The sequence below is a fragment of the Trinickia symbiotica genome, assembly GCF_003028655.1.
Classification (GTDB): domain Bacteria; phylum Pseudomonadota; class Gammaproteobacteria; order Burkholderiales; family Burkholderiaceae; genus Trinickia; species Trinickia symbiotica_A.
In genome coordinates this window covers 1-110406 of sequence record NZ_PYUC01000005.1, presented here as the reverse complement: position 1 = coordinate 110406, position 110406 = coordinate 1, and the positions used below count along the sequence as shown (strand labels likewise).

At 62.6% G+C, this 110406-nt stretch carries 114 protein-coding genes, 3 tRNA genes and 2 pseudogenes (1 of these 119 only partly in view); 70 read left to right on the top strand and 49 right to left on the bottom strand.

Annotated elements, in window-relative coordinates:
• Both C9I57_RS11355 and C9I57_RS11350 read right to left on the bottom strand, forming a co-directional pair.
• Window positions 1-441, bottom strand: partial view of a GNAT family N-acetyltransferase gene (locus C9I57_RS11355; protein ID WP_018440716.1) — the 5' portion only. Its footprint begins 378 nt before the window's first position; only the first 441 of its 819 coding nucleotides appear in the window; it begins with the start codon at window positions 439-441; the stop codon falls past the left edge of the window.
• 156 nt (window positions 442-597) lie between these two features.
• On the bottom strand, window positions 598-1056 hold the full coding sequence (locus C9I57_RS11350) for a SixA phosphatase family protein (RefSeq protein ID WP_107150785.1): 459 nt from the start codon (window positions 1054-1056) through the stop codon (window positions 598-600).
• A gap of 243 nt (window positions 1057-1299) precedes the next feature.
• Between C9I57_RS11350 and C9I57_RS11345 the strand changes: the two genes are divergently transcribed.
• Window positions 1300-1376: transfer RNA gene (locus tag C9I57_RS11345), tRNA-Pro, on the top strand.
• A gap of 159 nt (window positions 1377-1535) precedes the next feature.
• On the opposite strand, the gene C9I57_RS32415 is transcribed toward C9I57_RS11345, so the two are convergent.
• Both C9I57_RS32415 and C9I57_RS11340 read right to left on the bottom strand, forming a co-directional pair.
• Entirely contained in the window at window positions 1536-1919 is a 384-nt protein-coding gene (locus C9I57_RS32415; protein ID WP_146166201.1) for a hypothetical protein, read from the bottom strand.
• A 65-nt stretch (window positions 1920-1984) separates the two neighbouring features.
• Window positions 1985-2429: pseudogene (locus C9I57_RS11340) on the bottom strand (DNA adenine methylase); the annotation flags it as partial.
• Window positions 2430-2515: 86 nt separating this feature from the next.
• Between C9I57_RS11340 and C9I57_RS11335 the strand changes: the two are divergent.
• Window positions 2516-2767, top strand: coding sequence for an Arc family DNA-binding protein (locus C9I57_RS11335; RefSeq protein ID WP_107151049.1), 252 nt, complete (start codon window positions 2516-2518; stop codon window positions 2765-2767).
• 7 nt (window positions 2768-2774) lie between these two features.
• On the top strand, window positions 2775-3011 hold the full coding sequence (locus C9I57_RS11330; protein WP_107150784.1) for a hypothetical protein: 237 nt from the start codon (window positions 2775-2777) through the stop codon (window positions 3009-3011).
• Between the two features lie 50 nt (window positions 3012-3061).
• On the opposite strand, the gene C9I57_RS11325 is transcribed toward C9I57_RS11330, so the two are convergent.
• Together C9I57_RS11325 and C9I57_RS11320 are read right to left on the bottom strand one after the other, a co-directional pair.
• Window positions 3062-3796: a hypothetical protein gene (locus C9I57_RS11325; protein ID WP_146166200.1), complete on the bottom strand. Its 735-nt coding sequence runs from the start codon at window positions 3794-3796 to the stop codon at window positions 3062-3064.
• Window positions 3769-4647 carry a hypothetical protein gene (locus tag C9I57_RS11320; protein WP_107150782.1) on the bottom strand — a complete coding sequence of 293 codons (879 nt, stop codon included), beginning with the start codon at window positions 4645-4647 and terminating at the stop codon, window positions 3769-3771. Before C9I57_RS11320 ends, C9I57_RS11325 begins: the two co-directional genes overlap by 28 nt.
• Before the next feature lie 122 nt (window positions 4648-4769).
• Here C9I57_RS11320 and C9I57_RS11315 point away from each other — a divergent pair, with 122 nt between their 5' ends.
• The 4 genes from C9I57_RS11315 (at window position 4770) to C9I57_RS11300 (ending at window position 10702) form a co-directional block, all read left to right on the top strand.
• Complete coding sequence (locus tag C9I57_RS11315; RefSeq protein WP_181321799.1) at window positions 4770-7586, top strand: type VI secretion system Vgr family protein; 2817 nt, start codon at window positions 4770-4772, stop codon at window positions 7584-7586.
• Between the two features lie 12 nt (window positions 7587-7598).
• The gene (locus tag C9I57_RS11310; protein ID WP_258187597.1) at window positions 7599-8867 is read left to right on the top strand and encodes a VRR-NUC domain-containing protein; all 1269 of its coding nucleotides are present in this window, start codon (window positions 7599-7601) and stop codon (window positions 8865-8867) included.
• Between the two features lie 36 nt (window positions 8868-8903).
• Window positions 8904-10244 carry a type VI immunity family protein gene (locus tag C9I57_RS11305; protein WP_107150781.1) on the top strand — a complete coding sequence of 447 codons (1341 nt, stop codon included), beginning with the start codon at window positions 8904-8906 and terminating at the stop codon, window positions 10242-10244.
• 152 nt (window positions 10245-10396) lie between these two features.
• A complete protein-coding gene (locus C9I57_RS11300) occupies window positions 10397-10702 on the top strand; it encodes a panthothenate synthetase (RefSeq protein ID WP_107150780.1) in 306 nt (101 codons plus the stop codon).
• Between the two features lie 32 nt (window positions 10703-10734).
• Here the strand turns inward: C9I57_RS11300 and C9I57_RS11295 are convergent, their stop codons facing one another.
• From C9I57_RS11295 to wrbA, 8 genes are all read right to left on the bottom strand, one after another.
• On the bottom strand, window positions 10735-10974 hold the full coding sequence (locus C9I57_RS11295) for a hypothetical protein (protein ID WP_107150779.1): 240 nt from the start codon (window positions 10972-10974) through the stop codon (window positions 10735-10737).
• Between the two features lies 1 nt (window position 10975).
• On the bottom strand, window positions 10976-11347 hold the full coding sequence (locus C9I57_RS11290) for a DUF1493 family protein (protein WP_107150778.1): 372 nt from the start codon (window positions 11345-11347) through the stop codon (window positions 10976-10978).
• Between the two features lies 1 nt (window position 11348).
• The gene (locus tag C9I57_RS11285; RefSeq protein WP_107150777.1) at window positions 11349-11780 is read right to left on the bottom strand and encodes an STM2901 family protein; all 432 of its coding nucleotides are present in this window, start codon (window positions 11778-11780) and stop codon (window positions 11349-11351) included.
• Between the two features lie 184 nt (window positions 11781-11964).
• Window positions 11965-12912, bottom strand: coding sequence for an oxidoreductase (locus C9I57_RS11280; RefSeq protein ID WP_107150776.1), 948 nt, complete (start codon window positions 12910-12912; stop codon window positions 11965-11967).
• Between the two features lie 19 nt (window positions 12913-12931).
• Window positions 12932-13750, bottom strand: a complete 819-nt coding sequence (locus C9I57_RS11275; protein WP_107150775.1) for a metallophosphoesterase — start codon at window positions 13748-13750, stop codon at window positions 12932-12934.
• Between the two features lie 34 nt (window positions 13751-13784).
• Window positions 13785-15197 carry an FAD-binding oxidoreductase gene (locus C9I57_RS11270; protein WP_107150774.1) on the bottom strand — a complete coding sequence of 471 codons (1413 nt, stop codon included), beginning with the start codon at window positions 15195-15197 and terminating at the stop codon, window positions 13785-13787.
• 140 nt (window positions 15198-15337) lie between these two features.
• Window positions 15338-15808 (bottom strand): DUF2069 domain-containing protein, encoded by a 471-nt coding sequence (locus tag C9I57_RS11265; protein WP_018440708.1) that lies wholly within the window; start codon window positions 15806-15808, stop codon window positions 15338-15340.
• Entirely contained in the window at window positions 15805-16407 is a 603-nt protein-coding gene (gene wrbA, locus C9I57_RS11260) for an NAD(P)H:quinone oxidoreductase (RefSeq protein WP_018440707.1), read from the bottom strand. Before wrbA ends, C9I57_RS11265 begins: the two co-directional genes overlap by 4 nt.
• Window positions 16408-16543: 136 nt before the next feature.
• Between wrbA and C9I57_RS11255 the strand changes: the two genes are divergently transcribed.
• Entirely contained in the window at window positions 16544-17848 is a 1305-nt protein-coding gene (locus C9I57_RS11255) for a YihY family inner membrane protein (RefSeq protein ID WP_107151046.1), read from the top strand.
• Between the two features lie 45 nt (window positions 17849-17893).
• Here C9I57_RS11255 and C9I57_RS11250 read toward each other — a convergent pair whose 3' ends face one another.
• The 3 genes from C9I57_RS11250 to C9I57_RS11240 form a co-directional block, all read right to left on the bottom strand.
• Window positions 17894-18214: an Mpo1-like protein gene (locus tag C9I57_RS11250; protein ID WP_107151045.1), complete on the bottom strand. Its 321-nt coding sequence runs from the start codon at window positions 18212-18214 to the stop codon at window positions 17894-17896.
• 138 nt (window positions 18215-18352) lie between these two features.
• Window positions 18353-19192: an alpha/beta fold hydrolase gene (locus C9I57_RS11245; RefSeq protein ID WP_107150773.1), complete on the bottom strand. Its 840-nt coding sequence runs from the start codon at window positions 19190-19192 to the stop codon at window positions 18353-18355.
• The gene (locus tag C9I57_RS11240; protein WP_107150772.1) at window positions 19189-20523 is read right to left on the bottom strand and encodes an O-acetylhomoserine aminocarboxypropyltransferase; all 1335 of its coding nucleotides are present in this window, start codon (window positions 20521-20523) and stop codon (window positions 19189-19191) included. The genes C9I57_RS11245 and C9I57_RS11240 overlap by 4 nt, the downstream gene beginning before the upstream one ends.
• A 206-nt stretch (window positions 20524-20729) precedes the next feature.
• On the opposite strand from C9I57_RS11240, the gene C9I57_RS11235 reads away from it, so the two are divergent.
• The 3 genes from C9I57_RS11235 to aroC all read left to right on the top strand — a co-directional run bounded on the left by C9I57_RS11235 (window position 20730) and on the right by aroC (window position 24485).
• A complete protein-coding gene (locus C9I57_RS11235) occupies window positions 20730-21188 on the top strand; it encodes a CBS domain-containing protein (protein WP_107150771.1) in 459 nt (152 codons plus the stop codon).
• Between the two features lie 179 nt (window positions 21189-21367).
• The gene (locus tag C9I57_RS11230) at window positions 21368-23305 is read left to right on the top strand and encodes an MFS transporter (protein WP_107150770.1); all 1938 of its coding nucleotides are present in this window, start codon (window positions 21368-21370) and stop codon (window positions 23303-23305) included.
• Window positions 23306-23378: 73 nt separating this feature from the next.
• The gene (aroC, locus tag C9I57_RS11225) at window positions 23379-24485 is read left to right on the top strand and encodes a chorismate synthase (RefSeq protein WP_107150769.1); all 1107 of its coding nucleotides are present in this window, start codon (window positions 23379-23381) and stop codon (window positions 24483-24485) included.
• Between the two features lie 109 nt (window positions 24486-24594).
• On the opposite strand, the gene C9I57_RS11220 is transcribed toward aroC, so the two are convergent.
• Window positions 24595-26268 carry an electron transfer flavoprotein-ubiquinone oxidoreductase gene (locus C9I57_RS11220; RefSeq protein WP_107150768.1) on the bottom strand — a complete coding sequence of 558 codons (1674 nt, stop codon included), beginning with the start codon at window positions 26266-26268 and terminating at the stop codon, window positions 24595-24597.
• Between the two features lie 127 nt (window positions 26269-26395).
• Here C9I57_RS11220 and C9I57_RS11215 point away from each other — a divergent pair, with 127 nt between their 5' ends.
• Together C9I57_RS11215 and C9I57_RS11210 are read left to right on the top strand one after the other, a co-directional pair.
• A complete protein-coding gene (locus C9I57_RS11215) occupies window positions 26396-27175 on the top strand; it encodes an SDR family oxidoreductase (RefSeq protein ID WP_107150767.1) in 780 nt (259 codons plus the stop codon).
• An 84-nt stretch (window positions 27176-27259) separates the two neighbouring features.
• Complete coding sequence (locus C9I57_RS11210) at window positions 27260-27691, top strand: acyl-CoA thioesterase (RefSeq protein ID WP_107151044.1); 432 nt, start codon at window positions 27260-27262, stop codon at window positions 27689-27691.
• Between the two features lie 76 nt (window positions 27692-27767).
• Here C9I57_RS11210 and C9I57_RS11205 read toward each other — a convergent pair whose 3' ends face one another.
• Window positions 27768-28313: a PAS and helix-turn-helix domain-containing protein gene (locus C9I57_RS11205; protein ID WP_107150766.1), complete on the bottom strand. Its 546-nt coding sequence runs from the start codon at window positions 28311-28313 to the stop codon at window positions 27768-27770.
• Between the two features lie 268 nt (window positions 28314-28581).
• On the opposite strand from C9I57_RS11205, the gene C9I57_RS11200 reads away from it, so the two are divergent.
• The 15 genes from C9I57_RS11200 to C9I57_RS11130 all read left to right on the top strand — a co-directional run bounded on the left by C9I57_RS11200 (window position 28582) and on the right by C9I57_RS11130 (window position 42221).
• Window positions 28582-29286 (top strand): CoA transferase subunit A, encoded by a 705-nt coding sequence (locus tag C9I57_RS11200; RefSeq protein WP_107150765.1) that lies wholly within the window; start codon window positions 28582-28584, stop codon window positions 29284-29286.
• A 1-nt stretch (window position 29287) separates the two neighbouring features.
• Window positions 29288-29929 carry a CoA transferase subunit B gene (locus tag C9I57_RS11195; RefSeq protein WP_107150764.1) on the top strand — a complete coding sequence of 214 codons (642 nt, stop codon included), beginning with the start codon at window positions 29288-29290 and terminating at the stop codon, window positions 29927-29929.
• Window positions 29930-30016: 87 nt separating this feature from the next.
• Window positions 30017-30973 carry an alpha/beta fold hydrolase gene (locus C9I57_RS11190; protein WP_107150763.1) on the top strand — a complete coding sequence of 319 codons (957 nt, stop codon included), beginning with the start codon at window positions 30017-30019 and terminating at the stop codon, window positions 30971-30973.
• Window positions 30974-31086: 113 nt separating this feature from the next.
• Complete coding sequence (locus C9I57_RS11185) at window positions 31087-31440, top strand: RidA family protein (protein ID WP_107150762.1); 354 nt, start codon at window positions 31087-31089, stop codon at window positions 31438-31440.
• Window positions 31441-31521: 81 nt separating this feature from the next.
• On the top strand, window positions 31522-33753 hold the full coding sequence (locus tag C9I57_RS11180) for a RelA/SpoT family protein (protein WP_107150761.1): 2232 nt from the start codon (window positions 31522-31524) through the stop codon (window positions 33751-33753).
• 77 nt (window positions 33754-33830) lie between these two features.
• Window positions 33831-33907: transfer RNA gene (locus C9I57_RS11175), tRNA-Val, on the top strand.
• A 305-nt stretch (window positions 33908-34212) separates the two neighbouring features.
• The gene (thrS, locus tag C9I57_RS11170; protein WP_107150759.1) at window positions 34213-36120 is read left to right on the top strand and encodes a threonine--tRNA ligase; all 1908 of its coding nucleotides are present in this window, start codon (window positions 34213-34215) and stop codon (window positions 36118-36120) included.
• Window positions 36121-36171: 51 nt separating this feature from the next.
• Window positions 36172-36693 (top strand): translation initiation factor IF-3, encoded by a 522-nt coding sequence (gene infC / locus C9I57_RS11165; protein WP_083925609.1) that lies wholly within the window; start codon window positions 36172-36174, stop codon window positions 36691-36693.
• 238 nt (window positions 36694-36931) lie between these two features.
• The gene (gene rpmI / locus C9I57_RS11160; protein WP_107150758.1) at window positions 36932-37129 is read left to right on the top strand and encodes a 50S ribosomal protein L35; all 198 of its coding nucleotides are present in this window, start codon (window positions 36932-36934) and stop codon (window positions 37127-37129) included.
• Window positions 37130-37157: 28 nt separating this feature from the next.
• A complete protein-coding gene (rplT, locus tag C9I57_RS11155) occupies window positions 37158-37517 on the top strand; it encodes a 50S ribosomal protein L20 (protein ID WP_018440686.1) in 360 nt (119 codons plus the stop codon).
• Window positions 37518-37662: 145 nt separating this feature from the next.
• Entirely contained in the window at window positions 37663-38676 is a 1014-nt protein-coding gene (gene pheS, locus C9I57_RS11150) for a phenylalanine--tRNA ligase subunit alpha (RefSeq protein ID WP_107150756.1), read from the top strand.
• A gap of 32 nt (window positions 38677-38708) precedes the next feature.
• A complete protein-coding gene (gene pheT, locus C9I57_RS11145; RefSeq protein WP_107150754.1) occupies window positions 38709-41141 on the top strand; it encodes a phenylalanine--tRNA ligase subunit beta in 2433 nt (810 codons plus the stop codon).
• A gap of 66 nt (window positions 41142-41207) precedes the next feature.
• Entirely contained in the window at window positions 41208-41618 is a 411-nt protein-coding gene (locus C9I57_RS11140; protein WP_020566179.1) for an integration host factor subunit alpha, read from the top strand.
• Between the two features lie 55 nt (window positions 41619-41673).
• Window positions 41674-42084, top strand: coding sequence for a MerR family transcriptional regulator (locus C9I57_RS11135; RefSeq protein ID WP_107150752.1), 411 nt, complete (start codon window positions 41674-41676; stop codon window positions 42082-42084).
• A gap of 60 nt (window positions 42085-42144) precedes the next feature.
• Window positions 42145-42221, top strand: a tRNA-Pro gene (locus C9I57_RS11130).
• Window positions 42222-42296: 75 nt separating this feature from the next.
• On the opposite strand, the gene C9I57_RS33190 is transcribed toward C9I57_RS11130, so the two are convergent.
• The 3 genes from C9I57_RS33190 to C9I57_RS11115 all read right to left on the bottom strand — a co-directional run bounded on the left by C9I57_RS33190 (window position 42297) and on the right by C9I57_RS11115 (window position 43596).
• Window positions 42297-42668: a hypothetical protein gene (locus C9I57_RS33190; RefSeq protein WP_258187595.1), complete on the bottom strand. Its 372-nt coding sequence runs from the start codon at window positions 42666-42668 to the stop codon at window positions 42297-42299.
• Between the two features lie 143 nt (window positions 42669-42811).
• Window positions 42812-43168 (bottom strand): DUF1493 family protein, encoded by a 357-nt coding sequence (locus C9I57_RS11120; protein WP_107150750.1) that lies wholly within the window; start codon window positions 43166-43168, stop codon window positions 42812-42814.
• The gene (locus C9I57_RS11115) at window positions 43165-43596 is read right to left on the bottom strand and encodes an STM2901 family protein (RefSeq protein ID WP_107150748.1); all 432 of its coding nucleotides are present in this window, start codon (window positions 43594-43596) and stop codon (window positions 43165-43167) included. Before C9I57_RS11115 ends, C9I57_RS11120 begins: the two co-directional genes overlap by 4 nt.
• Before the next feature lie 591 nt (window positions 43597-44187).
• Here C9I57_RS11115 and C9I57_RS11110 point away from each other — a divergent pair.
• A complete protein-coding gene (locus C9I57_RS11110) occupies window positions 44188-44856 on the top strand; it encodes an RraA family protein (protein ID WP_107150747.1) in 669 nt (222 codons plus the stop codon).
• Between the two features lie 94 nt (window positions 44857-44950).
• Here C9I57_RS11110 and C9I57_RS11105 read toward each other — a convergent pair whose 3' ends face one another.
• The 6 genes from C9I57_RS11105 to C9I57_RS11080 all read right to left on the bottom strand — a co-directional run bounded on the left by C9I57_RS11105 (window position 44951) and on the right by C9I57_RS11080 (window position 51658).
• Window positions 44951-45985 (bottom strand): L-idonate 5-dehydrogenase, encoded by a 1035-nt coding sequence (locus C9I57_RS11105; protein WP_107150745.1) that lies wholly within the window; start codon window positions 45983-45985, stop codon window positions 44951-44953.
• A 111-nt stretch (window positions 45986-46096) separates the two neighbouring features.
• The gene (locus tag C9I57_RS11100) at window positions 46097-47536 is read right to left on the bottom strand and encodes an NAD(P)(+) transhydrogenase (Re/Si-specific) subunit beta (protein WP_107150743.1); all 1440 of its coding nucleotides are present in this window, start codon (window positions 47534-47536) and stop codon (window positions 46097-46099) included.
• Window positions 47533-47874, bottom strand: a complete 342-nt coding sequence (locus tag C9I57_RS11095) for an NAD(P) transhydrogenase subunit alpha (RefSeq protein WP_107150741.1) — start codon at window positions 47872-47874, stop codon at window positions 47533-47535. The genes C9I57_RS11100 and C9I57_RS11095 overlap by 4 nt, the downstream gene beginning before the upstream one ends.
• A 10-nt stretch (window positions 47875-47884) precedes the next feature.
• Window positions 47885-49027 (bottom strand): Re/Si-specific NAD(P)(+) transhydrogenase subunit alpha, encoded by a 1143-nt coding sequence (locus C9I57_RS11090; RefSeq protein WP_107150740.1) that lies wholly within the window; start codon window positions 49025-49027, stop codon window positions 47885-47887.
• 191 nt (window positions 49028-49218) lie between these two features.
• Window positions 49219-50328 carry a porin gene (locus C9I57_RS11085; RefSeq protein WP_440130197.1) on the bottom strand — a complete coding sequence of 370 codons (1110 nt, stop codon included), beginning with the start codon at window positions 50326-50328 and terminating at the stop codon, window positions 49219-49221.
• Between the two features lie 121 nt (window positions 50329-50449).
• Window positions 50450-51658, bottom strand: coding sequence for an aspartate transaminase (locus C9I57_RS11080; protein WP_107150736.1), 1209 nt, complete (start codon window positions 51656-51658; stop codon window positions 50450-50452).
• A 282-nt stretch (window positions 51659-51940) separates the two neighbouring features.
• Here C9I57_RS11080 and nac point away from each other — a divergent pair, with 282 nt between their 5' ends.
• From nac to C9I57_RS10995, 17 genes and pseudogenes are all read left to right on the top strand, one after another.
• Window positions 51941-52867 (top strand): nitrogen assimilation transcriptional regulator NAC, encoded by a 927-nt coding sequence (nac, locus tag C9I57_RS11075; protein ID WP_107151042.1) that lies wholly within the window; start codon window positions 51941-51943, stop codon window positions 52865-52867.
• A gap of 219 nt (window positions 52868-53086) precedes the next feature.
• Window positions 53087-53596, top strand: coding sequence for an acetyl-CoA carboxylase biotin carboxyl carrier protein (locus tag C9I57_RS11070; protein WP_107150735.1), 510 nt, complete (start codon window positions 53087-53089; stop codon window positions 53594-53596).
• A gap of 6 nt (window positions 53597-53602) precedes the next feature.
• Complete coding sequence (accC, locus tag C9I57_RS11065) at window positions 53603-54955, top strand: acetyl-CoA carboxylase biotin carboxylase subunit (protein ID WP_107150734.1); 1353 nt, start codon at window positions 53603-53605, stop codon at window positions 54953-54955.
• 83 nt (window positions 54956-55038) lie between these two features.
• Window positions 55039-55710 carry a 5-oxoprolinase subunit PxpB gene (pxpB, locus tag C9I57_RS11060; RefSeq protein WP_181321814.1) on the top strand — a complete coding sequence of 224 codons (672 nt, stop codon included), beginning with the start codon at window positions 55039-55041 and terminating at the stop codon, window positions 55708-55710.
• Entirely contained in the window at window positions 55707-56714 is a 1008-nt protein-coding gene (locus C9I57_RS11055; protein WP_107150731.1) for a biotin-dependent carboxyltransferase family protein, read from the top strand. The genes pxpB and C9I57_RS11055 overlap by 4 nt, the downstream gene beginning before the upstream one ends.
• A gap of 3 nt (window positions 56715-56717) precedes the next feature.
• Window positions 56718-57185, top strand: a complete 468-nt coding sequence (locus C9I57_RS11050) for a biotin/lipoyl-containing protein (protein ID WP_107150729.1) — start codon at window positions 56718-56720, stop codon at window positions 57183-57185.
• 45 nt (window positions 57186-57230) lie between these two features.
• Window positions 57231-57998, top strand: a complete 768-nt coding sequence (locus tag C9I57_RS11045; RefSeq protein ID WP_107151041.1) for a LamB/YcsF family protein — start codon at window positions 57231-57233, stop codon at window positions 57996-57998.
• Window positions 57999-58158: 160 nt separating this feature from the next.
• The gene (locus C9I57_RS11040; protein WP_107150727.1) at window positions 58159-58917 is read left to right on the top strand and encodes an SDR family oxidoreductase; all 759 of its coding nucleotides are present in this window, start codon (window positions 58159-58161) and stop codon (window positions 58915-58917) included.
• 75 nt (window positions 58918-58992) lie between these two features.
• Window positions 58993-60003 (top strand): 2-hydroxyacid dehydrogenase, encoded by a 1011-nt coding sequence (locus tag C9I57_RS11035; RefSeq protein ID WP_107150725.1) that lies wholly within the window; start codon window positions 58993-58995, stop codon window positions 60001-60003.
• Window positions 60004-60330: 327 nt separating this feature from the next.
• Window positions 60331-61032 (top strand): amino acid ABC transporter permease, encoded by a 702-nt coding sequence (locus C9I57_RS11030; protein WP_107150724.1) that lies wholly within the window; start codon window positions 60331-60333, stop codon window positions 61030-61032.
• Between the two features lie 2 nt (window positions 61033-61034).
• Entirely contained in the window at window positions 61035-61784 is a 750-nt protein-coding gene (locus tag C9I57_RS11025; protein WP_107150722.1) for an amino acid ABC transporter permease, read from the top strand.
• Between the two features lie 25 nt (window positions 61785-61809).
• On the top strand, window positions 61810-62538 hold the full coding sequence (locus tag C9I57_RS11020) for an amino acid ABC transporter ATP-binding protein (protein WP_107150720.1): 729 nt from the start codon (window positions 61810-61812) through the stop codon (window positions 62536-62538).
• Window positions 62539-62621: 83 nt separating this feature from the next.
• The gene (locus C9I57_RS11015; RefSeq protein WP_107150718.1) at window positions 62622-63470 is read left to right on the top strand and encodes a transporter substrate-binding domain-containing protein; all 849 of its coding nucleotides are present in this window, start codon (window positions 62622-62624) and stop codon (window positions 63468-63470) included.
• A gap of 1 nt (window position 63471) precedes the next feature.
• Window positions 63472-63987, top strand: a complete 516-nt coding sequence (locus tag C9I57_RS11010; RefSeq protein WP_258187594.1) for a gluconokinase — start codon at window positions 63472-63474, stop codon at window positions 63985-63987.
• 35 nt (window positions 63988-64022) lie between these two features.
• Window positions 64023-64778: a glucose 1-dehydrogenase gene (locus C9I57_RS11005; RefSeq protein ID WP_107151039.1), complete on the top strand. Its 756-nt coding sequence runs from the start codon at window positions 64023-64025 to the stop codon at window positions 64776-64778.
• Window positions 64779-64843: 65 nt separating this feature from the next.
• Window positions 64844-64965: pseudogene (locus C9I57_RS33185) on the top strand (VOC family protein); the annotation flags it as partial.
• Window positions 64966-64977: 12 nt separating this feature from the next.
• The gene (locus C9I57_RS10995) at window positions 64978-65838 is read left to right on the top strand and encodes a class I SAM-dependent methyltransferase (protein ID WP_107150716.1); all 861 of its coding nucleotides are present in this window, start codon (window positions 64978-64980) and stop codon (window positions 65836-65838) included.
• Window position 65839: 1 nt separating this feature from the next.
• Here C9I57_RS10995 and C9I57_RS10990 read toward each other — a convergent pair whose 3' ends face one another.
• The 3 genes from C9I57_RS10990 to C9I57_RS32410 are packed head-to-tail and all read right to left on the bottom strand — an operon-like array spanning window position 65840 to window position 67379.
• Window positions 65840-66376 (bottom strand): chromate transporter, encoded by a 537-nt coding sequence (locus tag C9I57_RS10990; protein WP_107150714.1) that lies wholly within the window; start codon window positions 66374-66376, stop codon window positions 65840-65842.
• Window positions 66376-66984 carry a chromate transporter gene (locus tag C9I57_RS10985; RefSeq protein WP_107151038.1) on the bottom strand — a complete coding sequence of 203 codons (609 nt, stop codon included), beginning with the start codon at window positions 66982-66984 and terminating at the stop codon, window positions 66376-66378. The genes C9I57_RS10990 and C9I57_RS10985 overlap by 1 nt, the downstream gene beginning before the upstream one ends.
• On the bottom strand, window positions 66945-67379 hold the full coding sequence (locus tag C9I57_RS32410; protein ID WP_146166198.1) for a hypothetical protein: 435 nt from the start codon (window positions 67377-67379) through the stop codon (window positions 66945-66947). Before C9I57_RS32410 ends, C9I57_RS10985 begins: the two co-directional genes overlap by 40 nt.
• Before the next feature lie 573 nt (window positions 67380-67952).
• Between C9I57_RS32410 and C9I57_RS10980 the strand changes: the two genes are divergently transcribed.
• The 6 genes from C9I57_RS10980 (at window position 67953) to C9I57_RS10955 (ending at window position 75063) form a co-directional block, all read left to right on the top strand.
• Entirely contained in the window at window positions 67953-69362 is a 1410-nt protein-coding gene (locus C9I57_RS10980) for an MFS transporter (RefSeq protein ID WP_440130199.1), read from the top strand.
• 114 nt (window positions 69363-69476) lie between these two features.
• Window positions 69477-70262 carry a 5'/3'-nucleotidase SurE gene (surE, locus tag C9I57_RS10975; RefSeq protein WP_107150710.1) on the top strand — a complete coding sequence of 262 codons (786 nt, stop codon included), beginning with the start codon at window positions 69477-69479 and terminating at the stop codon, window positions 70260-70262.
• Window positions 70263-70460: 198 nt separating this feature from the next.
• Entirely contained in the window at window positions 70461-70655 is a 195-nt protein-coding gene (locus C9I57_RS10970; protein ID WP_107150708.1) for a hypothetical protein, read from the top strand.
• 479 nt (window positions 70656-71134) lie between these two features.
• Entirely contained in the window at window positions 71135-72403 is a 1269-nt protein-coding gene (locus C9I57_RS10965; RefSeq protein WP_107151037.1) for an MFS transporter, read from the top strand.
• Window positions 72404-72510: 107 nt separating this feature from the next.
• Window positions 72511-73443, top strand: coding sequence for a LysR family transcriptional regulator (locus C9I57_RS10960; protein WP_107150706.1), 933 nt, complete (start codon window positions 72511-72513; stop codon window positions 73441-73443).
• Window positions 73444-73530: 87 nt separating this feature from the next.
• Complete coding sequence (locus C9I57_RS10955; RefSeq protein WP_107150704.1) at window positions 73531-75063, top strand: amidase; 1533 nt, start codon at window positions 73531-73533, stop codon at window positions 75061-75063.
• A 57-nt stretch (window positions 75064-75120) separates the two neighbouring features.
• Here C9I57_RS10955 and C9I57_RS10950 read toward each other — a convergent pair whose 3' ends face one another.
• Window positions 75121-76170, bottom strand: coding sequence for a LacI family DNA-binding transcriptional regulator (locus C9I57_RS10950; RefSeq protein WP_107150702.1), 1050 nt, complete (start codon window positions 76168-76170; stop codon window positions 75121-75123).
• Between the two features lie 318 nt (window positions 76171-76488).
• Between C9I57_RS10950 and C9I57_RS10945 the strand changes: the two genes are divergently transcribed.
• The 5 genes from C9I57_RS10945 to C9I57_RS10925 all read left to right on the top strand — a co-directional run bounded on the left by C9I57_RS10945 (window position 76489) and on the right by C9I57_RS10925 (window position 82990).
• Window positions 76489-77688 carry an ABC transporter ATP-binding protein gene (locus C9I57_RS10945; RefSeq protein WP_107150701.1) on the top strand — a complete coding sequence of 400 codons (1200 nt, stop codon included), beginning with the start codon at window positions 76489-76491 and terminating at the stop codon, window positions 77686-77688.
• Between the two features lie 8 nt (window positions 77689-77696).
• Window positions 77697-79685 (top strand): beta-galactosidase, encoded by a 1989-nt coding sequence (locus C9I57_RS10940; protein ID WP_107150700.1) that lies wholly within the window; start codon window positions 77697-77699, stop codon window positions 79683-79685.
• A 104-nt stretch (window positions 79686-79789) separates the two neighbouring features.
• The gene (locus C9I57_RS10935) at window positions 79790-81061 is read left to right on the top strand and encodes an ABC transporter substrate-binding protein (RefSeq protein WP_107150698.1); all 1272 of its coding nucleotides are present in this window, start codon (window positions 79790-79792) and stop codon (window positions 81059-81061) included.
• Window positions 81062-81186: 125 nt separating this feature from the next.
• Window positions 81187-82089: a carbohydrate ABC transporter permease gene (locus tag C9I57_RS10930; RefSeq protein WP_440130198.1), complete on the top strand. Its 903-nt coding sequence runs from the start codon at window positions 81187-81189 to the stop codon at window positions 82087-82089.
• Between the two features lie 49 nt (window positions 82090-82138).
• Entirely contained in the window at window positions 82139-82990 is an 852-nt protein-coding gene (locus tag C9I57_RS10925; protein ID WP_107150697.1) for a carbohydrate ABC transporter permease, read from the top strand.
• Between the two features lie 67 nt (window positions 82991-83057).
• On the opposite strand, the gene C9I57_RS10920 is transcribed toward C9I57_RS10925, so the two are convergent.
• The 4 genes from C9I57_RS10920 to C9I57_RS10900 all read right to left on the bottom strand — a co-directional run bounded on the left by C9I57_RS10920 (window position 83058) and on the right by C9I57_RS10900 (window position 86975).
• Window positions 83058-84980 carry a putative bifunctional diguanylate cyclase/phosphodiesterase gene (locus C9I57_RS10920; RefSeq protein WP_107150695.1) on the bottom strand — a complete coding sequence of 641 codons (1923 nt, stop codon included), beginning with the start codon at window positions 84978-84980 and terminating at the stop codon, window positions 83058-83060.
• Complete coding sequence (locus C9I57_RS10915) at window positions 84977-85498, bottom strand: YfiR family protein (protein WP_107150693.1); 522 nt, start codon at window positions 85496-85498, stop codon at window positions 84977-84979. The genes C9I57_RS10920 and C9I57_RS10915 overlap by 4 nt, the downstream gene beginning before the upstream one ends.
• A 335-nt stretch (window positions 85499-85833) precedes the next feature.
• A complete protein-coding gene (locus tag C9I57_RS10905) occupies window positions 85834-86754 on the bottom strand; it encodes a dTDP-4-dehydrorhamnose reductase family protein (RefSeq protein ID WP_107150690.1) in 921 nt (306 codons plus the stop codon).
• Window positions 86754-86975, bottom strand: a complete 222-nt coding sequence (locus tag C9I57_RS10900) for a heavy-metal-associated domain-containing protein (protein WP_107150688.1) — start codon at window positions 86973-86975, stop codon at window positions 86754-86756. Before C9I57_RS10900 ends, C9I57_RS10905 begins: the two co-directional genes overlap by 1 nt.
• Before the next feature lie 165 nt (window positions 86976-87140).
• Between C9I57_RS10900 and cueR the strand changes: the two genes are divergently transcribed.
• The 3 genes from cueR (at window position 87141) to C9I57_RS10885 (ending at window position 88370) form a co-directional block, all read left to right on the top strand.
• Entirely contained in the window at window positions 87141-87581 is a 441-nt protein-coding gene (cueR, locus tag C9I57_RS10895) for a Cu(I)-responsive transcriptional regulator (RefSeq protein WP_107150687.1), read from the top strand.
• Window positions 87582-87762: 181 nt separating this feature from the next.
• The gene (locus C9I57_RS10890; RefSeq protein ID WP_107150685.1) at window positions 87763-87909 is read left to right on the top strand and encodes a DUF3563 family protein; all 147 of its coding nucleotides are present in this window, start codon (window positions 87763-87765) and stop codon (window positions 87907-87909) included.
• A gap of 119 nt (window positions 87910-88028) precedes the next feature.
• Window positions 88029-88370, top strand: a complete 342-nt coding sequence (locus C9I57_RS10885; RefSeq protein WP_181321798.1) for a hypothetical protein — start codon at window positions 88029-88031, stop codon at window positions 88368-88370.
• Between the two features lie 9 nt (window positions 88371-88379).
• On the opposite strand, the gene C9I57_RS10880 is transcribed toward C9I57_RS10885, so the two are convergent.
• Window positions 88380-89225, bottom strand: coding sequence for a 23S rRNA (adenine(2030)-N(6))-methyltransferase RlmJ (locus C9I57_RS10880; RefSeq protein WP_107150683.1), 846 nt, complete (start codon window positions 89223-89225; stop codon window positions 88380-88382).
• Window positions 89226-89636: 411 nt separating this feature from the next.
• Between C9I57_RS10880 and C9I57_RS10870 the strand changes: the two genes are divergently transcribed.
• Together C9I57_RS10870 and C9I57_RS10865 are read left to right on the top strand one after the other, a co-directional pair.
• Window positions 89637-90434 (top strand): 3-hydroxybutyrate dehydrogenase, encoded by a 798-nt coding sequence (locus C9I57_RS10870; RefSeq protein WP_107150680.1) that lies wholly within the window; start codon window positions 89637-89639, stop codon window positions 90432-90434.
• Between the two features lie 13 nt (window positions 90435-90447).
• Entirely contained in the window at window positions 90448-91698 is a 1251-nt protein-coding gene (locus tag C9I57_RS10865; RefSeq protein WP_107150679.1) for a DUF3734 domain-containing protein, read from the top strand.
• 151 nt (window positions 91699-91849) lie between these two features.
• Here C9I57_RS10865 and C9I57_RS10860 read toward each other — a convergent pair whose 3' ends face one another.
• On the bottom strand, window positions 91850-93049 hold the full coding sequence (locus tag C9I57_RS10860; RefSeq protein ID WP_107150677.1) for an amino acid aminotransferase: 1200 nt from the start codon (window positions 93047-93049) through the stop codon (window positions 91850-91852).
• A 272-nt stretch (window positions 93050-93321) separates the two neighbouring features.
• Here C9I57_RS10860 and uvrB point away from each other — a divergent pair, with 272 nt between their 5' ends.
• From uvrB to C9I57_RS10835, 5 genes are all read left to right on the top strand, one after another.
• Complete coding sequence (gene uvrB, locus C9I57_RS10855) at window positions 93322-95412, top strand: excinuclease ABC subunit UvrB (RefSeq protein WP_107150675.1); 2091 nt, start codon at window positions 93322-93324, stop codon at window positions 95410-95412.
• Between the two features lie 197 nt (window positions 95413-95609).
• Entirely contained in the window at window positions 95610-96158 is a 549-nt protein-coding gene (locus C9I57_RS10850) for an iron transporter (protein WP_107150674.1), read from the top strand.
• A gap of 50 nt (window positions 96159-96208) precedes the next feature.
• Complete coding sequence (locus C9I57_RS10845; RefSeq protein WP_107150673.1) at window positions 96209-96556, top strand: cupredoxin domain-containing protein; 348 nt, start codon at window positions 96209-96211, stop codon at window positions 96554-96556.
• Window positions 96557-96607: 51 nt separating this feature from the next.
• Complete coding sequence (locus tag C9I57_RS10840; RefSeq protein ID WP_107150672.1) at window positions 96608-97450, top strand: FTR1 family iron permease; 843 nt, start codon at window positions 96608-96610, stop codon at window positions 97448-97450.
• Entirely contained in the window at window positions 97447-98859 is a 1413-nt protein-coding gene (locus C9I57_RS10835; protein WP_107150670.1) for a 4Fe-4S binding protein, read from the top strand. The genes C9I57_RS10840 and C9I57_RS10835 overlap by 4 nt, the downstream gene beginning before the upstream one ends.
• A gap of 288 nt (window positions 98860-99147) precedes the next feature.
• Here C9I57_RS10835 and hemP read toward each other — a convergent pair whose 3' ends face one another.
• The 4 genes from hemP to C9I57_RS10815 form a co-directional block, all read right to left on the bottom strand.
• Complete coding sequence (hemP, locus tag C9I57_RS10830; RefSeq protein ID WP_107150668.1) at window positions 99148-99432, bottom strand: hemin uptake protein HemP; 285 nt, start codon at window positions 99430-99432, stop codon at window positions 99148-99150.
• Between the two features lie 143 nt (window positions 99433-99575).
• Window positions 99576-100061 carry an SRPBCC family protein gene (locus C9I57_RS10825; RefSeq protein WP_107150667.1) on the bottom strand — a complete coding sequence of 162 codons (486 nt, stop codon included), beginning with the start codon at window positions 100059-100061 and terminating at the stop codon, window positions 99576-99578.
• Between the two features lie 206 nt (window positions 100062-100267).
• Window positions 100268-100690: an OsmC family protein gene (locus tag C9I57_RS10820; RefSeq protein WP_107150665.1), complete on the bottom strand. Its 423-nt coding sequence runs from the start codon at window positions 100688-100690 to the stop codon at window positions 100268-100270.
• A gap of 188 nt (window positions 100691-100878) precedes the next feature.
• On the bottom strand, window positions 100879-101751 hold the full coding sequence (locus C9I57_RS10815; protein ID WP_107150663.1) for a pirin family protein: 873 nt from the start codon (window positions 101749-101751) through the stop codon (window positions 100879-100881).
• Between the two features lie 194 nt (window positions 101752-101945).
• On the opposite strand from C9I57_RS10815, the gene C9I57_RS10810 reads away from it, so the two are divergent.
• Entirely contained in the window at window positions 101946-102929 is a 984-nt protein-coding gene (locus tag C9I57_RS10810) for a LysR family transcriptional regulator (RefSeq protein WP_107150661.1), read from the top strand.
• A 400-nt stretch (window positions 102930-103329) separates the two neighbouring features.
• Here C9I57_RS10810 and C9I57_RS10805 read toward each other — a convergent pair whose 3' ends face one another.
• The 7 genes from C9I57_RS10805 to C9I57_RS10775 form a co-directional block, all read right to left on the bottom strand.
• A complete protein-coding gene (locus C9I57_RS10805) occupies window positions 103330-103755 on the bottom strand; it encodes an ExbD/TolR family protein (protein ID WP_107150660.1) in 426 nt (141 codons plus the stop codon).
• Window positions 103756-103770: 15 nt separating this feature from the next.
• Window positions 103771-104499, bottom strand: a complete 729-nt coding sequence (locus C9I57_RS10800) for a MotA/TolQ/ExbB proton channel family protein (RefSeq protein WP_107150658.1) — start codon at window positions 104497-104499, stop codon at window positions 103771-103773.
• A 28-nt stretch (window positions 104500-104527) separates the two neighbouring features.
• Entirely contained in the window at window positions 104528-105304 is a 777-nt protein-coding gene (locus C9I57_RS10795) for an energy transducer TonB (protein WP_107150656.1), read from the bottom strand.
• Window positions 105305-105514: 210 nt separating this feature from the next.
• A complete protein-coding gene (locus C9I57_RS10790; RefSeq protein ID WP_107150655.1) occupies window positions 105515-105757 on the bottom strand; it encodes a (2Fe-2S)-binding protein in 243 nt (80 codons plus the stop codon).
• 170 nt (window positions 105758-105927) lie between these two features.
• Entirely contained in the window at window positions 105928-106764 is an 837-nt protein-coding gene (murI, locus tag C9I57_RS10785) for a glutamate racemase (protein WP_219909869.1), read from the bottom strand.
• A gap of 89 nt (window positions 106765-106853) precedes the next feature.
• The gene (bfr, locus tag C9I57_RS10780) at window positions 106854-107333 is read right to left on the bottom strand and encodes a bacterioferritin (protein ID WP_107151035.1); all 480 of its coding nucleotides are present in this window, start codon (window positions 107331-107333) and stop codon (window positions 106854-106856) included.
• A 199-nt stretch (window positions 107334-107532) separates the two neighbouring features.
• Window positions 107533-109068, bottom strand: a complete 1536-nt coding sequence (locus C9I57_RS10775) for a fumarate hydratase (RefSeq protein ID WP_107150651.1) — start codon at window positions 109066-109068, stop codon at window positions 107533-107535.
• Between C9I57_RS10775 and C9I57_RS10770 the strand changes: the two genes are divergently transcribed.
• Complete coding sequence (locus C9I57_RS10770) at window positions 109067-109336, top strand: hypothetical protein (RefSeq protein WP_107150649.1); 270 nt, start codon at window positions 109067-109069, stop codon at window positions 109334-109336. The genes C9I57_RS10775 and C9I57_RS10770 overlap by 2 nt on opposite strands.
• Before the next feature lie 10 nt (window positions 109337-109346).
• A partial coding sequence (locus C9I57_RS10765) for an AMP-binding protein (RefSeq protein ID WP_107150647.1) occupies window positions 109347-110406 on the top strand: 1060 nt, incomplete at its 3' end.

Here is a 110406-nt window from a genome sequence, read left to right as displayed (position 1 = left end):
GATGACCGAGCCGCTCCGGTAATCGGCATGCACGCACGAGCGGCCCACTTCGACGAGCTTCGAGCGCAGGTGCGCGAGACGAGAGAGGTCGAACTCGCCTTCGGCGTAGAGCTGGCCGATGCGAGCCGCTTGATGCGGAGGCAGGACGCGATAGGTGCCGACGACCGTCAGCGTTTCGAGATCGCGAACGAGCAGATGGTCGCAGTAGGCGTCGAAGCGGTCGACGTCGAGGCCAGCGGGGCCGGTGACGGTTGCGCCCATTTCCTCAGCGAAGACGCGATAGCGCAGCCGCTGCGCTTCGCGAAGCTCCTCTTCCGTCCGGGCCCAGGCCACCTGCAAGCGGTGCTGAGCGGTGATCGTTTCTTCCGTGCGGGGGAGGCGGCGGCGCGAATCGAGGGGAATGGAAGCGAGGGGCAGGGTGGGCGTCGGCAGGTCTCGCATAGAATTTCCTGGTGAAATGTAGGAATTGCTGCGTTTTCGCCAATTTAGTAATCGGCCGTGACGGTTGCATGGCAAAGCCGTGTAAATCCGATGACATGTCGCATTTGCGACACGCCCATTTCACATGACATGTCACAAACTCGACAAGTGGTGATTTTAGGCGAGATCTGGAGAAATGACTGCACGAATCACGACCTGCCCCGCGCCGTTGCGCTCGCGGCCCTCGAGCCACCAGATGCCGCCTTTTTTGATGGACCATTCGGTCTGCTCGCCGGCGACGAGTTGAGCGGCGACGAGGCCGAGCGTCGGTTGGTGACCGACGACGACGACCGTGTCGGCAATGCCCTTTGGCCAGCCCGCGGCGGCGAGGACGTCCTCGGCCGCGGCGCCCGGCGCGATTTCTTTCACGATGCGGTATTGGTCCGTCAGAGCCTCGACGGTCTGCACGGTGCGCGCGGCGGGGCTGGCGAGAATCAGCGCGTCGGACGGCAGGCGGTTGCGCAGCCATTTCGCGGCGCTTTGCGCCTGCTTGCGGCCGCGTGTGGTGAGCTGTCGCGCGAGGTCTGTCGATGCGGTGTCTTCGGCTTCCGCATGGCGCCAGAGGATGAGATTCATAGCAGGAAGTCCATTCTGTGAGGTGTCGAATTCGCAAGCATGATGCCTGTAGCGGGTGGGGACCGAGTCGGGTAGCAGTCGTGTTTCGTCTGCTTCAATGTGCTTGGCCAATGTTACTGCCGGTGTTGCTGGCGACTGCGATGCGCTAAGCTGATGCAAATGGCGCAAACTCTTCGGTCCGCTGGTCGGGGGTGCTGCGCCGATTGACCGCGTGGGCCGACACGGCTACAATCTCGCACTTTTCGGAGCGTAGCGCAGCCTGGTAGCGCATCTGATTTGGGATCAGAGGGTCGAAGGTTCGAATCCTTTCGCTCCGACCAATAGAATCAAGCACTTGGCCCGGCCCTCGAAGCCGGGCCAAGTGCTTTCTGTGGTCCTGGTAACCTGCATGTAACCGGATTCGGTCAACTGTGAAAAGCGCGGCGCCAACTTTGGCACACTCGCGCAAACTCATGATTCGCCCGGCGTCTTGCCCGAAATTATGACTGACCGGGCATCGCGCCAACAGTTGTCGTCGCCATACCGAGCAGCGTCGCCGCAGTAGTCCATCGAGCCGCCCTAGCGTTCAGCTCGGCGCTTTTCTGTCCTGCCTTGATGACCCCGATATTCCAATGGTGCGCGCTCACAACTGGGTCGACAGGTTCTATGCTCCCGGGAATCTTGCCCACAGTGGAATGACGGGCACTTGGGCGGCTCTCAAGCCGACCAAGCCAGAAACAATTGCAAGGCAAACGGTAGCGACGCTCTTCACAGCGGCCCTCATGAAAGGTAGATGACGGGATCTTCGCGCCGATTTTGTCATTAAAACAGACGGTCAGTCTGTGTTCCGGGTTCCAGTTCGCGATCACCAGTTCACGGCTCATCGATAAGCCGCCAGCAGATCACTTTGCCCCCTGGAGGAGCGCATGATGGCTGCCATGCGCTCCTAGTCCTGGAATGGAAACGGCACGCCGTAGCCTTCTGTCTACCAGTATGGGGGCAAGTGGAAAACGCGTGCGGCCGGTCGTAGCGGGCCATGCACTCGTACCGCGGCAAATTCTCAACGTGCGCGCCGACGAGCCGGAGGTGCGCGGCAGATAGCGCTTCTTCGATGTGCAGCAGGTTCACGGCGGCGCCGTGGCGGCCGTGCCGACGGTTTGCCCATCCACCTTGCCGCTGAAGGCATGGTGTTGAAGGTAGTAAAAGCGTACGGCACGCTGAATGTCGGCGAGCGTTTCCGGGACGGCCTGCTGATGCCACTCGAAGACTTGCCGGCTCGAGATTGCCCATTTGAACTGCCGTACGAACTCTTCGAGGTGGTGCTGTACGACTCGGTAGAGGTTCACCAGCTTGCCGTTGATATCGTTGAACACTTCGACGGGTGCCGGCAGCATGCCTTGAAATGTAGCGCCGTGCTTCAAATATGGCAAGCACCGTGCTTTATTGGTTCTCTAGCACTGTGCTACATTACAAATTTGTTATGGCACGCGACGAACCCCAAATCAATCTCCGCATACCAGCTGAGCTCAAGGAGCGACTGGAACAGGCGTCGACTCAAAGTAAGCGCTCGCTCACTGCCGAAGTGGTGGCGCGACTGGAGGAGAGCTTTGCTTCAGAGGGGGCTGGAACAGCAAGAATCGACGACCGGACGCTAGACATGTTTGCCGACAACGTCGCAGGGAAGGTCGTGAAGGCGCTGGATGAGCGGGAGAAACGGCGCTCGAAGCGCTGATGCCACCATGAACATCACCCAATCCTTAAACATCGCAAGTGCCACGATTGGCGTGCTCGGGACCTTCCTGATGTACAAAGGCACGTTCGGTCTCGTAGTCCCAGGCTTCTATTTCATGGATGAGGCTGCTAACAAAGCAACGCAGGAAGCCAACAATCGCCGCGCAGCGCTTCAGCGCATTGGATTGTGCATGCTGACGATCAGTTTTATGCTGCAGGGCACTGCGCAGTTTACGCCTGAATGAGACGTGCAGTTGGCAGAGGCGCGCTACCGCCCGATACGTCTTCGGGCGTGTTAATCGGGGGGTGGCAGTTCGAAGAAAAAAATCCTTTCGCGTCTGTTCTCCTCTGATTCTTCCGCCGGCATTTCCTCCGTTGTCAGCGACTCAATGACGTCATCGCCGAGCAAGGCTATCAAGACTGCTACGACATAGTCGCTGTACAAACCAGCAACCTCGACGACCTCTTGCATCACCACGCTGAACGACTTACCAGGATCTAGTTCATTCGTAATCGCAGTAAGGCGGTTGATCGCTGCCAGCTCTGAAACAAACACAAGGTTATGGCCGTGGTGCTGCGACATGTAGGCGACCATTTCATCGTCGCCTAGTGGCAACGCCTCGAGGTCGTCTATGGAGAGTTGCGCAGAATAGTGAAAGGCATATTCGTTCCGAGGCTTGTGAATCATGGAACCTTTCGCCAGGCGCTGACGCAGATTTTCGACAGCTTGCCTACCGTCTGCGGTGAACGAGTGCGCGATGAGCGGCGTTATCTCGCTCTGTAGCTTCAGCCAACCTTCGTGGACCTTACCAGCGAGCAACTTAACGATAAGCAGGGCGAGGGAAAGGGTTGCCCGCCGTTCCGCTTCATTAGCTTCGTTCGGTATCCTGGCGATCAGAAGGAGGCGGACGAGCCAATTGAGTTCGTTTGTGAAGAGCCCGACGCGCAGGAAGGCGGCCGCGCGGTCCTTGGAAAGCGATCGAAGGACCGCCATAGGTACCTTTACCCTGTAAATCGGTACTGCGGCCATAGCATCACCGTCCCAGCTTCGTAGTCGAGGCTCGCTACTATATCGCGGCGTCGCTTCCATATTGTTTGGCAAATGTGCGGTATCGCAATATGCGAGAGCGGTTTGCCATCCGGGCAGATGCCCGGATGACCATCAGGGAACGACGCGTAGTTGATCGCGTAGGCCGTGCTGCTCTGTGATGCAGCGGGAGCGTTGATCGCGAAAAGTACGAACCCTGTCGACGAAATGCTGCCCGGTACGAGATTCAGCCCATACGTCGACCCGTTGTTCGGCGTGAGCACCACAGATTTCGGCGTGGCCGGAAGTGGAGTCGGGAAGGTCGCATTTACCTGGGTGCCACTTGTCGGGCTCGTATCGGTGCCAAACGTGATCATGCCAGCCGGGGTGTTACCGTTGATCGTCGGAGCGGGCGGCGATGAGCCCGCGGCGCTCCCTGCCGTCACGGTAGGCGCGGGCGCAGCATATTGCGTGATTAATGGCGCCGTGAGATTGGTGATCTTGTAGGAGGCAATCGAGGCCGGACCACCAATTGCGAGCTGCGACCAAGTGCCGCCACTCGAGCTTTCGCGGTAGCCGTCTACCAGGATGTCGAAAGCGTAGTTGATATCAAGGCCATAACTGGTACTTCCGGAACCGCCGCCGCTGATTGTTAGTCCGGAGAAGTATTCTTCGTTAACGTCATTGTCTTGTGTGGTTGAGTTTGTACCGTCATTGAATCTCACGCCGAACCACGTCCCAGTCGAAATTCCCGTGCTGATATTGGTACTGTAAAAGTAGTTACTGTCGCACTGCTGGATGAAGTCGATGCCGCAGGGCCGTATATATGCATTAAGCATGGCGATTGACGCCATGCCGGCTCGCTGTTAGGGTCACTGCCTTTCCGATTCCTAGCCGTTTGCTGGGAGCAACGCAATCGGCTCATTCGTTACCAAAACAGCAAGGCGTTCTCGCCATTTAAATGGAAAGGTCTGTCTTGTCATATACCGATCAAATCCGAAGCGTCGCCGAGCTTGCTGGTAGTTTCGGCAAGCGCCCTATTCGAACTAACTGGGGCCGAGACCGTCAGCGCGACTTCGACTACCTGCTCGCGCTGCTGTATGCCGATATCCGCGAAGCTCTGATGACCGGCCTGACCGGCCGTCTCGTTTATGTGTCGGCGCACCGCGATTTGTCGCCGTCGCGTTTCCTTGGTCTTCCTGTCGGCATCGAAATGTACGCTGTCGACACCGGCCGATACCGGACCGTCAATGGTATCGTCGCCGAAGTCCGTATCGGTGCGTCCGACGGCGAGTTGACATGCTACGAGTTCACGATCGTCGACGCCGTGACATTACTGCGTGGCAAGTTCAACTCGCGCATCTTCAAGCGCCAACGCCTGCCCGACATTTTTCACACGCTGTTTTCCGGGTACAGTCGCACGCCCGCCTTCTCGCGTGCCGTCGATCTCGATCTGTCGATGCTCGCCAAGGACCACTACCCCGAGCGCGCGTTCGTCCGGCAAGCCGACGAGCCGGACGGCAAATTCATCGAACGGCTCGCCCGCCGCGATGGCATCACCTATTTCGCTCGGGCGGGGGACTCAAAGGGCAAGTGCGACCGGGACGGCCCAACGCCGATGCACACCATCGCCGTGTTCGACGACCCGATGCGCTTACCGCGCACGCGAGCCGGGACGCTTCGCTATCGCCGATCGACCGGCACCGATACGACCGAAGGCATCGTCTCGATCACCTGGACGCAAGCAATTACTTCGGGCGAGTCAACCATTCAATCGCCCGATTACAAGACCGCCAGGGTCGACGGTACCACCCATACAAGCGATGTCGATCATGGCGAAGCCGGAAACGGCCTCGCCGCGTTACTCGCCGACTATCGCATCTACGGCCCGCATGCGGGCGATTCCCCTCGCGATCTGAATCGGCTCGCGGAAGCTCGAATGCTGTCGCACGATTATCGGGCTCAACGTGTTGATTTCACGGGCAACGTAGTCGATATCGGGCTCGCCGAATGGTTCGACTTGGAGGGGTATGCTCCGCTTGCACTCAAGCCAGAGAAAGAACGACAGTTCGTCACGATCGAACTGCATCGACGAGTGTGGAACAACTTGCCCAAGTCGCTTGATGAGCGCGCGCAGCAGGTGTTCGCCGCAAGCCGTACACGCTTCGCCGGACCGATCCACGACCCGGCCTTCGCCAGCGATTACGGGGCGTCGACCGGCGAGCGTTACGAGATTGCGCTTTCTTGTGTGCGCCGTGGCGTGCCTCTCACGCCCGCCTACGATCCGCGAATCGACCTTCCGCCGACGCCGCCCATTCTTGGGCGCGTAGTTACATCGCAGGGCATGCCGCTGTCGACCGACGAATACGGCCGCGCATGGGTCCAATTGCTCGGATTGAATCCGAAAGACCACGAGGACGGCGCTGGGACGAGCGGTACGCCTGCGGACAGCGCGCCGCTGCTGGTGCTCAACGCATGGGCGGGCGATCGGTATGGCCTTTCGTTTCCGCTACGCCCTGGAATGCTAGTGGTGCTCGACAGCCTTGGGGGCGACCCCGACCGCCTGTTTATCAAGGGCACGCTTAACGACGTCCGCCACATGCCGACGGCGTTCTCGCGCATGACGCAATTGCCCGGCAACCCGTATATGCTCGGTTTCCGCAGTCGGGAAATCAACGGCGGCCGGGGCAATCAGGTGGTCCTCAGTGACTGGCCCGAGCAAATCAATGCGCAAGTTGCGAGTGACGAGGGCTATTCGCAGCTCAATCTTGGGCATATCGCGCATCCAAGCGATAGCGGTCGCGGCGAGTCACGCGGATACGGCGCGGAACTGCGCACGGATGCCGCGCTTGTTGCCCGCGCCGCGCAAGGCTTGATGCTGACCACCTACGCACGTACGGCCGCGAGCGGCGGCTTGCTCGACCGCGACGAAATGCACGAGCTGCTCGACCAGTTCGACGAACTGTTCGGTGCGATGGGTGACTACGCCCACCAACACGGGCTCCAGGGACTGGACAAGGCCGGACTCGATAGGCTGGCGCAAAAGCTGAAGCAGTGGAGTTCGGAGCCCGGTGCGAACGACGGCGACATGATGGCGTTTGCGGCGCGCGGGGGCGCTGGACACTTCACGCCGAAAACGCACGCTGTGTTCGCCGGCGAGAACGTCGATCATGCGGCGGCCAAACATATCCAGATGACGGCGGGTGCGCGCCTACACGCGTCGGCGCGCGAACAAGTGGAATTCAACGCGGGGGCCGGGTTGAAGGCGACCGCTGCACATGGCCCGATGCAACTCGAAGCGCATGACGATGTGATCCGTCTGGCGGCGCAAAAGGCCGTGGACCTACAGTCGATGACGGACATCATCCGGCTCTCGGCAAACAAGGCGATCGAACTGCAATGCAGCGGGGCCGTTATCCGTATTGCGGACGGCAACATCGAGATTCATGCGCCGGGCGGTATCGCGTACAAGGGCAGTTCTCACAGCTTCGACGGGCCGGCGAGTAGCCCGGCGAAGCTGACGCCGTTCAAGCCGTCGCATCAGGCGCAGTACGTCTTGAGAGACCAGACCGACGGATCGCCGCTGCTGCGGCATCCGTACTCGCTCAAGACGCCCGACGGGCGGACGTTACAAGGCGTCACGAACGAGCGAGGCGAAACCACGCCCGTTTTTACCCAAGACTCTCAAGACGTGCCATTGCAGGCCATTGAAGCAAAACCAACCCAGACTGAGCCGTGGCAATTCGCGGGGCTCGACAGGACCGTGATCACAAAGGATTACATTGATTCTTGAGAGGGCCAATAGATGACAAGCGCGATGGTGCAAGTCGCGACCACCTGCACAACGGTCAATGAGCAAAAAACCTATGCGGAGCTTCCGCCTCGAACGAAGGGCTACTTGCAAGAAAAGATCGAGTACGCGCTGAACGCTCCGGACATCGTCGATATCCGGTTGCCGGACGGGTCGAACACAATCGCGTTGCTCAAGCAGCTCGTAATGACTTTGGCAATTCGCGTTGATGAGCGGCTAGCTAAGTACTACTGGCAATATAAGGCCGAGGTTACGTTCGACATGTGGCCGGATTTCGAATCCGGCGGTACAAAAGCGCCGATTCCGTTTCTCAGCGGAAAGGTCGAGGACGGCCCCGGCCGTCGTCATAGCCTGAATCCGTTCCCGCCGGGTAGGCGCGCTGGCTATCTACGGCGCCCTGATGTCATCATCGTGAAGAGTCCTGCCGACCACTGGCCGGGCCGTAGCCTCGTCGACCATCAAGGCTACCCGCATGTCGACAACTCCCTGCGGCTGGTCGAGGTCAAATTTCCAGGCGATGCTTGGGGAACGGGCCAAGAAAGGGCCTATCAAAAGATTGCCGGGAACCCGGGCGAATACATGCGCCGGATGACGGTGATCGACGTGAGCGACTGCAATGGCAAGCTTGAAAATGCGCGTGCGCGGGCGCTGGCAATGTCGCCGGAAGAACGCGCGAACGAACGTGAGAAGCGCCTGCGTGCGCCAATTCGCAGCGTCGAGCCGATTCCCCAGCCTGCGTGGTACGAGGACTGGGTTTCCCGCGCCGAGAAGGCGAGCCAAGAGGTCAGTGCAGCGGTCGCACCGATCTGGGATATGCTGCACGATGGCATTTGCTACGTGTCCGGCGAAGTGCGCGCATGGCTGCAAAACCACGCACCGTGGGTGATGACGGCCGGCAAATGGGTGGCCGATGCTGCCGGCGAGACCTGGGCTTGGGTCGATGAAGAAGGGCATGAAATCTACCGCTACACGACGGCTCAATTGAAGGCCGGTTGGGAAGCGATCGTGCAGGCTACCGACATCACTTGGGAAGTGCTCAAGCAAGTGGACTGGACGCAGATCGGCACGTCCATCATCAAGGGGCTCGTCGCCGTGGTGGTTGTCGTTGCAGGAGCAGTCGTCGCGTTCGTGCTCGCCGAAGCGCTGGTTGCTATCTTGTTGACGCTGGCCGCGATCATCGCAACAGCGTCGACTGTAGCCGTTACAGCGTTGGCCGCGGCGCTCGGCGTTTCGGCTACGGTGGGACTAGCGAGCGCGACTTAATGAACACTCGATTCATGACAGAGGGAACGCAACACAATGAGCGACGTTGAGCAGAGCCGTCGCGTCGTATTGACGCCGTTTGCGGCGCATGCGCGCTACTTCGAAGATTTGAGCGTGCGCATGCCGGACAACAGCTTTGCCGTGAGGCCGGGCGTGATCGGCACGGTGTATTTCGTCGGTGGTTCGAAGCCCGAAGGGCGCCGCGGCTTGCTGGCTTGCTTCGATCGCTTCGACGAGTTGTTCGGTGAACACCTCATCAGCGGTAAAGACGAGGACTTGGCCAAGTTCAGCAAGAAGACCGCCAAGGGTGTCGAGAAAATCCGCAAGGCGATCAGGGACACTCCCGAATTCATGGAGGTCAGCGTCATGCGTTCGAGTGCGCCCAATCCAACGACGGCGCCGGAATACCACATTGGAACGCTGACGGGCCGGGCCAGCCCCGAAGACTACGTTGCGCCTACAGGATATAAGGTCGCAAAGGGCGAAGAAAAGGAACTGTCCTATCTGAAATTCAGCGTCCCGATGGAACTTGTGACGCGTCAGGAAGGACAAGAGCAATACGAGCAGTTTATACGCTTCGTCTGCGAGCAACTGAACGTGCGCTATGGATACGGTGGTTTATCTGCCGTGACGGCGTACAACTATCACAACTGGCAGGCGCAGGAATGGGCGATTGCCGAACGCTTCAGTGGCATTGAGATCGACTGCTGCGCACACCTGGGAGACAGGGAATACGATCCGCTATCATATGAAGGCGAGGCTCCGAACGGCATGACGGCGCTATACGGCTATCTGCACCCCGGTGCCAAGGTAGCCCGCTGGGGGTTCATCAAGGGTGTGAACTGGTACACGCTGCTCGGAGACCTGTTCGTCGAGCGGCTCGGTGGTGACGCCGCGCTGCGCAAGGCGCTCGATCGCGAGGATATCGGTATCGAGCGTATCAACCACTGCGTGCTTGTTCGTGCCGGTCCATTTCCTCGATTGGGTGCGCCCGAGGAAGGCTTGCCGGAGCCCTACGTGTTCGTCAACAAGGTCTTGCGCGTGCTGCGCAATCCTAAGCCGGACGGCTTGCACTTCTACGATCCGCACTTGCCGAATGCGGACAGCAAGCATGCGCGTTCGTGGCAAGCCCGCTTCGATCTGCCCGATGCGCGGCCGATCCCCGAACCGCCGAAGGTCGTGCCGCCTCGCCCTGGGAAAATGCGTAATAGCGTTCCCGGTGGCAGCCCGTGTCCGGAAGCTGGCTGGTGGTACACGCACGCAATGCAAAATAGCCTACGACACTTCAAGCAAGGCGAGGTTATGCCGGCTATTGAAGGCAGCAAATGGGGGGCGACGTTCTGGATTTGGGACGGGAACAGGAACGACGGCGATTGAGATCGGCCGCGTTGCCACACAGTGCTGCAACTGCCCGGGGCACGGCGCCATTCCGCACAATACTGGAAGTGTGGCCGAGCCCACTAAGGCGACGCTGCACATCTCCTATGCTCGAAAGGTTTCGTTCAGTGCCTAAGGCAAGGAGAACGACCATGCGCATGCTTCTCAACGTACGAATTCCCCACGAGCCATTCAACGCCTTCGTTCGCGACGGCACGATCGGGGAAGTGATGGCGAAGATACTCGAAGAAACGAAGCCGGAAGCCGCCTATTTCACCGAGCAAAGCGGAGAACGCGGAGCCGTTCTGGTCATCAACCTCGACGAGCCGTCTCAGATTCCCGCATTTGCTGAGCCGTGGTTCCTCAAGTTCAACGCTGACTGCGAGTTTCGCGTCGTGATGGTACCGGAAGACCTGCAGAAAGCCGGGCTTGAGACGCTCGGTTCAAAGTGGAGATAGCCACTTGTCGATAAGCTAGAGCACAATGGTCGTCATCGCTTCCGCCTCATGAAATAGAGGCATACGGCGATGACGAGCACAGCTAGGGAATCCACCGCCGCAAGCGCTGGTAACGGGTTGAACCATTTGTCCATGTTCGTCGTGCGGCCGTAATATGGGGGGCCGTCGCCGAACGCTTCGTTGATATTGATGACGTTGAAGGCCATGATTGATCCCGCTAAAGCGAGTAAGGCAACGCCAAAGACGAATTGCGCTGGTCGATTCTTCGCCATGTTATTTGTCCGTCTTGACGATCGCCTCGATCTCCGTCGTGTTCCAACGCCCGCGCCGCATTGCTTCAGCCAGCATGCCGAGGGTCAGCGAGACAAGTGGCGGGTCGCGGAATCTCTTTGAGAACAAGCCGAGAACCGACTTGATGACATCGAGACTGTCAGGACCGAAGTACCGGTTATACGGAAAGCCCTGAGCCTCGATCCCAAATGTCTCTGCCCACTTGTCGATAAACTCCACGGCATCGACGCCGGTCAGGCGCAGGTCTTCCTCGAGCCTGCTGTCCGGCGTCAATTTCAGCTGACCGCCAAACAACGGCCGACCGAGCTCCTTACGGGCGAACGCTTCAAGTTGATTCCAAGTCGAGTCCGTCATATCACAGCACTCGATCGTCTGGCTTCACGAGCCGGTTGTAAAAGAACACAGTGCGTTGCACGATCAGAAAAGCGTCTGTCGCCAGCACTAACGTGCCAGCGACCGGGATAGCCCGTCCCACGAACGCCCCAAGATTGCGTGTCATTGCGATTCTAAGACCTCCGACCCCCGCTTTTGTGATGGTGGGCAGTCGGATGGCGACATTGAACGGCAGGAATTTGCGCGCCGCCATGGAGACGACGGATGTTCCGGCTACGGCACCACCTAGCTTTCCGGGCACGGGCACGTCGTTCTGACCGAGCAAGATCGCCGCAGCGCTCGCCAGATCGTCCAGGCCGAGCTGTTTCCGAGTCTGGTCCAGTCCTACGTAAACGAATAGCTCGGCAGGAGTCAGATTTTGATGTATGCCATAGGCATATCGGTTTTCGCTCATGGATTGTTGTCTCCGACTATTGAGCGAGGCACACCGCTCTCTCAGTGTGTCAAGGCCCCGCGAAGGCAATACTTTAACGGATTGGTCGGAACAATCCATCCTCTGACGGCTCAATTGTCGCCATCGGCCTTGTCTCTCGAAGTGCATGTATGCGACTCGGGTCAGCGAAAATAGTCGTGCGACTTTAACGTGCGCCCGTCAGCATTTCGCATACTTCCCAAAGGCGCCGGCCCGCATCGACATTCCGCGCGTGCGTTGCGACGTTCGCGTCACCGACGCGGCTCCCCCGTGCTTCGAATAGTCCCTGAGGCCCGTAATACCCACCCTCTTGGACATCCGGCGAAGTCGCCGCATACAAGGTCGGCAGCGCTCCTGCATACCCGCTATTCAATGCCGCGGCGATGACCTTGCCGACAAGCACTCTCAGCGCACGCTCAACCGCGTTGTAGTCCCCATTGCGGAAGAGATTCGTCTCGGCGACGCCCGGGTGCGCGGCTACGGACATCACGCGCGAGCCTTTAGCTCGCAAACGCCTGTCGAGCTCGAACGCCAACATCAGGTCAGCCAGCTTCGACTGCTGATACGCCCGCATCGGCGAATAGGAACGCGTCGACTGCAAGTCGTCGAAATCGAGCCTCCCGCGCTTATGCGCAATCGAAGCGATGGTCACGATGCGAGGCCGCTCGGCCGAATCACCTGCAGCCTGCTCGAGCGCCGGCATCAGCAACTCCGTCAGCAGAAAATGCCCGAGCACGTTCGTCCCGAATTGCAGTTCGAAACCATCGACGGTCTCGCGGCGACGAGGCGGCGCCATTACGCCGGCATTGTTGATGAGTATGTGGATGGGGCGTTGCCGCGCCAACTGCGTCCGCGTGAATTCGCGCACGGAGGCAAGCGAAGCAAGATCGACGGTCGCGACTTCGGACCGAGTCCCGGGCGCTTGCTTCGCTATGGCGGCGAGAGCGGTTTCGCCACGCGTTGTATCGCGGCAGGCCAGGATGACCTCCGCCCCCTTGCGCGCTAATTCGAGCGCCGCGTAAAAGCCGATGCCGCTATTCGCTCCAGTAATGAGTACGCGCTTGCCCGTTTGATCGGCGATATCGGCAACGGTCCACCGTGAAGCGATGTACATAGGCTGGAATCCCGAGAGATCAAATTTCCACGACCCTATCCCACGCGAACGCGGGATTCTCGATGCGCATCCGGCGCCGATCGATATATCCGCGAGGATTGCAGACGACGCGCGTACCCTCGGCGAAGTAGTCGAACGGCGTATGCGTATGGCCATGAATCCAGAGCGCGACAGGCGTGTGAACGAGCGTCGGCAAATGGCTGATGAAGCCTGCCGACACGAGATCGTTTGCAAAGCGTGGCGCCAGGCTGTCGCGATGCGGAGCATGATGAGTGACGACGATCGTCTTGCCGCCGAACGGCTTGGCGATTTCAGCCGCGAGCCAAGCGCGTGCTTGTCTATGCAGCGCGAGTGTGTCGCTCGGCATGAACTTGCGCGAGGGCGTGCCCGAGGTTTCGGCGCGATCGGCGCTCCATGCAAGCTGAATCGGTCCGCGGAAATCGACCATCACTTTTTCGGCCGCTGCCATCGCAGCTTCGCGCGCTTCGTCGTCCGCACCGAAGAGCTCGAAGTCGGTCCACAGCGTCGTTCCAAGCACGCGCCACCGGCCTTCTGGGTCAACGAGCGACGCGCTGTTCAGATAATGCACGTTGTCAGTGGCCGCCGCCGCGTCGCGCATCGCGACTTCGAGTGCGCCGAACTCGCCGTCATAGTACTCATGGTTGCCGGGCACATAGACGATCGGCGTGCGCGGGTCGAACATCTCCGCCGCCCAGCGTATGCCTTCGGCATGATTGTGAATGTCCCCGGCCAGCACGACGAGGTCGGCTTCGGCATGCGCGATTGCTTCGGGCTCGTCGCATTCGAGGTGGAGGTCCGACAGTACGCGGATTTTCATCTTGCACCTTCCCTTCGATCGTCGAGCATGTCATTTATCCCAATACCTTGCCGGGATTCATGAGCCCGAGCGGATCGAGCGCCGATTTGACGGCGCGCATCAGCGCGAGTTCGACGGGCGATTTGTAGTGGGCCGCAGCGCCGACCTTCAGCTGTCCAAGCCCATGCTCGGCACTGAGGCTGCCGTGATGCTTGTGCACGCTGTCATAGACGATGCGGTTCAGCGTCTCTTGGTACTGCGAAAGAAACGCCTTCGGATCGCCGCCCTCCGGCGCTTGAACGTTATAGTGCAGATTGCCGTCGCCAAGATGACCGAAGGTCACCATTCGCGCACCGGGCACCGACGCGGCGATCGCGGCGTCCGTTTCCTCGATGAACGTGGCGATGCGCGAAATCGGCACCGCGATGTCGTGCTTGATGTTGAGTCCTTCTTCGGCCTGCGCGAGCGGAATATGCTCGCGGAGATCCCAAAACGCACGCGATTGCGCGAGGTTCTCCGCGACGACGGCATCTTCAACGAGCCCCGACTCGAGTGCCTCTTCCATCATGCGCTCGAAGAGGCCGCGCGCGTGCTCTTCGCTTTCGCTGTCCGAAAGCTCGAGCAGCACGATCTGTGCGTGCGATGCATCGAACGGATAGCGCAATTGCGGGAAACGCTTGCCGACAAGGCGCAAGCAGAAATCCGACATCAACTCGAAGCCCGTCAGCAATGGGCCCGCATAGCGCCCTGCCAGCGCGAAGAAGTCGAGCGCGGCATGCGGGGAGGCGAGCCCGGCAAGGGCCGTCACGCGCGCCGCCGGCAGCGGATGCAGTTTCATGACGGCCGCGGTGATGATGCCCAGCGTGCCTTCCGCTCCGACATAAAGATCGCGCAAATCGTAGCCAGTGTTGTCTTTGCGCAGGCCGCGCAGCCCATCCCATATCTCTCCCTGGGGCGTCACCACTTCGAGGCCGAGGCAGAGTTCGCGCGCGTTGCCGTAGCGCAGAACAGCCGTGCCACCGGCGTTCGTCGCGAGGTTGCCGCCGATCGTGCAACTGCCTTCGGCGGCGAGGCTCAACGGGAAGAGCCGCCCCGCATCGCGGGCGCGGGTCTGCACTTCGGCCAGCACGACGCCGGCCTCGACCGTGATCGTGTTGTTGTGGGTATCGATCTCACGAACGCGATTGAGCCGGCCCAGGCTGACGACGGCCTGCTTGCCGCTCGCGTCGGGCGTCGCTCCGCCAGCAAGGCCGGTATTGCCGCCCTGCGGCACCAGCGGGACGCGGTGAGCGACGGCCAGGCGCACGAGCGCGGCCACTTCGTGAGAGGTGCCCGGCCGCAGCACGGCACAGGCGGCGCCCGTGTAGCGGCCGCGCCAGTCCGTCAGATAGGCAGCGGTATCGTTGGCATCGGTGAGCACATGGGCGGCGCCAATGGCATCGCGGCAGGCAGCGACAAAATCGGTCATCGTGGGAAAAGCGGCGGACGCGCTCGTCGGAGTGGAGATGTCTTATTGTGAACTGATCGACGCCCGCCGTGCGCGCGGTGCCGAAAGCGGGGCGCGAGCGAGTATCTGATGCTCCGGGTTTCGGTACTAATCGGCGTACGTCAGGGTGACGGCAGATCGGGCGACCGTTGTGCCTCGGCGGTTTCCGCCTGTCGCCGCGCCGCCTTCGCGGCCCGCTTGAATGGCGCCACATAGGCGAGCGCGCAAGCGAGGAAAGCGGCGGCAAGCGCCGTTTCGGCCCAGCCGAGCGCTGCCGACAGTCCCGCATCGCTCATGCCGCGCACGATGCCTTCGGCGAAGTAGAGCAGGATCAGCATCGACGCCCACTGAAGCGTATAGAGCCGCCGGCGCAATACACCGGGAAGGGCGAACGCGAGCGGCAGTGCCTTCAGCACGAGCGCCGAGCCGCCGGGCCTGAGCGGCGCGAGCCACCTTTCCCAGGCAATGGAGAGGACGATCAGTGCAACGAGCGCCGCGGCGGCACCGATGGCGGCTGCGGCGCATGCGCGCGGCCCGCCGGCGTCGTCCGAAATCGCGGACACCGATTCGGCCGTTTTCGCCGCCTGCTTCATGGGCGCCCGGCTAGCCGCGCCGCTGTGCGGGCGAGCCGAGTGCCTAGCGCGACGGCGAGCGCTTTCTCGTCATGCGAAAGCGCCGACTCGCGGGCCCCCGCGCCCGAGACATGCGAAGCACCGTAGGGCGTCCCGCCGCTTTGGGTGGCGGACAACGCGCTCTCGGTGTACGGGATGCCGACGAGCAGCATGCCGTGATGCAAAAGCGGCAACATCATCGAAAGCAGCGTCGTTTCCTGGCCGCCGTGGAGACTGCCTGTCGACGTGAAGACGCACGCGGGCTTGCCGGCGAGCGCGCCGCTCAGCCACTGTGGAGTCGTGCCGTCGAGAAAATGCTTGAGCGACGCCGCCATGTTGCCGAACCGCGTCGGCGAGCCGAGCGCGAGCCCCGCGCACTCCTCGAGGTCGCGCAGCTCCGCATAGGGCGGGCCGTCGGCTGGAATGTCGGGCTCGGTGGCTTCCGTGACGGGGGACACGCTCGGCACGGTGCGAATCCGGGACTGCATGCCGGGCACGCTATCGACCCCTTGCGCAATGGCGAGCGCCAATTCGCGCGTCGCTCCGTGACGGCTGTAATAGAGTACGAGAATATCCTTCATCAAGCCTCACTCATGAGCGGCCTATTATAGGGGCATTAGCCCGGCGCGACGGCGCGCGAGGCGCGCAGAGGCTCGAGTTCGGTTGTCGCCGCCGGCGTGCGGCTTTGCCCGGTATTCCCACGACGCGGAGAATTTCTTGCCCAAGCTGAGTTTCGATGTCGTCGCGCTCAAACGCCTGGCGCGCTTCGCCGCCAAGCGCAGCGGCGAAGACCGTATCGCCCAGGTGGCGGGGAGCCTCACGTTCACCACGATGCTGGCGATCGTCCCGCTCGCCACCGTCGCGTTCGCGCTTTTCACGGCGTTTCCGCTCTTCGCGACGTTCCAGGCTTCGCTGCAGACTTTCCTCGCGCAGCATCTGATGCCGGACCAGATCAACAACCAGATTTTCCGCTATCTGAATCAGTTCGCCTCGAAGGCGAAAGGGCTCACGACGGCAGGCATGATCGTGCTCTTCGTCACGTCCGTCATGACGATGATGACCGTGGAGTCGGCGTTCAACCTCATCTGGCGCGTCCCCAAGCCGCGGCCGTTCGCGCAGCGCGTCCTCGTCTACTGGGCGATCATCACGCTCGGGCCGCTCCTCATCGGCGTCAGTCTTTCGATCACCTCGCACCTCTTCACACGCCCGACCGGACTCGCGAGCGAGCTCTCGCCGTTGATCGAATGGGCGCTTTCGGGTGCCGCGCTGCCGTTTACGGCGTTCGTGTTCACGATGCTCTACGTCTATCTGCCGAACTGCGCGGTTCAGTGGCGCGACGCGCTGGTGGGCGGACTCTTGGCTTCGGTGGCGTTCGAAATCGCCAAGCGCGGCTTCGGCTATTACGTACGCCACATCCCGACGTACACGGCCGTCTATGGGGCGTTCGCCACGGTGCCGATGTTTCTGCTCTGGGTCTACCTGAGCTGGTTCATCACGCTGGCTGGGGCGACGATCGTATCGGCGTTGCCCGCGATCCGCGCCGGCGAGTTTCACAGGCACGCCTATCCGGGCGGCGATCTCGTCGACGCCCTCGAGCTTTTGGCGCGGCTTGACGACGCGCGAGAGGCGGGCCGGCCCGGATGCACCGTCGCCGAGCTCGCGCGCGCCGCGCGCTGCGATCTGGATACGGCGACGCGACTCGTCGAACAGTTGTGCCGGCGCGAATGGATCATGCGTCTGCAGGACGGCGGCGATGGGGTCGCACGTTACGCTTTGCTCGGCAATCCCGCTCAGATCACGGTTTCGCGGGTTTTCGACGTGTTCGTCATCGATCGTGCCGAACTCGAATACCAGCTCAAGCTCAGTTCGACGCGCGTGGATGCCGACGCTTTGCTCAGCGCGCTCAACAACGACAAGCTCGATATTTCGCTTGCGACTCTGCTTGCCGTCCGGAACGCGCGTGCCGCGCATGCCGGCGACGACATGAGATCAACGGCCGCGAGGCCTCGGCACGCGGTGTGACGGCGGCCCGCGGGTCGCCGTTGCGCCGGCCTTCCGCGCTAATGGCTAAAGCGAAATCTTTCCGACGCAGATGTCCTTGAACATCACCCAATCGCCCATCAGGCTATAGACCGGGTGACGGAACGTGGCGGGCCGGTTCTTCTCGAAGAAGAAGTGGCCGATCCAGGCGAAACCGTATCCGCACACGATCGCAGCCGGCAGCCAGAGCCAGTTCCCTGTCGCGACCGCCATCGCGATGCAGCCGATCACACCCAGCGAGCCGATGAAATGGAGCCGCCGGCAGGCGGTATTGCGGTGCTCGCCGAGATAGAACGGATAGAACTCGGCAAAGCTCGCGAACCGAACGGGATGAGCGCCATGATCCATGACAACCTCCGTTTGCGCCGAAGTCCGCCGATTCGCGCAGCTTTGATCGATGCGATAGCCGGGGCGGCGGTTCGTTGGTCGGTTCATTTTGCGGCGAAAGCCCGGGTTGCCGCAACTCTGCCAGCGACGTCGCGGGCGTCACGGTTGCGGCTTTCCCTCCAGCAGCGGACGCGCAAATTCGATCAGCGCATCGAGTGTGCCGTCGGGCTGCTCGGTCATCAAAGCGTGCCCCGAGTCGAGCACGACGGTGTCCACTTCGACGCCGGCCGCCACCAGCGCGTCAGCCAAGGCGCGCGCGGCGCGAGGCGGCGTCATCATGTCTTTCGCCCCCACGATGAGCCGTACCGGGCAACGCACCTGCCCGGCGCGCACGAGGCCGTCCGCATAGGCGTGGCAGGCCGCGAAATCGGTATGGAAGAGCTGCGCTTCGCCCCGCGCCGCGACGTGTTCCATCAAGCGTTGGTTCATCCCGTGCAGCCAGAACCCGGGGCCGGGGCACGACGGCTTGGCGGCGATCGTCGAGTGCGACCACCGATTGACGAGATCGATGGCTTCCGCCTCGCGGTTCAGTGCGGCGTCGAGCAGCGCATCCGAGACCGTCATCGGCACGGCCGTGGCAAGCAGTGCGAGCCGTGCCACTCGATGAGGATAGCGTCCGGCGAAATCGAGCGCGACGAGCGAGCCCATGCTGTGGCCGGCAACGAACGCCGACGCGGCCCCGACGGCGTCGCAAAGCGCGGCGACCCAATCCGCCAGTTCGCCGACGCTCGCGGCTGCCGGGCCGGCGCTGCGTCCGTGGCCGGGCAGATCGACGGCGAGCAGATTGAAGCCGTGGTAGGCGAAATAGCGGCTTTGCAGGGCCCAGACGCTGTGATCATGCTCGGCGCCGTGCAGAAAAACGGCGGTCGGACGCGCGGGATCGAATCGCTTGCCGGCCGTGTAGGCGTAGACGGCCCTGCCGTTGAGGTCGACGATCATGGCCGCTCCTTTTTTGCGGCCGGAGCGGATGCGGCGCCAGCCTGCGCGGTCTTTGCCGCCGCCTTCAGCGCGCGTTTGAGATCGTCGATGAGATCGTCGGGATCTTCCAGCCCGATCGAAAGGCGAATCGTGCCTTCGCTGATGCCTGCCGCGGCGAGCGCGGCCGCGTCCATGCGGAAATGCGTGGTCGACGCCGGATGGATCACGAGCGAGCGCACGTCGCCGACGTTCGCGAGGTGCGAGAAGAGCGTGAGGGCTTCGATGAAGCGCCGCCCCGCCGCGCGATCGCCGCGCAGATCGAAGCTGACGACGGCGCCGGCGCCCCGCGGCAGCAGCCTTTGGGCCAGCGCATGATCGGGGTGCGAATCGAGCTCGGGATAAGCGACGGATGCAATGGCCGGATGCGCGGCGAGGAACTCGACGATCCGGCGGGTATTGGCGACATGCCTTTCCATCCGCAGCGGCAGCGTCTCGATGCCCTGCAGCAATTGCCACGCGGCCTGCGGATGCAGGCAGGCGCCGAAATCGCGCAATCCTTCGCGCCGCGCGCGCAGCAGGAACGGCGCGACAGTGCTCTCCTCGGCGAACACCATGCCGTGAAAGCCCTCGTAGGGCTCGGTGAGCTCCGGAAAGCGGCCGGAGGCAGTGAAGTCGAACTTGCCGCCGTCGACGAGCACGCCGCCGACCGTCGTCCCGTGGCCGCCGAGGAATTTCGTCGCCGAGTGGTAGACGAAATCCGCGCCATGCTCGAACGGCTTCAGCAGATACGGCGTCGTGAACGTCGAGTCGACCAGGAGCGGCACGCGATGCTCGTGAGCGATTTGCGCCACGGCGGCGATATCGAGCACGTCGAGCCCCGGATTGCCGAGCGTCTCTCCGAACAAGAGCCGCGTGTCAGGCCGCACGGCGGCGCGCCACGCGTCGAGATCGCGCGGCTCGACGAACGTCGTCTCGATGCCGAAGCGGCGCAGCGTGTAGTGCAGCAGATTGTGCGAGCCGCCGTAGAGCGCATTCGAGGCGACGATATGCGAGCCGGCACCCATCAGTGTGACGATCGCGAGGTGCAGGGCGGCCTGTCCGCTCGCGGTGCCGATCGCGCCCGCGCCGTCTTCGAGCGCCGCGACGCGTTCCTCGAAGACGGCGACGGTGGGATTCGAGATCCGCGAATAGACGTGCCCCGCGCGCTCCATGTTGAAGAGCGCCGCGGCGTGATCGCTGTCGCGGAAAACGAATGCGGTGCTCTGATGGATCGGCGTGGCGCGCGCGCCTGTCGCGGGGTCGGGCGCCGCGCCGGCGTGCACGGCGAGCGTGTCGAAGCGGTTGGCTGACATCGGAGGGCGGCCGGTCGCGTCCGGCGTGGGTTGGCCTGTCGGCCATCGTATCATCGCGCGGCGCCGGCTAAAGCCGATCCGCTAAATGTCGGCCCCAGGTCTGTCAGCCAGAGTCGGAATCGTCCGAAAATCGGCGCTCGGCTTTCCTTTTAGGGGCCTTTCCGCTAGGATCGGTTGATCCGTTGAAGTTTTAGGAGGGGGAGACCATGAAAGTCAGCGATATCCTGAAGGTCAAGGGCAACACGCTCTTTACCGTCACACCCGATACACCGCTCAGTGATGCCGTGGTGACGATGGCTGAGCATGATATCGGCTCGCTCGTGGTCATGGAGTATGGCGACCTCGTCGGGATGCTGACGTTTCGCGAAATCATTCTGACGCTGCGCGAAAACAATGGATCGGTCGGCGAGCGGATCATCCGCAACGTCATGGACCAGCATCCGCTCACCTGCACGCCCGAGACGGACGTCAACGAAGTGCGCCGCATGATGCTCGAGCACCATGTCCGCTACCTGCCCGTCCTCGACAGCAAGACGCTGATGGGCGTCATCTCGTTCTACGACGTGGCGAAGGCCGTCGTCGAAGAACAGAGTTTCGAAAACCGCATGCTCAAGGCGTACATTCGCGATTGGCCCGAGGAGGGCGAGCCGCAGCAGCTGAGCTGAACCTAGGCCTCTTCGGGTTTTCCCGCCCTCGAGGGCACCCCCTCGGCCCTCGAGGCGTGCGGGCGCGGCGCTGAGCGCCCGCTGAATGCCCCTTCAGCGCCGCTTCGCGCGGCGATTGTCGATTCACCGGGGCATCGGCCGTTCCGTGGTCATCGCCTCGATTTGACGCCGTCCTATTCATGAGTGACCGCCCGTTGTCGATTACGCCGCAGGCTCGGCGCGCGCAGCGCGAACCGCATTCGCAATACGCTCTGCTCAAAGCACGCCGCTTCGCGCCTTTTTTCTGGACGCAATTCCTCGGTGCCCTGAACGACAACGTTTTCAAGGTGGGATTTACTTCGCTCGTCACCTATGAGACGGCGCGTTTTTCGGGCGTCGACGCAAAGACGGCCGCATTCCTGATTTCGGCGATTTTCATCGCGCCTTTCGTCCTCTTCTCGGCGACGTCCGGCCAAATCGCCGATAAATACGATAAAGCGACGCTGACGCGTTTCGTGAAAACGTTCGAGATCGGCATCATGCTCGTCGGCGCCGCCGGTTTTCTGACTCATCACGCGGTGCTCCTTTACGCCTGCACGTTCATGATGGGCATGCACTCGACCCTATTCGGGCCGGTCAAGTACGCCTATCTTCCGCAGCATCTCGACGAGCACGAACTCGTCGGCGGCAACGGGCTCGTGGAGATGGGCACGTTCGTGGCGATTTTGATCGGCACGATCATCGGCGGGGCGGCCGCTGCTTTTCCGGGAACCGGGGCGGTCATTCTCGCTTGCACGTGCGTGACGGTTGCGCTTGGCGGCCGCGCCGTCTCGGGCTTCGTTCCGGTTTCGCCGGCGTCGCAGCCCGACTTGCGGATCAACTGGAACCCCTTGAGCGAGACGTGGCGCAACCTCGCGCTCGCGCGCGGCAACCGCACGGTGTTCCTGAGCCTGCTCGGCATTTCCTGGCTCTGGTTCGTCGGTGCCACGTTTCTCACGTCGTTTTTCAGCTTCGCGAAGGATGTCCTTTCGGCCAACCCGGACGTGGTGACCGTGCTGCTGGCCACATTTTCGATCGGCATCGGCTCGGGCTCGCTTCTCTGCGAACGGCTTTCGAAGCGGCGCGTCGAAGTCGGGCTCGTGCCGCTCGGCTCGATCGGCATGAGCGTTTTCGCGATCGATCTCTACTTCGCGAGCCACGCGCTGCCTCCGGCGCAGCATCTGCTCGGCGTGGGCGCGTTTCTCGGCGAGCTCGCGCACTGGCGCGTCCTGGCCGACCTCTTTCTGCTTGCGATGTTCGGCGGCTTCTACAGTGTGCCGCTCTACGCCCTGATTCAAAGCCGCAGCCAGCCCACGCATCGCGCGCGAATCATCGCGGCGAACAACATTCTCAATGCGTTCTTCATGATCGTCTCATCGCTCATGGCGATCGCGCTCACGTCGGCAGGCGTCAGCATTCCGGGCATTTTTCTGACGACCGCGCTGTTGAACGTCGTGGTCGCGGCCTACATCTATTCGCTCGTACCGGAGTTCCTGCTCCGGTTCGTGGCATGGATTCTCGTCCATACGTTTTACCGGATCCGGCTCGTGCATCCGGAGCGCATACCGGAACGAGGCGCCGCCGTGCTCGTCTGCAATCACGTCAGTTATGTCGATGCGCTCGTCATCATGGCCGAGAGCCCGCGCCCGATACGCTTCGTGATGGACCATCGCATCTTTCGCACGCCGTTCGCCGGCTGGCTGTTCCGCCATGCGAAAGCGATTCCGATCGCGCCCGCGCATGAAGCGCCGGCGTTGCTCGAGCGCGCTTACGAGGCCTGCGCGGCCGCGCTCGAGGAGGGCGAGCTCGTCTGCATTTTCCCCGAGGGCAAGCTGACGAAAGATGGCGAAATCAACACGTTTCGCCATGGCGTGACGCGGATCGTCGAACGAACGCCCGTCCCCGTCGTGCCGATGGCGTTGCGCGGGCTCTGGGGCAGCGTATTTTCCCGCGCAGCGCAGGCGCAATGGCCGCGCCCAGTGAAAAAGGGCGTCATGAGCCGTCTGACGCTCGCCGTGGCGGAGCCGCTCGAGCCGGATTCGGCGACGCCCGAGACGTTGCAGCGCATCGTCACCGAACTGCGCGGGCCGCGCAAATAGGGCCAGCCTCGGCCTGAAGCGCGCGGTGCTGCATAATATCGGTCTTTCCGCATCGATTTCGTAGGCCACGTCCATGTCCGGCAATACTCTCGGCAAGCTCTTTACCGTCACGACGTTCGGCGAATCGCACGGGCCGGCCATCGGCTGCGTCATCGACGGCTGCCCGCCCGGCATGGCCCTCGCCGAAGCCGACGTGCAGATCGAACTGGATCGCCGCAAGCCCGGCACGTCGCGCCATGTGACGCAGCGTCGTGAGGAGGACAAAGTCGAGATTCTCTCCGGCGTGTTCGAAGGCGTGACGACGGGTACGCCGATCGCGCTCTTGATTCGCAATACCGACCAGCGCAGCAAGGACTACGGCAACATCGCCGAGACCTTCCGTCCCGGCCACGCCGATTACACCTATTGGCAGAAGTATGGCGTGCGCGATTACCGTGGCGGCGGGCGTTCGTCGGCACGCTTGACGGCAGCCACCGTGGCGGCCGGCGCCGTCGCGAAGAAATGGCTGCGCGAGCGCTTCGGCGTGGAAGTGCGCGGTTACATGAGTGCGCTAGGTGCGATCGAGGTGCCATTCGTCGACTGGTCGCACGTGAGCGAGAACCCGTTTTTCGTGCCGAACGCCGAGATCGTCCCCCAGCTCGAGGCTTATATGGATGAGTTGCGCAAGGAGGGGGATTCGATCGGCGCACGGATCAACGTCGTGGCGAGCGGTGTTCCGGTAGGCCTAGGCGAACCGTTGTTCGATCGTCTCGATGCCGACATTGCCCATGCAATGATGGGCATCAACGCCGTGAAGGGTGTTGAGATCGGCGCCGGATTCGCGAGCGTCGCGCAGCGCGGCTCGGAGCATGGCGACGAGCTGACGCCCGAGGGCTTCGTCGGCAACAACGCGGGCGGCATACTCGGCGGGATATCGACGGGGCAGGACATCACGGTCTCGATCGCGATCAAGCCGACATCGAGCATTCGTACGCCACGTCGCTCGATCGATAAGGCGGGGCAGCCTGCCGTCGTCGAGACATTCGGCCGTCACGACCCGTGCGTCGGCATTCGTGCCACACCGATCGCGGAAGCGACGCTCGCGCTCGTTCTGATCGACCACGTGTTGCGCCATCGAGCGCAATGTGCCGACGTGCAGGTGACGACGCCCAAGATTCCTGCGAGCGCGCCCTCTAAGTAAGGCAAGGCGGTTGCCGGAGACGGAAAGGGGGAGACGATATCCGGCGCGGCGGCAACGTTGGGCGCGGCCGTCGATGCGGGTGCCGGCGAGCGCGTACCGGCACCGGATGTCACATGCTCCCGTAGTTCGGCCCGCCGCCGCCCTCCGGGGTGACCCAGACTATGTTCTGCGTCGGATCCTTGATGTCGCAGGTCTTGCAATGCACGCAGTTCTGCGCATTGATGACGAGCCGTTCGCTGCCGTCCTCGTTTTTGACGAATTCATAGACGGCGGCCGGGCAATATCTGCCTTCCGGCCCGGCATAGGTGCGCAGGTTGATGTCGACGGGCACCGCCGGATCCTTCAGCGTCAGGTGCGCCGGCTGGTTTTCCTCGTGGTTCGTGTTCGACAGGAAGACCGACGAAAGCCGGTCGAACGTCAGTTTGCCATCGGGCTTCGGATAGACGATCGGCGTGCACTGCGAGGCGGGCTTCAGCATCTCGTTGTCGCGATGTTGGTGATGCAGCGTCCATGGCACGTTTCCGCCGAGAAGCTTTTGCTCGATGCCCACCATCAGCGTGCCGAGGTAGAGCCCTTTGCTCATCCACTGCTTGAAGTTGCGCGCGCGGTTCAGCTCCTCGTGGAGCCACGACTGCTTGAATGAGTCCGGGTACGCCGAGAGCTCATCGCCTTGCCGTCCCGCCTGCACAGCGTCGAATGCGGCAACGGCTGCAAGCATGCCGCTCTTGATGGCCGCATGCGAACCCTTGATCCGCGAGGCATTGAGGAAACCGGCATCATCGCCGACGAGCGCGCCACCCGGAAACACGAGCTTCGGCAGCGACATGAGGCCGCCCGCCGTGATCGCACGCGCGCCATACGAAATGCGCTTGCCGCCTTCGAGCACCTTGCGGATTTCCGGATGCGTCTTGTAGCGCTGGAACTCCTCGAACGGCGAGAGGTAGGGGTTCGAATAGCCGAGGCCGACGACGAAGCCCACGACCACCTGGTTGTTGTCCGCGTGATAAAGAAACGAGCCGCCGTACGTCTGCGTATCGAGCGGCCAGCCTGCCGTATGGATCACGAGCCCGGGCTGGTGCTTCGCCGGATCGATCTCCCACAGTTCCTTGATGCCGATGCCGTAGACCTGCGGATCGGCATCGCGGTCGAGCTTGAATTTGTCGTTCAGTTGCCGGCCGAGGTGTCCGCGCGCGCCTTCGCAAAAGAGCGTGTACTTCGCGTGCAACTCCATGCCGAGCTGGAAGTTCTCGGTCGGCTCGCCGTCTTTGCCGATGCCCATATTGCCGGTGGCGACGCCTTTTACCGAGCCGTCTTCGTTGTAGAGCACCTCGGCGGCCGCAAAGCCCGGGAAAATCTCCACGCCGAGCGCCTCGGCCTGCTGCCCCAGCCAGCGCGTGACGTTGCCGAGGCTGATCACGTAGTTGCCGTGATTCTTGAAGTTGTCGGGCAGCGCCCAGTTCGGCGTCTTGAAGGCGCCTTTCTCGGAGAGGAAGAGGAAACGGTCTTCCGTGACGGGCACGGTCAGCGGCGCGCCTTTGTTCTTCCAGTCGGGAATGAGCTCGGTAATGGCGCGCGGGTCCATGACCGCGCCCGACAAAATATGCGCACCGATTTCGGACCCCTTTTCGAGCACGCATACGCCAAACTCGACGCCTTTTTCCTGCGCGAGCTGCTTGAGCCGGATCGCGGCCGACAGGCCCGCGGGGCCGCCGCCGACGATCACGACGTCATACTCCATCGACTCGCGCGGACCGTATTGCTCGATGAGGCTTTGTGGGGTCATGGAGGCTCCTCTGCCGTTAGAATGCTTTTTTCGGGTTCGTATTGTCAGCGAACGTCGAAGGGGCTGCAACCGACGAGAGCGAGATTAGCACGATCGTTCTATTATTGAGGCAGACGAAGGAACCACAATGGGCCGTTCGATCAATCTGGAAGGGAAGGTCGCGCTGATCACAGGCGCATCGAGCGGGCTCGGCAAGCGCTTTGCGCAGGTGCTCTCGCAGGCTGGCGCGAAGGTGGTGCTGGCGAGCCGTCGAGTCGAATTACTGAAGGAGCTGCGCGCCGAAATCGAGGCATCGGGCGGTGCCGCGCACGTCGTTTCGCTCGATGTGACCGACTATCAGAGCATCAAGTCGGCCGTTGCACATGCCGAGACGGAGGCGGGCACCATCGACATACTCGTCAACAACTCGGGCGTGTCCACGACGCAGAAGCTGACCGAGGTCACGCCGGCCGATTTCGAGTACGTATTCGATACGAACACGCGCGGCGCGTTCTTCGTGGCGCAGGAAGTGGCGAAGCGGATGATCATGCGCTCGGGGGGCGCCAATCAGAAGCCGGTGTACCGGATCATCAACATTGCGTCGGTGGCGGGCTTGCGCGTGTTGCCGCAGATCGGCCTTTACTCGATGAGCAAGGCCGCCGTCGTCCACATGACGAAGGCGATGGCGCTCGAATGGGGACGGCACGGCATCAATGTCAACGCCATCTGTCCCGGCTATATCGACACCGAGATCAACCACCACCATTGGTCGACGGAGCAGGGGCAGAAATTGCTGTCGATGTTGCCGCGCAAGCGGGTGGGACAGCCGGAGGATCTTGAAGGCTTGCTGCTCTTGCTCGCGGCCGACGAGTCTCAATTCATCAACGGTGCCGTCATCGCGGCGGACGATGGGTTCGCGTTGGCGTAAGCTTGATCGCCAAGCGCGAGCACGAAGCGCTGTGCGCGAGGCGCCGGACCGCTTTGGCTTTTTTGGGAATAACTTGAAGTGACAATCAACGATTACCACCCCGTGTTCGAAATGTCGATGCCGATCCGGTGGGGTGACATGGATGCTTTCGGCCATGTGAACAACACCGTGTACTTCCGTTACATGGAGCAGGTGCGCATCAGCTGGTTCGAGCGGCTCGGCTTGGTCGGCGCGACGGAAGACGGGCAGGGGCCCGTCATCGTCAATGCATCGATGGAGTTTTTGCGCCAGCTTCACTATCCGGGCGACATCATCGGCCGGATGTCGGTCGGCAAGCCGGGGCGCAGCAGTTTCGATACGGGCTTCGAGCTCGTGCGCGCTGACGATTCAGGCACGCTCTACGCGCGCGGCGCCGCGCGTTGCGTATGGGTCGATTACGCGGCCGGCAAGTCGCTGCCGATGCCCGAGCGGCTGCGCAAGCTGCTCGAGCATGCGGAATTGGAACGAGCGACCTGAGCACTGAACGCGAGCGCAAGCGCGGCGCCTGCTGCTCGCCCGCCGCCGTGTCGCCGGCTGGCTTCACTGCCTTGGCCTAATGCCCAAGCAGCCGCTGCAGCAACTCGGTCGCGTTCCCCGTGCCGAACTTGCGCATGAGTCGCGCGCGATAGATATCGACCGTGCGCGAGCTGATATCGAGCGCGCGGCCGATCTGCTTGCTCGTCTTGCCCGTCGCCAGTTGCGCGGCGACTTCCCGCTCGCGCGGCGTCAGCTCGACGGCGACCCGGCGCGTCGCGCTCAAATCCTCGAACGTCCAGACCCCGGCCGCGAGCGGCGCGTGCCGCTCGAGCGCGCGCCCCGTGACGTGACACCAGAACAGCTCGCCGTCGGCGCGTTTCATGATGCGGTCGTCGGCGTAGCTGCCGTGGGCCGTCATGATCGGCGCAATGCGCTCACCGATCCGCTCGAACTCGTCAGGCGACGGATAGAGCACGCGAAACGATTGTCCAATCAGCGATGCACGATCGCAGCGGAAGATTTTCGCCACCGCGTCGTTGCAATCTTCGATGACGCGGTCGCGCGAAAGCACGAGCCCGATAGGGGCGAGATGGAAAGCGGTCTGATAGTCGAGTTGCGGCATGGTTTGCGGTGCGGTGGCGAACGCCCGGGCCGTTCAGTCGGAGCGGCAGGGCGGGCCTTTCACTTATGTAGTTTTGCGTATTGTGCCGCAAGCGCCGGCCGTCTTACGCTGTGGCCGGACATAAAAGGGGCGTGACAGCGTTTCGCAAGAGACTGTTGCAAGCTTTCATTCAAGATCGGACGCCCTAGAATAGGGGAGCGCCGGCTTTCGCTCGAGCCGAGCCGGGCGTTCCGAATTCAGGAATCCAAATCGTGGAAGGGACAATCACATGAACAAGGTCTATCCCAGCGCGTCTGCCGCCCTCGCGGACATCGTGAAGGACGGGCAGACGTTCGCCGTGGGCGGCTTCGGCCTCTGCGGCATTCCCGAAGCGCTGATCGCCGCGTTGCGCGACTCGGGCGTGAAGGGCATTACCTGCATCAGCAACAATGCGGGCGTCGACGGCTTCGGTCTCGGCCTTCTGCTCCAGACGCGGCAAGTCAAGAAGATGATTTCGTCGTATGTCGGGGAGAACAAGGAGTTCGAGCGCCAGTATCTCGCCGGCGAGCTCGAGCTCGAGTTCACGCCTCAGGGCACGCTCGCGGAGAAGCTGCGCGCGGGCGGCGCCGGCATTCCCGCGTTCTATACGAACACGGGCTTCGGCACGATGATCGCCGAAGGCAAGGAAACGCGCCAGTTCGGCGAGAACCACTACGTGCTCGAGCATTCGCTGACGGCCGATGTTGGTCTCGTGAAGGCGTGGAAGGCGGACAAGTCCGGCAATCTGATCTACCGCCGCACGGCACGCAACTTCAACCCGATGTGCGCGATGGCGGGACGCATCACCGTCGCCGAGGTGGAGGAGATCGTCGAAGTTGGCGAGCTCGATCCCGATGCGATCCATACGCCGGGGATTTTCGTGCAGCGGATCGTGCTCAATGCGCATCCGGAAAAACGCATCGAACAACGCGTCGTGCGCGCGAAGGGAGACTGACATGGCTTGGACCCGTGAACAAATGGCCGCGCGCGCGGCTCGCGAACTGCAAGACGGCTTCTATGTGAACCTCGGCATCGGGTTGCCGACGCTCGTCGCCAACTACGTTCCCGCGGGCATCGAGGTCTGGCTCCAATCCGAAAACGGGTTGCTCGGCATCGGGCCGTCGCCGACCGAAGACGAAATCGATCCGGACCTCATCAACGCCGGCAAGCAGACGATCACCACGCTGCCGGGCTCGTCGATTTTTTCCTCGGCCGATTCGTTCGCGATGATCCGCGGCGGCCATATCAATCTCGCGATACTCGGCGCGATGCAGGTCAGCAAGACGGGCGACCTCGCCAACTGGATGATCCCGGGCAAGATGATCAAGGGCATGGGCGGCGCGATGGACCTCGTGGCGGGCGTGAAGCGCGTCGTCGTGCTGATGGAGCACGTGGCGAAGGGCGATCAGCACAAGATTCTCGAGAGCTGCTCGCTGCCGCTGACAGGCGTCGGGGTGGTGGACCGGATCATCACGGACCTCGGCGTCATCGACGTGACCGACGCGGGACTGAAACTGGTCGAACTCGCGCCCGGCGTAACGGTCGACGAAATTCAGGCGAAGACGGGCGCGCCACTCGACGTCAGCGCCGTGCATTGACCGATCGGCCGGCGGATTCCACGCCGGCTGCAAGACGGGCGAGGCAGGCGCTTCGCCCGTTTTTCGTTTTTGCTACGAGGGTCGCTCATGAGCCAGTTGCCCAGCACCGAGTCCACGGCATCTTTCCCCGCATCTTTCGCGTCTTCCGCGGTTTCCGGCCACGCCGCCCCGCGTCAACGTTACGTCCAGTGCGCCAATCCGGCGGGCCTGCACCGAATTGCCTATACGGAATGGGGTGATTCGGAGAACCCGCGCGTGCTCGTCTGTGTGCATGGCTTGACGCGCTCGAGCCGCGATTTCGACCGCGTGGCGGCCTCGCTGTCAGACGTATACCGAGTCGTCTGTCCCGATGTCGCCGGACGCGGGTTGTCCGACTGGCTGCCCGACCCGATGCGCTACGCGATTCCACAGTATGTGGCCGACATGGTCACGCTGATCGCCCGGCTCGACGTGGAAACCGTCGACTGGTTCGGCACGTCGATGGGCGGCCTCATTGGGATGTCGCTGGCTGGCCTGTCGGGCACGCCCGTGCGCAAGCTGCTGCTCAACGATATCGGACCCCACATCGAGCCGGCGGCGCTCGAGCGGATCGGATCCTATGTCGGGCAACCCGTGCGCTTCGCGACGCTCGATGAAGGCATCGGCCATGCCGCGTTGCTCGCGGCCTCGTTCGGCCCGCTGACGGGCGACGAATGGCGCGAAATCAATACGCCGCTGCTGCGCGAGCGCGAGGATGGCGCTTGGGAGTTTCGCTACGATCCCGCGATCGCCGTGCCCTTCAATGCGACGACGCCCGAGGCCGGCGCGGCAGGTGAAGCGATGCTGTGGCGGCTTTTCGAGGGCATCGCGTGCCCGGCGCTCGTCGTGCGCGGGGCGACGTCGGACCTGCTTTCGCGGGAGACCGTCGCACAGATGGTTGAGCGCGGGCAATCCGTCTCGAGCGTCGAGATCGAAGGCGCAGGCCATGCGCCGGCCTTTCTCGACCCTGGCCAAATAGCCATCGCGCGGCGGTTCTTCGTCGGCAAAGACGAGGCGGCGTCATAATATAGGTTCGGCCGCGGCGGGCGAGGGCATCAAGCGCGAATGCGCCACGAGGTGCTTTGTCGGACCCTGAAGCGCGGCCGGTCAACCTTCACCTCGAACCAGGACCTCATCAAATGGCAGTCATTCGTCATCACGTCGGCAAGCGCCTCTCCGAAATCGCGATCCACAACGGCACCATCTATCTGGCCGGGCAGATCGCCGAGGATACGACGCAGGACATCACCGGTCAGACGCGCGAAGTGCTGGGCCATATCGATCGCCTGCTCGGCGAGGCGAATAGCGACAAATCGCTGCTGTTGTCGGTGCAGATCTATCTGTCCGACATGGAAAACTTCGGCGGCATGAACGCGGTGTGGGATGAATGGGTCGCGCAGGGCGCGACGCCGCCGCGCGCGACCGTCGAAGCGAAGCTCGCCAATCCGGAATGCCTCGTCGAAGTCGTCGTCGTCGCGGCTCAGAAGAGCTGAACGGGACGCTTGCGATCGATCGATTTCGCTGAGCCGCCGACATTGCCTGACAGATAGCGCAAGGCAGCTCGCGCAGTGGCCATGATTACCGAAAACGACGCCGCCACCTTACCTTCCTTCGAGGATGCCATCGCCTTCGTGCGCGAGCACGCGGGCGAGGCGCGGCTGCCCTCGGGCGAACCGCTCGCCGCTCACGCGGAGGGCACGGCCTCGATCGTGCGCAAGCTCAACGTCGATCCGCCAGCGGTGCTGGCGGCGGCGCTGTTCACGCTGACGCCGTGCCTCGACGATCCCGAGCACCTGCTCGCCGAACGCTTCGGCGAGGAAGTCGCGCAACTTGTCGCCAACGTGCGCAAGCTGCTGCGCCTGGGCACGGTGAGCCTGCACGCGGCCGCCCAAAACGTTCAATCCGAGAGCGGAAGTCGCGACGCCGAAGCGGAGCGCCGCGCCCAGATCGAAGCGCTGCGCAAGATGCTGCTCGCGTTCGCGCAAGACATTCGCGTCGTGCTGATCCGGCTTGCTTCGCGGCTCCAGTCGCTGCGCTACTACGCGGCGACGAAAACGTCACCGGGCATCGAAGTGGCGCGCGAAACGCTCGAGATCTACGCGCCGCTCGCGAACCGGCTCGGCATCTGGCAGCTCAAGTGGGAGCTCGAGGATCTCGCGTTTCGCTTCGAAGACCCGGAAACCTACAAGCGGATCGCGAAGCTGCTCGACGAGAAGCGCGTCGAGCGGGAGACGTATGTCGCGCGAGCGATCGAGCAGCTCGAAGAAGAGCTTGCCTCGGCGCATATCAAGGCCGAAGTCAGCGGCCGGCCCAAGCATATCTACAGCATCTGGCGCAAGATGCGCGGCAAGGCGCTCGATTTCGCCGATGTCTACGACGTGCGCGCGTTTCGCGTGATCGTTCCCGACATCAAAGACTGCTACACGGTGCTCGGCATCGTGCACAACCTCTGGCAGCCGGTGCCGAAGGAGTTCGACGACTATATCTCGCGGCCGAAGCCGAACGGCTACAAGTCGCTGCATACGGTGGTGATCGGCGACGACGGCCGTGCGTTCGAAGTGCAGATTCGCACGCAGGAGATGCACCAGTTCGCCGAGTACGGCGTCGCGGCTCACTGGCGCTACAAGGAGGCGGGCGCGCGCGGCTATGGCGGCCAGTTCAGCGCGAGCGAGAAATACGACGAGAAGATCGCCTGGCTGCGGCAGCTGCTCGCCTGGAAGGACGACGTCGCCGAGGGCGGGGAGGATGCGAGCAAGCCGTGGGAGCAACTGCGTCAGGCAACGCTCGACGACGACCACATTTACGTGCTCACGCCGCAAGCACGCGTGATCGCGCTGCCGCAGGGGGCCACGCCTGTCGATTTCGCCTATCACTTGCATAGCGAGCTCGGGCACCGCTGCCGCGGGGCACGCGTGGACGGCGCGATGGTGCCGCTCAACACGCCTCTTGCGAACGGCCAGACGGTCGAGATCGTCGCGGTGAAGGAGGGCGGCCCGTCGCGGGACTGGCTCAATCCGCAACTCGGCTACCTGCAAAGCGCGCGCGCCCGGCAGAAGGTGCGCGCGTGGTTCAACGCGATCGATCAGCAGGAGAACATCGCGACCGGCCGGGCGATGGTCGAAAAGACATTGCAGCGCGAGGGCAAGACGTCGGTCAGCCTCGATCAGCTCGCGGCCAAGCTGGGGTTCAAGTCGCCCGAAGACCTCTTCAATGTCGTCGGCAAAGAGGAATACAGCCTGCGCAACATCGAGCAGGCGCTTACGGAAGCGCCGCCGCCCGAGCCGCAGCCTGAAGCGCCCGCGCAGTTCGAAAAGCGCGGCAGCGGCGCCAGCGTCGCGCAGGGAGCCTCGGCGGGCGTGCTCGTCGTCGGCGTCGATGCGCTGCTCACGCAGCTCGCGCGCTGCTGTCGTCCGGCGCCGCCCGACGACATCAGCGGCTTCGTCACGCGCGGCAAGGGCGTCTCGATTCATCGCAACGACTGTCCGATGTTCCGGCGCATGGCGGCACGCGCGCCTGAGCGCGTGCTGCAGACCGCCTGGTCCGCGGAGGTGCTCGGCGGGCGCGGCGCATCGGTTTATCCGGTCGACATCGCGATCGAGGCGCAAGACAGGCAAGGGTTGTTGCGCGACATCTCGGAGGTGTTCGCCCGCGAGAAGGTCAACGTCGTCGGCGTGAAGAGCCAGAGCCGCCGCGATACCGCGTTTATGCAATTCACGGTCGAGGTATCGAATTCGACACAGGTTCAGCGCGCCTGCGCGTTGCTCGGCGAGGTCGCCGGCGTCGTGCGCGCCGCGCGCAAGAGTTGAGTCGTCGCAGCTTTTCGCGAATTGCAGAAAAGGGGCTTGCCAAGCTTTGATAGGCTCCCTATAATCTCACTTCTCTCAGGCTCGTAGCTCAGCTGGTTAGAGCACCACCTTGACATGGTGGGGGTCGTTGGTTCGAGTCCAATCGAGCCTACCAACGAAATCACGAAGGCCCGGATCGCTGGGTTTTCATGGAAGCGAAACACGCTACTCGTAGCGTACAAGGCGAATACGGTTATGACACCGCGAACGTTTACCGGAACTACTTCGGAGCGACGCTAGTCGAGGACCTCTTTCGCCCTTCCAAGTCTTGCTGTTTCAAAGTGAATGCGGCCCCTCGAAAGCGGGGCCGCATTTTTTTTCCCCGCTTTCGCGCTGGTCGGTTGGGTTTCGAGAATCTGCTGGTAGTCATCAACCGCTTGTTTTATTGCCGCGCGCGCCGCGGCAACCGGAGAGAACGCAATGGTTTCGATACGCCTGCCTGATGGTTCGGTGCGACAGTACGATCATCCGGTGACGGTCGCGGAAGTGGCGGCCTCCATCGGCCCCGGCCTGGCGAAGGCTGCGCTCGGCGGGAAGGTCGACGGCGAGCTCGTCGATACATCCGCGCTGATCGATCGTGATGCCTCGCTTGCGATCGTCACCGAGAAGGACGCTGAAGGCCTCGACATCATCCGGCATTCGGCGGCGCACCTGCTCGCGTACGCGGTGAAGGATCTGTACCCCGAGGCCCAGGTCACGATCGGTCCGGTGATCGACAACGGCTTTTACTACGACTTCGCCTATCAGCGGCCGTTTACGCCCGAAGACCTCGAGCGGATCGAAAAGCGCATGCAGGAGCTCGCGAAGAAAGACGAGCCCGTTTCGCGGCGCGTCGTTTCGCGTGACGAAGCCGTGGCGTATTTCAAGAGCATCGGCGAGAAATACAAGGCCGAGATCATCGAGTCGATTCCCGCGAGCGACGAAATCAAGCTCTACTCGCACGGCGGCTTCACGGATCTTTGCCGCGGGCCGCACGTGCCGTCCACGGGCAAGCTCAAGGTGTTCAAGCTGATGAAGGTCGCGGGCGCCTACTGGCGCGGCGACTCGAAAAACGAGCAGCTGCAGCGGATCTACGGCACGGCCTGGGCGAAGAAGGAAGATCAGGACGCCTATCTGCACATGCTCGAGGAAGCTGAGAAGCGCGATCACCGCAAGCTCGGCCGTCAGCTCGACCTCTTTCACCTGCAGGACGAATCGCCGGGCATGGTGTTCTGGCATCCGAAGGGCTGGACGCTCTGGCAGCAAGTCGAGCAGTACATGCGCCGACGCGTGAACGCGGACGGCTATCTCGAGATCAAGACGCCGATGATCATGGACCGTTCGCTCTGGGAGGCGTCGGGCCATTGGCAGAACTATCGCGAGAACATGTTCACGACCGAATCGGAGAAGCGCGACTACGCGATCAAGCCGATGAACTGCCCGGGCCACGTGCAGGTGTTCAAGCACGGCCTGCGCTCTTATCGCGACCTGCCGCTGCGCTACGCCGAGTTCGGCTCGTGCCACCGCAACGAGGCATCGGGCGCGCTGCATGGCCTCATGCGTGTGCGCGGCTTCGTGCAGGACGATGCGCACATCTTCTGCACCGAGGATCAGTTCATCGCCGAGTCGATCAAGTTCAACACGCTCGCGATGAGCGTCTACCGCGATTTCGGGTTCGAGCAGATCGACATCAAGCTCTCGCTGCGGCCCGAGCAGCGCGCCGGCACGGACGAGATCTGGGACCAGGCGGAAGACGGGCTGCGTCACGCACTGACGGCCTGCGGCCTGCAGTGGGAGGAGCTCGATGGCGAAGGTGCGTTCTATGGCCCGAAGATCGAGTACCACATCAAGGATGCGCTCGGCCGCTCATGGCAGTGCGGCACGCTGCAGCTCGACATGGTGCTGCCCGAGCGGCTCGGCGCCGAGTATGTCGCCGAAGACAACAGCCGCCGCCGGCCGGTGATGCTGCATCGGGCGATCGTCGGATCGATGGAGCGTTTTCTCGGTATCCTGATCGAGCATCATGCCGGCGCGATGCCGCCGTGGCTCGCGCCGACGCAGGCGGTCGTGATGAATATCGCCGAAAGCCAGGCCGAATACGCCAGTGGGATCGCCCAATCGTTGCAAAAACAAGGAGTTAGGATCGAGGCCGATTTGCGCAACGAGAAAATTAGCTATAAAATACGCGAGCATACGCTCGAAAAGGTCCCGTATCTGCTTGTGGTCGGCGACAAAGAGCGTGAAGCACAAACGGTAGCCGTGCGTGCCCGTGGCGGTGTGGATCTGGGCGTCATGCCGATCGACACCTTCGTTGAGCGCCTGCGTCAGGACATCCAGGCCTTCAAGTGAAGCCACTGCGGCAGCGCGGCTCGTTTTTTTAATCTTTAGAGGAAACGGAACATCGCTACTGAAAAGTCGCATCGCATCAACGGTGAGATCACGGCACCCGAGGTGCGTCTGGTCGGAGTCGACAACGAACCGCTCGGCATCGTAAAACTGGCAGAGGCTTTCCGGCTGTCGGAGCAGCAGGACGTGGATCTGGTGGAAATCGCTCCCCAAGCTTCCCCGCCTGTCTGCCGTCTGATGGATTACGGCAAGTTCAAATACCAGGAAGCGAAGAAGCAACACGAGGCCAAGCTCAAGCAGAAGGTCATCCAGGTCAAGGAAGTGAAGTTCCGCCCGGGGACCGATGACGGCGATTACAACGTCAAGCTGCGCAACCTCGTGCGCTTCCTCGAGGACGGCGACAAGACGAAGATCACGTTGCGTTTTCGTGGGCGTGAGATGGCGCACCAGGAAATCGGCATGCGGATGCTCGAGCGCTTGCGCACGGACCTCGACGAGGTCGGTCAGGTCGAGCAGATGCCGAAGATGGAAGGCCGCCAGATGATCATGGTGCTCGCGCCGAAAAAGAAGAAGTGAGAAGACGTGCGGCGTATCGGGCGGCTCTTTCGAGAGCCGCCGGCGCGAAGCGTGTCGTCGATTTATGTAGGGTAGGAAAAGCAGGTTTTGGAAGCACAGCGGGTTTCGAGGTGTTTCCTGAAAAGGCGGCGGTCGGCAACGGCGCGCCGCAAACAAGTGGACTGGGTTTCGAAGGGCGGTTGAGGGGCTTTTTGCCGGCCGCACACCCATCGCCATCTAATAAACGGAGTTGTTCGTCATGCCTAAGATGAAAACCAAGAAGAGCGCTGCAAAGCGCTTCGTGGTGCGTCCGGGCGGTACCGTCAAGCGCGGTCAAGCCTTCAAGCGCCACATCCTCACGAAGAAGACCACGAAGAACAAGCGTCACTTGCGCGGTTCGGCCGCCGTCCATGATACGAATCTGGACGCCGTTCGCGCGATGCTGCCGTTCGCTTAACCTCAACCGACACTCATAGGAGAGAAACATGCCTCGAGTCAAACGTGGGGTTACAGCACGTGCCCGCCACAAGAAGATCATCAACCTCGCGAAAGGCTACCGCGGCCGCCGCAACAACGTGTTCCGCATTGCCAAGCAAGCGGTCATGCGCGCGGGCCAATATGCCTATCGCGATCGTCGCAACAAGAAGCGCGTCTTCCGTGCGCTGTGGATCACGCGTATCAACGCGGCTGTGCGTCAGCACGACATGACGTACAGCGTGTTCATCAACGGCTTGAAGAAGGCCTCGATCGACCTCGACCGCAAGGTTCTGGCCGACATGGCTGTCTTCGACAAGGCTGCTTTTGCCGCGATCGTGAAGCAGGTGAAAGCCGCCGTTGCAGCCTGATTGATAGACTGCGTGGTTCGTGGCGGCGATTTCGGCGGCAAGCCGATATCGCCGCAACAAAAACGGGGGCTCCTCACCGAGCCCCCGTTTTTGTTGGCGGGCAAAACATCGTTAAACAGTTTTCGACGTTGAAATGAAGGGATCAATGGATCTGGACCAGATAGTTGCCGACGCGCACAAAGCCTTCGGCGAAGCGGCCGATAGTGTCACGCTCGAAAACGAGAAGGCGCGCTTCCTTGGCAAGTCGGGTGTGCTGACCGAGCTTCTGAAAGGGCTGGGCAAGCTCGATCCCGACGCGCGCAAGGCGGAAGGCGCGCGCATCAACGTCGCCAAGCAGCAGGTCGAGGCGGCGCTGACCGCACGCCGCGAGGCGCTGGCCGAATTGCTGCTGAACCAGCGTCTCGCCGCGGAAGCCGTCGATGTCACGCTGCCGGGCCGCGGCCACGGCGCGGGGAGCTTGCATCCGGTGATGCGGACGTGGGAGCGTGTCGAGCGGATCTTCGGCTCGATCGGCTTCGATGTCGCCGACGGCCCCGAAATCGAGACCGACTGGTACAACTTCACCGCGTTGAATAGCCCCGAGAACCATCCGGCGCGCTCGATGCAGGATACGTTCTACATTGACGGGAACGACGAGGGCGGCCGGCCGCTGCTATTGCGCACGCACACGAGCCCGATGCAGGTCCGCTATGCGCGCAGCAACAAGCCGCCGATCAAGGTGATCGTGCCGGGCCGGACCTATCGCGTCGACAGCGATGCGACGCACTCGCCGATGTTCAACCAGCTCGAGGGACTTTGGATCGACGAGAACATCAGCTTCGCCGACCTGAAGGGCGTCTATACCGACTTCCTCAAGAAGTTCTTCGAGCGCGACGATATTCTCGTGCGCTTCAGGCCGTCGTATTTCCCGTTCACGGAGCCGTCGGCCGAAATCGACATGAAATTCGAGGAAGGCAAAAACGCCGGCAGGTGGCTCGAGATTTCGGGCTCGGGCCAAGTGCATCCGAACGTGATCCGCAACATGGGCCTGGACCCGGAGCGTTACATCGGCTTCGCATTCGGCAGCGGGCTCGAGCGGCTGACGATGCTGCGCTACGGCGTGCAAGACTTGCGGCTCTTCTTCGAGGGCGACTTGCGTTTCCTTCAGCAATTCGCCTGAGCGGACCCAACCACATTCGAACGTAGACACTCATGCAATTCCCAGAATCCTGGCTTCGAACGTTCGTCGATCCGAAGCTCACGACGGATGAACTGTCGCATGCGCTGACGATGGCCGGACTCGAAGTCGAATCGCTGCGGCCGGCCGCGCCGCCGACTTCGAAGATCGTGGTCGGCCGCGTGCTGGAAGTCGTCAAGCATCCCGATGCCGACAAGCTCAACGTCTGCCAGGTCGATGCGGGCACGGGCGCGACGTTGAACATCGTCTGCGGCGCGCCCAACGTCGCCCCCGGCATCAAGGTGCCCGTCGCGCTGGTCGGCGCCGAGTTGCCGCCCGTGGAAGAGGGCGGGGCGCCTTTCCTCATCAAGCTGTCGAAGCTTCGTGGCGTGGAAAGTCAGGGGATGCTCTGCTCGGCGCGCGAGCTGAAGCTTTCGGAAGATCACAGCGGTCTCCTGATCCTGCCTGAAGACGCCGAGATCGGACAGGACATCCGCCAGACGCTGAATCTCGACGACGCCATCTTCGAAATCAAGCTGACGCCGAACAAGGCGGACTGCCTTTCCGTGTTCGGCATCGCGCGCGAGACAGCCGCCATCACGGGCGCGCCGCTCCGTCCGCTCGCGATCGAGCCGGTGCCCGTCTCACTTGAGGAGACGCTGCCCGTCAAGATCGCCGCACCGGAGCTCTGCGGGCGTTTTTCCGGGCGTGTGATTCGTGGCGTCAATGCACGCGCGAAGACGCCGCAATGGATGGTCGAGCGGCTCGAGCGTTCAGGACAACGAAGCATTTCGGCACTCGTCGACATCTCGAACTACGTGATGCTCGAGCTCGGGCGTCCGTCGCACGTCTTCGATCTCGACAAGATTCACGGCGGCATCGAAGTGCGCTGGGGGCGTCGAGGCGAGACGCTGAAGCTGCTCAACGGGAATACGGTCGAGCTCGACGAGACCGTCGGCGTGATTGCCGACGATCGCCATGTCGAAAGCCTCGCCGGCATCATGGGCGGCGACAGCACCGCCGTGTCGCTCGATACGACGAACGTCTATCTCGAAGCCGCATTCTGGTGGCCGGACAGCATTCGCGGCCGCGCCCGCAAGTACAACTTCTCGACCGATGCGGCGCATCGCTTCGAGCGCGGTGTCGATTACGCGACGACGGTCGAGCACATCGAGCGCATCACGCGTCTCATCATCGACATTTGCGGCGGCAAGGCTGGCCCCGTCGACGATCAAGCCGTCAATCTGCCGAAGCGCGAACCCGTGACGATGCGTGTTGCGCGCGCGCAGCGGATCATCGGCGTGCCGGTCGCGGCCGATGAGATCGCGCAGATCTTCACGCGGCTCGGTCTCGCATTCGAATTCGACGGCGACGCATTCGCCGTTACGCCGCCGCCTTATCGCTTCGATCTCGAGATCGAAGAGGATCTGATCGAGGAAGTCGCGCGCATTCACGGCTTCGAGAAGATTCCGGCGCATCCGCCCGTGGCCGCGAACGAGATGCGTGCGACGAACGAGACGCACCGGTCGATTCACGCGATTCGCCATGCGCTCGCGGCGCGCGATTACACGGAGACCGTCAACTTCAGCTTTGTCGACGAGGCGTGGGAAAGGGACTTTGCCGGCAACGACAACCCCGTGCGGCTGCTCAATCCGATTGCGAGCCAGATGTCCGTGATGCGTACGACGCTGATCGGCAGCCTCGTGAACGTCCTGCGGCATAACCTCAATCGGCGGGCGGAGCGCATTCGCGTCTTCGAAGCGGGGCGTGTCTTCCTGCGCGCGCCGTCATCGCCCGCGGGCGAGCTCAGCGTCGAAGGCTACGAACAGCCGAAGCGCATCGGCGCGCTCGCGTATGGCCCCGTCGCGGAAGAGCAATGGGGGCTGCCGACGCGGCACGTCGATTTTTTCGATGTGAAGGGGGACGTCGAGGTGCTTTTCGCGCCGCGCGTCGCGCGCTTCGTGAAGGCAGAGCATCCCGCGCTGCATCCGGGCCGCAGTGCTCGAATCGAGATCGACGGTCGCGACGTGGGCTGGATCGGGGAGCTGCATCCGCGCTGGATGCAGCAATACGATTTGCTGCATGCGCCGATCGTTTTCGAGATCGACGCCGAAGCATTGATGCAGCGCGCGCTGCCGACGACGACCGAAGTCTCGAAGTTTCCGCCCGTGCGGCGCGACATCGCCGTCGTCGTCGACCAGAAAGTCGAGGTGCAGGCGCTCATCGACGAGATGCAAAACGCGCTCGAGGAAAGCGGATCGAAGCTCGTGCAAAGGGTTGCGCTCTTCGATGAATTTCGTGCAAAATCAAATACTTCCGGTGGCCTGGCGCCCCACGAGAAAAGCCTTGCCTTCCGCGTGACCCTGCAAGATACTGGCGGCACGCTGCAGGACGAGACGGTCGATGCGGTCGTCAAGACCCTCGTGGATCGTTTGGCTCGAGTCCACGGTGCGCGATTGCGGGGATGAAGCGCGTACCGCGACGGATCGGTGCTGGCGGATGGTGCCGGCACCGAATGGCCGCCGCTCTTAGACATGAAAGAAATGAATTCGAGTGATTTCGAAGCCCTTCTTGCGGCGCAGCGTGGCGCCATGATTCGCGAGATTCCGACACCGCCCGCGAGCGTTTCTCCGGAAACGCCCACCTTGACGAAGGCCGAACTGGCCGAATTGCTGTTCGATAACGTCGGGCTGAACAAGCGCGAGGCGAAGGACATGGTCGAGGCGTTTTTCGACGTGATTCGCGATGCCCTCGAAGGCGGGGATAGTGTGAAGTTGTCGGGGTTCGGTAATTTTCAACTGCGCGACAAGCCTCAGCGGCCGGGACGTAACCCGAAGACGGGCGAGGCGATTCCCATTGCCGCTCGCCGCGTCGTGACGTTCCATGCGAGCCAGAAGCTGAAGGCGCTCGTCGAAAACGGCGTCGAAGCGAGTTTCTCGCGCTAAAAAAGAAGAACGAGGGGCCGCGCTCGGGCGTTCTTCACCACGCAGGTAGCTGACGATGACATCGACTGTCGAGAAGGTCGAGTTGCCTCCGATTCCGGCGAAGCGTTACTTCACGATCGGTGAGGTGAGCGAGCTATGCGGCGTCAAACCGCATGTGCTGCGTTACTGGGAGCAGGAGTTCACGCAGTTGCGTCCAGTCAAGCGGCGTGGCAATCGCCGCTATTATCAGCACCATGAGGTGTTGTTGATACGCCGGATTCGCGAACTGCTTTATGAGCAGGGGTTCACGATCAACGGCGCGCGCAATAGGCTCGATGCGCGTGGCGGGGCGATCGATGAGGCGCAAGAGCGGCAGGAGAATGCGCAGGCGCCCGCCACGAGTTCCGGGACGGCGAATGCAGTGAACGTCGATGTCGAGCAGTTGCGCAAGGAGCTTCGTGCGGTGATCGAAATGCTGCGCGGGTGAGCGTGCCGAACGAAAGATCGGTTCTAATCGATTGAAGTCTCTGTTATACTTTTGTGCTTTCGGGGCGTAGCGCAGCCTGGTAGCGTACCTGCATGGGGTGCAGGTGGTCGGAGGTTCAAATCCTCTCGCCCCGACCAATACTGATAAGGGTTAGCGGCGTAGTGGCCGCTAACCCTTATTGCTTTTGGTGGTCTAGATGATCGGCTCCGAGCTCAAACGCCTGCCGCTACGACCTTCAACGAGTCGAACTCGACAGCGAGTTCTGCTCCCAAACTCGAATGCATGTAGGCAACCGTTGCCCCCCGGCGATCTGAAAGGCGTTCGCCCTTGCTCAACTGGGCCATCACTCTGGAATAGTCTTTATCGGATGGTTCCGTCAGCCGGAGGCTGTAGACGATGTTCAAGAGACTGAACCCGTCAAGATGGAAACAGGTCACTCCCTCGAACGCGACCCTTGCACGTCGATCTTTGAGATAGAGCCCGAGGGTAAGCGTGCGCGGCTCTTCATTTGGACCGACCGTCACAGCATCAAGGTACCAATCGTGAAAGTGGCCCCAGTCGTCTAGTGTTGTCGCATCAGTCATCTGATTCACCATGGGAGTATGGAAACAGGCGCGCCTTGATCCCGGGACGTCCCCTCCCAATTGTGGGCATGCGGATTCGGATTACCATGATGCGCTTCGAAGTCAAAGGCCGGCACGCCGGAGGCGCGTGCGGCCGTGGCGTGTCACTGACGGCCCTTCTCGACCTTCTCGGAATCCCACCGACCAAGCCGCGCCGCCGTAACGAGCATGCTCACCGTCAGGGGCACGCGATTGAGGGCCTTGCGCCGCTTCCTGGATAGCGCCGTCACGAGCATGAGCAGCAGACCGGAACCCTCGTCCATGAAGTAGCGCCCTGACGAGAAGTCGCCCTCGTCGACCTTGAAGTGGGCAAAGAATGCGTCCATAAACATTTCGCCCTCGATGCCGGTAATGCCGAGGTCGTCTTCGAGCGTGGTGGCCGGGGTGATGACATCGCTATGCGGCAGGCCGCGCTCGCTGCGCACGAACGACTCGACTTCCTCCAACAGCGGATCACTCATAGCCTGTCCTCGGGCTTCACGAGCTGGTTGTAGTGGACGGCGCTGCGATAGCTGATGATCGAGACGTCATATGCGAGAATGACTTCGCCGATGATTGGGACGGTGCGGCCCACGAAGACGCCGATGTTGCGCGTCCAGAGGATTTTGAGCCGCCTTACGCTGCCGAGCGTGAGCGTCGGCAGGATGTCCTTCTCGATCTTATAGTCGAGGTGCTTCCGGGCAACCCGCGACGCGATCGAGGTGCCGATCGTCGCGCCCTTCGGTTTGCGCCTCGTGGGTAGGAAGGGCCAGCCGATGATAAGCAGGGCCAGCCCGGTCAACTCGTCCACGCCGAAGTGCTTTGCTGCCTCGTCGAGCATGACGAGGAAAAACAATTGCGGCGGCGTTAGGTTCGAGTGTATGCCGTATGTGTAGGTATTGTTCGACACGTTTTGGTCCTCGGAGTCGATCAGGGCGAGAACGTATCAGAACTCGATTCGTCTGAGAATAGACAGATTGGGCTACCCTTCTGAAGGCTCCTTCAGGCCGCAATGCGGCGCGGCTCATCCCGCCGATTCCTCGGCTGGGATGCCGGAAGTCCAACGCTTGACCAGGAGCGAGACAACAGCGATCCCGCCGTGCGAGCCGTCGACAGACTTGCGAGTGATGAACGCAGTGCGGACGTTCGACTTCAATGAAGCCGCCGCTTTCCTGAAGGTCGGCGGAGCAACCGCGCTTTCGTTGGCACGCCCCGGCCAATTGCCGGGCGCAAGATTCGGGCGAGTGTGAGTGTTCTTGGTGAGCGATGTCGTCGCCTATCTCGAACGAGCGATTGCGGCGGCGCCGTGACGCCGCCGCTTGATATACGGACATCGTTCTCATAAGAGTTTCATATCGCACCAGAGCAAGACAGTCTTGGCGTCAAACCGGAGCGCCACATACTGTTATGGCTGCGACGACCTGCGAAGTGGCCCTGTCGATGGAAGCGTCCGTCCGTGCGTCGTCTGCGTGCTTGTTCCATTGCGAGACGAATCCTGACCATGTACAAAGCCATCAGAAAGAATCCTTCTTCGCCCCAAGCCGCTGAAAAGTTGCTGGAGGCGCTGCGCAATATTCCCGTATCTGCGCTGAGCGACAACATGCATCGCAACATTGGCAGCGTCGGGCTTCAACCCTATCAACGGCCGAGCAAGATGACGATGGCAGGCACGGCAGTCACGATGCGCTCGCGCGGCGGCGACAATCTGACGTATCTGCGCGCACTGGACTTTTGCCGTCCCGGCGACGTGCTGGTGATCGATGCAGGCGGGGATGTCAACAACGCGGTGGTCGGTGGCATCCTGACGTTTTACGCGGCGCGAGTGGGCGTGGCGGGTCTGGTGGTCGATGGTGCGATTCGCGACGTGGCTGAAATCCGCGATCGCGATTTCCCCGTCTATGCGCGAGGCGTCACGCATCGTGGACCCTACAAGGATGGCCCGGGCGAAATCAACGTGGCTGTCTCGGTGGGCGGTATGGTGGTCAATCCGGGGGATATCGTCGTCGGCGATCAGGACGGCTTGCTCGCGATTCCGCAGGTCGACGCCGGGCACGTTATCGAGAAGGCACTGGCCGTGCTCGAGAGAGAAGCCGAGACCATGCGTGCGATGAAGGAAGGGCGCTGGAGCCGCGCGTTCGTCGATGAACTCGAAGCGCGGTGTAACAACTGAGCCTTGATGTGGCTTTGCTCTTGTTGTCCGCGACGGCATTTTGCTTCGGTGTTAATCAGCGCCGAAAGCCGTCGCAGACAAAAAACCTTCAACTTCAATCGAACGTCATCAACACTTTCATCGATTTCGATCGGTCGCCTGCCGTCTGGAAAGCCTTCACGGATTCCTGATACGGAAAGACGCCTGAGATCAGCGGCTTGACGTCGATCAAGCCCTTGTTCAGTAACTCGACGGCCACCGCGAATTCCTCGTGAAATCGGAACGCGCCGCGCAGATCGAATTCCTTCGCCACGACCGCGTTCATCGGCAAGGTCATTTCGCCGCCGAGCCCGATCTGAACGATGATGCCGCGCGGCTTGAGCACATCGAACGCGCCGCGCAGCGCCGCAGCGTTGCCGCTTGCCTCGAACAGCATATCGAAGCTGCCTTTATCGGCGGCAAACGGTTGCAGCGCGTCCGGCGCTTCGGCGACGTTGAGCGCGATATCGGCGCCGACTTTCAAGGCGCTCTCCAAAGGCAACGTATTCACGTCTGTCACGACGATCGTGGCCGCGCCCGCCCGCCGTGCAGCCGCGACGATCAGCGCGCCGATTGGGCCGCAGCCGGTCACGAGCACGCGCTTGCCGAGCATCGGACCCGCACGCCGCACCGCATGGAGCGCCACGGAGAGCGGCTCGGCCATGGCCGCTTCGGCATCGCTCAACGAGTCCGCCACAACATGGGCCTGTGACCGGTCGATGACGATCTCCTGGCGAAAAGCGCCTTGCACGTGCGGCATGCGCATCGCGCTGCCGTAATAGCGCATGTCGAGGCAGTGATTCTGAAGGCCTTGCTGACAGTATTGACACAGCCCGCATGGACGACTCGGGCTGATGGCGATGCGCGTGCCGGCAGGCAGGTCGGTGACGCCCGAGCCGGCGCGCGACACGACGCCCGATACTTCATGGCCGAGCACCATCGGTTCGCGGATGCGGACAGTGCCGAATCCGCCATGATTGAAATAGTGAAGATCGGAGCCGCAGATGCCCCCCGCCCGAACCCGAACCAGCAACTGATTGGCTTCGGGCTCGGGCGTGGGAACGTCCTCGATGCGCAGATCCAACGGCGCGTGAATAACAAGTGCGTGCATGCTGTTTGCCTGTAATGGTGGAGGCTCGAACGTTCTGCAAACGATAGCGGCGAATCGGCCCGCTGACAAAGAGCGAAGTCGTATGGGCCGATAGTCGCCGCTTATGTGTAGTTAGTCGAGTGCCTTGCTCATGTTTTCGATGACCTTTTTCGCGTCCGAAAATACCATCATCGTTTTGTCCATGTAGAAGAGGTCGTTGTCAAGGCCTGCATAACCCGATGCCATCGACCGCTTGTTGACGATCACGGTGCGCGCCTTGTACGCCTCGAGAATCGGCATGCCCGCGATAGGCGACGATGGGTCCGTCTTTGCCGCTGGATTGACCACGTCGTTCGCACCGAGAACGAGCACGACGTCCGTCTGGCCGAACTCGGCGTTGATGTCTTCCATCTCGAAGACCTGTTCGTACGGCACTTCCGCTTCTGCAAGCAGCACGTTCATATGGCCGGGCATGCGGCCCGCCACGGGGTGAATCGCATAACGAACGTCGATGCCTTTGCCGGTGAGTTTGTCGGTCAGTTCCTTCAGCGCGTGCTGGGCGCGCGCAACGGCGAGCCCATAGCCCGGCACGATGACGACGGATTCCGCATTGCTCAGTAGGAACGCTGCGTCGTCGGCTGAACCGGATTTGACGGGACGTTGTTCGCGCTTCGTCGCGCCGTCCGCTGCGGCTTCAGCACCGAAGCCGCCGAGCAGCACGCTAAAGAACGAGCGGTTCATCGCGCGGCACATGATGTACGAAAGAATCGCACCCGATGAACCCACTAGCGATCCCGCAATGATCAACATCGAGTTATTGAGGGAAAAGCCGATGCCTGCCGCGGCCCAGCCGGAGTACGAGTTGAGCATCGAGACGACGACGGGCATGTCGGCGCCGCCAATCGGAATGATGATCAGCACGCCGAGCACGAAGGCGATGGCGGTCACGACGATAAAGGGCAGCCATGATTGGGTGACGACGAACGCCAGGCCAAAGGCGATTGCTGCCATCGCAAGGGCAAGATTGAGCACGTGCTGGCCCCCGTACACGACAGGCGTACCCTGGAAGAGCCGGAAGCGGTATTTGCCTGACAGCTTGCCGAATGCGATAACCGATCCAGAGAACGTCACTGCGCCGATGAACGTACCGATGAACAGTTCGACCCGATTGCCATAAGGCAGCACGCTGTCTGCCGTGGCGAGACCGAATGCCGACGGCTCGATCACCACTGCGCACGCGATGCACACAGCCGCGAGGCCGATCAGCGAATGCATCGCTGCAATCAGTTCGGGCATCTTCGTCATTTCGACGCGCGCGGCGATGACGGCACCAATCGATCCGCCGACAATCAACGCAATGACGAGCAGCGACAGACCGACCGTCAGATCGGAGCCCAGCGCCGCGGCCTGTTTCGCGATGAGCGCGATGGTCGTCAGGATGGCTAGCGCCATGCCGGCCATCCCGAAGGTGTTGCCAAGCCGCGCGCTCTTCGGATGCGACAGGCCCTTGAGCGCCTGAATGAAACAGACGGAGGCGACCAGATATAGCAACGTGACGACATTCATGCTCATCGCTTGGCTCCCGTGGTTCCATTGGCACCATTCACGGCAGCTCTGCCGCTGTCCTTTTTCCTGAACATCTCGAGCATGCGGCGCGTGACCAGAAAGCCGCCGAATACATTGACAGCCGCGAGCGCGACGGCGATTGCGCCGAACGCCTTGCCCGCCATGCCGACCGTCAATCCTGCCGCGAGCATCGCGCCGACGATGACAATGGCGGATATCGCGTTGGTGACGGCCATGAGCGGCGTGTGAAGTGCGGGCGTCACGTTCCACACGACGTGGTAGCCCACATAGATGGCGAGAACGAAAGTGATCAGATTGGTCGTGGTGTGAGCGATGAGTTCCATCCTGTTCTCCTTATGCGATCTTCAGCGTCGACGCGTCATGGCCGAGCAACGTGGCCGCGACGATGTCGTCGCCCGTGTCTATCTTCGGCTGGCCATCGGCATCGATGATCAGCTTCAGAAAGTCGAGCACGTTGCGGGCATAGAGCGAGGACGCTTCCGTCGCGACCATAGCGGGCAAATTGGTATAGCCGGCGATATGAACGCCGTGCCTGACGACGACTTCGTCTGTCCCGGTCAGCGTGCAGTTGCCCCCGCAGCGGCCGTTGACGACCGCGCCGCGGCCTGCGGCGAGATCGACGATCACGGAACCGCGTTTCATCGCGCGGACGGTGTCTTCATCGAGCAGCGTCGGCGCCGTGCGTCCTGGAATCAGCGCTGTCGTGATGACGATGTCGGCCTGCCGGGCGCGCTCATGCACCAATGCGCTCTGACGCGCGAGCCACGATGCCGGCATCGGGCGCGCGTAGCCGCTCACGCCGTGGGCAGCTTCGCGCTCTTCATCGGTTTCATACGGGACGTCGAGAAATTTCGCGCCGAGCGATTCGATCTGTTCCTTGACGGTAGGGCGCACATCCGATGCTTCGATTACCGCACCGAGGCGCCTGGCCGTCGCAATCGCCTGCAGGCCCGCGACACCCGCGCCGAGCACGAGTACGCGCGCTGCCTTGATGGTGCCCGCTGCCGTCATTAGCATCGGAAAGAACCGCTGATACAGCGTGGCCGCCAGCAGTACGGCCTTGTAGCCGGCGATGTTCGCTTGCGACGACAGCACGTCCATGCTTTGCGCCCGCGTGGTCCGGGGAATCGATTCGAGTGCGAATGCACGGACGCCTGTCGCGCCGATGCGGGCGGCCTGGTCTGCGTCGAAAGGGTTGAGCATGCCGACGAGCAAGCGGCCGCGCTTGAGATGCGCGAATTCGCCATCGGTCGGTGATTGCACCTTCAGAACGAGGTCGGCATCCCATGCTTCTGTAGTGCCGACGAGCGTCGCGCCCGCCTGAGCATACGCGGTGTCGGAAAAATGGGCGCGCTCGCCAGCGCTTCTTTCGATCAACACGGCATGGCCTTGCGCGGCGAGCCTTTTGACGGTCTCTGGCGTACCGGCGACACGCGTTTCGCCGGGGCGAATCTCGGCTGGTATGCCGATTCTCATCTGGGTTTCCTCCTGAAATATCTGAGCCTGATTTGACGGATCGGAATCCGCTTCTTGTCGGGAGAGGGGACGAGCGTTATTGGGACGCGAGGCGCGCCCCAACGCGATCTGACGGGTGAGGAAACCGGCGGGCGTCGCAAGAGGGCCGAAGAGGGTGCAAGAGGGCAAGTTCCCTCTGCACGCCGCCGATACTAGAACTTATGACGCAGCCCGATTGCGGCTTCGAATAGTGAGTTGAAGCCAAAGAACGGCTGATTCGATCCGGATGCCGCCGCGAGTGTCGTCCACGCACCCGTCAGGTGGTTGTAGTCCACGCCGACATAGACATCGGTGCGCTTGCTCAGCAGATAGTCGAATGTCGGGCCACTCGTAATGCGAGTGCCGCTTTGACCAGCGTGATGGACGAAATCGACATAGACCGGAAGATCGAGCACGAACGTAGGCGTGATGTAGTACTGGACGGCAGCCGAGAACGAGTCGTTGCGGTAGTCAGCGGGATAGACATGGCTGTAGATGTACGAGCCGAACAACTTCGCCGCGCCGAACTTGTACGTTGCGCCCGCTGTGAAAATCTTCTGTGAGCTGTCGGGGATCGTCACGCCGAAGTATGTGCTGCCATAGGCCGTGGTGGCAGGATTCAGGCCGCCGATGTTGTTGACGATCTGGTAGGCCGCACCGACGTTCAAGGGACCATTGTCATACGAAATGCTCACGGCAGGCGACGAGTTCTGGTGGAAATTCCCAGCCGTCTGGCCGAATGTATAGGCCCCCTTGAGCGTGAAGCCGGCAAGCGTAGGCGAGGTGTAACGGACCGTATTGTCGAGGCGCCCGCCGCCCGTCAAGCCCGCGCCCTGAAAGCCGACCGTGCCGGTGTAATTGGCGAACGCATAGATATCGTGCGTCCAGCCCGTTTCGTGCACCAGCGTGTACTGGCGTCCCAACGTCACCGTGCCGTACGGGCTGCTCAAGCCGACCAGCGCGGTGCGGCCGAACAGGCGCGCCGCGCCGGATGGCGTCGACTGCTGCGTCACACCCGTATTCGGCGTGAAGCCGCCTTCCAGCTGAAAAATGGCTGCCAGACCGGCGCCCAGATCTTCGGTGCCTTGCAGGCCCCAGCGGCTGCCCTGAATTTCTCCGCCGCTACCCATCGTGAAGAGTTTGCCGCCGGACTTGTTCTGATGCGTATCGAAGCGAACTGCTTCATCGATAATGCCGTAGAGTGTGACGCTCGATTGCGCGTATGCTGCCCCTGAGGCAGCCAAAGCCGGTAAGCTTAGTAGTCCTAATAGTAGTTTTTTCACGAATAGATCCCCTTGCCTGTTAACGAGAAAAGAAAGCGCTAATCCGACTGCCGCGTCCTGTCGGCGCGGCATGCCTTTTTCATCATGCGACGGGCTCGCGAGAGGCGCCGTCGCATCACTCTCAGTCGAGGGCGGCGACGGCGTCTGCGATCTTCCGGCAACCTTCGTCGATGATGTCGATGCTCGTCGCGATCGACATGCGGAAGAACGGCGACACGCCATAGGCGGATCCGGCGACGAGTGCGACGCCGGCCTGTTCGAGCAGATACAGGACGACATCCGTATCGCCTTCGAGGCGCTTGCCTTGCGGAGTCGTGCGTCCGATCAGACCACTGCAGTTGACATAGAGATAGAACGCGCCGCCCGGTGTCTTGCAACTGATGCCGGGAATGGCGTTGAGCGCTTCGAGCGCGTGATCGCGGCGCGCCTTGTACGTCTGCACTGATTTCTGCACGAAGGTCTGGTCGCCCGTCAGTGCGGCGAGTGCCGCGGCCTGACTGATTGTGCAGGCATTGCTGGTCGATTGCGATTGCAGCGTGTCGAGCGCAGCGATGAGGTCGGCGGGACCGGCCACGTAGCCGATACGCCAGCCCGTCATCGCGTACGTCTTCGACACGCCGTTGACCACCAGCGTGCGCGATGCGAGCGCCGGTTCGATGGCCAGCAGGTGCGGCGTCGCGTCACCGTCGAAACGGATGTGCTCGTAGATGTCGTCCATCATCACCAGCACGTGCGGATGACGCAGCAGCACGTCGGCGAGTGCGCGCAGTTCCCGGCCCGTATAGGTCGCGCCCGTCGGATTGGTCGGAGAATTGATGATCAACCAGCGCGTGCGCGATGTGATTGCGGCATCGAGGAGGTCAGGCGTGAGCTTGAAGCCGTCCTCTTCGGTGCAGGGTACGACGACGGGCACGCCGTCGCATGCGAGTGCCATGTCCGGATAGGAGACCCAGTACGGCGCGGGAATCAGCACTTCATCACCGGCTTCGACAGTGATGGCGAGCGCATTGAAGATCGCGTGCTTGGCGCCGCACGTCACGATGATGTGTTTGGGATTGTACGTAAGGCCGTTCTCGCGTTGCAGCTTCGCCGCGATCGCGGCCCGCAGCGCGGGCGTGCCGGCCGTCGCCGTGTAGCGCGTTTCGCCACGTTCCATCGCATCGAAGGCAGCCTTGCGGATATGCGCGGGCGTATCGAAATCGGGTTCGCCGACCACCAGATTCACAATGTGTTTTCCCTGCCGCCGCAGTTCCGCAGCCCGGTCGGCCGCTGCGCTGCTTGGTGATGGTTTGATCCGCTGGACGCGGGCGGCAATGCGCGATGCACTCACACTTGACTCCTCGACGGCATTTGACGAGGCTTCACATTAAGCGCACGAAAAAGTTCAAGCCAAGATGACTTTCCGCTGGTGCAATAACATCCACTTATGATGCGGCGCGATGACCGCGCCCCAGCGAATGTGTGACAGACGGCGTCAGAGGGCCGTTTGCAGCCGCAGCAGGCACGGTGAGCGACCGTGCGCAGGAGGCGAGGGTAAGGATTTTGAAGACTGTGCGTTGGCCCGAGCTTGCCCTATCATGTTTGCAATTCGCCAACCTTGACATGCCAAACCGTGAATCTGCGGCGTTTGAAGTATTTCGTGAAGATCGTCGATATCGGCAGCCTGACCCAGGCCGCCGAAGTGCTTCACATCGCGCAGCCCGCATTGAGCCAGCAACTGATCACGCTCGAAGACGAGTTCCAGCAGCAGCTGCTCGTGCGCACGAAGCGCGGTGTCACGACCACGGAGGCGGGCGCGACCCTTTACCGTCACGCGCAACTGATTCTTCGTCAGTACGAACAGGCTCAGACCGACGTGAAAAGCGCCGGCCAGACCTTGTCCGGGCAGGTATCCGTCGGGCTTGCGCCGGGTACGGGCGCGTCGGCGCTGTCGCTGCCGCTGCTGCGCACCGTGCGTGCGCGGCATCCGAGCATCCTGCTCTATATCAACGAGAACTTTGGCACGACGCTCAGCGAGCTCATCATGAACGGGCGCATGGACATGGCCGTGCTGTACGGCGACAAGCCGGTTCACGGCCTGTCGTTCCAGCTGCTGATGAACGAGGAGATGTTTCTCGTCGCGCCGCGCAGCATGGGGATCGTGCAGGAGAAAATCGCTGTCACGGACTTGCGCGACGTGCCGCTTCTGTTGCCTCGCCCGTATAACTATCTGCGCAAATACGTCGACGAAGGGTTTGCGAGCGTGCAGATGATGCCGAACGTGGTCGCCGAAATCGAATCCGCATCGACCTTGTCGGCTGCTGTGGGCGCGGGGATCGGCGCGACCATTCTGCCTGAATCCACCGCGCGGGTGGTGGCGGCGGCGGGCGACATCGTGCAGTCGCGCATCGTATCGCCCGTCATCAAAATTCCGCTGTCGGTCTGTCTGTCCGACCACTTGCCGCTTTCCGAGCCTGCCGCGGCCGTCAAGGACATCCTGCTGGAACTGGCCGGCGACCTCGCGCTCGGCGTGCGCGTCGTGCCTGGCGCCGATACATAAGCGCACCTTATCGCGACAAAGCCAAACCGTCTTGGCGCAATTTTTCTGCGCCGGATACATTGAGTCCATCGCCAGTCGCCCGGCGTGCAGTGAGCCGGCGCGATAAGGCTTGCCGTCGAGCTGGCGACACAACGGCCCTGAGTCAGGCCCGTCGCGCAGCCGCGGTGTTTCACGCACGCCGGTCTTGCGGCGTGCGCCTAACCGGCTACGGGCTCAAGGATGGATCTTCAGAAGATAAAAGCACTGATCGACCTGCTGGCGGAATCGCCGCTTGACAGGCTCGAGGTGATCGAGGGCGAGGAACGGGTCAAGCTTGTCAAGGCAAAACGTCGTGGCGGCCGCGGCGCTGTGCAACGGGGCGAAGACCGCTCCGCTGCGCCGCTTCCGGGCGAGCGGCAAGAGAGGGGAGAGCCGTTCGATGAGACGACAAATGCCGTCGACACCACCCGCGCAGCAACCAGTGCGCGGAGCGCCACGGCGGCGACGGCCGACACACCGCAGATCGTTCGCGCACCGATGTTCGGCATCGTTCACCTCACGCCGTCGCCGGGTGAAGCGCCGTTCGTGCAGGTGGGCGACTCGGTCGTAGAAGGGCAGGTGCTGTGCACGATCGAAGCGATGAAGATGTTCAACGCGATCGAGTGCGATTGCCGCGGCACGCTATACGAGGTGCTCGTCGCGCCCGGTAGCGAAGTCGAATCGGGTCAACCGCTCTTTCGCATCGGCTGATCGACCATGTTCAACAAGGTACTGATTGCCAATCGCGGCGAAATTGCGCTTCGCATCCAGCGTGCGTGTCACGAACTGGGGCTCAAGACGGTCGCCGTCTATTCCGAGCCGGACGCCGATGCGCGCTACGTTCGGCTGGCCGATGAGGCGCTATGCATCGGTCCCGCATCGCCGGGTCAGAGCTATCTGAGCCATGCCGCGATTCTGTTTGCGGCTCACGTGAGCGGAGCAGAAGCGATTCATCCCGGTTACGGGTTCCTCTCCGAGAACGCGGACTTTGCCGCTGAAGTTGAAGCGGCGGGGCTCACCTTCATCGGCCCGGCGCCGCATTCCATCCGCACGATGGGCGACAAGGTCGCCGCCAAGCGCGCGATGCGCGCAGCAGGCGTGCCTTGTGTGCCGGGGCCGGACGGCGGCCTGCCGGACGATCCCGAACTCATCATGCGGATCGCGGAAGAGATCGGCTTTCCCGTGATCGTGAAGGCGGCAGGGGGCGGCGGCGGGCGTGGCATGCGGGTCGTGCGCGAGCCCGATCAGCTGCTGGAGGCGGTCACCGTGACGCGTGAGGAAGCTCGCCGCGCGTTTGGCAAGCCCGAGCTTTACGTTGAGAAATTCCTCCAGTATCCGCGCCATGTCGAAATCCAGGTCCTGTGCGATACGCACGGCAACGCTTTGTGGCTTGGCTCACGCGACTGCTCGCTGCAACGCCGGCATCAGAAAGTGCTGGAGGAGGCGCCCGCGCCGGGCATCGATCCGGAGCTGATTCGCCATGTAGGCGAACGCTGCGCGCAAGCGTGCCGGCAGATCGGCTACCGCGGAGCGGGCACCTTCGAATTTCTGTTCGAAGATGGCTGCTTCTACTTCATCGAAATGAATACACGGCTGCAGGTTGAACACCCCGTGACCGAAATGACCTCGGGCATTGACATCGTGCGAGAGCAGATTCGCATCGCACAAGGTCATGCATTGAGTGCGAGTCAGCGCGATATCCGCACGCAAGGGCACGCTTTTGAATGCCGGATCAACGCGGAAGATCCGTTTTCGTTCGTGCCTTGCCCGGGCAAGGTCGAGGTGTGGGAATTGCCCGGTGGCAACGGCGTCCGCGTGGATTCCCACATTAGCAGCGGTTCCGTCGTCCCGCCCTATTACGACTCGCTGATCGCCAAGGTCATCACGCACGGCGACACGCGTGACGAGGCGTTGACACGCATGCGTGCCGCGCTGTCGGAACTGCGCATCGAAGGCATCCGTACCAACGTGCCGCTGCATCGGGCGATGCTCGGCGACGAGGGCTTCCGGGCAGGCGGGGTCGATATACATCATCTCGAGCGCTGGCTCGCAGAAAGGGAGCAGGCATGACGCTGACCATTGAGCACGCGTCGATGGGTGACGCGGCTACATCCCGTGGGCGTCAGCGGAATGCCACGAGGGCGGCACCCGCGATGAACCGCGACGAATCGGAGCAACAGTTGACCATCAGCATGTTGGGGACAACGGCCATGCTGTTCGAAGCGCCGGGCGCACTCGATCTGCCGGCGCAACGGCGCATCTGGTCGCTCGCCCGCGAAGTCGAGTCATGGCCGGGCGTGCGCGAAGCGGTGCCGGGCGTCACCAATCTGATGCTGACGTTCGTCACGCCGCCTGCCGACCCCGACTCGCTCGCCGACGCGTTGCGCGACGCATGGACGGCCGCAGGCGAGTTGCAGATCGAAGGCAAGGTCGTCGAGTTACCCGTCGTGTACGGCGGCGAGTTCGGGCCGCACCTGCAGGATGTCGTCGACCACACGGGACTGTCCGTCGACGAGGTCGTGCGCTTGCACTGCGCGCCGCTTTATACCGTCTATGCGTTGGGCAGCCATCCGGGGTACTGCTATCTCGGGGGGATGGACCCGCGCATCGCCACGCCGCGCCGCAAGGTGCCCGTGCTGCGCCTGCCCGGCGGCGCGGTGTCGATCGGCGGCGTGCAAACGGGCGTGTCGGCGTCGACGGGGCCAAGCGGCTGGAACACCATCGGCCATACGTCGATGGTGTTCTTCGATCCATCGCGAGACACCCCGGCGACGCTCGCACCCGGCGACATGATCCGTTTTTGCGTCGAGAGGATTATCCGATGATCGAGGTACTGTCTTCATCCGCGCTCGCCACGGTGCAGGACCATGGCCGCGAGGGCTATCTGCGCTACGGTGTCGGTACGGCGGGCGCGATGGACCGGCTGGCGCTGGCGGTCGGCAATCTGCTGCTCGGCAATCCCGACGACGCAGCCGCTATCGAAATTCCGATGTTCCCCTTTCGCATCCGCTTTCTCGATGACCTCGACTTCGCCATTACGGGCGCCGATTGCGCCGCGCGGCTGGGTGATAAACCCGTGCTGCCCTGGTGGACGACGCATGCAAGAAAGGGCGATGTGTTGACCATCGGCGTGCCGAATAACGGCACGCGGTGCTATCTGTCGCTCGCGGGCGGCGTCGATGTTCCTGTCGTGCTCGGTTCGCGCAGCACGCAGTTGCGTGGCCAGTTCGGCGGCTACGAAGGCCGTCAGTTGCTCAAGGGCGATGTTCTCAAGGCAATCGGCTTCATTCACCGCGCCGAAACCGATGAAGCGGTGCGCAGCGCGGGCTTCGGCATGGTACCGCCCGAACATGCGTTGCCCGTGCCGGTGTCCACGCCATGCGCTGAAGTGGGCGATACGGTAGTGCGCGTGCTGCCCGCGGCCGAATACGACTGCTATCAGCCGGAATCGATCGAAGCGTTCTGGCGCGAAGGATGGAAAGTCACGACGCAGAGCGACCGGTACGGTTATCGGCTAGCGGGTCCACCGCTGGAGCCGGTGCGCCACATCGAAAAGCGCTCGCACGGCATCGTGCCTGGCGTGATCCAGGTGCCGCACAGCGGCCAGCCGATCATTCAGTTGCGCGACGCGCAGCCATCGGGCGGTTATCCGAAGATCGGCACGGTGATCGAAGCGGATCTGTGGCGGCTCGCTCAGGCGCGTATCGGGACGAAGATCCGTTTTGCCCGGGCGACGTATCAGGAAGCCGTCGCCGCACTGGACGAACTCGAGCATTACCTCACGCGGGTCCGCCATCTCATAGGACTCTTTCGTTCCTCCAGACACTGAAACATGACACAGAAAATCGAAGTGGACCTCGGGGAGATTCGGCAGATCACAGCGTGGCTGGCCGCGAGCGATATCGGGTTCATCGAGGTCAGCAAGCCTGGCGCAACCGTGCGTCTGAAGGTCGACGATGGGCATCGTAGTGGCAAGGACACGCTGAGAGAGCCATCGGCGTCATTGGCATCGGCATCTGCGACGCGCACAGACAGCGCACAGGATGCCCGCCCGCACGCTGTCAGCGTGACGGCCAAAACGACGGGCATCTTTCTCCCGGCGCATCCGGCGCGTGCAGCGCCGCTCGTCGAAGGCGGCGCTCACGTTGCACAGGGCGATGTAATTGGGCTGCTGCAGATTGCGCATTTGTGTGTGCCCGTGGTCGCGCCGGTTGCGGGCGTGGTGACGCAACCGCTCGTCGCGCATGGTGTGACAGTGGGCTATGGCACGCCGTTGTTCGAGATTGTGCCGATAGCCTAAATGCATCGCGATGGATGGCATCCGATAGAAAACGGAGAATGGATTGTGGAAATAGATCTCAACGCCGATCTCGGCGAAGGCTTCGGACCGTACCGGATGGGCGAGGACGAAGCGATGCTCGATGTCGTGTCGTCCGCGAACGTGGCATGCGGTTTTCACGCGGGCGATCCCGTCATCATGGATAGAACGGTGCGTCTCGCGCTCGCGCGCCAGATCGAAGTGGGCGCGCATGTCGGCTTTCCCGATATGCTCGGTTTCGGCCGTCGGCAGATTCAGGCCGATCCGCTGGAACTGGCGAACTATGTCGTCTATCAGATGGGCGCGCTTGCTGGTATCGCGAAGCGGGCGGGGCATCGCGTCACGCATATGAGCTTTCATGGCGCGCTCGGCAATATGGCTGCGGCGTCGTACGAGCTGGCCGAGCCGCTGGTGCGAGCCGTGGCGGAATTCGACCGCGACCTGATCATCAGCGTATCCACGAACACGGAGATCGAGCGCGCGGCGGACCGCATCGGCATTCGCACGGCGAACACGTTTCTCGCCGACCGCGCCTACGACGATCAGGGAGCGCTCGTGTCGCGCAAGCTCGAAGGCGCCGTCATCAAGGACCGTGCGGCTGTGATGGCGCGCGTCCAGACGCTGCTCGAAGATGGCACGATCACGACCATCACCGGCAACAAGCTCAAGGTGAAGGTTCAGTCGATCCTGCTGCACGGCGATACGCCCGGCGCCGTCGAACTCGCACGCGCGGTGCGCGGCTCGATCGAAGCGGCGGGCGGCCGGGTGGTGCCCGTATCCAAGGTCGTTCGATAGCGGCGCAGCGTGGCAAATCGGGTAAAGGCAATCCATAAGCGGGCCTTATCGCTACACATCCAATCCGTCTTTGCCCCGTGTTTTCACGACGTATACATTCTTAACAGACGTATCGCCCATCTCGCTGAGCGATACGCAGAACTCGAGACAGAGGTCATTCATGCCGTTTTCAGACTATAAGACTGCGCTCGTGACGGGCGCTTCCACGGGTATGGGCGCGGCGATCGTCGAGCGATTCTGTCGCGAAGGACTCGAAGTGCACGCGCTGGCACGCAGTGCCGATCGCCTGAATGAACTGGCGGCGCGCACCGGCTGCATTCCGCATGCGATCGACGTCAGTGATCTGCCGGCTGTGACGAAACTGACGCAGGAGGTGCCGTTCGACATCGTCGTCAACAATGCGGGCGTGTCGCGCAAGGGCTCGATTCTGGACGCAGGCGTCGAGGACATCGACGTTCAGGTTGAAGTCAACCTGCAGGCGGTGCTGCATATCGTTCGGCTGACGATGCCGGGCATGGTCGCGCGCGATCGTGGCCATATCGTCAATATCAGCTCGATTGCGGCTATCTATAACTTCAACGGCAATTCGATCTATCACGCGACTAAGGCAGCGATCCATGCGTTGTCGCGACAGTTGCGCGTCGATGCGACGGGCAAGCGCGTGCGCGTGACGGAGATTTGTCCCGGCCGCGTCGCCACCGATATTTTTGGTCACGTCCACGGCAACATCGACGAGGCGCGCAAGCAGTTCATCGACGGCTTCGAACTGCCGACACCGGAAGACATCGCCGACGCGATTGCGTTCGCCATCGCCGCACCGCTCGCGGTGAATATCAGCAACATGGAAATTTTGCCCACGCTGCAGGTGCCAGGCGGGCTCACGACGATCAAGCGGGGGCCCGCTGGGCAGGCTGGGTAGGCGATCCGACATGACTGCGAAGCGGCCGCGCTGGTGGACTTTCAATCAACACAGAGTTTGACAAGGAGATCTTTCATGCGTGTACCGGTACTCGTGACCCGCGCGTCGTTTCCCGACATCGTCGATCGCCTGCGCGCGAACTTCGATGTCACCGACAATCCGGACGACGCGATCTGGACGCAACCGGAACTGATCGCGCGTCTGCAAGGCAAGGTAGGCGCGATGACGGCAGGCAGCGACCGTATCGATGCGACGCTGCTCGATGCCTGTCCCCAACTCAGAGCGGTGTGCAACATCGGGGTCGGCTACAACAACATCGACGTGGACGCATGCACCGCGCGCGGCGTGATCGTGACCAACACGCCGGACGTTCTCACCGATACGACGGCAGATTTTGGCTTTGCGCTGATGATGGCCACCGCGCGGCGCATCGCCGAGTCAGAGCACTATCTGCGCGGAGGCCTCTGGACGAAAACGGGACGCTACGACATGTTCGTCGGCGGTGACTTGCATGGCTCGACACTCGGTATTCTCGGCATGGGCCGCATCGGGCAGGCGATTGCGCGTCGCGGCGCATTCGGATTTAACATGCGCGTGATTTATCACAACCGCTCGCAATTGCCGGCAGCGGTGGAGGAAAGCTGCCGTGCGCACTACGTCGACAAGGCAACGCTGTTGCGCGAGTCCGATCATCTCATCGTTGTAGTGCCGTATTCCTCGAGCTCTCACCATTCAATCGGCGCGGCGGAACTGAAGCAGATGAAGTCGTCGGCGACGCTGACCAACATCGCGCGCGGCGGCGTGGTGGACGATGCCGCGCTGGCCGAGGCGCTCAAGGAGGGCAGCATCGCGGCGGCGGGGCTGGACGTGTTCGAAGGCGAGCCCGTTGTGCATCCCGCGCTGCTCGCGCAGAAAAACGTCGTGCTGACGCCGCATATCGGCAGCGCATCGGTTTCCACGCGGCACGCGATGGCCTCGCTTTGCGTGGACAACCTGATTGCGGCGCTGGGCTGTGGTCCGACGGCGGGCAAGCCGCCGACGCCTGTGAATCCGCAGGTGTTGTCGGGCGCGCTGGAAGAGCGCTAAGAGCCGCATGCGTATGACGTGATGCAAGTCCATGTGCGCTCTCATTACGAGCGCACATGCAAAACGACAAACGAGGTGCCCGTAGAGGCGTCCACATTGGAGACATATCCCATGCCCGACTTCGCTCGAGCCACGGCTGCAAGCCGGTTCAGCCCATCATTCTCGAAACTTATCGCACCAGAGGAAAGGCATCTGCAAGGGCCTTTTTTTGCGAGCTAGTATCGATTCAAGCTTGCAGTCATTGACCGCTTTAGGAGCGACGAGCGGCCTTGCCATGCGTTCAACCAGACCGGGTATGGCCCGATCTGAATCATAGGGACGTACAACATGAAACTTCATTTTGACCTTGCAACCGTGCTGCAGGGCGATTACGGGGCGTTGTTTCTCCATGGCATGGAGCTCACGCTCGCGATGGCGGCGTTGGCGTGGGTGTTTTCGATGATCGTTGGCATTCTTCTGACGTTGATTCGGATGACAAACCTCCGTCCTGCGAGAGCCTTCGTTGCGAGTTTCGTTGCCTATCACCGTAACGTTCCAATGCTGGTTCAAATCCTGTTCTGGTATTTCGGGATCTCGAACATTCTGCCGGAGCAGGTGCAGGCGCTGCTGAATAACTATAACGGCCAGTTCATCTTCGCCGTGATCGCGATCGGACTTTGCAGCGCAGCTTATCTGTCAGAGGACATTCGCAGCGGCCTGCGCGCCATTCCTTATGGCCAGTTCGAAGCGTCGCGCGCGCTGGGTCTGAATTTCTTCAGTGCAATGCGTTACGTCGTGCTGCCGCAAGCGCTGCGCAAGGCGATTCCGCCGATGATCAATCACACCGTGCTGCTCTTCAAGAACACGAGTCTCGCGATGGCGATAGGCGCAGCGGAACTCACTTACGTGACGCGTCAAATCGAAAACGAGACGTTCCTCTCTTTTGAATCCTACTTCGTCGCCACGGTGGTCTACCTCGGCATCTCGCTTGTCATCATGCTCTGCGGAGCACGGATTGCGGCGCATTACCGTATTCCAGGAGTCAGGTGATCATGTTCGAAATCCTGCGTGATAACTGGACGCTTCTGCTCATCGGGCAGTATCCGCACGGCCCGCTAGGCGGCGTCGTGTTGACTATCCTGCTTTCGCTGTCGGCACTCGTTATCGCCTTTCCACTCGGCATTCTGGTTGCGCTCGCACGGATCAGCCCGTTCGCCGTGCTGCGCGCGCCTGCCACCGGTCTTGTCTATATGGTGCGTGGCGTGCCGCTCCTGATGGTGATCTTCTGGGTGTATTTCCTTGTGCCCGTGCTTACCGGTTATCCCGTCACCGGCTTCGTCACGATGTTGTGCGCACTGGTGGTCTACGACTCGGCCTATCTCGGCGAAATTATCCGCGCGGGCATTGAAGGGCTGCCGCGCGGGCAAATGGAAGCGTCGCGTGCGCTCGGCTTGAGCTACATAAAGACGATGCGCGCCGTGATCCTGCCGCAGGCGCTGTACAACGTCGTGCCAAGCATGGTCACGCAGTTCGTATCGACGATCAAGGAGACATCGCTTGGCTACATTATCAACGTCCAGGAAATTTCGTTCGCAGCCGACCAGATCAACAACCGGCTGCTGACCAAGCCGTTTCCTGTCTACCTGATTCTTGCGCTGAGCTATTTCGCGCTGTGCTATGCGTTGACACAGTTCGCCCAGTTCCTTGAACGACGCGTGACCCGCAAGCGGGCAGGCGCTCGCGTCGCGAAGACGAAGGCGAGTGCAGTCGCGCTAGCCGATCCATTGCCTGGCAAGAACTAGGCGTTCACTCAATTCGAGGTGTCGCATGATCAAGTTTTCCGGCGTCAACAAATGGTACGGCGAGTATCACGCGCTCGTGGATGTGAATGCCGAAGTGCGTAAAGGCGAAGTGGTCGTCGTGTGCGGGCCTTCGGGGTCGGGAAAGTCGACGCTGATCCGCACCGTCAATCGTCTCGAGGAAATCAACCGAGGGCAGATCTTTTTCGACGGCCAGAACATTCACGACAGGAAGATCGGGCTGAATGCCTATCGCAGCCGTATCGGTTTCGTATTCCAGCAGTTCAATCTCTTTCCGCATCTCTCCGTGCTCGACAACATCACGCTTTCGCCGATGCGTGTGAACGGACTCAAGCGCGCCGAGGCGGAGCGTAAAGCGTCGGAACTGCTGTCGCGCGTCGGTCTGTCGAGCAAGGCGAATGCATACCCTGCGCAATTGTCGGGCGGTCAGCAGCAGCGCGTCGCGATTGCACGGGCGCTGGCGATGGACCCGCCCGCCATGCTGTTTGACGAACCTACCAGCGCGCTCGACCCGGAAATGGTGGGGGAAGTACTGAACGTGATGAAAAGCCTCGCCCAGGAAGGCATGACGATGATGTGTGTTACGCACGAGATGGGCTTTGCACGTGAGGTCGCGGACCGCGTGTGGTTCATGGATGCCGGCCAGATGCTCGAAACGGCGACGCCTGACGAGTTCTTCTCTCGTCCGAAGCACGCGCGGGCACAACGATTCCTGTCGGATCTACGCACGCATTAGACGAGGCGGCAGGCCTTGACGAGCGAGATCGATGCAGCTCGATCGGCAGTTGATTACCCAACATAAACTTCAGGAGTTTGGAAATGCAGGTAAAGAAGATTTGCGCGGGAATATTGATCGCGTGTGGCGCGCTCGCGTGGATTGCGCCGGCTCACGCCGATCAGTTGGCCGATATCAAGAGCCGTGGTGAAATCACCTGCGGCGTGTACTCGAATGTCGAGCCGTTTTCGTATCCGAATGCGCAGACGAGGCAACTGGAAGGCATGGATGTGGACCTGTGCAATGCCGTCGCAAAACAGATTGGCGTCAAGGCGAAGCTCGAACCGCTGGCCGTCGAAGCGCGCATTCCGCAACTGAAGCTGGGGCGCGTCGATATTGTCGTCGCGAATCTGGCCTATACCAAAACGCGCGCGACGCAGATCGACTTCAGCGATTCGTACTATTCGACCAAAGAAGTGCTAGTGGTGAAGAAAGCCGACGCGAACAAGAAACTCGCTGACTTCACGGGACAAAAGATCAGTGCCGCCGACGGCTCGACGTCCGCACAGTCGATTCCGATTTCGATCAAGGGCGGAGAGGCCGTCACGTTCCATGATACGAGTTCGGCCTTCCTTGCACTGGAGCAGAACAAGGTGAAGGGCTTTGTCACGAATCAGATGACGGCTACGAAGATCGCGAAGCAGGTGGAAGGCACGGACGGCGCCGTCGCGATCGTGTCGGAGCCGATGCTGATCGAGCCGATTGCAGTCGGTTTGCGGCAGAACGAGCCGGCGTTGCTGGGCGCGGTCAACAAGGCGCTTGAAGCAATGGAGCAAAGCGGCGAGATGAGCAGCATCTTCGAGAAGTGGCTCGGACCGAAGACGCCTTACGGACTCACGCGAACCGAGAAGGTGACGCCGATCAATCAGCTCAAGTTCACGCCGGTGTCCTGAAGTGGCATATAAGGTCGTGGTGATGGGCGTGTCGGGATCGGGCAAGTCGACACTCGCGCGCCGTCTCGCTCAGGCGCTCAACGGTAGCTTCGTCGAAGGGGACGACCATCACGCGGAGGAAAGTCGGGATAAGATGCGCCGAGGCATTGCGTTGTGCGACAGTGATCGCGAACCCTGGTTGGATCGGTTGTCGGCATGTATGCACACGAAGGCCGACACGACTGTCCTCTCGTGTTCTGCGTTGAAACGAAGCTACCGTGCGCGCTTGCGCGCCAGCGTGGACGACCTGAATTTCGTGTTCCTCGACATCTCGTTGTCTGAAGCCATCGAACGAGTCTCGCAACGACGTGGCCATGAGTTTCCGGCCTCTCTGGTTGCCGATCAGTTCGCGGCGCTGGAGTCGCCGGCCGGTGAAGGCCGCGTGCTGTGTCTGTCTGCCGGGCAGGCGCTCGGACGCAATGTCGCCGAGGCCGTGCGATGGATCCGCGCGGAGACGGAACAGAGTGTAGGGCACTGAATGAACAAGGAGTCGAGTTGAAAAACAATCTGGAGATGTTCGATCTTTCTGGCCGCCGTGCGCTGGTCACAGGATCGAGTACGGGAATTGGCTTTGCCCTCGCCAAGGGACTGGCGAGCGCGGGCGCGGAAGTCGTGCTGAATGCGCGCAACGAGGCGCGCCTGGCGGAAGCCGTCGGGCGTTTGCGCAAAGAAGGCGCAACAGTCCGTGCAGCAAGATTCGACGTGACGTCGCCCGAGGAAGTCAAGGCGGCCGTCGCGGGTATCGAGCAGGATGTCGGCGCAATCGACATCCTTGTCAACAATGCCGGGATGCAGCGCCGCGCGCCGCTCGAGCAGTTCTCGCACGAACAGTGGGAAGAACTGATGAAGACCAACGTCGAGAGCGTGTTTCTGGTGGGCCAGACGGTCGCGCGGTACATGATCGAGCGCAAGCGCGGCAAGATCATCAACATCTGTTCAGTACAGAGCGAGCTGGGTCGTCCGAGCATTGCTGCTTATACCGCGAGCAAAGGCGCAGTGAAGATGCTGACCAAAGGCATGGCGATCGACTGGGGCCAGCACGGCATCCAAGCGAACGGCCTGGGGCCCGGGTACTTCAAGACTGAATTGACGGAAGCGCTCGTGAACGACGAGAAATTCAGCAGCTGGTTGATTGGCCGTACGCCTTCGCGTCGCTGGGGCGATGTTGAGGATCTTGTCGGCGCGGCGGTGTTTCTGGCGAGCAATGCGTCGAACTTCGTCAACGGTCATATTCTGTATGTGGATGGTGGCGTGACGGCAACGCTCTAGCTTCGTGCCGCTACCTGATTCAATCAACCTCCTGTCGGGGTTTGCTAGACTGCGGCGCATTGACGCCAGAAGCAATCGTCGACGTCATTACGCCGTTCGAAGAGACGCACTGGAGTACAGCGAGATGACCGTGCGCGATGCTGACGGACGTGTTTGGCGACTTCAGGCGCCGGCCAAGGCTGATTGATAAGGAGGGTCCATGAGCGAAGTACGGGACGACGGCCCGGAGAGCACAGCCGCACGGGTCGCATTGTGGCGAGCCCTTCATGTTCGGATCGATGCACCGCCGCACGTGCTCGATGACGAGATTGGTCTTCGGCTGCTTGCACCGGATCCCGGCTGGCGGCAGCGTGGCGACATGAATCCCGAGTTCACTCGCCCATTTCGCGCATCGATCGTCGCGCGCGCTCGCTTCATCGAGGATTTTGTCGTCGAGCAAGCAGCGCACGGACTAACGCAGTACGTGATCCTAGGTGCTGGCCTCGACAGCTTTGCGCAGCGACGGCCGGACATTGCCGCTGGCTTGACGGTCTTCGAAGTCGATCGACCCGGCCCGCAGAGGTGGAAGCGTCGGCGCTTGACTGACCTCGGCTTCGGCGTGCCCGATTGGTTGCGTTTCGTGCCCGTCGACTTCGAAGCGGGCGGATCGTGGCGAGAGGGGCTGGCGGCAGCCGGCTTCGATACAGGCAAGCCGGCCGTCGTAGTCTCGACGGGCGTCAGCATGTATCTGACGAAGGAGGCAAACGCGGCGGCGCTGCGTGAAGTCGCGGCGCTCGCACCCGGGTCGACGCTTGCAATGACATTCCTGCTTCCGCTGGAATTGGCGGACCCGGACGTGCGGCCGGGGCTCGAAATGGCCGCCAAGGGTGCGCAAGCGAGCGGCACGCCGTTCATCAGCTTCTTCACGCCGGCACAGATGTTGGAATTGGCCAAGGAGAGTGGCTTCACGGCCGCACTGCACGTGTCGGCAGACGACCTGACGCAGCGCTACTTCGCCGGCCGATCCGACGGCCTTCGTCCACCGAGCAACGCCGAAGAACTGCTAATCGCGACGACGTAGCTCAGAAGGCCACACGAACTACGACGAATATGGCCGCTCCCGCGGCGATCAGCAACAGCGCATTGATGCGCGTGCGCATCACGCAGACGGTCGAAACGGCTGCAAGCGCACGCGCCAACCATCCGCCTTCGAGTCCCTGCAGCAGCACATAGACCGAAGCGAGCAGCATGCCGGCCGCCACCGGCCGCAGTCCCGCTTCGAGCGCGATCTGCCAGCGCGCGCCTTGATGACGTCGCCAAAGGTGAGCGACACCGTAGATGAGGAACGCCGTCGGGCCGAATAGCGCGAGCGTCGCAATGACAGCGCCCCAAAGTCCCGCGACCTGCCAGCCGATCAGCGTCGCTAGCAGCGAGCCCGGGCCCGGCGCCATTCGCGCAATGGCGAAGTCGTTCATGAATTGGTCGGTCGTCATCCAATGATGGACATCGACCACCTGCCGCTGGATGTCCGCGATGATGGTTTGCCCGCCGCCGATCGTGGCGATCGAAAGCGGTGCGAATAGGGCGGCCAGTGCCGCGTAACGGCTGCTGCTCGACATCAGCGTTCGGCTCCCGACGATGCCGAGCCTGCACGCCAGTACTCGAGCGCAACGCTCACGCTTCCCGCGGCCAATACCGTCCAGACGAGCGGCCAATGCAGGAAGGCCACCGCGATGAACGTCAGGGCCGCCACCAAGAAGGGAAATATGCGGTGCGGCAGACGGCGCACGGCGGTTAGTGCCATCGATATCGATAGCCCGATCGCGGCAGCGGCTGCGCCTGCGAGCGCGACATGCGTCAAGGCGAAACGCGTGAGCGCCGAGAACAATACGCCGAGCAAGATAATGAGAAAGGCCGGAGGAATAATGATGCCGGCAAAGCCGGCGACCGCGCCGCGCCAACCGCACAAACGATAGCCGATCCAGATCGCGAGGTTTTTCACATTGACGCCCGGGAGCGCTTGAGAGAGCGCCAGGCCGTTGAGAAACTCATCTTCGTCGATCCAATGGCGTACGTCGACGAACTCGCGCATCATCCGACCGCTGAGGCCGCCGCCAAAACTGGTCAGCCCGATCTGCGAAAAAACCAGAAAAAGCATCGACACACCGGGGCGAGGCGCGCCGCTCGTCAGCGGCTCAGACGGATCGGCGGGTTTCGGGTCGAGCATGGATTTCGCTGGCTGTGATGAAACGACTGCGATGGTACCGCCGATGCCTGACGATTTGCTTCCGGCTCCTTTGCGGGCCATGACCGGTGGTCGAAGCGTAGAAAGGGGCGGTCATCAAGCTCGGCACGTGCGTTGATGATGGGCGGCTGCTTCAGTTCGACAAATCTCATGGCACGGACCAGGCTGGCTTGCCTCACGTTTCCTTGCAAAGGAAGCGGCGGCGGATAAGCGCGATTCGCATCGAGGTCGCTGTCGGCGTCGTCCGACGTCTCGGAGGACAGCGCTTGTCCGACACTGATACCCAACGTAAACCCTTCGCTTTCGAAGTAGTCGGTGAACGACAGAAACTGCAGGAACCAGACTATGCAGAGGACCGCGAGTGTCCCCATCGCCATGAGCGAAGCCCCGAAAAACGTTCTGTTCAATGGTTTGCTCCCTTGTACCGTGAGATTTGCCCCACGTCGCGAGCGTAATGGTGCCGGTATTCCTTGGGGTCGCAAGGCAAAAATACGGCGATCTTCGGCGTGGTGATTACAAAATCTTGCCCATTCTCGAATAGGCTCAATCGCCGCAGCGGCTAAAGAGCGCACCAGCCTGAGCCGCCCAGCCTGGGCTGCGGGATGCACGCCAACGTCGCGTCAAATCTGAAATCAATTGCTCGCCTTCCTTTGCACGCGCCATGGCAAGGCAACTGACGATCTGGGATAATGACGTGCTATCTATCGATAGCGATAGCTTCTTCCGGACAAATCAAACGCTCATGGCTGCAATGCCGGCTGCACCCGACCTTTCATTTCTCCATCCACTGATCACACACGCATTGAACGGGCGAAACAGCCGCGGAACTCGCGCCTACGCTCCCGCGATCGCAACGACGCGCGGAGGCGGCAATGGAGGGTACTGAAGGGCTCTCCGCGCCGGCTCGCGCCGCTTCCCCCGTCCGCTCGTTTCGCGAATTGCTGCTGGCGATGCTCGGCATCGGGCTCGTCAATATGCTCGTGGCGCTCGATCAAACGGTCGTCAGCACGGCATTGCCCTCGATCGTCGCCGACCTGAAGGGCGCGGAATACTATGCATGGATTGCGAGTGTCTATTTGCTCGCATCGGTCGTCTCCGTACCCATCTTCGGCCGGCTCGGCGACTACTTCGGCCGCAAGGGTTTCGTCATCGCGTCGATCACGACCTTTACGCTCGCATCCGCGCTATGCGGACTCGCCCTGAACGTCGAGACGCTCGTGTTCGCGAGAGCGCTGCAGGGCATCGGCGGCGGAATGATGGTCGGCACCGCCTTCGCCTCGATCCCCGATCTCTTTCCCGATCCGCACGCCCGTGTGCGCTGGCAGGTCGTCATGGCGGGGTCCTATGGGATCGCCACGGCGGCCGGACCGTTTCTCGGCGGATTCCTTAGTTCTACTTATGGTTGGCGCTCGACGTTTCTCGTCAACCTGCCGGTGGGTCTCGCCGGCCTTTACATTGTGATTCGCTATTTGCCGCGTATCGAGCACGGGGGCAAGGCGCGCGCGAAGCTCGATTGGCTCGGCGCGGCCTTTTTGTCGGTGCTGCTTGCGTCGCTGCAAATGGGCATCGAGCGGTTGCCGACGAACGGATTTGGCTTATCGACGCTGACGTTCTGCGCAATAGCGATCGGTTCATGCATCGCGCTGTACGCGTGGGAAAAGCGGCATGCCCAGCCGATTTTGCCGATCGACTTGTTTGCAGACCGCAATCTCGTGCTGCTGTTTCTGCTTTCGTTCGCCGCCGGTTTCGCGATGTTTTCGATGTTGTTCTTCATGCCGCTGCTGCTGCAGACCGGTTTCGGCATGACGCCTCAGGCGGCGGGGCTCGCGGTGACGCCGCTCCCGGTTTGTCTCGCGCTCGGCAGCATGGTGAACACGCGGATCGTCACGCGTCTGCGCGTACCGATGTCGATCGTCACGCTCGGCTATGCGTTGATCGGCGCGGGCTGCTTCGGGGCGACGCTGCTCGGCGGGACGAGCCCACACCTGTTGGGCGCAGTCTCGATGGCCGCGGCAGGCGTCGGGCTCGGCTTCATTCTCAACAACCTGAATGTCTTCTCGCAGGAACTGAGCGGGCGCACGCGCTTTGGCATTATCACGGGCCTTATTCAGTCGACCCGAATGGTCGGCGGCATGCTCGGGACCGCCACAATCGGCACGCTTGTCGCACGCAGTCTCGCGCGCGTCGTGGCGGACGCCAATCACGCCGCGCTCGAACAAGGGCAAAGCGCCGTCGTGCGTGCGATCCATATGGGTTTTGCGATCGACGTAGTCGTCATGTGCGGTGCGGTCTATTGCACGCGGCGTCTCGTCGGCGTGCGGCTGCGCCGATCCTCCGTGCAGAGTCCATTGGCGGAATGACGGTGCGCCGCGCCGCGGCGGCCACGCCTGGCTGAGCGTGAGCCGAGCCGCGTGCGTGGCCCGGCCGATGCGACAATTCGATTTTGCAATCCCTCATCGCCAAGGAATTCTCCGATGTCGTCCACCTCTTCGAAACTGCCCCGCGTACTGCTCACGAACGACGATGGAATCGATGCCCCCGGTCTTGCCGCACTCGAGGCGGTCGCGGCCGAGCTCGCGGACGAGGTCTGGGTCGTGGCGCCCGAGCATGATCAGAGCGGCACGTCCCATTCGATCAGCCTGCATTCGCCGTTGCGCGTCAGTCGACAAGGCGACCGGCGGTTCGGCGTCGCGGGCACGCCCGGCGATTGTGTCGTGATGGCCGTGCGTCATCTGATGGTGGACCATCCGCCGACGCTCGTGCTTTCCGGCATCAACCGCGGCGGCAATCTCGGTGTCGAGACGATGTTTTCGGGGACGGTCGGCGCCGCGATGACGGGTCTCTTGCTCGGACTTCCTTCGATCGCGTTGAGCCAGACTTTTACTGATAGCAAGAAGGTGCGGTGGGATACGGCACGCGCGCTTGCGCCCGGCGTCATTCGTCGGTTGCTCGATGTATCCCACGCGGAGCCCGTTTGCCTCAATGTGAACTTACCCGATGTCGATGCGGCCGCGGCGGGGCCATTGTCGGTCACGCGCCAAGGCCCCGGCCTCGTGCAAGGGATCAATGTGCTGCCGAACGTCGATCCTCGCGGCATCGACTATTTCTGGATGCGATTCCAGCGTGGTCCACGTGAGAACGGGCCGGATACGGAGACGGCGGTCGTGGCCGCCGGCGGTATCTCCGTCACGCCGCTCGCATTCGAGCGTACGGACGAGCGTGCGTTCACGGTGCTTGCCGACGCGTTGCGGACTGACTGATTGAGCGGCGAGCGGGCGGGCGCCTCGCGCGAGCCCGGTATGCGTACCGGCTTGACGCGGCAATGCCCGAAGCGCCTCAGAACGAAGCGGCGAAGCGGCAGTTCGCCCATGGATTCGTCTAAGGGTAAACAACTAGGTATAAACCCTAGATCGTGCTATGATTGGCGCTCGTATAGGTAAGCCAGTCGTCACGTCCCGATGAAAACCTTCGAAAAAATTGCCTTTTCGCTCGTCACGATGTTCGGTCTGATGTGCTTTGCTGTCGTCGTCTACGGCAGCAGTCCCGATGCGCGCGATGCGGTTCATGAAGTGATCCACGCCAGCGAGAATTGGCCGGCTTCCGCTTGCTCGATGAGCCCCACCGACCCGTGCACGATGTATTGGCTCAACTGAGCGGCTCATCGCTTCTCCGCCATTGCTGTTGGCTACTGCTTCGGGCGCGAATCGCCCGGAGTTCGCCCTCTCGCCTCGTCTGTCGCGTCGTGCAACAACCGTAGGGTGCGGCGTCCAATGAGGCGCCGCGCGCTTTTCGACGCCCCTGCTGTAATCGCCTAGGTCTTCTGTTCGAGATTCGCGCCGAATAGCGGCCACGGTTTAGAAGGCCAGCGACTCCTCAGTACTTTCCCGCGTTTTGTCAAAGAAGTGAACGGCCCGCGTAGCGGCGCCGTCTCACCGCCGTCGCCACGGTCCACGATCGGCGCCGACTTCGGCTGCGCCGATGAGTTTCCGAGAACGAAGCATTCGGAAATTGTCACTTGTTCGCGCCTTTATGGCTTCTTAGGATCGGTTGGACCAGTCGCGATGTAGCGCGCGCCGCCGATGAAAGAGCTCGCTTGCATCGATTTCCCTTGGACTTTTCGGGTCTCTTCGACATGATCGATGCAAACACGAGTCGTCGCGCGCGTCTTAGGGTATTCGTGCTGCTCTATGCGGGGTTCTGCATCTCGTATATCGACCGGGCGGCTATTTCCATCTCGCTGGTTCATATCGGAAGGGACTTTCATCTGAGTCCCGCGGCGCTCGGTGTCGTGTTGAGCGCGTTCTACCTGAGCTATGCCGCGATGCAGATTCCCGGGGGATGGATCGCCGATCGCTGGGGCAGCAAAAGCGTTGTCGTCGCCTCGATCGCATTCTGGTCGCTCTTTACCCTCTTGACGGGGTTTGCCTGGTCCCTCGTCTCGCTGATCGTCATTCGCTTCGTTTTCGGACTGGGCGAGGGCGGATATCCGTCCGCATCGGTGAAAGGCATCGCCGAGACCTATCCGCGCGCGGACCGACCCAAATTGACGGCGCTGCTCGTCTCGTCCAATTACGTCGGGAGCTTCATCGCGCCGCTCGTCGTTGCGCCGCTCGTTCTCGCATTGGGTTGGCGGCATGCGTTTGCCGCGATCGGCATCGCGGGCATCGTCTTCGCTCTCGTCTATCTGCTCTTCGTGAAGGGGACGGGGCGCACGCGGGCAAGCGCGAGTGCGGGCGATGTGGCCGCCTCGATGGCGGCTACCGGCACCGCACGGCGAGAAGCGGCAACGACCCGCGCATTGCTGAAGATGCCGCTGATGTGGAAGATCCTGACGGTCTGGTTCGGAATGGGAATCGTTAACAAGGGCCTCGACGCATGGATGCCTGCGTATCTGCTGACCGTGCGCCATCTCGACTTGAAGGCCGTCGGAATGCTGACGCCGTTGCCGTTCGTCGCCGCCAGCATTTCGACGGCGCTCGGGGGATGGGTGATGACCCGCTTCTTCGACGGCAAGGAGAAGCTGTTGACGATGGGCTGCTGCGCGGTGACGGGCTTCTTTCTCTACAAGATGTATACGGCTCAGTCGGTTGCGGGAGTCATTGCGTTCCAGTCGATCGTGTATTTCTTCAAGTCGGTCGTGCTGGCTGTCGTGATGGCCCTGCCGACGAAGATCCTGCCGCAGCGGCTCGTCGGAACAGGAATAGGGATGGTCAACTTCGGCGGGCAGCTGGCCGGATTCGTCGCGCCGCTCGTGATGGGGTTGCTCGTTTCGCTCTACCACAGCTTCGATGCGGCATTCGCATTCCTGATAGCCGCGACTGTCGTCGCCACGTTGGTCAGCCTCTCCATTCAGACCAGCAAGATACGCGACGTGCACGCAGCAACTGCGCAGGAGGCCTGACGCTCCGCTCGCGGTTCACTCGCTTGCATGCGCGAATCGCCGGCGTTGCTTTGGCCGCGCACGATGAGGCTATGATGTGTGCATTCTCATCGACGCGATGATTGCCTATGAGCGCCCGAATCCTGCAGGAGGCCGCAGTTCGCTATTTCCTCGAAGTCGTCAACACGGGGTCGATCAGCGATGCGGCGAATCGCCTGCACGTCGTGCCTTCGGCCGTCAGCCGTCAGATCAGTCGGCTCGAAAGCGAGCTGAACGTGACGCTCTTCGAGCGGCAATCGCGCGGCATGGTGCCGAGCAAGGCGGGCGAACTGCTGGCTGCCTACGCGCGTCGCTCGCTGCTCGACGCGGAGCAAGTGACGATCGAGATCGAGGCGTTGCGCGACGACGCCGAGCATGCGATTCGGGTCGCCTGCACCGAGGGATTCGTGGGCGGCTTTCTGCCACGGGCGATGAGCGACTTTCGGCGCGCCGAGCCGGCCGCCCGCTTCGAGCTCGTCGTCGATTCGGCGAGCGGTGTCACGCGGCGCGTGCGCGAGGCCGATGTCGACGTCGGGCTCACGTTCAGCTTCGGCCCGGCCGCCGACATTCACGTCGCTCATGCACTGCCGTCCCCGATCCTCGCGGTCGTGGCCGCCGGGCATCCGCTCGCATCGGCGCAATCGGTGTCGTTTCGCGAACTGCTCACCTATCCGCTCGCGATTCCGGGACCGAACTCGACGTTGCGCAAACTGATCGACATCTATTGCAGCCGGGAAGGGACCACCTATAAGAGCGTGCTCAGCAGCGAGACGCTGGAGGCGTTGCTTCGCTTCACCCTTGCCAGCAATGCGATCACGTTCTGCGGCGAGCTCGTCATCCGCGATCGGCTGGCATCCGGGCAACTGATCGCCGTGCGCGTCCCCGAGCTCGCTGTCAGCGATAGGACGGTCGAGGTGCAGACGCTGGCGCGGCGGCAAATACCTCCGTTGTTGCAAGCGTTCATCGATTTGCTCGGCCGTGAGCTGATTGCCGATGGGGCCGGCGCCGTTGTCCAAAAGTAACGGCTCCCTTCGCGAATCGTCACTGGTTCATCCGCGGCGGTTCCGATACATTCGGAGCGATCTTTCTCCGCGAGGAATACGCAGAAGATGTCCGATACTCATGAATTGCTCGGTGCGAGCGCGGTCGCGCTCAGCGCGATGCTCGATACGCGTCGCATTTCGGCTATCGAACTGCTCGAGGCCTGCATCGAGCGTATCGAAGCGCTGAACCCCAAGATCAACGCGTTTACGGCGACCTGCTATGCGCGCGCACGCCGCGAGGCCGCCGCCGCCGATGCCGATTTCGCCAGAGGCGAGCGCAAGGGGCCGTTGCAGGGGTTGCCGATCGGCATCAAGGATCTCGAAGAAACCGAAGGACTCCTAACGACCTACGGATCGCCGCTATTTCGCGATCACGTGCCTTCGATGGACAACGTCTTTGTCAGGCGTCTGCGCGAAGCCGGGGCAATCGTAGTCGGCAAGACCAACGTGCCGGAAATGGGCGCTGGAGCGAACACGTTCAATCCCGTTTGGGGCGCGACGGGCAATCCGTTCGATCCGCGCCTCAATGCCGGCGGCTCGTCGGGCGGCTCGGCGGCCGCGTTGGCTGTCGATATGGTGCCGATCGCGAGCGGATCCGATACGGGCGGCTCGCTGCGCATTCCGGCGGCCAAGTGCGGCGTGGTCGGCTTGAGGACATCGCCGGGGTTGGTGCCGAGCGAACGAAAGCCGCTCGGGTGGACGCCGCTCGCGGTGGTCGGGCCGATGGCGCGCAATGTCGAGGATGCGTGGCTGCAATTGGCCGCCACCGCCGGCATGTCGGGCACCGATCCATTGAGCTATCCGCTTCCGATGCCGCAAGCTGGGCAAGATGGCGCATTGCCGTGCGCGGAACTCTCGCGATTGCGCGTCGGCTACACGGAAGACTTCGGTGTTTGCGAAGTCGACGATGCCATTCGAGAAGTGTTCCGCGCGAAGGTGCGTGCGCTGAGCACTCACTTCGCGCTGTGCGAGCCCGTCGATTTCGACCTGGCGGATGCCCACCGCACATTCGATGTGCTGCGCGCGGAGGCATTCGTCGCGGGCCTGCAGGAAGCCTACGAGCGCGATCCCGATTCTCTCGGGCCTAATCCGCGCGCGAACTACGAGATGGGCGCGAGCCTGTCGCTACGCGATTGCGTGTGGGCTCATGCGGCGCAAACACGCTTGTTCCGGCAATTCCAGCGACTTTTCGACCGCTACGATCTGATCTTGTCGCCGACGACGCCCGTTTCGCCGTTTCCCTGGGCGCAGCCTCATGCGAAGGCGATCAATGGTGTCACGCTCGACAACTATTACCGGTGGCTCGCCCTGACGTACGTCGTGACGCTCGTCACGAACCCCGCCTTGTCGCTGCCATGCGGCCTCGATCATGCGGGCATGCCGTTCGGCTTGCAGGTCATCGGGCGTTTTCGCGGCGATTTCGAGCTGTTGAGCGCCGCGCGCGCATTGGAGGCGGTCTGCGATGCATCGCCTCTCACGCGCCGCCCCAAACCCGATATCGCCCGTCTCCTGCGCTCGGATGTCGATTTGCGGACGCTCGTCACGCATCCGCCGGGGCAGGGTGGTGCTGCGGGCACGAAGGCCGCCGCCGCCGTTTGATCGGACCGAAGTCATCGAGACAACCGCCCGTCTGCGCGCTGGTCGGCGGCGGCGCGATCATCTGCTGCGCGAAGGGCGCCTCGCGCTTCGCGGCGGCGCCGTCGAGGCGCGCACGACGAGCCGCGGCTGCGAGGTTTCGTAGAGGACCGGCGTCATGTCGGATGACCGTGTGCCGGCCGCGATCAGTTCCCGCAGCAGCGTGACGGCGAGCTCGGCCGCCTCGGCTGTCGGTACCGCGACCGTCGTCAAGGCGGGACGCGACTCGCGGGCGAGCTGAATGTCGGTGATGCCGGTGACCGACAGATCTCCCGGCACCGCAAGCCCGAGATCGGCGGCGGCGTGAATGGCGCCGAGCGCGGGCAGATCGTTCGTCGTGAAGAGCGCCGTGATCTCGGGGTTGGCGCTCAGAAGTTCATGCGCGGCCGCATAGCCGCCTTGGACCGTGTCGGGCGCGTGCCGGACATGCTCGGCGTGGACCGTCAACCGAGCCGCTTCCATCGCGGCGACGAACCCTTCATAGCGCGGCGTGTGGATTCCCGAGACCTTGCTGCCGACGATCGCGCCGATCCGGCGATGGCCGAGCTCGATCAGGTGCGAGGCGGCCAGCCGGCCCGCCAGCGCGAAATCGACCGCGACGCTCGGCAGCCCCGGCGGATCGTTCGGCTTCTCCCACATGCAGAGCACGACGGGGGTGCCGCGCGCCTCGGTCAGACGCAAATCGGCGAAGTCGAGGTTCGCGTTCATCACGAGCACGCCTTCCGAAAGCGTGCCCGCGATTTGATCGAGATAGGCGCGACCCATCAGCGGATCTTCGTTCGTATTGCAGATGATGACGAAGTGACCGCTCGCGCGCGCGGCGCGCTCGACGGCAAGCGCGAACTCCGGGTAGAACGGATTGGCGATGCTCGAAACCATCAAGGCGAGCGTCGGTGCGCGCCCTTCGGCCAGCGCGCGTGCCGCCAGGTGCGGGCGGTAGCCGAGCGCGTCGATGGCATCGAGCACGCGCTGGCGAGTCTCGGCGCCGACGCGCCCGCGACTGCGCAGGACGTTCGATACGGTGGCGGGCGTCACGCCGGCGTGACGAGCGACTTCATTGATCGTGGTCATTTCAGTGCGTGCGTCGCTGGCTCGAGGGAGACGGCAGGGAATGACGCGTGCATGGGGATTGTTTCATTATTTGGGACGCCTAACCAAAGTTTGCAGATCGCCCGAACTATCGGCACCATGCGGACACAGACGAACGAACGATATCGGAGACAGCTTTGCAGGGCAGGGGGCTTGGGCAGGTGCGAAAGGCGCAGCTCCAGTCAGCGGCTTGCAGGGCACACCACAGGCACGATCTCTCGCCCAGAGGTCGCTTTTAAGCACCTGTTGGTTAAGCGCTTAATCTCCGACTTCGACCGATTAAATCACGGAGTCGATGCAATGGCGAGCATTTCGTTGAAAGGCGTGAGCAAAGCGTACGGCGAGGCCGCTCCGGTCGTGCGGAACGTCGACCTGGAGATTGGCGCCAACGAGTTCTGCGTGTTTCTCGGCCCATCGGGTTGCGGCAAATCCACGTTGCTGCGAATGATTGCCGGCTTGGAGGACCTGACGGAAGGCGAGGTGGCGATCGGCTCGCGCGTGGTGAACGACGTGCCGGCCGCCGAGCGTGGCGTCGCGATGGTGTTTCAAAGCTACGCGCTGTTTCCGCATATGACGGTCTTCGAGAACATGGCGTTCGGGCTCAAGCTAGCCAAGACACCGAAGGCCGAAATCGACCGGCGCGTGCGCGAAGCCGCGCGCGTCCTGCAGCTCGAAACGTTGCTCGACAGGCGGCCGAAGGCGCTCTCGGGCGGGCAGCGCCAGCGCGTCGCGATCGGGCGGGCGATCGTGCGCGAGCCCGGCGTGTTTCTTTTCGACGAGCCGCTCTCGAATCTCGATGCGACGCTGCGCGGGCAGACGCGCGTCGAAATTGCACGGCTTCACCGGCAGTTCGCGAAGGCGAGCGTCGTCTATGTGACGCACGACCAGATCGAGGCGATGACGCTCGCCGACAAAATCGTGCTTCTCCATACGGGCAACGATACCCAACGATACGGCAGCATCGCGCAGATCGGCGCGCCGCTCGAGCTCTATCATCGGCCCGCGAGCCGGTTCGTTGCCGGTTTCATCGGCTCGCCCCGAATGAACTTCCTGCCGGCGACGATCGAGTCGGCCGATTCGACGGGCGTCACGGTCATGCTCTTGCGCACGAGCGAGCGTGTGCGCCTTCCGCTCGATGGCAGCGCGTTGGAAAGCGGTCAGCCCGTGACACTCGGCGTGCGGCCCGAACACCTTAGGCTCGGCGATGCCGTCGACGATAAGGAGTCCTCATCATCGACCGCCGGGCTCGCAGCGGGTGGCGGCGATACGCTGCGCCTGACTCGCCCGATCGCGCTCGTCGAACGGCTCGGCGAGCAAAGCTACGTGCATCTCGATCAGCCTGACGGCGCGGTCCTGATCGCGAAGGTCTCCGGCAACGCGCTCGTTGCGCGAGGCGAGCGCGCGTCGTTCGCGGCCGATGCGTCGGCTTGCCATCTTTTCACCGAGGACGGCTTTGCGGTCAGGCCGCTTCATCCCCAACGATCCGAACACTACGCTTGAGGACAACGATGCATCTCGGAGTCTGCTATTACCCGGAACATTGGCCGCAGTCGATGTGGGAAGACGACGCCCGGCGCATGAAGGCGCTCGGGATCGCGCGCGTGCGCATCGCGGAGTTTGCCTGGAGCAGGATCGAGCCGTCGCCGGGCGAATTCGATTGGGCATGGCTCGATCGCGCCGTCGATACGCTCGGTCGCGCCGGCCTCGAGATCGTCATGTGCACGCCGACGGCGACGCCGCCGAAATGGCTCATCGACAAGCATCCCGACATCCTGCCCGTCGGCGCCGACGGCCGTCCGCGCGTCTTCGGCTCGCGCCGGCATTACGATTTCTCGTCGCCGTCCTACTTCGAAGCCGCGCGTCGCATCTGCACGGCTGTCGCCGCGCGCTACGGACGGCATCCGGCCGTGGCCTTCTGGCAGACGGATAACGAATACGGCTGCCATCAAACCGTCGTCAGTTACTCGTCCGCGGCCGTCACTCGCTTTCGCGATTGGCTGCGCGCGCGATACGGTTCGATCGACGCGCTCAATCGTGCCTGGGGAACCGTATTCTGGAGCATGGAGTATCGCGACTTCGATGAGATCGACGCGCCGGTTTCGACCGTCACCGAAGCGCATCCGTCGCATCGGCTCGACTACCGCCGTTTCGCTTCCGACGAGCTCGTGCGTTTCAACCGCATGCAGGTCGAGATCATCCGCGAGCATTCGCCGGGCCGGCCCGTCGCGCACAACTTCATGCAGCTTTTCACCGAGTTCGACCATTACAAGGTGGCGGCCGATCTCGACATCGCGACGTGGGACAGCTATCCGCTCGGCGCGCTCGAGGAGCTCTGGTTCGATCCGGCCGTGAAGTCACGCTGGCTGCGTACAGGGCATCCCGATTTCGCTTCGTTCAATCACGATGTCTATCGCGGCATGTCGAAGCTGCCGTTCTGGGTCATGGAGCAGCAGCCAGGCCCCGTCAACTGGGCGCATTGGAATCCGTCGCCGCTGCCGGGCATGGTGCGGCTGTGGAGCTGGGAGGCATTCGCGCATGGCGCCGGTTGCGTGTCGTATTTCCGTTGGCGGCAGGCGCCGTTTGCGCAAGAGCAGATGCATGCAGGGCTCAATACGCCCGACAACCGGCTCGATCTCGGCGGCACGGAGGCGGGCCGCGTTGCTGACGAAGTCAAGGCGTTGCTCGAGGCACAGCAGGGTGCGACGGCCGAGGTGCGCGGCCAAGTTGCGCTCGTCTATGACTACACGGCCAAGTGGCTCTTCGAAGTCCATCCGCAAGGCGCCGATTTCCACTACCCGCGCTTCGCGTTCGAGTACTACTCGGCGCTGCGATCGCTGGGCCTCGACGTCGATATCGTATCGGCGGATGCGCCGCTCGACGGCTATCGGATGATCGTCGTGCCGCCGCTGCCGATCGTCCCGTCGGATTTCGCCGCGCGGCTCGCGCGCTCCGGCGCGCAGATCGTCATCGGGCCGCGAACCGGCTCGAAGACCGTCGATCTGCAGATTCCGCCGAATCTGCCGCCCGGCGTGCTCGCGGACGCTTTATCGTTGCGCGTATGGCGCGTCGAATCGTTGCGGCCGAACGTGACGGCCGCCGTTCGCGAGAAGGATGCGGGTGAGGACTCGCGCATCGGACATGGCCGGCATTGGCGCGATCTCGTCGAGCTTGCCGACGGCGCACGGCACGACGTGCGCGCCGTCTTCGACGATGGCCATCCGGCGTACGTTCGGTGCGGCGCGTTTCATTATTTCGCGAGCGTTTTCGACGAGGCATTGACGACACGCTGGTTCTCGGAGATTGCGGCCGCGGCGGGACTGTCAGTGACGCCGCTCGCGGATAGCGTACGCGTGAGCCGCCGCGGCGGACTCACCTATGTTTTCAATTATGGCGACCGTCCTCATTTGATCGAAGGCGTCGATGCGCCGGCGTTCATCCTGGGCACGGGCGAGGTTGAGCCGCGCGGTGTGTCGGTCTACCGAACCACACAAGGTTGACGGACGTCGGTTGCGCCGACGTCCGACATCGAGGAAGTAGTTAAAGGTCGCGAGAGACCGCATGTGGCCGCAAAGCGAGGCCCACAACATCAAAGGAGACACGCATGAAGCATTCCTCAATCCGCTCGCGTTTCGGCCGCACCGCCATTGCGGCCGCCCTCTTCGCGGCCGCGACCGCCGGGTCCTGGTACGCGAACGATGCGCAGGCCGGCGAGCTCGATATCAACATTGCCTACAAGGGGGCGAGTCAGCGCGCGGTTTGGCAGAAGGTGCTCGACGAGTTCAAGGCGGCGCATCCCGATATCGATGTGAAAGTCGCGTTCGTCGAGGAAGAAGCCTACAAGGTGCAGCTCCCGTCCTGGCTCACGACCGTGTCGCCCGATATCGTCAACTGGCATGACGGCGAGCGGATGGCCTATTACGCGAAGCGCGGCCTCTTCGACGACCTGAGCGGCCAGTGGAACAAGGACGGCTGGGACGGCATGTATGCGTCGACGAAGGAAGCGTCCTCGTATAAGGGCAAGCAGTACGCGGCGCCCACCTTCTACTATTCGTGGGGCCTCTTCTATCGAAAGGACTTGTTCCAGAAGGCCGGCATTGCTTCGGAGCCCAAAACGTGGCCTGAGTTTCTCGACGCTTGCAAGAAGCTGAAAGCGGCGGGCATTACGCCGATCGCAGTGGCGGGGCGCGATGCATGGACGCTCGCCGGCTGGTTCGACTATCTCGACTTGCGGCTGAACGGCAACGCGTTTCATCAAAAGCTGATGGCGGGCGAAGTGCCTTATACCGACCCGCGCGTGAAGAAGGTCTATACGACGTGGAAGCAGCTGCTCGACGATCACGACTTCATCGACAATTCGCTCTCGTACGATCTCGATTCCGCGCAGCCGTTCCTGTTCCAGGGCAAGGCGGCGATGATGCTGATGGGCACGTTCATCAGCGCGGGCTTCCCGGCCGAAGTGAAGCCGAAAATGGGCTACTTCCAGTTCCCGGTCATCGATCCCAACGTGCCGACGGCTGAAGACGGTCCGGTCGAATCGCTGCACATTCCGGCGCATGCGAAGCATAAGGCCGAGGCGCAGGCGTTCCTCGCCTTCACGGAGACGCCGAAGATCAGTGCGGAGCTGGCTTACGGGATGGGCTCGCTGCCGGCGAACAGTCAGTCCACCGAGCCTGAAGACCCGATTTCGAAGGTCGGCTTCCAGATCCTCTCGAACACGAAGGGCGGCATCGCGCAGTTCTATGATCGCGATATGACGAAGGAGATGGCGGACGAGGGCATGAAGGGCATGCAGCAGTTCGTCGCCGATCCGACGAAGCTCGATGACGTCCTGGCGCAACTCGAGCAGGCACGCAAGCGGATCTACAAGAAGTAGGCTTATGCATCGCGGCGGCCTTGCGCCGCCGCCGTCAGCAGGAGAAGGTCGTGTCGCACTCGGTTACTCGTCGAAGCATCCCTGCCGCACCCGACGGCGCGGACTACTCCGCGCCGGCTGAGCGCATGCCTGTGCGCTCTGGAGCGGCACGCCCGCACGGAAAACCCGGCTTGTCGCCGACTGCCCGACGGCAGCGGCGCGCGGCCTGGCTGTTTCTCGCGCCGGCCTGTGTGATGTTCGGCGTCTATGTCATCTGGCCGATCATCTCGACGCTGTCGCTGAGCTTTTTCAACTGGGACGGCATGACCGACAAGACCTTCGTCGGTCTCGCGAACTATATCGAGCTCTTTCATGCGCCGACGTTTTATACCGCGCTCAAGAACAATCTGATCTGGCTCGCGCTGTTTCTGCTCGCTCCGCCCGCAGGGCTTGCCGTCGCGCTCTATCTCAACCAGACCGTCGCGGGCATTCGCCTCGTGAAGTCGCTCTTCTTTGCGCCGTTCGTGCTCTCGGGTGTCGTCGTCGGGCTGGTCTTTTCGTGGTTTTACGATCCGACTTTCGGCCTGCTCGCGCTGTTGCTCGGTCACGGCATACCGGTGCTCGGCGATGCGCGGTACGCGACGTTCGGCATCATCGCCGCCGCGCTTTGGGCGCAGACGGCCTATTGCATGATTCTTTACCTGACCGGCTTGACCGGGCTCAACAGCGAACAGCTCGAAGCGGCGCGAATGGAAGGGGCGCGCGGATGGGCGATGCTCTGGCAAGTCGTGCTGCCGCAGTTGAGGCCGGCGACGTTCATGGCGATCGTCGTGACGGTCATCGGCGCGCTGCGCAGCTTCGATTTGATTTCCGTGATGACGGGCGGCGGGCCGTTCGAAAGCTCCACGGTGCTCGCTTATTACATGTACGACCAGGCGATCAAATACTACCGGCTTGGCTATTCGGCCGCGATTGCCGTTGTCCTCTTCGCGATTACGTTGCTCTACATCGTTTATCACCTGCGGCGCATGCTGCGGGACGAACAGTGAGACAACGGGAACGCCATCGTAAGAACCGCCGCAACAAGCAGGAGCCTTCATGTATCCGCTGCCCATCGACAAGTGGCGCCCGGTATCCCGCCGGATCTACAAGTTTTCTTTGCCCGTCGCGCTTGGCATCTGGCTGCTGCCGATGATCGCCGTGCTCGTTACGTCGATTCGATCGACGGAGGAACTGACCGAGGGCAATTACTGGGGATGGCCGAAGCACTTCTCGCTCTTGGCGAACTATCGCGAAGCGCTGACGACTTCGCCGATGCTCCACTATTTCTGGAACAGCGTGTTGATCACCGTGCCGTCCGTCATCGGGGCCATTGCGCTTGCCGCCATGGCGGGCTTCGCGCTCGCGACTTACAAGTTTCGCGGCAACGCGCTCTTGTTCGGAATCTTTGTCGCCGGCAACTTCGTACCGGTGCAGGTGCTCATGATCCCGGTGCGTCAGCTCACGCTCGGACTCGGGCTCTATAACACCGTCGAGGCACTGATTCTGTTTCATATCGCGTTTCAGACCGGGTTTTGCACGCTGTTTCTACGCAATTTCATCAAGCAATTGCCGTTCGAGCTCGTCGAGGCCGCGCGGATCGAAGGCGCCGGCGAATGGACGGTCTTTTTCAGAATCGTGTTGCCGCTCGTGAGGCCCGCGCTCGCGGCGCTCGGCATCCTCGTGTTCACGTTCGTCTGGAACGACTATTTTTGGGCGTTGTGCCTGACGCAGGGTGACGACGCCGCGCCGATCACGGTCGGCGTTGCCGCGTTGAGAGGGCAATGGACGACGGCGTGGAATCTCGTATCCGCCGGATCGCTACTCGCCGCACTGCCGTCAGTCGCGATGTTCTTCGCGATGCAAAAGCACTTCATCGCGGGGCTGACGTTCGGCGCGACGAAGGGTTAGGCGCGAAGCGTCGATGCGCCGCTGAACGCTGGAACGCCCGACACCAAGCGCTAGGCGCTAGCTCGAGTCATTGCTCGACGATGTCGAGGGAGGTCCGCGCGTAGCGCTCGACAAGCGGCTCCTTGCGAACGAGGTCCGCGAACTGCTCGAACGGCATGGGCCGTCCGGTCAGGAAGCCCTGCACGACGTCGCAGCCCGCCTCGACGAGCCATTGAAGCTGCCCGGGCATCTCCACACCCTCGGCGACGACCGCGATGTCGAAGCTATGCGCCATTGAAATGATCGCCGTGGCGATCGGCTGCCCCGAATCGGGCAGCGTGCGAACGAACCGACGGTCGATTTTTAAACTGTTGACCGGGAACGACTGCAGATACGAAAGCGAAGAGTAACCGGTTCCAAAATCGTCCAAGGCAAGGCGTACGCCCGCCGCTCGCAGTCGACGCATCGCTTCGACGCCCGCCTCGATGTTGGCCATAAGCTGACTCTCGGTGAGCTCGATCTCGAGCAAGCCGGCGGCCAGGCCGCTTTGCTCGAGCACGGTTCTCACGTCGTCGGTGAACCGCGGGTGCCGCAACTGATGCGCGGAGACGTTGACGGCGACGGGAATCGAGGCCGATGAATGCGCATTCCAGCGAGCCGCATCTTGGCATGCTCGCCGCAGCACCCATTGCCCGAGTGCGACGATGAGGCCGCTGTCCTCTGCGATCGGAATGAAATCGACAGGCGATATCGGGCCGTCGGTCGGATGGACCCAGCGAAGCAGCGCCTCGGCACCGACGAGCACTCCTCCCCGGCAGTCGAACTGCGGCTGATACGCGAGCTCGAACGCATTCGTCTCGATCGCCTTGCGCAACTCCATTTCGAGCCGCACACGTTTGCGCGTCTCGACTGTCATAGCGGGGTGAAATTCGACGGCGGAGTTTTTCCCTTTGCTCTTGGCCGCATGCAGGGCGATGTCGGCACTGCTGACGAGCGAGGCGACATCGGAAGCGTCGTCGGGAAACACGCTCATGCCCACACTCGCCGTTGCGGCGAAGCTCGTGCGAGACAGCGCGAACGGACGCGCGAGCGCTTGAGCGATCCGCTCGGCCGTTGCATGCGCTTCGAGCTTGCCGGCGGCAATGTCGACGACGACGGCGAATTCGTCGCCGCCTATCCGGCAGACCACATCGGTCGCCCGGACGATGCGCCGCAGCGCCGCCGCGACATGTTTGAGCAGTTCATCGCCTGCGCCATGCCCGAGCGTGTCGTTCACTGACTGGAAGTCGTCGAGATCGACGAGAACGAGCGCGATCCGCAGGGGTCCACCGATCGATCGGCGCAGGCGGCGATCGAGCTCTTCGTAAAACGCGCGTCGGTTCGGCAACCCGGTGAGCGGGTCGGTCGATGCCAGATATTCGAGCTCTTTTTCCGCGGCGGCGACGCGGGCGTCCAGGCGTGCGGTCAGTGCGAACGCGATCCAGATCGCGCCCAGCGATGCAGCCGCGAGAAAACCGGCGTAACGGATAAGCTGAACGAGCATCGCGTCGGTTCTCGCGACGAGGACGACACTGCCGAGCGACTTCCCTGCCTGGCTGATCGGCCGCGCAACGAATACGTCGTGCAGCGAAAGGCGGCTCTGAGCCGCGCTCGCGTTGGCGAGCGTCCCTTCCTCGAGCTCGCGTTCTTTCAGCCCCGGCTTCGCACAGCTCGCGAACCGTTTGCCCCCGCTCGTATAGATGTCCGCGCTCTCGATGTAAGGCACTTTACAAAGCGTGCGCAAGATCTCGCTCGCGGTGTGCTCGTCGTCGAACATCATCGACGCCGAGACGTTGTCCGCAACCATTTCGGCTTGCATGTCGACGTCTTCGGTCAGCGTTGCGCGCAGCGTGATGGCTTGATAAGCCAGCAGCACGACGCTCGCGGCGACGAGCGCGATGCTCGCCGGCAGCAGCTTGATCCGCGGCAAAGGAAGCACCGCGCTCGGCGTGACCTCCGTCGTACGCTTCACGAGACTTTCCTGGCCAGCCGCAGCAGCTTCGAACTAAGGCGAAGGTGACGCCGCAATGCTTCAGCATTGTCGATGTCGAACCGGAGTCGCCCGTCTTCGCGGAAGAGTCGAATCACATAGGGGCCTTCGGGGGCATCGGCTGTCCTGATGATCAGGAGCGGCAGATCCGGCCCCGTTGCCGGGCTCTCCCGAAGCCCGAAGGTACCGTTTCCATCGACGACCAGCACATCGCATCCGGCGATATCGTCGCTGCGCCCGGCGACATAGCGCAGATGACAAACGCGCATGGCGATGAAGCGCCCCTCAAGTTTCTCCAGCGCCGCGGCAACGTTGCTTTGCGGACGTACGCAAATGAGCAGGTGGCGTGCATTCGAGCGAGCGGGCGGCCAATCGGTAAAGGCGGCGAAGTCGGCAACGTACTCGGCCTCGATCGACGATAGGTCGGAGTCCGCGAGCGCGCGTTCCTGCGCGGCTACGGCAGCGAGCAGCAGCGCGAAGGTGAATAGTGTCCGTCTCATTCGAGTCTCGCCGCATCGAGCGTCGCCGCGAGCAAGGGCGAATCGACGGACCTCGACGAAGCGGACGGGACGGTCTCACGGGCCTCTTCATCCGAAGGGACCGCAATCGGCGCGAAGACCGCTATCGAAAAACGTGCAGGCGGGACCCGCCGGGTCGAGGGTTGTTCCGAGATCATCGAGCGAATTTGGAAAAGCCAGATTTGCGGCCCGGCACGGACCTGCTTTTCTTTATCGGCTGATTCGTCCGATTCTTGAGAAACCTTAAAGGGCAGGGCGAGCTCCGCCGCTACGGCCTTCGATTATCCCCTGCTATAGACAGGGTTTTTCCGTTTCTCTTAGCGCTGATCGAGTGGAAAGGCGTCGAGAACGGTTCGCAGCGCCGTGTCGAAGGGCGTGCGCCGACCGATCCCGAGCGCCTCGAGGCGGCTCGCGTCGAGCTGACAGTCACGCGGCCTCGGCGTGGCGTCGGCACTCGCGGGCTGCGGCTCGATGCGCGCGGCGACCCCGAGCGCACGGGCGATTCGCTTGGCGATTTCGAACTTCGTCATCGGTTCGGCCCCCGACCAATGCGCAATGCCGCAAATCGGCTCGCCTTGCTCGTATCGCTCGAGCATTTGCCGGATGACGTACGCGACGTCGCCGGTGAACGTCGGGTAGCGTGTCGCCCAGTCGTCCATGACGGCCGCCGGCGCGTCGGGGGCGGCTGATGCGACGACTGCCGGCGCGAGGCTCGTCACGGCGGATTCCTGCCATTCGACGATGTGCCCGAAAAGCAGCGGCAATCGCAGCACGCAGCCGAGGTCCGTCGCCTGCTGCAGCGCTCGCTCGCCATCGAGCTTGCTTCGGCCGTACGCATTGATGGGGCAGGGAAGGTCGTCGGTACGATAGGGCGGCTTCGTTCCGTCGAACACGTAGTCCGTTGAAAGGGACAAAACCCAGGCGCCGCGCCGTTTCGCGGCCGTCGCGATGGTCCGGACGGCCTCCACGTTCAACGCACGCGCGAGTTCCGGGTCGCGCTCGCAGACGTCGGGGCGGCGCTCGGCCGCTGCAATGACGATCGCATCGGGAGCGTGCTGCGCGACGAATGCCTCGATCGCGGCCGCGTCGCGAATGTCGAGCGCGACGGTACGATGATCGGCGCGGCGGTGCGCGGTGCCGATCACGTTCCAGTCGGCACGCGTGCCCAATTCACGGACGACGGCCCGACCGACGAGGCCGGACGCGCCGATGACGGCAATGCGGGCGAGCCGCTTCATCAAGCGCCGCCGGGTGCGCGGGGCGTCGCGCCCTTGACCGTGTAGCCGGCCTCGCCGATCGCGGCGCCGAGGCGGTCCGCGGCCTCCTTCGATTCAATGCGGACGAGCCCTTTTTCCAGCTCGATCTGCACGCGCGCATCAGCGTCGAGCGCGCGCACGGCCTTGGTGACGGCTGCGACGCAGTGCTGGCAACTCATGCCTTCGACTTGGAATTCGATCATCTGACGTGTCCTTTTCGGGTGAGCAGTTCTAGTAAGTGGCGCGGTGGCCGGAGTCCGTCGATCCGCGCATTGGCATCGACACCGGTCGCTGCACCGACGACTTGCATCGTAGACCTTCCCATGATAGGAAGGTCTACGATGTTTCGTGTTATTGGGAGCAATCGGATGAACATTGGTGAAGCGGCCCGTGCCTCGGGCGTGACGGCGAAAATGATCCGCTACTACGAAAGCGTCGGCTTGCTTGCGCCGAAGGCTCGCACGGAAGCAGGCTACCGCATCTATGGTCCTACCGAAGTGCACACGCTGCGCTTCATTCGGCAGGCTCGCCGCCTCGGCTTTCTCGTGGACGATATCCGCAAGCTGCTCGCGCTTTGGCAAGATCGCTCGCGCGCCAGTGCCGAAGTGAAAGCGATCGCGCTCGAGCACATCGCGGAATTGGAAGTGCGCATCGCCGAGCTCACGGAAATGCGCGACGTACTCGCGCAGCTTGCCAATCACTGCCACGGAGACGAGCGCCCGGACTGTCCGATTCTCGACGAATTGTCGACGCCGAGTCTCGATCACGGAAGCCACCACTCTCTTCCACCGGCCCGGGCAGCTCGTTGATTGCACATTAATGGTGCATTCATTCTGTTTTGGGAGATCCGGCGCACCATTCCGAACCGGAATGCCCAGTATTCGATCATTTCACTGGCAACTTTCCGGGGCACGGTTATAATCGGGGTTAACCCTCTAGGGAAAACCCTAGGCAGTGCCGCCAGGGCGATCCTGGCCTTCGGAGAACATCATGTTTGCCTACATCCTCGAAAAACTCAGCAACTGGTTTGAATCTGCCGAGCGTAGCCGCCGCGAAGAATACCTGGCGTCGTCGGCCGATGTCTTCGATCTGGAGCGTCGCCTTCGCGCGCTCGAGAGCAGCGGCTACACGCACTGAACGCCTCGTCGCTGGCGTCGCTGGGCGCAACTGTCTTATCTTACTGGCGTGAATGGCGCAGTCGCGCTAAGGTGAGCGCATTGCTCGCGTCGGCGGGCGTATCCCACGGATGGCTGTCCATGCGCTCGGTCTTCAGGCAACGCCAACTCGCATTCCTTCTTTCGTCGGCGTGGCTCCTCGCGGCCGCGCCGTCGCATTCCGCTTTCGCCGCATCCGACCGTGAGCCCCTCGTGCTCGACAGCAAAACGGGCATCCATGATGGGCAAAGCGGCATCGTTCTCCAGAACGCGCCGCTCGTCAGCGAGCCGATGGTGCAGGCGCAGTCGCTTCCGGTAGCAACCGAGCTCGCGCCGCAAGGGCAGCCTCCGATCGTCGTCTCTCCCTATATCGACTTGTCCCCGGATGCATCCGCGCCGCGAGGCCGGCATCGGATTCGCGCGGGCTCGGTGCCGACACAATAACAATGACAATCACGTCAAGCGCGACTCGATCTTGAATTCGGCCGCGTCGTCCTGCCCCAACACGCGGGCAAGATAGGGAAGCATCTCCTTCATCGTCGCGGCGAGCGTATAAGGCGGGTTCAGGACGAACATGCCGCTGCCGTAAAGGCCATAACCATCCGACGGTGGGCGGCCGACCGTCAATGTTACGTGCAGCCAATCGGTGGCTTGCAGCCGCTTCAACTGCTCCGGAAAGCGCTCCGATTCGGCACGGACCACTTGCGGATACCAGATCGCATAGATACCGGTGGCAAAGCGCTTGAGGCTTTCCTCGATGCAAGTGAGCGTGCGCGCGTAGTCGCGCTTGTCTTCGTAGGATGGATCGACGAGCACGAGCGCCCGGCGCGGAGGAGGCGGCAACAACGCCTTGATCCCGTCGAAACCGTCCCCCGCGTAAAGCATCGCGCGACGGCCGGCATCGCGAAAGTTGTGGCGCAAAATATCGATTTCGGTCGAATGCAGCTCGAAGAGCCGCATTCGATCCTGCGTACGCAAAAGCCGCCAGGCGAGAAAGGGCGATCCGGGGTAAAAGCGCAATTGCCCGTCCGCGTTGAGCGCGCTCACTTGTTCCACGTAGTCGGCGACGGGCGCCGGCAGGTCCGCGCGCGCCCATAGTCTTCCGATACCCGTTTCATACTCGGACGTTTTCGCGGCATAGCCCTCCGTCAGCGAATACACGCCCGCGCCCGCGTGCGTGTCGACATACCAGTACGGCTTGTCCTTCTGCCCGAGGTAGCGCAGAAGCTGCACGACGACCGCGTGCTTGAGGACATCGGCATGATTGCCGGCATGAAATGCATGGCGGTAGCTGAGCATGGGGAAAGCGGCGGTAAAGGTCAGCGCGTGGCGGGGTAGCGGTCCGGCGGGAGCGAGCCAGCGCGGCGACGGCGGGCCCGGCGAGCCAAGTCTTCGCGCGCGGCCCCTGTCGGGCGCGCGTCATCGTGGCTGCTCGAATGGCGCGTATTGTACGCGAACGATTGCGAGTACCGCTTTGCTCGCCGGTTGGCGCGTCGCCGTGCATGCTGGTCGTCTCGATACCTCATCGATTGCATCTCCTTGGGAAACGGTGAGTTGCGGCGCGGCTTCACGCCGCGCGTAAAGCCGTTCGTGCACAATAGCGAAGTCCGCCGCGGCGTGGGAGCAAGCCGAACGACATATGCCGTTCGGCAACGTTGCCGCGTCTCGCACGCCGTGGTGTCATTGTGTCCACCTCGATGGAGATTCCAAATGTCCTCGTTGAATACCAGCTTGAACGGGAAGGCGGCGGTCGTGACCGGCGCGGCCAGCGGCATCGGCAAGGAAATTGCGTTGACGCTTGCCCGGCAGGGCGCCGCGGTGGCGATCGCGGACCTGAACCTCGCGGGCGCGCAGGCGGTCGCCGATGAAATCGTCAAGGCCGGCGGCAAGGCCATTGGCGTGGCGATGGACGTGACGAACGAAGAGGCTGTCACGGCAGGCATCGATCAGGTCGCCGAGCAGTTCGGCTCGGTCGACATTCTCGTTTCGAACGCGGGCATCCAGATCGTCAATCCGATCGAAAACTACTCGTTCTCCGATTGGAAGAAGATGCAGGCCATCCACGTCGATGGCGCGTTTCTGACTACGAAGGCCGCGCTCAAGCACATGTATCGCGATAATCGCGGCGGCGTCGTCATCTACATGGGTTCGGTCCACTCGCACGAAGCCTCGCCGCTGAAATCGGCCTACGTCGCGGCGAAGCACGCGCTGCTCGGCCTCGCTCGCGTGCTGGCGAAGGAGGGCGCCGCCCACAACGTTCGCTCACACGTGGTATGCCCTGGCTTCGTGCGCACGCCGCTCGTCGACAAGCAGATTCCCGAACAGGCCAAGGAACTGGGCATCAGCGAGGAAGAGGTCGTCAAGCGCGTCATGCTCGGCCAGACGGTAGACGGTGTTTTCACGACGGTCGAAGATGTCGCGCAGACCGTGCTGTTCCTTTCGACGTTCCCAAGCGCGGCGCTGACGGGGCAGTCGTTCATCGTCAGCCACGGCTGGTATATGCAATAAGGAGGAGCCGGCGATGGCGGAGCGCAATGGGAGACCAATCGGCGCTGGAGCATCGTTGGCGCCCGAGGCCGCGCGTGCGCGGCCGGATGGCCGGGAGGGTGACGAAGCGGTTCGTCAACCCGTTATCGTTTTGCCGCCGTATGAAACGGTCGCGCTGGTGCTGCAAGGCGGCGGCGCGCTTGGCGCCTATCAAGCCGGTGTCTATGAAGGGCTTCACGAGGCAGGCGTGTTGCCCAACTGGATCGCCGGCATTTCGATAGGGGCGCTCAATACGGCCATCATCGCGGGCAACGCGGCGAACGACCGAGTCGCGAAGTTGCACGAGTTCTGGGAGACGATCTGTCAGCCCGCTTACGGTTTGCCGTTGCCGCCGGCTGTCGAGAACGCCTTCTTCGAGTCCAACGAAACCGTGCGCACGGCATTCACGGCCATGCAGGCCGTCAGCGCCCTTCTCGACGGGCAGAAAGGCTTCTTTGTGCCGCGCGTGCCGCCGCCGTTGCCATTCTCGGTCAGCACGCCCGATCGGGCGAGCTGGTACGACACCACGCCGTTGAAAGCGACGCTCGAACGCCTGTGCGACTTCGACAGGATCAATTCGGGCGAAATACGCGTCTCGGTGGCGGCCGTCAACGTCGGCACCGGCAACTTTGCCTACTTCGACAATACCCACACGAAGCTTCGGCCCGAGCATTTCATCGCATCGGCTTCATTACCGCCAGGGTTCGCCGCCACGAACGTCGACGGTGAATACTATTGGGACGGCGGACTGATGTCGAACACGCCGCTTTGGGAAGTCGTCCAAACCACGCCGCGCCGCGATACCCTCGCGTTTCAGGTGGATCTTTGGAGCGCGCGCGGCCCTGTGCCGAACAACGTCACTGACGTACAGGGCCGAGTGAAGGACATTCAGTATTCGAGCCGCACGAGGCTCGTCACGGACATGCTCCAGCATTCGCAGCGCTTTCGCCATGTGTTGCGCGAGTTGCTGACGCGTGTGGCGCCCGAACATCGCGACGATCCCTGGTGCAAGCTGGCCGACGAGCTGGCGACCTCGCGCCGCTACAACGTCGTTCAGCTCGTTTATCGCGACAAGGAATTCGAGGGCAATTACAAGGACTATCAGTTCGGGCTGTCCACGATGCATCTGCATTGGAAGAGCGGCCTACAAGATATTCGCTTGAGTCTTGCTCAGCCCGGATGGCTGGAAATGCCCCAGAACGACGCCGGGTTCGTGACGCACGACATCCACAGGGATCTGCGCTGAGCTTTGCTCTCGGCGAAGTCGAGCGCGAGAAGGAGAACGCGAAAAGGAGAACGGCGCCGCGAGGGGCGCCGTTCGTGCGTTTGGCCAGTGTGTCAGCCGAGCCGGGCGAGCGTTTTGGCCCGCGCCGCGCGGCGTGCCGGTCGGTCGCCCGTTATTTGATCACGTGCGCGATCGCGTTCGCGACGACGTCGATATTGCGCGTGTTGAGCGCGGCAACGCAGATGCGGCCCGTGCTGACCGCATAGATGCCGAACTCTTCGCGCAGACGATCGACCTGAGCGGCCGTCAAGCCCGAGTACGAGAACATCCCGCGCTGCGCATTGACGAAGCCGAAGTCGCGGTCGACGCCTGCCGCTTTCAGGCGCTCGACGAGACCATTGCGCATCGCGCGAATGCGGTCGCGCATCTCTGCCAGCTCCTCTTCCCACGTTGCCCGCAAAGCCGGGGTGTTGAGGATGCTGGCGACGATCGAGGCGCCGTGCGTCGGCGGGTTCGAGTAGTTCGTGCGAATGACGCGCTTCAGTTGCGAGAGCACGCGCGCCGCTTCTTCCTTCGTATCGGTGATGATCGAAAGCGCGCCCACGCGTTCGCCGTAGAGCGAGAACGACTTCGAGAACGACGACGCCACGAACGTATTCACTTCCGCCGCGGCGAAAAGCCGTACCGCCAGCGCGTCCGCTTCGATGCTGTCGCCGAAGCCTTGGTACGCGATGTCGAGGAACGGCACGAGCCCGCGCGCCTTCACCACTTCGACGATCTGCTTCCATTGCGCCTCGCCGAGATCGACGCCGGTCGGGTTGTGGCAGCACGCGTGCAGCACGACGATCGTCCCGGCGGGATAGCCGTTGAGTGCATCGAGCATCGCGGCGAAATTTACGCCATGCGTCGCGCCATCGTAATAGGGGTACGAGACGACTTCGAAGCCCGCGCCTTCGAAGAGGGCGCGGTGATTTTCCCAGCTCGGGTCGCTGATGGCGACCTTCGCGGCCGGCTTCAGGCGTTTGAGGAAATCGGCGCCGATCTTGAGCGCCCCCGTGCCGCCGAGCGCCTCGGCCGTCACCACGCGTCCCTCCGCGATGAGCGGCGAAGATTGGCCGAGCAACAGCGTTTGCGCGGCGGTGTTGTAGGCCGCGATGCCTTCGATGGGCAGGTAGCCGCGCGGCTGCTCAGCCGCGACGCGAGCCTGTTCCGCCTCGCGCACCGCACGCAGCAACGGGATCTTGCCTCCCTCGTTGAAGTACACGCCAACGCCGAGATTGACTTTCGTCGGGCGCGAATCGGCGTTGAATGCTTCGTTGAGGCCGAGGATCGGGTCGCGGGGCGCGAGTTCGACTGCGGAGAAGAGGGACATGATGTACGTTCGGCGTAGTAAGGAAAGAGGGCTGCTCTCGCATCGGGCCCGAAACCGGCGGCGGATGGCGTCCGTTCGGCAATGGGCGGCCGGCCCGTGGCGAAACGCTATGACGGAAAGCGAGATTGTAGCGAATTTTGGCGTGAATCCGGGCCCGAATCGCAATTGCCCTGGAAGGCGGGAAGTTGCGAACGTCCCGGCGGCGGGTCTGCTCGCGAAGGCGCAAACCGTTAAAATAGCGTTTTTCTTCGGCGAAGGATGCCCTTTTCCTCATGTCCGAGCACACGTCCCACGCCGCCGATGACCTCGACGAATCGAAGTTCGTCGAATTCGACGGCTCCCCGTTCCATCTTTACCAGCCTTACCCGCCGGCCGGGGATCAGCCCGAGGCGATCAGGCTGATCGTCGAAGGCGTCGAAGACGGTCTGTCGTTCCAGACGCTGCTTGGCGTAACGGGCTCGGGCAAGACTTTCACGATGGCCAACGCGATCGCGCGCCTTGGGCGCCCGGCGATCGTGTTCGCACCGAACAAGACGCTCGCCGCGCAGCTCTACTCGGAATTCCGCGAGTTCTTCCCGCGCAACGCGGTGGAGTATTTCGTCTCCTACTACGACTACTACCAGCCCGAAGCTTACGTGCCGCAGCGGGACCTGTTCATCGAGAAGGATTCGTCGATCAACGAGCACATCGAACAGATGCGGCTTTCGGCGACGAAGAGCCTGATGGAGCGGCGCGACGTCGTCATTGTCGCGACGGTCTCGGCGATATACGGTATCGGCAACCCGAGCGAATATCACCAGATGATCCTCACGCTGCGCACGGGCGACAAGATCGGGCAGCGCGAGGTGATCGCGCGGCTGATCGCGATGCAGTACTCACGCAACGAGGCCGATTTCCAGCGCGGCGCATTCCGCGTGCGCGGCGACACGATCGACATCTTCCCGGCCGAGCATGCCGAAATGGCGCTGCGGATCGAGCTCTTCGACGACGAAGTCGATTCGCTGCATCTGTTCGATCCGCTGACGGGCCGCGTGCGCCAGAAGATTCCGCGCTTTACCGTCTATCCGTCGTCGCACTACGTGACGCCGCGAGAGACGGTTATGCGCGCGGTCGAGACGATCAAGGCCGAACTGCGCGAGCGGCTCGAGTTTTTCCATAGCGAAGGCAGGCTCGTCGAGGCGCAACGCCTCGAGCAGCGTACCCGCTTCGATCTCGAGATGCTGCAGGAGCTCGGCTTTTGCAAAGGCATCGAGAACTACACGCGGCATTTCTCCGGTGCGGCGCCGGGTGAGCCGCCTCCGACGCTCGTCGATTACCTGCCGCCAGACGCGGTGATGTTTCTCGACGAGTCACACGTGCTGATCGGCCAGCTCAACGGCATGTACAACGGCGACCGCGCACGCAAGCAAAATCTGGTCGACTACGGATTTCGGCTGCCGTCGGCGCTTGACAACCGGCCGCTCAAGTTCCACGAGTTCGAGCGCAAGATGCGGCAGGGCATCTTCGTGACGGCGACGCCCGCCGATTACGAGCGCAAGACATCGGGGCAGGTCGTCGAGCAAGTCGTGCGGCCGACGGGGCTCGTCGACCCCGATGTCGAGGTGCGTCCCGCGCGCACGCAAGTCGACGACGTTCTGTCGGAAATCAACGCGCGCGTCGCCGCGAACGAGCGCGTGCTCGTCACCGTGCTCACCAAGCGCATGGCCGAGCAGCTCACGGAGTTTCTCGCCGATCATGGCGTCAGAGTGCGCTATCTGCACAGCGACATCGACACCGTCGAGCGCGTCGAGATCATCCGCGATCTGCGGCTCGGCACGTTCGACGTGCTGGTCGGGATCAACCTGCTGCGCGAGGGGCTCGACATTCCGGAAGTTTCGCTCGTGGCCATCCTCGACGCGGATAAGGAAGGCTTCCTTCGGGCCGAGCGGTCGCTGATTCAGACGATCGGGCGGGCTGCGCGCAACGTCAACGGCCGCGCCATTCTCTATGCCGACCAGATCACCGATTCGATGCGCCGCGCGATCGACGAGACCGAGCGGCGCCGGGCGAAGCAAATCGCTCATAACGAACGGATGGGCATTACGCCGCGCGGTGTCGTGAAGCGGATCAAGGACATCATCGACGGCGTCTACAACGCCGACGATGCGCGCGCCGAGCTGAAGGAGATGCAGCAGCGGGCGAAATTCGAAGACATGTCGGAAAAGCAGCTCGCCAAGGAAATCAAGCGGCTCGAGAAGCAGATGATGGACTACGCCAAGAATCTCGAATTCGAAAAGGCCGCTCAGGCCCGCGATCAGCTCGCCGTGCTGCGAGAGCGCGCGTTCGGCGCGAACGTCGGCGATTCGATCGTCGGCAACGGCTGAGTGCCGCCGATACAACGCCAATTCCCCGCTCCCCGCGTGTTTATTTGGTATGACGAGCGGTTCGGTGTTAGACTTCCACTCAATTGATAATCGTTCGCATTTGCGTTCGTGTTCGTGTTCCAGCGTGGCACGATCGCCGAGAACGCGTTTCGCGGCGGAGCGGGCGCTCCGCCTTTGTCTCTCTCGTAGGAGTTTCGATGCAGCGTACTTCCTGGATTCGCAGCGGCCTCGTGGCGGCCGTTGCGATGGCCTCCGTGGCGGCGTCGGCCGCCGAATATCCGATCGGCAAGCAACAGATCGCGGGCGGCATGGAGATCGGTGCCGTCTATTTGCAGCCGATCACGATGGATCCCGAGGGCATGATGCGCAAGGCGTCCGATTCGGATATCCATCTCGAGGCCGATATCCATGCGGTGAAGGGCAATCCGACGGGCTTCGCGGAAGGCGACTGGATGCCGTACCTGCAAGTGACTTACGAATTGACGAAGCCGGGCTCGAACTATTCGGCGAAAGGCGATCTCATGCCGATGGTGGCGGACGACGGCCCCCACTACGGTGACAACGTCAAGCTCGCCGGGCCGGGCAAGTACCACCTCAAGGTCGTCGTGAACCCGCCGATGCAGACGGGCCATATGGCATTCGGTCGCCACGTCGACAAAGAAACCGGTGTGGGTCCGTGGTTCAAGCCGATCACGCTCGAATACGACTTTCCGTTCGCGGGCATCGGCAAGAAGGGCGGGTACTGAGCGATGCGTCCGTTCTTCATGACCGTCGCGATCGCGGCCCGGAGGCATGCATGAGCGCGCATCGCAAGATTGCAGGATTCGCATCGGCGGTGCTCATTGCCATGGCGAGCGTCGGCTCCGCGGCGCACGCCGAGGATCTCCCGACGTTCAAGCTCGAAATGGCCGACGGCAAGCTGAATCCGGCGCGGATCGAAGTGCCGGCCGGCAAGCGCATCAAGATCGAGATCCGCAACACGGGCAAGGGCGCGGTGGAGTTCGAAAGCGTCGAGCTGCGCAAAGAGAAGGTGCTCGCCCCGGGCGCCGACTCGTTCGTCGTCATTGCGCCGCTCGATCCGGGGCAATACAAGTTCTTCGATGATTTTCATCAGACGGCGCAAGGCGTGATCGTCGCGAAGTAGCAGTTGCGCGCGGTCGCCCGATCGGGGACGGCCGCGCGCGGGAGAGGATGGATGGGCCAGGTACTGTTCGTGGTATGGCGGGAAAGCGTCGAGGCGCTGCTCGTAGTCGGTATTCTCTATGCATGGTTGAGTCACGGCGACGATTCGGCGCGTCGCGGTCTGCCGTACTTGTGGGCCGGCGTGGGCGCGGGATTGCTCGCGGCCGTGGCTTTGGGCGCGGCGCTCGTCGGCTTCAGCGAATTCTTGTCGGGCGATGCGGCCGATTATTTCCAGACGGGCATGGTCCTCATCGCGTGCGTGCTCATCGTCCAGATGGTGCTCTGGATGAAACGTCATGGGCGCACGCTCAAACGCGATATGGAGCGTTCGCTGCAAGCGCATACGCGCGACGGTAACGGCTGGGGCATCGCCGTTCTCGTGGCGCTCGCCATTGCGCGGGAAGGCAGCGAGACCGTCATCTTCCTCTATGGCCTTGGATTCGGGCAGTCGGGCGCTGTCAAAGGTACCGACCTCCTTGCGATCGTGCTCGGCTTCGGGCTCGCGCTCTTTACTTTCTATCTGCTGCAGCTCGGCGGGCGCATCTTTTCTTGGCGCCAATTTTTCCGCGTGACCGAGATCATGCTGTTGTTGCTGGCGGCCGGCTTGCTCCAGACCGGTGTCGATAAGCTGATCGATAAGGAGATCCTGCCGCTCGGGATCACGCAAGTGTGGAACACTTCGGCGCTGCTCGACGACTCGAGCACGGTAGGCTCGCTCGTCGCCGCGCTGACAGGTTACCGAGCGCATCCGTCGCTGACGAACCTCGTCGCGTATTTGCTCTACTGGTTGTTCGTCGGCTGGCTCGTGCGCCGCGCGAGCCGTGTGCCGGCGGCCGCGGCGAGCCGCGCGGTATGAGCGCACGGATCGGCATTTCGGCGAGCGCGGGGCGGCTCGCGTATGTCGGCGACTGGATGCAGCGCAACGCCGCGGCCATTCGCGGGGTGCAATGGCTGGTCGTCGCGGTCTACGCATTCTTGATCGTCGTCCCGGCCTGCCTGCCGTTGCCCGATGAGACGGCGCACCTGTGGAGCAATCTCACGCTTGCTGCCCAGTTCGTGTTCTGGGGCATTTGGTGGCCGTTCGTCCTGCTTTCGATGGTTCTGCTCGGCCGTGTCTGGTGCGGCGTGCTGTGCCCCGAGGGTGCGCTCGCGGAGTTTGCGAGCCGGCACGGCCGGGGCCGGGCCATCCCGCGCTGGATGCGCTGGGGCGGCTGGCCGTTCGTGGCCTTCGGATTGACGACCATCTACGGTCAGATGGTCAGCGTCTACCAATATCCGCTCGCGGTTTTGTTGGTGTTGGGCGGCTCGACGCTTGCCGCAATCGTCATTGGTTTGCTCTATGGGCGCGAAAAGCGTGTCTGGTGCCGCTATCTGTGCCCCGTCAATGGCGTGTTTTCGTTGCTCGCGCGGCTTGCGCCTTTCCACTACAAGGTCGACGAGGACGCATGGCGGCGCTCGTACAAGCAAGGCGAGCAAGGTCACCGAGTCATCCCGATCAACTGCGCGCCGCTGGTTCCGCTGCGCAATATGAAGGGCGCCGCGTCGTGCCACATGTGCGGCCGCTGCAGCGGACACCGTGAGGCCATCGCGCTCAGTTGGCGCTCGCCTTCACATGAAGTCGTCGAGCTGGGTCGGCAGGCAGGCAACGCGTGGGATACCGCGTTGGTGCTCTATGGTTTGCTCGGCGTCGCGATCGGCGCGTTTCATTGGACGGTGAGCCCCTGGTTCGTGCAGTTGAAGCAGTTTCTTGCGATGTGGCTCATCGATCACGATGTGACGTGGCCGCTTGCGACGAACGCGCCATGGTTCATCCTGACGCACTATCCCGACCAGAACGATGTCTTCTCATGGCTCGATGGGACACTCGTCGTTGGCTATATCCTCGCGACGGCCCTCGTCTACGGCACGGCGCTGCTAGCGTTGATCGCGCTGGCGGCGCGCGTGCTCGGGTCTTGGGATCGCCAACGCCTCCATCATTTGACGCAGGCGCTCATCCCTGTTGCGGGAGCCGGTGTCTTTCTCGGTTTGTCCGCGACAACGGTTTCGCTTTTGCGCGCCGAGCATCTCGCGCTCGACTGGGTGCCCGTCGTACGGATTGCCGTGCTGGCCGTCGCCAATTCATGGAGTGCGTGGCTCGGATGGCGCATTGCATGCAGCTATCGACCACGATGGCTAGCTCGCTTTCGTGCGATGGTGCCTTTCGTTGCGGCGCTTGCCGTTGCCGACAGTGCGTGGTGGCTGATGTTCTGGGGCTTCGCGCACTGAGGCTCGTAGGGAATGGATGACTGCGAGGGGGCGTCTGCGGTTGGCTGGCCAAGTCTGGCCATTAAGGGGCTTGCTGAACGATAGCCAACCGTCTGATGGCATCGAAGGCTGCACGGCCCGGATCTTCACTGCGAGGCAGTAAGCGGCATCAAAAAAGCGGCATGGCTGGCTTCGACGGTTGCTGAAAGGTTTGCACGAAGGGGTCTAGACTCGCGTGCTACGTCGTCTCTGCTGGCTACTACCCAACACCTCTCACGGAGGTGGTCCCCACAATAACTCGATAGAGCGCTACTTCGTCAGGATGAGCTTGCCCAGGCGCGTTGCTCGCAACTGATAAGTCTCGCCGTTGTGCGTGATCAGCACATGAGTGCGTCCCTGCAACAGCGAGTCACTACGCAAGACGCGCTGTTCGCTCGGGCCCACGCCGGTGCTTGTACTGGCGCTGGCGCTACGAGGCGGTTGCGCCGTGCGCATCTCGCGCGCGGAATCGCGGGCGTCCAGGCGGCGATTCCGCGGCGTGCCGTGAGTGGAGGCTCGCAGCGTCAAAGTGGAAGGGCGGGCGAACTCGGTCATACCGTGCGTTCTCTCAGTCGCGCATCGCGCGGGTGCATTCAATGGACGAATTATAAATGAGAATCATTATCGATTGAAAGAATATTTTCATCGACACGCGCGGCCGATAGGGAAGAACCGTGCATCGAGGGCCGCGCGGGCCCTCAATGTAGCGCTCCTGGCTCCTTGGGGTTCTGCACGGCGTATTGGCGGATGAGGCGCACCGTATCGATGTCGGACTCGCGATAAGCCGACTTCACGATCTCGCTCGTTTGTCTCGCGTCTTCCGTATCGGGAGTGGGAAGCGTCGTCTCGTACTGGAAGCGAAGGAAGAGCTGCACTTCGTCGGGCTGCTCGATCGTCATCGTGAGCGAGCCGCCGACGTGGGCCTCCGTTGCGCGGATGTCGTAACGCACGCTTTCGTTCGGCGTCAGCGTGACGTGATCGCGCACAGTGGCATGGCCATAGTGCAGTTCGCGCTCGAGTGTGTAATCCGTTCGCGAAAGAATCGTGCAGCTGTCGAGCCCGAGCACGAACAGTTGCGGTTGCTCGGCGCGCAGCACGAGCCCTTCCCAAAGCTGTTCGCGCGTCAGTGTCTCGACGAGCGGGTTGAGCGGATCGTTGATTTGAATCAGGTGTTCGAAATTCAATGGAAGACCCTTCCTCTCAAGAAAGCGTCCCTACGGGGATTTTACTTTCCCCAAGGGGACTATCCCCAACGGGACTATCCCAAATGGGACTATCCCCAACGGGACTATCCCCAACGGGACTACCTTCGGGGCGCCTTCGGGGCGCCTTCGGGCGCCGGCTCCGCGCCAAGTTTTGTTGTCTGGAGGCGCTTCAGCGCAGGCTGCGGTCAGGCCGCGGTCGCCGCCGCGGGCGGCACTGCCGCGAGTCCCGTCTCGATACTGATCGGCCCCGTCAGAATCTTGTGAACGGGACACGCGTTGGCGATTTGCAAGAGACGCTCGCGTTGCTCGTCGGACAATGCGCCGTGCAGGACGATCGTGCGGCTGATCTTCGTGCCGTCGTTGCCCGATTCTAGCGACAGCGTGACGTGAACGTCCTCGAGCGGCCAGCCCTTTCGCTGCGCGTACATTTTCAACGTGATCGAGGTACAAGCGCCGAGACCGGACAATAGCAACGACACGGGCGTCGGCCCGAGATCGCCGCCCCCGAGCGAGGCTGGCTCATCGGCATGCCAAAGATGCGTGCCGTCGTTGAAGTCGACTCGATAGTTCGCTGTACCAATCGTTGCGTTGACGATGCGTTCGCTCATGCATGGGCTCCAGTCCGAGGGCGCCTCGACGGCGCGATGCCGGCCGGCCGCGCCAAACGTCGAGCGTAGGCGGAGCCGGTGGCATGAGCGATCATTTTGACGCAATTCGGTCACGTTCGCGCGTCATTGCGGCGAGCGTGGCAGCCGCGGGCGCGGGTTTCGAAGACGAAGCCTGCGGCAGCGCAGTCTCAATGCGCGATGACGCCCATCCGCCCGGACTGATAATCGACAATGGCCTGACGGATCTCGTCTTCGCTATTCATGACGAAAGGCCCGTGCCTGACGACCGGTTCGTTGAGCGGCACACCACCGATGAGCAGAACATCGAGCGGTTTGTCGCCGGCCGCCAGCCGGATTGCGTCACCGTCATCGTCGAATGCGATCATGTGCTGCGGCTGCACGGCTTGCCCGCTCTCACCATAAAGACCGGCGCCGGCGAGCGGATAGGCGAACACCCGAAAGTCGCGCGGCAGGGGATGGATAATGGCCGCGCCCGGTTCGAGCGTGAAGTGCTGATAGAGAATCGGGGTGCGCGTTTCGATGCGGGCCTTTACGCCGAGCGCTTCTCCGGCGATAACTTTCACGCGCACTTTTCCATCGCTTGTCGACGCCGTGGGAATCTGTGCCGAGCCGATCTCCTGATAGCGCGGGGCGATCATTTTGTCGCGACGCGGCAAGTTGACCCATAGCTGGAGGCCGTGAACACGCCCTCCCTCGCGGGCATACACGGGGTCGGGCATCTCGCTATGGACGACGCCGGCGCCGGCCGTCATCCATTGCACGTCGCCTGCGCGCAGCACGCCGGAGTGGCCGGCCGAATCCTTGTGCGCGAAGCTGCCCTCGAGCAGGTAGGTAACGGTTTCGAAGCCGCGATGCGGATGATCGGGGGCGCCTTTGGCCTCGCCCGGCGCATAGTCCACCGGTCCCATTTCGTCGAGCAGCAGAAAAGGATCGAAGTCCATTAACATGCGGGTGGGGAACGGCCGATGGACGATGAAGCCGCCGCCTTCGGTCGTACGAACGGCGGGGAGCGAAAATTTGATGCTGCGGATGCTCGTCATGGCGAAAGTTCCTTGGGCGGTGCGATCATGCTTGAATCGATATGCGGGTGGCCCCAAGGCGAACTTGGCCGCCCCTTTCGGACAGCGAGCGCAGCGGCGTGGGGCCGTTCAATGTGAAACCTATTATATGGACCGGCTCTCCCGCTTCCAGCCATGCCCGGAGCAATGGTTTGTCTCACCGATGGAACGATCACATGCAGTTCGATTCGCATAATCTGAACGACCTGATGTATTTCGCGCAGGTCGTCGAACATGGCGGCTTTTCCGCGGCCGAGCGCATGCTCGGCATCTCGAAGTCGCGGCTGTCGCGGCGGGTGGCCGAGCTCGAAGCGTCCGTCGGCGTGCGCTTGCTGCAGCGTTCGACGCGAAAACTCGCGCTCACCGAGGCAGGGCAGTTGTTCTACCGGCACTGTCAGGCAATGCTCTCCGAAGCGCAGGCGGCGATGAATGCCGTGCAAGAGCTGCGGTCGTCGCCGCGCGGCACGGTCCGCGTGAGCGTGCCGGTTACGCTTTCACAGATACTGCTATCCGAGACGCTGCCGGAGTTCCTGCTTCGGTATCCCGAAATCCGCGTGACGATCCGTGTGACGAATCGCGTCGTCGATCTCTATGAGGACCCGGTCGATGTCGCACTGCGGGTACGCTCCGATCCGCCCGATAGCGCGAATATCGTCGCCAGGCCGCTTTGGCATACGAATCAGATGCTCGTGGCTTCACCTACCTTGCTCAATCAGAACGCGCCGCCGCTCGTGCCCGCCGATCTCGCCAAGTTCGAGACGCTCGATACGCCGAGCGCCGACGGCCGCCATGTTTTCAATCTGATCGGTCCGGACGGCAAACGTTATGTCCACGAGCACGAGCCGCGTGTCATCACCGACGACCTGGCGACGATTCGCGAGGCCGTGCTCGCAGGTGTCGGCATAGCGGCGTTGCCCGAGATGATGTACGGGGCGGCGATGCGCGCGGGGCGGATGTCGCCCGTCATGCCGGGCTGGACGCTGCCATCGCCGAAGCTCTATGCGGCCTTCATCTCGCGCCAGGGGATGGTGCCGGCCGTGCGGGCATTCGTCGACTTTCTCGTCGAAGTGCTCGATCGGGGCGAACAAAGCGCGCTGTCGCGCGAGTGTCCGACGCTCGATCAGATTCGAGCGATTCAGGCCTCCACCGCGGCAACGTGATATCGGTGGAGGCGGGCGCGTTCTCGTTGCCGCAACATCGCTGCTGTCATTTAAGCGCGGCCGGCAATCGATTGTTTCTATGGGCCTTCGCTTGAACGGTCACGCGTGCGGGCCTATATTGAAAACTCGTTCGGATCGGCGTGTCCGGTTCGAACTCCGACGGCTGCTCTTATAGCCAGCCTGATAGGGTGGCTGCGCTGTCCGTGGTCAAACGCGGCTGTCGCATGCGGTGCTCACGCTACCCCGATGGCGGACGAGCCCGCCGCCCGAAGGCGCCGTGTGCGCATGAAAAAAGGCCCTCATCTTTCGATGGGGGCCTTTTACTATGTGGCTCGACTGCGTAAGGCTCCGACTGGCCAGGCCCAGGCCCCGGCGAACTCGGCTACCCCCGAAGGCCGGCTCAACGCTGCGCTTGCGGACGCGGAAAAGTCACGAAGCCAATTTTGGTCAGGCCGCCCGCTTGCGCGGCCGACATGACGTCGGCGACCCGTTCGTAGGGTACCTTTCGATCGGCAGCCAGCCGTAATTCCGGCTGCGGGTTCGCTTGCGCGGCTTGCTCGAATCTCGTACGCAGCGTCGCGTCGTCGATGCGCTCGTCGCCCCAGAAGAGCGATCCGTCGGCGCGCACCGAGACGTCGACTTGTTTCGGCGTTTCGACGAGCTTGCTGCCGCCCGTTTGCGGCAGATCGATCTTGATCGCACGGTGAATGGCCGGCACCGCGACCAGCAACACGATCACGAGTACCAGCATGACGTCGATGAACGGCGTCATGTTGATCTCGTTCATGAGTCCATCGTCTTCGTCGTCGAACTGCTGTATAGCCATCGCTCGTCCCCGACGTCAGTTCGCGCGCGCGGCGAGCCGTAAGCCGCCGGTGCCCGTGGACGCAAGACGCGCACCTGTCACGAAGTACGCGTGCAGGCCATGCGCGAATCGCCGCAAGCTGCCGACGATGACCTTGTTCGAGCGTGTCAGCGCGTTGTAGCCGAGCACGGCCGGGATCGCGACCACAAGGCCGAACGCCGTCATCACGAGCGCCTCGCCGATCGGCCCCGCGATCTGATCGATCGAGGCCGCTCCGCTCGCGCCGATGGATAAGAGCGCGCGATGGATACCCCAGACCGTGCCGAACAGCCCGATGAACGGCGCCGTTGAGCCGATCGACGCCAGCGCGCCGAGCCCGCCTTGAAGATGCGCGACGCGATTTTCCATCGTGTCTTTGAGGCAGCGCGAAATCCAATCCGAAACGTCGAGCTGGTCATGCAGGTGGGGCCGCGTCCGCTTGTGGTGGTCGGCGGCTTCCTGCCCCGCAAGCACCAATGCCAGGTACGGATTGTCATGGGCGGATCGCTGCGTCTCGCCGAGCTTGTCGAGGCCGCTCGCGAAATCGTCGGAATGCCAGAATTCGCGTTCCGCGTTCCTCGAGAGGCGCCTGAGCCGGATGATGTTCCATCCCTTGACGGCCATCACGCTCCAGGAAACCAGCGACATCGTCAGCAATACGATCGCGATCGCGCGCGTGACGAAATCGCCCTGAGCCCAGACGTGGGCCAGACTATAGCTCTGCATTCGATTCCTCTTTTTCTGCTGGTGACGGTTAATCGTCGAGTGCGAACCCGAACGGCTGGGTGTAAGTCACGCGTATCGGCGTGCCGTTTTCGACGTAAGGGCGGCATGAACTTGCGCGCATCGCGGCGAGCGCGGCATCGTCGAGACGCGGATAGCCGCTGCTCTTGGCGAGTGCGACGCTTTCGATCGTTCCTGTCGCGCCGACGACGAACCGCACGTCGGCCGTGCCGGTTTCACCGCGGCGGCGCGATAGCGCGGGGTAGTCGGGCTTCACGATCCGGCAGTCGATGTGCGGAACTGCCTTCGGGGCGGCGATGGCGAGCGTTTCCCGACTGCTGGCGGGTCCCGCCGCGGGCGATTGCGCGGCGGGTTGCTCGGGAGCCTTCGCCGGTTGGCTGCTGGCCGATTCCTGCGCGGGCGCTGCCGTTGGCGCCGGTTCGGGCGAGGTAACGGCTTTCGGCGTGGCCGGTGCGGGTTTGGGTGCGGGTAACGGTCGGGGAGGCGCGACGTGCGGCTCGACCTTTTTCTTGACGACCGGATGGGGGATCGGCTCAGGCGCTGAACGTAGCGCGGGCGGCGCGGGAGCCGCCGCGACGGGCGCGGTTTCCTGACTCAGCAACTGTGCCATAATGACTTTCGATTCTAGCGAGAGGGGCGGCGTTTGCCGCTGCGTCATCTGCATAATCGCAGCGATCAGCGCGATATGGGCGAGCGCAACGACCGCGACAGTCGACGCAATGCGAATGCGAACCGGAGGGAGCGTGGCCGGCGTCATGACGGACGGAGCGTTGAGCGATGGTGGCATATTAGCGCGGACCTCGGTCGCCAGCGCCTGCCGGGCCAAGGAAATCCTCCCGTTTCACGCGCGAAAAATCAGAACCGAGATACATAGCGTCGTCACAAAACCGATGAGCAGTTCCATCTCGACCTCCTCGAGGAAAACGAGCGGCTGCTGGCTGCTTGCGTGACTGGCGCCGACGAAAGGAATAACAGGAAGAGCGGGCAGGCGGAAGCGTCAGGCTGCCTTGCGCTCGTAAAACGTCAAGTGGACCGGGTGAACGGTATCGGGCCGTTCGACGCCGCAGCGCGCTTCGCAGACGCCGCACTGGGCCATGACTTCGCGCACCGACTCCTCGCACTTGCCGCAGCAAGTGGCCACGCCGAGCTCGAATTGAAGCTCATCGAACGTATCGACGCCCTCGGCAATGGAGGCGCGAATCTTCCGGTCGGAAACGGACTTGCAAACGCAGACGATCATGGCTAACGCGATAGCGAACGTTAATGCGAACTATTATCATTTCGATCCGCTCGCTTGGCAAGCCCATTGGCGAAATATTTGCGGTGAGGGTCGATGCGATGCGGCCCTTTATTCGGCGGGGCTGCCCGAGAGCCGGGGAGGCGCAAAAGCCTCCCCGAAACAGAGCCGGATCAGGCGGCCCGCGGCTCGTGCGCCGGCGTTTCGCGCAGCGCGATGTCGACTCGTTCGACGGGGCCGCCGAGCCCGAGCAGTCGCGACGCAAGCTGGAGCAGATGCGCGCCGTCGTTCGTCGAGCAAAGTCGCGGCGGCGGGACGGAATTCGTGCCGGCGGCGGCGAGCAAGCCGTTTGCGCCGAGTACGCGCTCGAGTTGCCGTGCGATCGCGACGCTCGTATCGATGAGCATCACGCGGTCGCCTACGATGTCGCGAATCACGGCATCGAAAAATGGATAGTGCGTGCAGCCGAGCACGAGCGTGTCAGCGCCCGCGGCAAGCATCGGTTCGATGTAGCTCGCGAGCAGCGCACGGACCTGCTCGGAGTCCACGTCGCAACGCTCGATGGCTTCGACGAGACCGTGGCCAGGCTGGCAGAGGAACCGGCAGTCCGCGCCGTGGCGCTCCATCAACGCGCGAAAGCGCTCACTTCGCAGTGTGACCTGAGTGGCGAGCACGCCCGCAACGCGCGTTTTCGATTGAATGGCAGCGGGCTTGATGCCGGGCTCGACGCCGATCACCGGGATGGTCAGTCTTTCGCGCGCGAGCGCGATCGATTCCGCCGTTGCCGTGTTGCACGCGACGACGAGCGCCTTGGCGCCTTGCAAAATCAGCCACTCGCCGATGGCGAGCGTGCGCTCGACGATGAATGCATGATCGCGCTCGCCGTAGGGCGCATAGCGCGAATCGGCAACGTAGACGAGCGCTTCGTCGGGCAGTTGCGCCCGTACGGCGCGCAGCACGGAAAGTCCGCCGAGGCCGGAATCGAATATGCCGACTGGACGAGCCGCCATCCCATTCGCGGAACTAGCGGTGAAAGCCGTGAGCGGGTCGCCGGCGGACCCGTTGACTGGCGCGTCGAGCTCTGAGGCCATGGCTGCGATTATTCTTCCACGCTTCCCATTGCGGACTGCTGATAGTTTTCGAGACCGATTTTATCGACGAGGCCGATCTGCGTTTCGAGCCAGTCGATGTGTTCTTCGGTGTCTTCGAGAATCTCGGTGAAGATTTGGCGCGAAACGTAATCCTGGACCGACTCGCAGTAGGCGATCGCTTCCTGACACGTCGTACGCGAACCCAGCTCGAGCTTCAGATCGCACTCGAGGATTTCCCGCGTATTCTCGCCGATCATGAGCTTGCCGAGGTCCTGCAGGTTCGGCAAGCCGTCGAGAAACAGCACGCGCTCGATCAGCTTGTCGGCATGCTTCATCTCGTCGATCGACTCTTCGTACTCGTGCTTGCCGAGCTTCACGAGCCCCCAGTTCTTGTAGATCCGGGCATGAAGGAAGTACTGATTGATTGCCGTCAGTTCGTTTTTCAGTTGCGCGTTCAGATATTCGATGACTTTCGCGTCGCCTTTCATGAAGTTTCCTTTTTGCATCGTATTGAGGCCGTGATGGGCAACAATAAACCGTGCGACAGCAAATGCCAAGACGACACACGTTTCGTTGGCCGATCGGTCAAGGCAAAGTGGCGGTGCCTGCCCCGGTCATCCGAAAAAACCGGGCCGAGAAGCCCGGTTCCTGCGATGGCGACGTGATCGATACGAGAGCGCCGAGCGATTACGCGGGGACCACCGGCAGCTTGCCGATTTTCGCGCGCCACTCCTTGGGCCCCGTCTCATGGACGGATGTACCCTTCGAATCGACGGCAACCGTGACCGGCATATCCGTCACGTCGAACTCGTAGATCGCTTCCATGCCGAGGTCTTCGAACGCGAGCACCTTGGCGCCGCGGATCGCCTTCGAGACGAGATAGGCGGCACCGCCGACGGCCATCAGATACGCGGCCTGGTGTTTCTTGATCGCCTCGATCGCGACGGGTCCGCGCTCGGCCTTGCCGATCATCGCAATGAGGCCCGTTTGCGCGAGCATCGTTTCGGTGAACTTGTCCATGCGCGTCGACGTGGTGGGGCCGGCGGGGCCGACCACTTCGTCGCGCACCGGATCGACCGGCCCGACATAGTAGATCACGCGATTCTTGAACTCGACGGGAAGTTTCTCGCCTTTCGCGAGCATGTCGGCGATGCGCTTGTGGGCCGCGTCGCGGCCGGTCAGCATCTTGCCCGACAGCAGCAGCGTCTGGCCTGGTTTCCAGCTCGCGACCTCCGCGGGCGTCAACGTGTTGAGATCGACGCGTTTGCTCGTTTCCGTGTCGGCCACCCACTGCACTTTCGGCCAGGCGTCGAGCGGCGGAGCGTCGAGCTTGGCGACGCCCGAGCCGTCGAGCGTGAAGTGCGCATGGCGCGTTGCCGCGCAGTTCGGAATGATCGCGATCGGCTTCGAGGCCGCGTGAGTCGGCGCGGCCATGATCTTGACGTCGAGCACGGTCGAAAGGCCACCGAGGCCTTGCGCGCCGATGCCGAGCGCGTTGACTTTTTCGTAGAGCTCGATGCGAAGCTCCTCGATCCAGTCGCGCGGGCCGCGCGCGATGATTTCCTGAATGTCGATCGGCTCCATCAGCGATTCCTTCGCCATCACCATCGCCTTGTCGGCCGTGCCGCCGATGCCGATGCCGAGCATGCCGGGCGGGCACCAGCCGGCGCCCATCGTCGGGACGGTCTTCAAGACCCAGTCGACGATCGAGTCCGACGGGTTCAGCATCGCGAACTTCGATTTGTTCTCGGAGCCGCCGCCCTTGGCGGCGACCTGCACCTCGACCTTGTCGCCGGGGACCAGCTCGTAGTGGATGACGGCCGGGGTGTTGTCCTTCGTATTCTTGCGCGCACCTTCGGGCGGACTCACGATCGAGGCGCGCAGGACGTTGTCGGGGTTCAGGTAACCGCGCCGCACGCCTTCGTTGATCATGTCGGTGACGCCCATCGTCGCGGGACCGCTCTCGCTGCCCCAGCGCACATCCATGCCGACCTTGACGAACACGGTGACGATTCCCGTGTCCTGGCAGATCGGCCGGCGGCCTTCGGCGCACATCCGGCTGTTCGTCAGGATCTGCGCGATCGCGTCTTTCGCGGCCGGGCTCTCTTCGAGTTCATAAGCGCGGCCCAGTGCCTGAATGTAGTCGAGCGGGTGATAGTAGCTGATGTACTGCAGCGCATCGGCGATGCTTTGGATCAGGTCTTCCTGTTTGATGACTGTCATGGCGAAGATGCTGTGGGGAGGAGAGGCGGCGAATCCCAACGCTGAAAGCGCCCGGAAAGGCGCCAGCGAAGCACAAAAAAGGCGCGCTATTGTACCGCGCCGCGCAGCGATTGATTCGCGAGCCAGGCAAGAGAACGGCGCCCGATGCTGCGGTGCCACATCGATCGTCGCGGCCCGATCGCGCGGCGTGCGTCATCATATCGGCTTCAACCAAGGCATCTGCCAGTACCGGATTCACTTCCGTTTCTCGTTTTTCGTTTATCGATAGGGAGTTCTCGATGTCTGCGATCGAATCGGTCCTTCACGAAAGCCGAATTTTTCAGCCGCCCGCGGAGTTGGCGGCGCAGGCGGCGATTCCTGGCATGGACGCCTACCGCGCGATCGTCGCGCAAGCGGAGCGCGATTACGAGGGATTCTGGGCGAAGCTCGCGCGCGAGACGCTGACGTGGAAAAAGCCGTTCACGAAGGTGCTCGACGAGTCCGACGCGCCGTTTTACAGCTGGTTCGAAGACGGCGAGCTCAACGCGTCGTACAACTGCCTGGACCGCCATGTCGAGGCGGGCCGCGGCGGAGAGACGGCGATCATCTTCGAGGCCGACGACGGCACGGTCACGCGCGTGACCTACGCCGAGCTGCTCGCGCGCGTGTGCCGCCTGGCCAACGCGCTGAAGGCGCGCGGCATCGGCAAGGGCGACCGGGTGGTGATCTACATGCCGATGTCGATCGAGGGCGTGGTGGCGATGCAGGCGTGCGCGCGCATCGGCGCGCCGCATTCGGTGGTGTTTGGCGGGTTCTCGTCGAAGTCGCTCAACGAGCGGCTCGTGGACGTCGGGGCGGTGGCGCTGATCACGGCCGACGAACAGATGCGCGGCGGCAAGGCGCTGCCGTTGAAGGCGATCGCCGATGAAGCGCTGGCGATGGGCGGCTGCGAGGCGGTCAAGAGCGTGATCGTGTACCGGCGCACGGGCGGCGCGGTGCAGTGGAACGGCGAGCGCGACCTTTGGCTGCACGAGCTCGTGGCGCACGAGGCCGACAGCTGCGAGCCGGAGTGGGTGAGCGCCGAGCAGCCGCTTTTCGTGCTCTACACGTCGGGCTCAACGGGCAAGCCGAAGGGGGTGCAGCACAGCACGGGCGGCTTCTTGCTGTGGGCGGCGCAGACGATCAAGTGGGCGTTCGACTGGAAGCCCGAGGACGTGTTCTGGTGCACGGCCGACATCGGCTGGATCACGGGGCACACCTACATCGCGTACGGGCCGCTGGCGCTGGGCGCGACGCAGGTGATGTTCGAGGGCGTGCCGACCTATCCGCACGGCGGGCGCTTCTGGCAGATGATCGAGC

What these genes read in the sequence shown, in the direction of transcription:
- C9I57_RS11350 (WP_107150785.1), bottom strand. Translation starts at nt 1,056, where the DNA reads ATGAATCTCATCCTCTGGCGCCATGCGGAAGCCGAAGACACCGCATCG.
- C9I57_RS32415 (WP_146166201.1), bottom strand. Translation starts at nt 1,919, where the DNA reads ATGAGCCGTGAACTGGTGATCGCGAACTGGAACCCGGAACACAGACTG.
- C9I57_RS11335 (WP_107151049.1), top strand. Translation starts at nt 2,516, where the DNA reads ATGGCACGCGACGAACCCCAAATCAATCTCCGCATACCAGCTGAGCTC.
- C9I57_RS11330 (WP_107150784.1), top strand. Translation starts at nt 2,775, where the DNA reads ATGAACATCACCCAATCCTTAAACATCGCAAGTGCCACGATTGGCGTG.
- C9I57_RS11325 (WP_146166200.1), bottom strand. Translation starts at nt 3,796, where the DNA reads ATGGCCGCAGTACCGATTTACAGGGTAAAGGTACCTATGGCGGTCCTT.
- C9I57_RS11320 (WP_107150782.1), bottom strand. Translation starts at nt 4,647, where the DNA reads ATGGCGTCAATCGCCATGCTTAATGCATATATACGGCCCTGCGGCATC.
- C9I57_RS11310 (WP_258187597.1), top strand. Translation starts at nt 7,599, where the DNA reads ATGACAAGCGCGATGGTGCAAGTCGCGACCACCTGCACAACGGTCAAT.
- C9I57_RS11305 (WP_107150781.1), top strand. Translation starts at nt 8,904, where the DNA reads ATGAGCGACGTTGAGCAGAGCCGTCGCGTCGTATTGACGCCGTTTGCG.
- C9I57_RS11300 (WP_107150780.1), top strand. Translation starts at nt 10,397, where the DNA reads ATGCGCATGCTTCTCAACGTACGAATTCCCCACGAGCCATTCAACGCC.
- C9I57_RS11295 (WP_107150779.1), bottom strand. Translation starts at nt 10,974, where the DNA reads ATGGCGAAGAATCGACCAGCGCAATTCGTCTTTGGCGTTGCCTTACTC.
- C9I57_RS11290 (WP_107150778.1), bottom strand. Translation starts at nt 11,347, where the DNA reads ATGACGGACTCGACTTGGAATCAACTTGAAGCGTTCGCCCGTAAGGAG.
- C9I57_RS11285 (WP_107150777.1), bottom strand. Translation starts at nt 11,780, where the DNA reads ATGAGCGAAAACCGATATGCCTATGGCATACATCAAAATCTGACTCCT.
- C9I57_RS11280 (WP_107150776.1), bottom strand. Translation starts at nt 12,912, where the DNA reads ATGTACATCGCTTCACGGTGGACCGTTGCCGATATCGCCGATCAAACG.
- C9I57_RS11275 (WP_107150775.1), bottom strand. Translation starts at nt 13,750, where the DNA reads ATGAAAATCCGCGTACTGTCGGACCTCCACCTCGAATGCGACGAGCCC.
- C9I57_RS11270 (WP_107150774.1), bottom strand. Translation starts at nt 15,197, where the DNA reads ATGACCGATTTTGTCGCTGCCTGCCGCGATGCCATTGGCGCCGCCCAT.
- C9I57_RS11265 (WP_018440708.1), bottom strand. Translation starts at nt 15,808, where the DNA reads ATGAAGCAGGCGGCGAAAACGGCCGAATCGGTGTCCGCGATTTCGGAC.
- wrbA (WP_018440707.1), bottom strand. Translation starts at nt 16,407, where the DNA reads ATGAAGGATATTCTCGTACTCTATTACAGCCGTCACGGAGCGACGCGC.
- C9I57_RS11250 (WP_107151045.1), bottom strand. Translation starts at nt 18,214, where the DNA reads ATGGATCATGGCGCTCATCCCGTTCGGTTCGCGAGCTTTGCCGAGTTC.
- C9I57_RS11245 (WP_107150773.1), bottom strand. Translation starts at nt 19,192, where the DNA reads ATGATCGTCGACCTCAACGGCAGGGCCGTCTACGCCTACACGGCCGGC.
- C9I57_RS11240 (WP_107150772.1), bottom strand. Translation starts at nt 20,523, where the DNA reads ATGTCAGCCAACCGCTTCGACACGCTCGCCGTGCACGCCGGCGCGGCG.
- C9I57_RS11235 (WP_107150771.1), top strand. Translation starts at nt 20,730, where the DNA reads ATGAAAGTCAGCGATATCCTGAAGGTCAAGGGCAACACGCTCTTTACC.
- C9I57_RS11230 (WP_107150770.1), top strand. Translation starts at nt 21,368, where the DNA reads ATGAGTGACCGCCCGTTGTCGATTACGCCGCAGGCTCGGCGCGCGCAG.
- aroC (WP_107150769.1), top strand. Translation starts at nt 23,379, where the DNA reads ATGTCCGGCAATACTCTCGGCAAGCTCTTTACCGTCACGACGTTCGGC.
- C9I57_RS11220 (WP_107150768.1), bottom strand. Translation starts at nt 26,268, where the DNA reads ATGACCCCACAAAGCCTCATCGAGCAATACGGTCCGCGCGAGTCGATG.
- C9I57_RS11215 (WP_107150767.1), top strand. Translation starts at nt 26,396, where the DNA reads ATGGGCCGTTCGATCAATCTGGAAGGGAAGGTCGCGCTGATCACAGGC.
- C9I57_RS11205 (WP_107150766.1), bottom strand. Translation starts at nt 28,313, where the DNA reads ATGCCGCAACTCGACTATCAGACCGCTTTCCATCTCGCCCCTATCGGG.
- C9I57_RS11200 (WP_107150765.1), top strand. Translation starts at nt 28,582, where the DNA reads ATGAACAAGGTCTATCCCAGCGCGTCTGCCGCCCTCGCGGACATCGTG.
- C9I57_RS11195 (WP_107150764.1), top strand. Translation starts at nt 29,288, where the DNA reads ATGGCTTGGACCCGTGAACAAATGGCCGCGCGCGCGGCTCGCGAACTG.
- C9I57_RS11190 (WP_107150763.1), top strand. Translation starts at nt 30,017, where the DNA reads ATGAGCCAGTTGCCCAGCACCGAGTCCACGGCATCTTTCCCCGCATCT.
- C9I57_RS11185 (WP_107150762.1), top strand. Translation starts at nt 31,087, where the DNA reads ATGGCAGTCATTCGTCATCACGTCGGCAAGCGCCTCTCCGAAATCGCG.
- C9I57_RS11180 (WP_107150761.1), top strand. Translation starts at nt 31,522, where the DNA reads ATGATTACCGAAAACGACGCCGCCACCTTACCTTCCTTCGAGGATGCC.
- thrS (WP_107150759.1), top strand. Translation starts at nt 34,213, where the DNA reads ATGGTTTCGATACGCCTGCCTGATGGTTCGGTGCGACAGTACGATCAT.
- rpmI (WP_107150758.1), top strand. Translation starts at nt 36,932, where the DNA reads ATGCCTAAGATGAAAACCAAGAAGAGCGCTGCAAAGCGCTTCGTGGTG.
- rplT (WP_018440686.1), top strand. Translation starts at nt 37,158, where the DNA reads ATGCCTCGAGTCAAACGTGGGGTTACAGCACGTGCCCGCCACAAGAAG.
- pheS (WP_107150756.1), top strand. Translation starts at nt 37,663, where the DNA reads ATGGATCTGGACCAGATAGTTGCCGACGCGCACAAAGCCTTCGGCGAA.
- pheT (WP_107150754.1), top strand. Translation starts at nt 38,709, where the DNA reads ATGCAATTCCCAGAATCCTGGCTTCGAACGTTCGTCGATCCGAAGCTC.
- C9I57_RS11140 (WP_020566179.1), top strand. Translation starts at nt 41,208, where the DNA reads ATGAAAGAAATGAATTCGAGTGATTTCGAAGCCCTTCTTGCGGCGCAG.
- C9I57_RS11135 (WP_107150752.1), top strand. Translation starts at nt 41,674, where the DNA reads ATGACATCGACTGTCGAGAAGGTCGAGTTGCCTCCGATTCCGGCGAAG.
- C9I57_RS33190 (WP_258187595.1), bottom strand. Translation starts at nt 42,668, where the DNA reads ATGACTGATGCGACAACACTAGACGACTGGGGCCACTTTCACGATTGG.
- C9I57_RS11120 (WP_107150750.1), bottom strand. Translation starts at nt 43,168, where the DNA reads ATGAGTGATCCGCTGTTGGAGGAAGTCGAGTCGTTCGTGCGCAGCGAG.
- C9I57_RS11110 (WP_107150747.1), top strand. Translation starts at nt 44,188, where the DNA reads ATGTACAAAGCCATCAGAAAGAATCCTTCTTCGCCCCAAGCCGCTGAA.
- C9I57_RS11105 (WP_107150745.1), bottom strand. Translation starts at nt 45,985, where the DNA reads ATGCACGCACTTGTTATTCACGCGCCGTTGGATCTGCGCATCGAGGAC.
- C9I57_RS11100 (WP_107150743.1), bottom strand. Translation starts at nt 47,536, where the DNA reads ATGAGCATGAATGTCGTCACGTTGCTATATCTGGTCGCCTCCGTCTGT.
- C9I57_RS11095 (WP_107150741.1), bottom strand. Translation starts at nt 47,874, where the DNA reads ATGGAACTCATCGCTCACACCACGACCAATCTGATCACTTTCGTTCTC.
- C9I57_RS11090 (WP_107150740.1), bottom strand. Translation starts at nt 49,027, where the DNA reads ATGAGAATCGGCATACCAGCCGAGATTCGCCCCGGCGAAACGCGTGTC.
- C9I57_RS11070 (WP_107150735.1), top strand. Translation starts at nt 53,087, where the DNA reads ATGGATCTTCAGAAGATAAAAGCACTGATCGACCTGCTGGCGGAATCG.
- accC (WP_107150734.1), top strand. Translation starts at nt 53,603, where the DNA reads ATGTTCAACAAGGTACTGATTGCCAATCGCGGCGAAATTGCGCTTCGC.
- pxpB (WP_181321814.1), top strand. Translation starts at nt 55,039, where the DNA reads ATGAACCGCGACGAATCGGAGCAACAGTTGACCATCAGCATGTTGGGG.
- C9I57_RS11055 (WP_107150731.1), top strand. Translation starts at nt 55,707, where the DNA reads ATGATCGAGGTACTGTCTTCATCCGCGCTCGCCACGGTGCAGGACCAT.
- C9I57_RS11050 (WP_107150729.1), top strand. Translation starts at nt 56,718, where the DNA reads ATGACACAGAAAATCGAAGTGGACCTCGGGGAGATTCGGCAGATCACA.
- C9I57_RS11040 (WP_107150727.1), top strand. Translation starts at nt 58,159, where the DNA reads ATGCCGTTTTCAGACTATAAGACTGCGCTCGTGACGGGCGCTTCCACG.
- C9I57_RS11035 (WP_107150725.1), top strand. Translation starts at nt 58,993, where the DNA reads ATGCGTGTACCGGTACTCGTGACCCGCGCGTCGTTTCCCGACATCGTC.
- C9I57_RS11030 (WP_107150724.1), top strand. Translation starts at nt 60,331, where the DNA reads ATGAAACTTCATTTTGACCTTGCAACCGTGCTGCAGGGCGATTACGGG.
- C9I57_RS11025 (WP_107150722.1), top strand. Translation starts at nt 61,035, where the DNA reads ATGTTCGAAATCCTGCGTGATAACTGGACGCTTCTGCTCATCGGGCAG.
- C9I57_RS11020 (WP_107150720.1), top strand. Translation starts at nt 61,810, where the DNA reads ATGATCAAGTTTTCCGGCGTCAACAAATGGTACGGCGAGTATCACGCG.
- C9I57_RS11015 (WP_107150718.1), top strand. Translation starts at nt 62,622, where the DNA reads ATGCAGGTAAAGAAGATTTGCGCGGGAATATTGATCGCGTGTGGCGCG.
- C9I57_RS11005 (WP_107151039.1), top strand. Translation starts at nt 64,023, where the DNA reads ATGTTCGATCTTTCTGGCCGCCGTGCGCTGGTCACAGGATCGAGTACG.
- C9I57_RS10995 (WP_107150716.1), top strand. Translation starts at nt 64,978, where the DNA reads ATGAGCGAAGTACGGGACGACGGCCCGGAGAGCACAGCCGCACGGGTC.
- C9I57_RS10990 (WP_107150714.1), bottom strand. Translation starts at nt 66,376, where the DNA reads ATGTCGAGCAGCAGCCGTTACGCGGCACTGGCCGCCCTATTCGCACCG.
- C9I57_RS10985 (WP_107151038.1), bottom strand. Translation starts at nt 66,984, where the DNA reads ATGCTCGACCCGAAACCCGCCGATCCGTCTGAGCCGCTGACGAGCGGC.
- C9I57_RS32410 (WP_146166198.1), bottom strand. Translation starts at nt 67,379, where the DNA reads ATGGCGATGGGGACACTCGCGGTCCTCTGCATAGTCTGGTTCCTGCAG.
- C9I57_RS10980 (WP_440130199.1), top strand. Translation starts at nt 67,953, where the DNA reads ATGCTCGGCATCGGGCTCGTCAATATGCTCGTGGCGCTCGATCAAACG.
- surE (WP_107150710.1), top strand. Translation starts at nt 69,477, where the DNA reads ATGTCGTCCACCTCTTCGAAACTGCCCCGCGTACTGCTCACGAACGAC.
- C9I57_RS10970 (WP_107150708.1), top strand. Translation starts at nt 70,461, where the DNA reads ATGAAAACCTTCGAAAAAATTGCCTTTTCGCTCGTCACGATGTTCGGT.
- C9I57_RS10965 (WP_107151037.1), top strand. Translation starts at nt 71,135, where the DNA reads ATGATCGATGCAAACACGAGTCGTCGCGCGCGTCTTAGGGTATTCGTG.
- C9I57_RS10960 (WP_107150706.1), top strand. Translation starts at nt 72,511, where the DNA reads ATGAGCGCCCGAATCCTGCAGGAGGCCGCAGTTCGCTATTTCCTCGAA.
- C9I57_RS10955 (WP_107150704.1), top strand. Translation starts at nt 73,531, where the DNA reads ATGTCCGATACTCATGAATTGCTCGGTGCGAGCGCGGTCGCGCTCAGC.
- C9I57_RS10950 (WP_107150702.1), bottom strand. Translation starts at nt 76,170, where the DNA reads ATGACCACGATCAATGAAGTCGCTCGTCACGCCGGCGTGACGCCCGCC.
- C9I57_RS10945 (WP_107150701.1), top strand. Translation starts at nt 76,489, where the DNA reads ATGGCGAGCATTTCGTTGAAAGGCGTGAGCAAAGCGTACGGCGAGGCC.
- C9I57_RS10940 (WP_107150700.1), top strand. Translation starts at nt 77,697, where the DNA reads ATGCATCTCGGAGTCTGCTATTACCCGGAACATTGGCCGCAGTCGATG.
- C9I57_RS10935 (WP_107150698.1), top strand. Translation starts at nt 79,790, where the DNA reads ATGAAGCATTCCTCAATCCGCTCGCGTTTCGGCCGCACCGCCATTGCG.
- C9I57_RS10930 (WP_440130198.1), top strand. Translation starts at nt 81,187, where the DNA reads ATGCCTGTGCGCTCTGGAGCGGCACGCCCGCACGGAAAACCCGGCTTG.
- C9I57_RS10925 (WP_107150697.1), top strand. Translation starts at nt 82,139, where the DNA reads ATGTATCCGCTGCCCATCGACAAGTGGCGCCCGGTATCCCGCCGGATC.
- C9I57_RS10915 (WP_107150693.1), bottom strand. Translation starts at nt 85,498, where the DNA reads ATGAGACGGACACTATTCACCTTCGCGCTGCTGCTCGCTGCCGTAGCC.
- C9I57_RS10905 (WP_107150690.1), bottom strand. Translation starts at nt 86,754, where the DNA reads ATGAAGCGGCTCGCCCGCATTGCCGTCATCGGCGCGTCCGGCCTCGTC.
- C9I57_RS10900 (WP_107150688.1), bottom strand. Translation starts at nt 86,975, where the DNA reads ATGATCGAATTCCAAGTCGAAGGCATGAGTTGCCAGCACTGCGTCGCA.
- cueR (WP_107150687.1), top strand. Translation starts at nt 87,141, where the DNA reads ATGAACATTGGTGAAGCGGCCCGTGCCTCGGGCGTGACGGCGAAAATG.
- C9I57_RS10890 (WP_107150685.1), top strand. Translation starts at nt 87,763, where the DNA reads ATGTTTGCCTACATCCTCGAAAAACTCAGCAACTGGTTTGAATCTGCC.
- C9I57_RS10885 (WP_181321798.1), top strand. Translation starts at nt 88,029, where the DNA reads ATGCGCTCGGTCTTCAGGCAACGCCAACTCGCATTCCTTCTTTCGTCG.
- C9I57_RS10880 (WP_107150683.1), bottom strand. Translation starts at nt 89,225, where the DNA reads ATGCTCAGCTACCGCCATGCATTTCATGCCGGCAATCATGCCGATGTC.
- C9I57_RS10870 (WP_107150680.1), top strand. Translation starts at nt 89,637, where the DNA reads ATGTCCTCGTTGAATACCAGCTTGAACGGGAAGGCGGCGGTCGTGACC.
- C9I57_RS10865 (WP_107150679.1), top strand. Translation starts at nt 90,448, where the DNA reads ATGGCGGAGCGCAATGGGAGACCAATCGGCGCTGGAGCATCGTTGGCG.
- C9I57_RS10860 (WP_107150677.1), bottom strand. Translation starts at nt 93,049, where the DNA reads ATGTCCCTCTTCTCCGCAGTCGAACTCGCGCCCCGCGACCCGATCCTC.
- uvrB (WP_107150675.1), top strand. Translation starts at nt 93,322, where the DNA reads ATGTCCGAGCACACGTCCCACGCCGCCGATGACCTCGACGAATCGAAG.
- C9I57_RS10850 (WP_107150674.1), top strand. Translation starts at nt 95,610, where the DNA reads ATGCAGCGTACTTCCTGGATTCGCAGCGGCCTCGTGGCGGCCGTTGCG.
- C9I57_RS10845 (WP_107150673.1), top strand. Translation starts at nt 96,209, where the DNA reads ATGAGCGCGCATCGCAAGATTGCAGGATTCGCATCGGCGGTGCTCATT.
- C9I57_RS10840 (WP_107150672.1), top strand. Translation starts at nt 96,608, where the DNA reads ATGGGCCAGGTACTGTTCGTGGTATGGCGGGAAAGCGTCGAGGCGCTG.
- C9I57_RS10835 (WP_107150670.1), top strand. Translation starts at nt 97,447, where the DNA reads ATGAGCGCACGGATCGGCATTTCGGCGAGCGCGGGGCGGCTCGCGTAT.
- hemP (WP_107150668.1), bottom strand. Translation starts at nt 99,432, where the DNA reads ATGACCGAGTTCGCCCGCCCTTCCACTTTGACGCTGCGAGCCTCCACT.
- C9I57_RS10820 (WP_107150665.1), bottom strand. Translation starts at nt 100,690, where the DNA reads ATGAGCGAACGCATCGTCAACGCAACGATTGGTACAGCGAACTATCGA.
- C9I57_RS10815 (WP_107150663.1), bottom strand. Translation starts at nt 101,751, where the DNA reads ATGACGAGCATCCGCAGCATCAAATTTTCGCTCCCCGCCGTTCGTACG.
- C9I57_RS10810 (WP_107150661.1), top strand. Translation starts at nt 101,946, where the DNA reads ATGCAGTTCGATTCGCATAATCTGAACGACCTGATGTATTTCGCGCAG.
- C9I57_RS10805 (WP_107150660.1), bottom strand. Translation starts at nt 103,755, where the DNA reads ATGGCTATACAGCAGTTCGACGACGAAGACGATGGACTCATGAACGAG.
- C9I57_RS10800 (WP_107150658.1), bottom strand. Translation starts at nt 104,499, where the DNA reads ATGCAGAGCTATAGTCTGGCCCACGTCTGGGCTCAGGGCGATTTCGTC.
- C9I57_RS10795 (WP_107150656.1), bottom strand. Translation starts at nt 105,304, where the DNA reads ATGCCACCATCGCTCAACGCTCCGTCCGTCATGACGCCGGCCACGCTC.
- C9I57_RS10790 (WP_107150655.1), bottom strand. Translation starts at nt 105,757, where the DNA reads ATGATCGTCTGCGTTTGCAAGTCCGTTTCCGACCGGAAGATTCGCGCC.
- murI (WP_219909869.1), bottom strand. Translation starts at nt 106,764, where the DNA reads ATGGCGGCTCGTCCAGTCGGCATATTCGATTCCGGCCTCGGCGGACTT.
- bfr (WP_107151035.1), bottom strand. Translation starts at nt 107,333, where the DNA reads ATGAAAGGCGACGCGAAAGTCATCGAATATCTGAACGCGCAACTGAAA.
- C9I57_RS10770 (WP_107150649.1), top strand. Translation starts at nt 109,067, where the DNA reads ATGGCGAAGATGCTGTGGGGAGGAGAGGCGGCGAATCCCAACGCTGAA.
- C9I57_RS10775 (WP_107150651.1), bottom strand. Translation starts at nt 109,068, where the DNA reads ATGACAGTCATCAAACAGGAAGACCTGATCCAAAGCATCGCCGATGCG.